Annotated in this window: 96 protein-coding genes and 3 tRNA genes (2 of these 99 only partly in view); 28 read left to right on the plus strand and 71 right to left on the minus strand. The window is 61.6% G+C overall.

Translation table 11 applies throughout. The features are described 5' to 3' along the window. The 7 genes from J2R99_RS15905 to dnaE form a co-directional block, all read right to left on the minus strand. On the minus strand, positions 1-706 hold the 5' portion of the coding sequence (locus J2R99_RS15905) for a phosphatidate cytidylyltransferase (protein WP_307155366.1). The gene continues 179 nt to the left of window position 1, outside the view; only the first 706 of its 885 coding nucleotides appear in the window; its start codon is at positions 704-706; the stop codon falls past the left edge of the window. Further along, positions 699-1,454 (minus strand): isoprenyl transferase, encoded by a 756-nt coding sequence (locus J2R99_RS15910; protein ID WP_307155367.1) that lies wholly within the window; start codon positions 1,452-1,454, stop codon positions 699-701. The genes J2R99_RS15905 and J2R99_RS15910 overlap by 8 nt, the downstream gene beginning before the upstream one ends. A 150-nt stretch (positions 1,455-1,604) precedes the next feature. Continuing rightward, positions 1,605-2,165: a ribosome recycling factor gene (gene frr / locus J2R99_RS15915; protein WP_307155368.1), complete on the minus strand. Its 561-nt coding sequence runs from the start codon at positions 2,163-2,165 to the stop codon at positions 1,605-1,607. Next, positions 2,162-2,911, minus strand: a complete 750-nt coding sequence (gene pyrH, locus J2R99_RS15920) for a UMP kinase (RefSeq protein WP_307155369.1) — start codon at positions 2,909-2,911, stop codon at positions 2,162-2,164. The genes frr and pyrH overlap by 4 nt, the downstream gene beginning before the upstream one ends. Before the next feature lie 85 nt (positions 2,912-2,996). Further along, entirely contained in the window at positions 2,997-3,923 is a 927-nt protein-coding gene (gene tsf, locus J2R99_RS15925) for a translation elongation factor Ts (protein WP_307155370.1), read from the minus strand. 31 nt (positions 3,924-3,954) lie between these two features. Further along, on the minus strand, positions 3,955-5,112 hold the full coding sequence (locus J2R99_RS15930; protein ID WP_307155371.1) for a 30S ribosomal protein S2: 1,158 nt from the start codon (positions 5,110-5,112) through the stop codon (positions 3,955-3,957). 259 nt (positions 5,113-5,371) lie between these two features. Beyond that, complete coding sequence (gene dnaE, locus J2R99_RS15935; RefSeq protein WP_307155372.1) at positions 5,372-8,827, minus strand: DNA polymerase III subunit alpha; 3,456 nt, start codon at positions 8,825-8,827, stop codon at positions 5,372-5,374. A 207-nt stretch (positions 8,828-9,034) separates the two neighbouring features. On the opposite strand from dnaE, the gene J2R99_RS15940 reads away from it, so the two are divergent. Then, the gene (locus J2R99_RS15940) at positions 9,035-10,219 is read left to right on the plus strand and encodes an esterase-like activity of phytase family protein (RefSeq protein ID WP_307155373.1); all 1,185 of its coding nucleotides are present in this window, start codon (positions 9,035-9,037) and stop codon (positions 10,217-10,219) included. 617 nt (positions 10,220-10,836) lie between these two features. On the opposite strand, the gene J2R99_RS15945 is transcribed toward J2R99_RS15940, so the two are convergent. The 35 genes from J2R99_RS15945 to J2R99_RS16115 all read right to left on the minus strand — a co-directional run bounded on the left by J2R99_RS15945 (position 10,837) and on the right by J2R99_RS16115 (position 45,849). After that, a complete protein-coding gene (locus J2R99_RS15945; protein WP_307155374.1) occupies positions 10,837-11,538 on the minus strand; it encodes an ABC transporter ATP-binding protein in 702 nt (233 codons plus the stop codon). Next, on the minus strand, positions 11,535-12,764 hold the full coding sequence (locus J2R99_RS15950; protein WP_307155742.1) for a lipoprotein-releasing ABC transporter permease subunit: 1,230 nt from the start codon (positions 12,762-12,764) through the stop codon (positions 11,535-11,537). Before J2R99_RS15950 ends, J2R99_RS15945 begins: the two co-directional genes overlap by 4 nt. 110 nt (positions 12,765-12,874) lie before the next feature. Further along, positions 12,875-14,200, minus strand: coding sequence for a proline--tRNA ligase (gene proS / locus J2R99_RS15955; RefSeq protein WP_307155375.1), 1,326 nt, complete (start codon positions 14,198-14,200; stop codon positions 12,875-12,877). A 367-nt stretch (positions 14,201-14,567) separates the two neighbouring features. Beyond that, positions 14,568-14,819: a DUF1467 family protein gene (locus J2R99_RS15960; RefSeq protein WP_307155376.1), complete on the minus strand. Its 252-nt coding sequence runs from the start codon at positions 14,817-14,819 to the stop codon at positions 14,568-14,570. Positions 14,820-14,822: 3 nt separating this feature from the next. Further along, positions 14,823-15,227 (minus strand): methylmalonyl-CoA epimerase, encoded by a 405-nt coding sequence (gene mce / locus J2R99_RS15965; protein WP_307155377.1) that lies wholly within the window; start codon positions 15,225-15,227, stop codon positions 14,823-14,825. 8 nt (positions 15,228-15,235) lie between these two features. Beyond that, the gene (locus tag J2R99_RS15970) at positions 15,236-16,921 is read right to left on the minus strand and encodes a ribonuclease J (protein ID WP_307155378.1); all 1,686 of its coding nucleotides are present in this window, start codon (positions 16,919-16,921) and stop codon (positions 15,236-15,238) included. Next, positions 16,921-17,745: a biotin--[acetyl-CoA-carboxylase] ligase gene (locus J2R99_RS15975; RefSeq protein ID WP_307155379.1), complete on the minus strand. Its 825-nt coding sequence runs from the start codon at positions 17,743-17,745 to the stop codon at positions 16,921-16,923. Before J2R99_RS15975 ends, J2R99_RS15970 begins: the two co-directional genes overlap by 1 nt. A 2-nt stretch (positions 17,746-17,747) precedes the next feature. Further along, complete coding sequence (nuoN, locus tag J2R99_RS15980) at positions 17,748-19,169, minus strand: NADH-quinone oxidoreductase subunit NuoN (RefSeq protein ID WP_307155743.1); 1,422 nt, start codon at positions 19,167-19,169, stop codon at positions 17,748-17,750. Positions 19,170-19,193: 24 nt separating this feature from the next. Beyond that, the gene (locus J2R99_RS15985) at positions 19,194-20,708 is read right to left on the minus strand and encodes an NADH-quinone oxidoreductase subunit M (RefSeq protein WP_307155380.1); all 1,515 of its coding nucleotides are present in this window, start codon (positions 20,706-20,708) and stop codon (positions 19,194-19,196) included. A gap of 10 nt (positions 20,709-20,718) precedes the next feature. After that, complete coding sequence (gene nuoL / locus J2R99_RS15990) at positions 20,719-22,767, minus strand: NADH-quinone oxidoreductase subunit L (protein WP_307155381.1); 2,049 nt, start codon at positions 22,765-22,767, stop codon at positions 20,719-20,721. Positions 22,768-22,770: 3 nt separating this feature from the next. Then, positions 22,771-23,079 carry an NADH-quinone oxidoreductase subunit NuoK gene (nuoK, locus tag J2R99_RS15995; RefSeq protein WP_307155382.1) on the minus strand — a complete coding sequence of 103 codons (309 nt, stop codon included), beginning with the start codon at positions 23,077-23,079 and terminating at the stop codon, positions 22,771-22,773. Further along, on the minus strand, positions 23,076-23,690 hold the full coding sequence (locus tag J2R99_RS16000; protein ID WP_307155383.1) for an NADH-quinone oxidoreductase subunit J: 615 nt from the start codon (positions 23,688-23,690) through the stop codon (positions 23,076-23,078). The genes nuoK and J2R99_RS16000 overlap by 4 nt, the downstream gene beginning before the upstream one ends. Positions 23,691-23,761: 71 nt before the next feature. Then, complete coding sequence (gene nuoI / locus J2R99_RS16005; RefSeq protein WP_307155744.1) at positions 23,762-24,253, minus strand: NADH-quinone oxidoreductase subunit NuoI; 492 nt, start codon at positions 24,251-24,253, stop codon at positions 23,762-23,764. Next, the gene (locus J2R99_RS16010) at positions 24,253-24,468 is read right to left on the minus strand and encodes a hypothetical protein (RefSeq protein WP_307155384.1); all 216 of its coding nucleotides are present in this window, start codon (positions 24,466-24,468) and stop codon (positions 24,253-24,255) included. The genes nuoI and J2R99_RS16010 overlap by 1 nt, the downstream gene beginning before the upstream one ends. 6 nt (positions 24,469-24,474) lie before the next feature. Then, entirely contained in the window at positions 24,475-25,536 is a 1,062-nt protein-coding gene (nuoH, locus tag J2R99_RS16015) for an NADH-quinone oxidoreductase subunit NuoH (protein WP_307155385.1), read from the minus strand. Between the two features lie 5 nt (positions 25,537-25,541). Continuing rightward, on the minus strand, positions 25,542-27,647 hold the full coding sequence (gene nuoG, locus J2R99_RS16020) for an NADH-quinone oxidoreductase subunit NuoG (protein ID WP_307155386.1): 2,106 nt from the start codon (positions 27,645-27,647) through the stop codon (positions 25,542-25,544). Positions 27,648-27,672: 25 nt separating this feature from the next. Further along, positions 27,673-27,966, minus strand: coding sequence for a hypothetical protein (locus tag J2R99_RS16025; protein ID WP_307155387.1), 294 nt, complete (start codon positions 27,964-27,966; stop codon positions 27,673-27,675). A 38-nt stretch (positions 27,967-28,004) separates the two neighbouring features. After that, positions 28,005-29,312 (minus strand): NADH-quinone oxidoreductase subunit NuoF, encoded by a 1,308-nt coding sequence (nuoF, locus tag J2R99_RS16030; RefSeq protein ID WP_307155388.1) that lies wholly within the window; start codon positions 29,310-29,312, stop codon positions 28,005-28,007. A gap of 72 nt (positions 29,313-29,384) precedes the next feature. Further along, positions 29,385-30,386 (minus strand): NADH-quinone oxidoreductase subunit NuoE, encoded by a 1,002-nt coding sequence (gene nuoE, locus J2R99_RS16035; RefSeq protein ID WP_307155389.1) that lies wholly within the window; start codon positions 30,384-30,386, stop codon positions 29,385-29,387. Beyond that, positions 30,386-31,579, minus strand: a complete 1,194-nt coding sequence (locus tag J2R99_RS16040; RefSeq protein ID WP_307155390.1) for an NADH-quinone oxidoreductase subunit D — start codon at positions 31,577-31,579, stop codon at positions 30,386-30,388. The genes nuoE and J2R99_RS16040 overlap by 1 nt, the downstream gene beginning before the upstream one ends. A gap of 261 nt (positions 31,580-31,840) precedes the next feature. Further along, complete coding sequence (locus tag J2R99_RS16045) at positions 31,841-32,446, minus strand: NADH-quinone oxidoreductase subunit C (RefSeq protein ID WP_307155391.1); 606 nt, start codon at positions 32,444-32,446, stop codon at positions 31,841-31,843. A gap of 8 nt (positions 32,447-32,454) precedes the next feature. Continuing rightward, the gene (locus tag J2R99_RS16050; RefSeq protein WP_370872389.1) at positions 32,455-33,030 is read right to left on the minus strand and encodes a NuoB/complex I 20 kDa subunit family protein; all 576 of its coding nucleotides are present in this window, start codon (positions 33,028-33,030) and stop codon (positions 32,455-32,457) included. After that, positions 33,021-33,386: an NADH-quinone oxidoreductase subunit A gene (locus tag J2R99_RS16055; protein WP_307155745.1), complete on the minus strand. Its 366-nt coding sequence runs from the start codon at positions 33,384-33,386 to the stop codon at positions 33,021-33,023. Before J2R99_RS16055 ends, J2R99_RS16050 begins: the two co-directional genes overlap by 10 nt. Positions 33,387-33,529: 143 nt before the next feature. After that, positions 33,530-34,198 carry a CPBP family glutamic-type intramembrane protease gene (locus tag J2R99_RS16060; RefSeq protein ID WP_307155393.1) on the minus strand — a complete coding sequence of 223 codons (669 nt, stop codon included), beginning with the start codon at positions 34,196-34,198 and terminating at the stop codon, positions 33,530-33,532. Between the two features lie 265 nt (positions 34,199-34,463). Next, entirely contained in the window at positions 34,464-35,900 is a 1,437-nt protein-coding gene (locus J2R99_RS16065; RefSeq protein ID WP_307155394.1) for a VWA domain-containing protein, read from the minus strand. Between the two features lie 727 nt (positions 35,901-36,627). Beyond that, a tRNA-Asp gene (locus J2R99_RS16070) sits at positions 36,628-36,704 on the minus strand. 149 nt (positions 36,705-36,853) lie between these two features. Further along, positions 36,854-36,929: transfer RNA gene (locus J2R99_RS16075), tRNA-Val, on the minus strand. Between the two features lie 119 nt (positions 36,930-37,048). Further along, positions 37,049-37,324 (minus strand): HU family DNA-binding protein, encoded by a 276-nt coding sequence (locus J2R99_RS16080; protein WP_092812652.1) that lies wholly within the window; start codon positions 37,322-37,324, stop codon positions 37,049-37,051. 168 nt (positions 37,325-37,492) lie between these two features. Beyond that, on the minus strand, positions 37,493-39,922 hold the full coding sequence (gene lon, locus J2R99_RS16085) for an endopeptidase La (protein ID WP_307155395.1): 2,430 nt from the start codon (positions 39,920-39,922) through the stop codon (positions 37,493-37,495). Between the two features lie 195 nt (positions 39,923-40,117). Next, entirely contained in the window at positions 40,118-41,398 is a 1,281-nt protein-coding gene (gene clpX / locus J2R99_RS16090; RefSeq protein WP_092812658.1) for an ATP-dependent Clp protease ATP-binding subunit ClpX, read from the minus strand. 148 nt (positions 41,399-41,546) lie between these two features. Continuing rightward, entirely contained in the window at positions 41,547-42,179 is a 633-nt protein-coding gene (locus J2R99_RS16095; protein ID WP_092812661.1) for an ATP-dependent Clp protease proteolytic subunit, read from the minus strand. 193 nt (positions 42,180-42,372) lie between these two features. After that, positions 42,373-43,752: a trigger factor gene (gene tig / locus J2R99_RS16100; protein WP_307155396.1), complete on the minus strand. Its 1,380-nt coding sequence runs from the start codon at positions 43,750-43,752 to the stop codon at positions 42,373-42,375. Positions 43,753-43,841: 89 nt separating this feature from the next. Then, a tRNA-Leu gene (locus J2R99_RS16105) sits at positions 43,842-43,926 on the minus strand. 237 nt (positions 43,927-44,163) lie between these two features. Further along, positions 44,164-45,681: an NAD(P)H-hydrate dehydratase gene (locus tag J2R99_RS16110; RefSeq protein WP_307155397.1), complete on the minus strand. Its 1,518-nt coding sequence runs from the start codon at positions 45,679-45,681 to the stop codon at positions 44,164-44,166. A 12-nt stretch (positions 45,682-45,693) separates the two neighbouring features. Continuing rightward, positions 45,694-45,849, minus strand: coding sequence for a hypothetical protein (locus tag J2R99_RS16115; protein WP_307155398.1), 156 nt, complete (start codon positions 45,847-45,849; stop codon positions 45,694-45,696). A gap of 22 nt (positions 45,850-45,871) precedes the next feature. Between J2R99_RS16115 and J2R99_RS16120 the strand changes: the two genes are divergently transcribed. The 3 genes from J2R99_RS16120 to parE all read left to right on the plus strand — a co-directional run bounded on the left by J2R99_RS16120 (position 45,872) and on the right by parE (position 50,203). Beyond that, positions 45,872-46,210: a P-II family nitrogen regulator gene (locus tag J2R99_RS16120; protein ID WP_092812670.1), complete on the plus strand. Its 339-nt coding sequence runs from the start codon at positions 45,872-45,874 to the stop codon at positions 46,208-46,210. A gap of 69 nt (positions 46,211-46,279) precedes the next feature. Continuing rightward, positions 46,280-47,689: a type I glutamate--ammonia ligase gene (gene glnA, locus J2R99_RS16125; protein WP_307155399.1), complete on the plus strand. Its 1,410-nt coding sequence runs from the start codon at positions 46,280-46,282 to the stop codon at positions 47,687-47,689. 474 nt (positions 47,690-48,163) lie between these two features. Next, positions 48,164-50,203: a DNA topoisomerase IV subunit B gene (gene parE / locus J2R99_RS16130; RefSeq protein WP_307155400.1), complete on the plus strand. Its 2,040-nt coding sequence runs from the start codon at positions 48,164-48,166 to the stop codon at positions 50,201-50,203. A 391-nt stretch (positions 50,204-50,594) separates the two neighbouring features. Here the strand turns inward: parE and J2R99_RS16135 are convergent, their stop codons facing one another. Then, a complete protein-coding gene (locus J2R99_RS16135; RefSeq protein WP_307155401.1) occupies positions 50,595-51,323 on the minus strand; it encodes an outer membrane protein in 729 nt (242 codons plus the stop codon). Positions 51,324-51,875: 552 nt separating this feature from the next. On the opposite strand from J2R99_RS16135, the gene J2R99_RS16140 reads away from it, so the two are divergent. Next, positions 51,876-53,426, plus strand: coding sequence for a DEAD/DEAH box helicase (locus J2R99_RS16140; protein ID WP_307155402.1), 1,551 nt, complete (start codon positions 51,876-51,878; stop codon positions 53,424-53,426). 119 nt (positions 53,427-53,545) lie between these two features. Here J2R99_RS16140 and sufA read toward each other — a convergent pair whose 3' ends face one another. The 7 genes from sufA to J2R99_RS16175 all read right to left on the minus strand — a co-directional run bounded on the left by sufA (position 53,546) and on the right by J2R99_RS16175 (position 60,614). Continuing rightward, entirely contained in the window at positions 53,546-53,932 is a 387-nt protein-coding gene (gene sufA / locus J2R99_RS16145; RefSeq protein WP_307155403.1) for a Fe-S cluster assembly scaffold SufA, read from the minus strand. A gap of 106 nt (positions 53,933-54,038) precedes the next feature. Next, a complete protein-coding gene (locus J2R99_RS16150; protein ID WP_307155404.1) occupies positions 54,039-54,458 on the minus strand; it encodes an SUF system Fe-S cluster assembly protein in 420 nt (139 codons plus the stop codon). An 11-nt stretch (positions 54,459-54,469) separates the two neighbouring features. After that, positions 54,470-55,705 (minus strand): cysteine desulfurase, encoded by a 1,236-nt coding sequence (locus tag J2R99_RS16155; protein WP_307155405.1) that lies wholly within the window; start codon positions 55,703-55,705, stop codon positions 54,470-54,472. A 67-nt stretch (positions 55,706-55,772) separates the two neighbouring features. Then, entirely contained in the window at positions 55,773-57,095 is a 1,323-nt protein-coding gene (gene sufD, locus J2R99_RS16160) for a Fe-S cluster assembly protein SufD (RefSeq protein ID WP_307155406.1), read from the minus strand. After that, positions 57,095-57,847, minus strand: coding sequence for a Fe-S cluster assembly ATPase SufC (gene sufC, locus J2R99_RS16165; protein ID WP_307155407.1), 753 nt, complete (start codon positions 57,845-57,847; stop codon positions 57,095-57,097). The genes sufD and sufC overlap by 1 nt, the downstream gene beginning before the upstream one ends. A gap of 83 nt (positions 57,848-57,930) precedes the next feature. Continuing rightward, a complete protein-coding gene (sufB, locus tag J2R99_RS16170; protein ID WP_307155408.1) occupies positions 57,931-59,460 on the minus strand; it encodes a Fe-S cluster assembly protein SufB in 1,530 nt (509 codons plus the stop codon). Between the two features lie 20 nt (positions 59,461-59,480). Then, positions 59,481-60,614 (minus strand): cysteine desulfurase family protein, encoded by a 1,134-nt coding sequence (locus J2R99_RS16175; RefSeq protein ID WP_307155746.1) that lies wholly within the window; start codon positions 60,612-60,614, stop codon positions 59,481-59,483. 205 nt (positions 60,615-60,819) lie between these two features. Between J2R99_RS16175 and J2R99_RS16180 the strand changes: the two genes are divergently transcribed. Continuing rightward, positions 60,820-61,470, plus strand: a complete 651-nt coding sequence (locus J2R99_RS16180) for an alpha/beta hydrolase (RefSeq protein ID WP_307155409.1) — start codon at positions 60,820-60,822, stop codon at positions 61,468-61,470. A gap of 28 nt (positions 61,471-61,498) precedes the next feature. Here J2R99_RS16180 and ppsR (J2R99_RS16185) read toward each other — a convergent pair whose 3' ends face one another. Then, positions 61,499-62,893 (minus strand): transcriptional regulator PpsR, encoded by a 1,395-nt coding sequence (ppsR, locus tag J2R99_RS16185; protein WP_307155410.1) that lies wholly within the window; start codon positions 62,891-62,893, stop codon positions 61,499-61,501. 447 nt (positions 62,894-63,340) lie between these two features. On the opposite strand from ppsR (J2R99_RS16185), the gene J2R99_RS16190 reads away from it, so the two are divergent. The 3 genes from J2R99_RS16190 (at position 63,341) to J2R99_RS16200 (ending at position 66,599) form a co-directional block, all read left to right on the plus strand. After that, positions 63,341-65,626 carry an ATP-binding protein gene (locus J2R99_RS16190; RefSeq protein ID WP_307155411.1) on the plus strand — a complete coding sequence of 762 codons (2,286 nt, stop codon included), beginning with the start codon at positions 63,341-63,343 and terminating at the stop codon, positions 65,624-65,626. Beyond that, the gene (locus J2R99_RS16195; protein ID WP_307155412.1) at positions 65,619-66,224 is read left to right on the plus strand and encodes a response regulator transcription factor; all 606 of its coding nucleotides are present in this window, start codon (positions 65,619-65,621) and stop codon (positions 66,222-66,224) included. Before J2R99_RS16190 ends, J2R99_RS16195 begins: the two co-directional genes overlap by 8 nt. Before the next feature lie 156 nt (positions 66,225-66,380). Further along, complete coding sequence (locus tag J2R99_RS16200; protein ID WP_307155413.1) at positions 66,381-66,599, plus strand: hypothetical protein; 219 nt, start codon at positions 66,381-66,383, stop codon at positions 66,597-66,599. Between the two features lie 58 nt (positions 66,600-66,657). Here J2R99_RS16200 and J2R99_RS16205 read toward each other — a convergent pair whose 3' ends face one another. Beyond that, the gene (locus J2R99_RS16205; protein WP_307155414.1) at positions 66,658-68,946 is read right to left on the minus strand and encodes a putative bifunctional diguanylate cyclase/phosphodiesterase; all 2,289 of its coding nucleotides are present in this window, start codon (positions 68,944-68,946) and stop codon (positions 66,658-66,660) included. A gap of 60 nt (positions 68,947-69,006) precedes the next feature. After that, positions 69,007-70,122: an anhydro-N-acetylmuramic acid kinase gene (locus J2R99_RS16210; protein ID WP_307155415.1), complete on the minus strand. Its 1,116-nt coding sequence runs from the start codon at positions 70,120-70,122 to the stop codon at positions 69,007-69,009. Between the two features lie 68 nt (positions 70,123-70,190). Between J2R99_RS16210 and tyrS the strand changes: the two genes are divergently transcribed. Beyond that, positions 70,191-71,453, plus strand: coding sequence for a tyrosine--tRNA ligase (gene tyrS / locus J2R99_RS16215; protein ID WP_307155416.1), 1,263 nt, complete (start codon positions 70,191-70,193; stop codon positions 71,451-71,453). Between the two features lie 37 nt (positions 71,454-71,490). On the opposite strand, the gene J2R99_RS16220 is transcribed toward tyrS, so the two are convergent. Further along, positions 71,491-74,742 (minus strand): YhdP family protein, encoded by a 3,252-nt coding sequence (locus tag J2R99_RS16220; RefSeq protein ID WP_307155417.1) that lies wholly within the window; start codon positions 74,740-74,742, stop codon positions 71,491-71,493. 197 nt (positions 74,743-74,939) lie between these two features. Between J2R99_RS16220 and bcp the strand changes: the two genes are divergently transcribed. Together bcp and J2R99_RS16230 are read left to right on the plus strand one after the other, a co-directional pair. Next, a complete protein-coding gene (gene bcp / locus J2R99_RS16225) occupies positions 74,940-75,416 on the plus strand; it encodes a thioredoxin-dependent thiol peroxidase (RefSeq protein WP_307155418.1) in 477 nt (158 codons plus the stop codon). A gap of 100 nt (positions 75,417-75,516) precedes the next feature. After that, positions 75,517-76,869 (plus strand): M23 family metallopeptidase, encoded by a 1,353-nt coding sequence (locus J2R99_RS16230; protein ID WP_307155747.1) that lies wholly within the window; start codon positions 75,517-75,519, stop codon positions 76,867-76,869. Between the two features lie 72 nt (positions 76,870-76,941). Here J2R99_RS16230 and prfB read toward each other — a convergent pair. The 3 genes from prfB to J2R99_RS16245 all read right to left on the minus strand — a co-directional run bounded on the left by prfB (position 76,942) and on the right by J2R99_RS16245 (position 81,946). Beyond that, positions 76,942-78,067 (minus strand): peptide chain release factor 2 gene (prfB, locus tag J2R99_RS16235; protein ID WP_307155419.1). Its coding sequence is split into 2 segments (ribosomal slippage): positions 76,942-77,997 and positions 77,999-78,067, totalling 1,125 coding nucleotides; the frame shifts between segments, so codons are not numbered across the junction. Positions 78,068-78,153: 86 nt separating this feature from the next. Further along, on the minus strand, positions 78,154-80,583 hold the full coding sequence (locus J2R99_RS16240) for a penicillin-binding protein 1A (protein WP_307155420.1): 2,430 nt from the start codon (positions 80,581-80,583) through the stop codon (positions 78,154-78,156). Positions 80,584-80,731: 148 nt separating this feature from the next. After that, entirely contained in the window at positions 80,732-81,946 is a 1,215-nt protein-coding gene (locus J2R99_RS16245) for an N-acetylmuramoyl-L-alanine amidase (protein ID WP_307155421.1), read from the minus strand. 476 nt (positions 81,947-82,422) lie between these two features. Between J2R99_RS16245 and J2R99_RS16250 the strand changes: the two genes are divergently transcribed. Next, positions 82,423-85,086: an Rne/Rng family ribonuclease gene (locus J2R99_RS16250; RefSeq protein WP_307155422.1), complete on the plus strand. Its 2,664-nt coding sequence runs from the start codon at positions 82,423-82,425 to the stop codon at positions 85,084-85,086. 84 nt (positions 85,087-85,170) lie between these two features. Here the strand turns inward: J2R99_RS16250 and argC are convergent, their stop codons facing one another. From argC to chlG, 5 genes are all read right to left on the minus strand, one after another. After that, positions 85,171-86,223 carry an N-acetyl-gamma-glutamyl-phosphate reductase gene (argC, locus tag J2R99_RS16255; protein WP_307155423.1) on the minus strand — a complete coding sequence of 351 codons (1,053 nt, stop codon included), beginning with the start codon at positions 86,221-86,223 and terminating at the stop codon, positions 85,171-85,173. Positions 86,224-86,299: 76 nt separating this feature from the next. Further along, positions 86,300-86,563: a hypothetical protein gene (locus J2R99_RS16260; protein WP_307155424.1), complete on the minus strand. Its 264-nt coding sequence runs from the start codon at positions 86,561-86,563 to the stop codon at positions 86,300-86,302. 20 nt (positions 86,564-86,583) lie between these two features. Beyond that, positions 86,584-87,822 carry a geranylgeranyl diphosphate reductase gene (locus J2R99_RS16265; protein WP_307155425.1) on the minus strand — a complete coding sequence of 413 codons (1,239 nt, stop codon included), beginning with the start codon at positions 87,820-87,822 and terminating at the stop codon, positions 86,584-86,586. Positions 87,823-87,824: 2 nt separating this feature from the next. Next, positions 87,825-89,192 carry a BCD family MFS transporter gene (locus J2R99_RS16270; RefSeq protein WP_307155426.1) on the minus strand — a complete coding sequence of 456 codons (1,368 nt, stop codon included), beginning with the start codon at positions 89,190-89,192 and terminating at the stop codon, positions 87,825-87,827. 1 nt (position 89,193) lies between these two features. Then, the gene (chlG, locus tag J2R99_RS16275) at positions 89,194-90,102 is read right to left on the minus strand and encodes a chlorophyll synthase ChlG (RefSeq protein ID WP_307155427.1); all 909 of its coding nucleotides are present in this window, start codon (positions 90,100-90,102) and stop codon (positions 89,194-89,196) included. A gap of 291 nt (positions 90,103-90,393) precedes the next feature. On the opposite strand from chlG, the gene J2R99_RS16280 reads away from it, so the two are divergent. After that, positions 90,394-91,284, plus strand: a complete 891-nt coding sequence (locus J2R99_RS16280) for an alpha/beta fold hydrolase (protein WP_307155428.1) — start codon at positions 90,394-90,396, stop codon at positions 91,282-91,284. Positions 91,285-91,330: 46 nt separating this feature from the next. On the opposite strand, the gene ppsR (J2R99_RS16285) is transcribed toward J2R99_RS16280, so the two are convergent. Then, on the minus strand, positions 91,331-92,779 hold the full coding sequence (gene ppsR / locus J2R99_RS16285) for a transcriptional regulator PpsR (protein WP_307155429.1): 1,449 nt from the start codon (positions 92,777-92,779) through the stop codon (positions 91,331-91,333). 34 nt (positions 92,780-92,813) lie between these two features. Next, positions 92,814-93,641 carry a cobalamin B12-binding domain-containing protein gene (locus J2R99_RS16290; protein ID WP_307155430.1) on the minus strand — a complete coding sequence of 276 codons (828 nt, stop codon included), beginning with the start codon at positions 93,639-93,641 and terminating at the stop codon, positions 92,814-92,816. Positions 93,642-93,954: 313 nt separating this feature from the next. On the opposite strand from J2R99_RS16290, the gene bchF reads away from it, so the two are divergent. Genes bchF through hemA form a run of 14 tightly spaced genes read left to right on the plus strand, consistent with a single transcriptional unit; the run spans position 93,955 to position 109,562 of the window. Beyond that, complete coding sequence (gene bchF / locus J2R99_RS16295) at positions 93,955-94,503, plus strand: 2-vinyl bacteriochlorophyllide hydratase (protein ID WP_370872392.1); 549 nt, start codon at positions 93,955-93,957, stop codon at positions 94,501-94,503. Further along, a complete protein-coding gene (locus J2R99_RS16300; RefSeq protein WP_307155432.1) occupies positions 94,500-95,783 on the plus strand; it encodes a ferredoxin:protochlorophyllide reductase (ATP-dependent) subunit N in 1,284 nt (427 codons plus the stop codon). The genes bchF and J2R99_RS16300 overlap by 4 nt, the downstream gene beginning before the upstream one ends. A gap of 1 nt (position 95,784) precedes the next feature. Beyond that, a complete protein-coding gene (bchB, locus tag J2R99_RS16305; RefSeq protein ID WP_307155433.1) occupies positions 95,785-97,368 on the plus strand; it encodes a ferredoxin:protochlorophyllide reductase (ATP-dependent) subunit B in 1,584 nt (527 codons plus the stop codon). Continuing rightward, positions 97,343-101,068 (plus strand): magnesium chelatase subunit H, encoded by a 3,726-nt coding sequence (locus J2R99_RS16310; protein WP_307155434.1) that lies wholly within the window; start codon positions 97,343-97,345, stop codon positions 101,066-101,068. Before bchB ends, J2R99_RS16310 begins: the two co-directional genes overlap by 26 nt. Next, a complete protein-coding gene (bchL, locus tag J2R99_RS16315) occupies positions 101,065-101,967 on the plus strand; it encodes a ferredoxin:protochlorophyllide reductase (ATP-dependent) iron-sulfur ATP-binding protein (protein ID WP_092814956.1) in 903 nt (300 codons plus the stop codon). Before J2R99_RS16310 ends, bchL begins: the two co-directional genes overlap by 4 nt. Continuing rightward, positions 101,967-102,668, plus strand: a complete 702-nt coding sequence (bchM, locus tag J2R99_RS16320) for a magnesium protoporphyrin IX methyltransferase (protein WP_307155435.1) — start codon at positions 101,967-101,969, stop codon at positions 102,666-102,668. The genes bchL and bchM overlap by 1 nt, the downstream gene beginning before the upstream one ends. Beyond that, entirely contained in the window at positions 102,665-104,098 is a 1,434-nt protein-coding gene (locus tag J2R99_RS16325) for a BCD family MFS transporter (RefSeq protein ID WP_307155436.1), read from the plus strand. The genes bchM and J2R99_RS16325 overlap by 4 nt, the downstream gene beginning before the upstream one ends. A 22-nt stretch (positions 104,099-104,120) precedes the next feature. Continuing rightward, on the plus strand, positions 104,121-104,885 hold the full coding sequence (puhA, locus tag J2R99_RS16330) for a photosynthetic reaction center subunit H (protein ID WP_307155437.1): 765 nt from the start codon (positions 104,121-104,123) through the stop codon (positions 104,883-104,885). After that, complete coding sequence (gene puhB / locus J2R99_RS16335) at positions 104,882-105,547, plus strand: photosynthetic complex putative assembly protein PuhB (RefSeq protein WP_307155438.1); 666 nt, start codon at positions 104,882-104,884, stop codon at positions 105,545-105,547. Before puhA ends, puhB begins: the two co-directional genes overlap by 4 nt. A gap of 9 nt (positions 105,548-105,556) precedes the next feature. Continuing rightward, positions 105,557-106,018 (plus strand): photosynthetic complex assembly protein PuhC, encoded by a 462-nt coding sequence (gene puhC / locus J2R99_RS16340; RefSeq protein ID WP_307155439.1) that lies wholly within the window; start codon positions 105,557-105,559, stop codon positions 106,016-106,018. Beyond that, on the plus strand, positions 106,015-106,320 hold the full coding sequence (locus tag J2R99_RS16345; RefSeq protein WP_307155440.1) for an O2-dependent cyclase accessory protein: 306 nt from the start codon (positions 106,015-106,017) through the stop codon (positions 106,318-106,320). The genes puhC and J2R99_RS16345 overlap by 4 nt, the downstream gene beginning before the upstream one ends. Continuing rightward, on the plus strand, positions 106,317-107,384 hold the full coding sequence (gene acsF, locus J2R99_RS16350; RefSeq protein WP_307155441.1) for a magnesium-protoporphyrin IX monomethyl ester (oxidative) cyclase: 1,068 nt from the start codon (positions 106,317-106,319) through the stop codon (positions 107,382-107,384). The genes J2R99_RS16345 and acsF overlap by 4 nt, the downstream gene beginning before the upstream one ends. Before the next feature lie 12 nt (positions 107,385-107,396). Then, on the plus strand, positions 107,397-108,296 hold the full coding sequence (gene puhE / locus J2R99_RS16355; protein ID WP_307155442.1) for a putative photosynthetic complex assembly protein PuhE: 900 nt from the start codon (positions 107,397-107,399) through the stop codon (positions 108,294-108,296). Positions 108,297-108,350: 54 nt separating this feature from the next. Then, positions 108,351-109,562: a 5-aminolevulinate synthase gene (gene hemA, locus J2R99_RS16360; RefSeq protein WP_307155443.1), complete on the plus strand. Its 1,212-nt coding sequence runs from the start codon at positions 108,351-108,353 to the stop codon at positions 109,560-109,562. Positions 109,563-110,525: 963 nt separating this feature from the next. On the opposite strand, the gene pufC is transcribed toward hemA, so the two are convergent. The 7 genes from pufC to bchZ all read right to left on the minus strand — a co-directional run. Then, positions 110,526-111,869, minus strand: a complete 1,344-nt coding sequence (gene pufC / locus J2R99_RS16365; RefSeq protein ID WP_307155444.1) for a photosynthetic reaction center cytochrome PufC — start codon at positions 111,867-111,869, stop codon at positions 110,526-110,528. Then, positions 111,866-112,846, minus strand: coding sequence for a photosynthetic reaction center subunit M (gene pufM, locus J2R99_RS16370; RefSeq protein WP_307155445.1), 981 nt, complete (start codon positions 112,844-112,846; stop codon positions 111,866-111,868). The genes pufC and pufM overlap by 4 nt, the downstream gene beginning before the upstream one ends. Before the next feature lie 15 nt (positions 112,847-112,861). Then, entirely contained in the window at positions 112,862-113,686 is an 825-nt protein-coding gene (gene pufL / locus J2R99_RS16375) for a photosynthetic reaction center subunit L (RefSeq protein WP_092814988.1), read from the minus strand. 126 nt (positions 113,687-113,812) lie between these two features. Then, entirely contained in the window at positions 113,813-113,998 is a 186-nt protein-coding gene (gene pufA, locus J2R99_RS16380; RefSeq protein ID WP_092814991.1) for a light-harvesting antenna LH1, alpha subunit, read from the minus strand. 12 nt (positions 113,999-114,010) lie between these two features. Continuing rightward, a complete protein-coding gene (gene pufB / locus J2R99_RS16385; RefSeq protein WP_092814994.1) occupies positions 114,011-114,235 on the minus strand; it encodes a light-harvesting antenna LH1, beta subunit in 225 nt (74 codons plus the stop codon). Positions 114,236-114,363: 128 nt separating this feature from the next. Beyond that, a complete protein-coding gene (locus J2R99_RS16390) occupies positions 114,364-114,594 on the minus strand; it encodes a hypothetical protein (RefSeq protein WP_092814997.1) in 231 nt (76 codons plus the stop codon). Between the two features lie 81 nt (positions 114,595-114,675). Next, on the minus strand, positions 114,676-115,343 hold the final stretch of the coding sequence (gene bchZ / locus J2R99_RS16395; RefSeq protein WP_307155446.1) for a chlorophyllide a reductase subunit Z. Its footprint extends 790 nt past the window's final position; 668 of the gene's 1,458 nt are visible here — the last part of the coding sequence; its start codon lies beyond the right edge, outside the window — the gene reads right to left on this strand; the stop codon is at positions 114,676-114,678.

The raw sequence follows: 115,343 nt of genomic DNA on the forward strand, positions 1-115,343 counted from the left end.
GTTGTGCGGCGACCGAGAGGATCAGTGCGGCACCGAGAGCGGACGCCCACCGCGAATCCGTGAAAATCGCAAACAAAATCCCGACTACGACCGCGCCGGCAGCGCCCGCCGCAGCACCCGACCATGTTTTCGAGGGGGAAACGCGCGGCCAGAGCTTCTTCCCGCCGATTCCGCGTCCACCGAAATACGCGGCGATATCCGTGACCCAGACGACGAACAGCAAGAAGAAGAGCACGAGACGACCCGATTCGGCATCGCTGCGCAGAGCCAAAAGGGCCACGCTTGGAAGGCCCGCGTAAAGAACGCCGAGCGCCAGCCAAAGCGGCCGGCGATCACGCCCGCCAGCCGCATGAGCGCTTACCACGCCCTGATCGAACAGAACCGTCCCCGATGCCACGAGCGGGACCGCTACGAGCGGCAACAGCAGGAGGAGAATCCCGCCCCCCGGCAAGCCACCGAAGGTCACGAGGAGAGCGAAGGCGAGGAGCAGCCCTTCCCCGATCCGCCAGGCCTGAGGCTGCTCGCATTCGCTCATGCGCGTCCACTCGTAGAAAACGAGGAGCGCCAGAACGAGGACGAGAAGAAAAAAGGCGACGCCGCCGAACCAGGTCGGCAGCACCGCGAGCGGCAGCAGGATCGCGGCGGAGACGACGCGGGTTGGAAGATCGCTTCTGTCGAAAGAAAAAATGCCCTTACCCTCAGACACCTGTCAGCCCTCCAAAACGGCGTTCGCGACTGTGGAACTCGGCGATCGCCGCGTCGAATTCGTTCTCGTCGAAATCCGGCCAATAGACGGGCAGAAAGACGAATTCCGTGTAAGCGAGCTGCCAGAGAAGAAAGTTGCTGATCCGCGCTTCGCCGGAGGTGCGGATCAGAAGATCCGGATCCGAGACCCCGGCCGTATCGAGATGTTCGGCAAAGACACGCTCTGAGAAATCGGCCGGATCGATCTCGCCGCGAACCATTTTCTCGCCGATCCGCCGCATGGCGCGTACCAGCTCGTCGCGCCCGCCGTAATTGAACGCCACCTGCAGCACGAGACCTTCATTCCCACGGGTCTCCGTTTCGGCTTTCTCAACGAGAGCGGCAATATCCTTCGGCAGGCCTTCACGGCGCCCGATGACACGGATACGCACGCCGTTCTTTTTCAGTTCGGCGAGATCATTGCGGATGAAAAAGCGCAGAAGGTTGAAAAGGTCGTTGATCTCGCTGCGAGGTCGCGACCAGTTTTCAGAAGAGAACGTAAAGAGCGTGAGGACCCGAACGCCTCGATCCCCGGCGTGTCGAACGGTGCGGCGAACCGATTCGACCCCGCGGCGATGACCTTCGATCCGAGGCAGGCCTCGAGCACTCGCCCAACGGCCGTTGCCATCCATGATGATGGCGACATGCGCCGGGACCTCGCCCCCGGATTGCGTGAGCGGCAAAGGATCGATCTGCGCTAGCTTGCCCATGGCTTTCTGCCGCCTGCTCCCTCGCGCTCCAGCTGCGCCGATCATAGTCGGAAAATGCCAAGCCCGTGAGCCCTCCCCGGCTCGGCATATGCGATCGAAAGAGGCTAACGCAACGAACGACCAAGTGGCCGGAGCGAAGGCGAAACCGCTCTAAACCTGCATAATCTCCTTTTCCTTATGGCCGAGCATGTCGTCGATTGCGGCAATATGCTCGTCCGTAAGGGACTGGATACGGTCAGACTGGCCCCTGCTCTCGTCCTGGCTGATTTCGCCGTCCTTTTCGGACTTCTTCAGAGCCTCCATGCCGTCACGGCGCACGTGGCGAACGGCCACACGCGCGTTCTCGGCATATTTGTGGGCGACCTTCACCATTTCTTGCCGCCGCTCTGCATTGAGCTCGGGGATCGGGATGCGCAGAAGAGTGCCTTCCATGATCGGGTTGAGGCCGAGGTTTGAGTCCCGGATCGCCCTGTCGACGGCCCCGACAAGAGACTGGTCCCACACCTGTACGGAGAGCATGCGTGACTCAGGAACGCTCACCGTGCCGACCTGCGAAATCGGCATCTGTGAGCCATATGCACTCACCGTGATCGGATCGAGAAGGTTCGGAGAAGCCCGACCGGTGCGCAGACCCGCAAGCTCGGTGCGCAACACGGAGACGGCCCCGTCCATCCGTCGTTTGATGTCCTTGAAATCGACGCCTTCACTCATGGTTTTCCCCGGATTTCGTTTTTGCCGTCGCCGGAAATGAGGGTTCCGACGGCCTCCCCAGCAACGATGCGGGCGAGCGCACCCGGCTGGTGAATGTTGAATACAATTATCGGCAAGCTATTGTCGCGGGCAAGCGAGAAAGCCGCCGTGTCCATGATCTGGAGATCCTTGGCGATGACCTCTTGATAGCTGACCGTTTCGTAGAGCGTTGCGGTCGGATCCAGGCGCGGATCGGCCGAATAGACGCCCTCTACCTGCGTCCCCTTGAGAAGCGCATCGCACTCCAATTCAAGCGCCCTCAGCGCCGCACCGGAATCGGTCGTAAAGAAGGGATTGCCGGTCCCGCCTGCAAGCACGACAACGCGCCGCTCGTCCATATGCCATGCGGCGCGTCGATGGACGTAGGTCTCGCAGACAGAAGGCATCTCGATCGCCGACATGGCACGGGCTGAAACGCCCAAGCGCTCGATCGCTGCTTCGACGGCGAGAGCGTTCATCACCGTCGCGAGCATACCCATATGGTCGCCCGTGACACGGTCTCCGCCGCGCGCAGCAATGGCAACACCGCGAAAGATGTTGCCGCCGCCGATGACGATCGCGAGCTCAGTGCCCGCATTGTGGACCGCGACGATTTCCGTGGCGAAGGCGCGGACGACGTTGTCGTCGATTCCGAAGGGCTGATTGCCCATCAGCGCTTCGCCAGAAAGCTTCAGAAGGATTCGTTTAGGGCGCGGACGTTCGTTCATTAGTGCCTGCATTCCTCATTCGGTTTGCGGCCCGACACGTTCGCGCCCTATCTCGTTGCGCCGCGCGAAGAGTGCGCGGGTCTATTTAGCGGCTACCGGCAGCAGCTGCGACTTCGGCTGCGAAGTCTTCTTCCTCGCGCTCCACGCCCTCACCCAGGCGGAAGCACACGAAGTTGGTCAGACTAATCGCGGCCCCGGCGTCTTTCTCAGCATCGGCAATCGCCTGCTCGACCGACTTGTCCGGGTCGATGACGAAAGCCTGCTTCAAAAGCACCGATTCCTCGTAGAACTTGCGCATCCGGCCATCGACCATCTTCTCGATGATGTTGGCCGGCTTGCCGGATTCGCGCGCCTGCTCGGCGAAGACCGCACGCTCGCGGGCAACCACGTCCGCATCGAGCCCATCGACATCGACGGAAAGCGGGCTCGCTGCCGCGATGTGCATGGCGACCTGGCGGCCGAGAGCGGCAAGCTTTTCCTTGTCGCCGTTCGACTGCAGCGCCACCAGGACGCCGATCTTACCAAGGCCAGGAGCGGAAGCCGCGTGCACATATGTGGCAACGACACCCGGATTGGCAGCAAGCAGGGCCGAACGGCGAAGCACCATGTTCTCACCGATGGTCGCGACAGCGTCCGTAAGAGCGCCTTCGACACTCTTGCCGGCACCTGCCATATCGGCTGCCTTGACTGCGGTGACAGAGCCGTCGGTGGAGAGGGCCGCTTCCGCGACCTTCAACACGAGCGCCTGGAATTGATCGTTGCGGGCAACGAAGTCGGTCTCGGAATTGACCTCGACGATGGCGGCCTTACCGTCCGCCTCGGCGATACCGATGAGACCTTCAGCGGCAACGCGGCCGGCCTTCTTGGCAGCCTTCGCAAGACCTTTCGCGCGCAGCCAGTCGACGGCGGCATCCATGTCGCCATCCGCCTCCTGCAATGCGGTCTTGCAGTCCATCATGCCGGCGCCGGTCTTGTCGCGCAGCTCCTTGACCATCTGGGCCGTTACAGCCATCGATCATGTCCTCTCTTGCGTGTGCGCAGCCTTAAGCTGCGGCTTCCTGTTCTTTTACCAGCGCGGTCGCCTGCGCGATCCAATCCTCGCGCTCAACACGGCCGGCAGAACCGAGCGCGGCGTCGAGACGCTGCGTGTCCGCCTGATCGAGACCGGCGATCTGCGCGTAGCGGGTGATTCCAAGCTGGTTCAGCTTCTGCTCCAGAACCGGGCCGACGCCGTTGATCTTCTTCAGATCGTCCGCGTCACCCTCAGGGCGCGCAAACAGAGGCTCGACATCCCCGGCCTTGCCCGGCGACGGCGGCGCCTTGTCGGTCTGCACGCTCGATTCCGGATCCGGATTGGCAGCCTCCGCTTCGGCCGCAACGAGCACGTCGCGGTTGGCCGCGCTTTCCTCGGTCACGGGTCCAGCCTCAGGCACTTCGCCGCCAAAGCTGGCATCGTCGAGCGCAGCCTCGTTCACCTCTTCAGAGGCGCCGATGTCGACACCCATGTCGCCCTGGCCGCGCGAAATGCCGTCGAGCACTGCTCGCGTGACGAGATCACAATAAAGCGCAAGCGCCCGGCCGGCATCGTCATTGCCCGGGATCGGGTACGAAATGCCTTGGGGATCACTGTTGCTGTCGACGACGGCAGCGACGGGAATGTTGAGGCGGCGGGCCTCGGCGACGGCAATCGATTCCTTGTTCGTGTCGATGACGAACAGAAGATCCGGGATACCGCCCATGTCCTTGATGCCGCCGAGCGCGCGCTCAAGCTTGTCGCGTTCGCGCGTCAGCGACAGACGCTCTTTCTTGGTAAGGCCCTGGACGCCTTCCTCGAGCATCGACTCCAGCGTCTTCAGCCGCTGAATGGAATTCGAGATCGTCTTCCAGTTGGTGAGCATGCCGCCCAGCCAACGGGAGTTGACGTAGTACTGGGCGCAACGCCTCGCCGAATCGGCGACGACCTCGGACGCCTGCCGCTTCGTGCCGACGAACAGCACGCGACCGCCCTGGGCGACAACGTCACTCACAGCCTGCAGCGCGCGATAGAACATCGGCACTGTCTGGGCGAGATCGATGATGTGGATATTGTTGCGCTCACCAAAGATGTACGGAGCCATCTTCGGGTTCCAGCGGTGAGATTGGTGACCGAAATGAACGCCAGCCTCAAGCAGCTGGCGCATAGAGATGTCAGGAAGCGCCATTTTTTCGTCTCCGGTTGTACCTCCGCAGGGACGGACGGCAGACCGCCACCGGATGCCTCGTAGGCAAATACCCTGCGTGTGTGATGGGCGGTCCTATAAGCGCCAGGCCGTTTTTTTGCAACGCCCAAATGGGCATGCGAGCCACGCTTCGCAAGTTGCAGAGGTTTCGGGCGGCGGGCGACATCGCTGCAGAAACGCCAAAAACCAGACCGAGTGCGGCTATAAGCCAACCAGCAAGCCTTCAGGCGGCTGCCCCACGTTATTGAAGATCTACGTGAACCACCCCCGGTACTGCCTTGATTGCGCTCGCAACTTGTGGCGTGACCTGATACCTCCCAGGCAATCTGATCTCGATTTCGCGGTTTTCATCTCGGCGCAAAAGCACCAACGAAACCTGTGACTGACCGGGTCCGTTCAGGCGGCTCGCCAAGCGTTCGACCGGATCGCTATCGTTCAAATAAACCGTGAGCGCCATACTGAGCTGCGCCGCCATTTCCTCAAGCGGCTCGACGCCGACGATGCGCACCCTGAGGTCGTCCGTCTCGTCTTCCATCTCGGCGGTCAGCCGGAACAGATATGAGCGTCCCGGCTCAAGCTTGTCACGCCATTCGAAAAGCTGCTCCTGATACAGCACCGCCTCGAACTGTCCCGAGGGATCAGACAGCGTCAGAATGCCTATGCGGCCACCGGAGCGCGTCCGCTTCTCCTGTTTGCGCACGACAGTCGAGGCGATCAGCCCGGCCTCGGCGCCCAGTCTTCGCACCTTATCGGCGAAATCCTTCCACGAGCTGCCCCCTTTCTTCCGCACGATGTCGGAGTAGGCATCGAGCGGATGCCCGGATAGATAGGCTCCGACGGCCGCGAGCTCGCGCATCAGCTTTTCCGACTGCATCCACGGATCGGCAGGCAGAAGGTTGAGCTCAGGAGCATCGCTCGGCGCAGCAAAGAGATCGACAACGCCCGCCTCCTGGCGCGCATGATGCTCGGTGCCGGAGCGCAGAAGCCGGCCGACATTGGCAAAGACGGTGGCGCGGTCCAGGCCGAGCGAATCAAATGCGCCCGCCTGCGCCAGGCATTCCATGGCACGTCGGCCGATCACTCTCGGATCTGTGCGTGCCACGAAGTCGGCGAGATCGACAAACGGCCCATCACGCCGGGATTCGACGATATGCTCAACCGCGTGTTGGCCAACGCCCTTCAAGGCCGACAGCGCATAGACGATGGCGCCCTCCTCCACGTCGAAGAACGTGCCGGAGCGGTTGATATCGGGCGGAAGCACCTCGATGCCGAGGCGCTTTGCCTCCAGCCGAAATTCGTTGAGCTTGTCGGTGTTGCCCATGTCGAGCGTCATCGACGCGGCGAGGAACTCGGCCGGATGATTGGCCTTCAAAAAGGCGGTCTGATAGGCGACCAGCGCATAGGCCGCCGCGTGCGATTTGTTGAAACCGTAGCTTGCGAACTTCGCCACGAGGTCGAAGACCATGGCAGCATCGGCGGCTTTCACGCCATGCGCCTTGGCGCCTTCGACGAAACGCTCGCGCTGGGCGTCCATCTCCGCCTTGATCTTCTTGCCCATGGCGCGACGAAGAAGATCGGCTTCACCGAGCGAGTAGCCCGACAGGAGCTGGGCGATCTGCATCACCTGCTCCTGATAGATGATGACGCCGTAGGTCTCCTTCAGCGTCGGCTCGAGTTCGGGCAGGAGATAATCCGGCTCTTCCTCGCCGTGCTTGCGCCTGTTGTAGGTCGGGATGTTGTCCATCGGTCCCGGCCGGTAGAGCGCGACGAGAGCGATGATGTCCTCGAAACGGTCGGCGCGCATACCGACGAGCGCGCGGCGCATGCCTTGGCTTTCCAGCTGGAACACGCCCACTGTCTCGCCGCGCGCCAGCATGGCAAAGGTCGTCGGATCGTCGAGGGGCAAGGCCGCAAGATCGCAATCGATCTCTCTTTTGCGCAAGAGGCGGACCGCTTTGTCGAGCACGGTCAGAGTCTTGAGGCCAAGAAAGTCGAATTTGACGAGACCGGCCTGCTCCACCCATTTCATGTTGAACTGGGTGACGGGCAGATTTGAGCGCGGGTCACGGTAAAGCGGCACCAGCTCCTCAAGCCGGCGGTCACCAATGACGATACCCGCAGCATGCGTCGAGGCGTGGCGATAAAGCCCCTCAAGCCGTGTAGCTATATCGATGAGACGACCGACCACGGGCTCGCGCTCGATCTCTTCCTGGAAGCGCGGCTCGTCGGCGACGGCCTGGGCCAGAGTGACCGGGTTCGACGGATCGGCCGGCACCAATTTGCAGAGCCGATCGACCTGACCGTAGGGCATCTCGAGCACGCGACCGACATCACGCAGGGCAGCGCGCGCCTGCAGCGTCCCGAAGGTGATGATCTGGGCCACCTGGGCCTTGCCGTAGCGCTCCTGGACGTAGGAGATGACCTCGTCGCGCCGCTCCTGACAGAAATCGACGTCAAAGTCCGGCATCGACACGCGCTCCGGATTGAGGAAGCGCTCGAAAAGAAGGTTGAAACGCAACGGATCGAGATCGGTAATCGTCAGCGACCAGGCGACCACCGAACCCGCGCCCGAACCACGGCCGGGCCCAACCGGGATGCCGTGTTCCTTCGCCCATTTGATGAAGTCGGAAACGATCAGGAAGTAGCCCGGGAACTTCATCTTCTCGATGATGCCGAGCTCGAAACTCAAACGTTTCTCGTAATCCTCCACGCTGAGGCCCGGCGCGCAGCCATGTTTGGCGAGACGCATTTTCAGCCCAGCCTCCGCCTGCTCGCGCAGTTCGGCGGCCTCATGTGCTTCCGCCGTCTCGGAATCGGCCGCCATCCCTCCGACGAAACGCGGCAGGATCGGCCGGCGCGTCTTCGGCCGCATCTGGCAGCGGACGGCAATCTCGACGGTGTTTTCTATCGCCTCGGGCAGATCGGCGAATTTTTCCGCCATCGCCTCGGCCGACAAGAAGCCATGCTGGCGCGTGAGCTGCCTGCGATCATCTTCAGAGACGACGCGGCCTTCAGCGACCGCGAGGAGCGCATCATGCGATTCGTAATCGTCCTCGGTTGCGAAGAACGGTTCATTCGTCGCGACGATCGGCACGTCGCGCGCATAGGCAAGGTCCAGAACACCCGCTTCAGCAGACATCTCGATCTGCATTCCGTGGCGCTCGATCGCCACGTAAAGCCTGTCCTGAAAAATCGTCTGAAGCGTCGTCAGGCGTCCCGCGGCATCCTCCGGGCGATTGCCGAAGATGGACGGATAGAGCACTCCGTCATGACCGCCCGTCATCGCCAGAAGCCCTTCGCCATACGCCTGCAAAAGCGGCGCCGTCAGCGGCAAGCCGGCCGAATCTTCGCCGAGATAATAGGCGGTGACGAGGTGGACGAGGTTCTGCCAGCCGGTTTCGTTGGCGCAGAGCAAAAAGAGATGCTCCCGCCCGGCGGCTCGGAAGTGCGGGTCGGCGCGGCGCTCCACATTCTCCGACAAGGCCACGGGCAATTTGCAGCCGATGAGCGGCTGGATCCCAGAGCCTGAGGCTTTTTGAGAAAATTCCAACGCGCCAAAGAGATTGGCCGAATCGGTCACGCCCACTGCGGGCATGCCCGCGCTCTTGGCGAGCTTGATGAGCTTTGCGACCGGGAGAGCGCCCTCCAGCAGCGAAAAGGCCGAATGACAATTGAGATGGATGAAATGCGGTGCCAAGGGTGAACTCCTCTACGCCACTTGTATCGCTGGTGACGACCGAGCGACAGGCACGAGCGGCCCTCGTCCCCATTCATCTCTCTCAATGCCGGCGTCACGCCCCTCCCGCTGCGACGCCAAGTCAGGCACGCCGCGATGGTGCCGTCATGCATCCGTCGCCAAGCTGCGCTTCCTAAGAGACATACGAATCGCCCAAAGATCTCCGCCGTGCGCTCACCTTCCTTTGTGTCCCTATTCCCGGGCCTCCTCGTCTTCCTCGTCGCCGTCGCGGCGCCCGCTCCAGGCAGAGCCGCGGAGGCCGGCAGCCTGCCTTCGCCCGTCTTCCGTGGGGCCTTGACGTTGCCGCACAACCTGAAGGTCGAGGGCACGACTTTCGGAGGCATTTCCGGTCTCGACTATGATGCGGCCAGCGACACGTTTTATGCGCTCTCAGACGACCGCGCGCAGCGTGGACCGGCACGCTATTACAAGCTCCGCCTGACCCTCGACGCAGACGGCATCCACGGCGCCAACATCGCCTCCATGCATGTCCTCACGTCTCCGGACGGCGGCCAGTTCTCTGAAGGTGATATCGATCCGGAGGCTTTGAGGCTCGCGGCGTCCGGCAAGCATCTCTACTGGTCGAGCGAGAGCAACCAGGACGGCACTCCGGAGATCTTCGTTTCCAACCTCGACGGCAGCGCGAGCCGAGGGCTCTCCTTGCCAGACGCCTACTTGCCGAAAGCGCACGGCAGCCGCGGCGTGCGCCCCAATCTCGGCTTCGAGGCGATCGCCCTCTCCCCGGACAACAAGCGTCTTTACGCCATCACCGAAAACGCGCTCATCCAGGACGGCAGTCAGGCAACGCTTTACGCCGGAAGCCTGTCGCGCATCATCGTCTTCGACCTCACATCCGGTAAAGTCGTCGCCGAGTACATCTACGAAACCGATCCGATCTTCCGCGCCCCGGCATTTCCGCTCGGAGGCGCCGACAATGGCGTTTCAGAAGCGCTCGCGCTTGCCGACGGCCGCCTCCTCGTCATCGAACGCTCATATGCGGCCGGCGTCGGCAACCACATCGTCATCTATGTCGTCACGCTCGACAACGCGGACGACATTTCCGGTCTTGAAAGCATCGCGGATCGCGATGTCCGCACGGTTCGAAAGACGCCCTGGTTCATTCTCGACGAGGGAGCCTTCGGCCTCGACCTCGACAACATCGAGGCCGCAAGCTTTGGCCCGCAGATCGACGGCCACCCCTCGCTCGTCCTTGCCTCAGACGACAATTTCAACCCGCTCGGCCAGGTCACGCAATTCCTGCTCTTCACCCTGAGCGCAACGGCCCCCGCCTTCCCGGCCGGAGAGCCTTCAAGTGATCTGCCGGGATCTGAGCCTGCCCCAAGTCATCTCTGAGCTAAGCCCAACCCGGCATCACCGACTGATCGGTCATCGTGAGCGACCAAGACTTCCGCCCAGCGGTTCCGGCGAACGAACCGCGACGCCCGCTCGGACAAGGCCTCAAAGGGGAGCGAACAACCCAAGGCTCAGGACATATAGAGAGGCCGTCAGCACGACCGTTGCAGCGAAAGACAGAAGCTCAGAAGCGAACATATTCATCGTATACTCCCTCTTTGTTCCCATCTTGTTCTGCTTTTTGATTTCTGTCAACCCTGCCGCCTCTGTTGCCCGATGAGGGCATCGCGGCTGTTTCGCGACTACGAGTTCGCGAGCCCCCCGATTTGCACAGGCGGAAAGACGAGGTTCTGACACGGGGGAGAGCCGGCTCCGCGGCAAAGACGCATCGCGGGTCGTCGCTGACCCGGGTCTACGGGCTCAGCGCCATCCAAAAGAAACCGACCAAGCAGAGCTTATGCCGAGCTGAAGACCGGCCGTGGACGCGTCCTGCCCGGCGCACGTGTTCAACCGGCCAGGTCGGGGGAAAGTTGTTTGGATCTCAGATAGCGAGCGATGCGTGCAGCTGGAACGGTGCGGCGTCGTTCACCCATCCGTCCCAAAATTGTCGGACAAGCTCAATCGCTCTCGTACGGCACGATTTTGCCGTCTCTCAGCGTGACGGTGCGATCCATGCGCTTTGCCAGAGCGAGGTTGTGGGTCGCAACCAGCCCCGCCAGGCGCGTTTCGCGCACAAGCCGGGTCAAGGCATCAAACACATGGTCTGATGTCTTGGGGTCGAGATTGCCGGTTGGTTCGTCCGCCAGAAGGAGCCGGGGCGCATTGGCGAACGCGCGGGCAATCGCCACGCGTTGCTGTTCGCCACCGGAAAGCTCCGCCGGGCGATGATCGGCACGGTGATCGACGCGCAAATAGGCCAGCAGCTGGCGCGCACGTTCCGTCGCTTCCTGACGGGAAAGGCCGGCGATCATTTGCGGGATGACGCAATTCTCGAGCGCGGAGAATTCCGGCAGGAGATGATGGAACTGGTAGACAAAACCGATGGTGCGTCGTCGCAAAGCCGTACGCTCGCCGTCATCGAGGCCAACGGTCGCCTCGCCGGCCACCCATACCTGCCCGTCATCCGGCTTCTCGAGAAGTCCGGCCATATGCAGGAGCGTCGACTTGCCGGCCCCCGAGGGGGCGACGAGCGCAACGAGCTCGCCTGGAAAAAGCGTGAGATCCGCTCCTTGCAGGATCGGAAGGTCTCCGCTGCCGCTCTGATAGACGCGCACGACCTTCTCAAGGCTGAGCGCGGGGATGTCTGCCGTGTGGCTCATTCGTAGCGCAATGCCTCAACAGGATCGAGCTTGGCTGCGCGCCAGGCGGGATAGAGCGTGGCGAGGAAGGAGAGAATGATCGCCATCACCATGATCGACAGCGTCTCTCCCACGTCCATATCGGCGGGCAGACGGCTCAAATAATAGAGCTCCGGTGAGAACACTTCGGTGCGCGTGATCCAGGTCACGAACTCGCGCAGGGTCTCGATGTTGGCGCAGACGAGCGCACCGAGAGCCACGCCGACGAGCGTGCCGACGACGCCGATGCTTGCTCCCGTGATGAAGAAGATCCGCAGGATCGCTCCTCGCGTTGCCCCCATCGTGCGCAGGATCGCGATATCGTGACCCTTGTCCTTCACCAGCATGATCAGGCCGGAGATGATGTTGAGGGCCGCAACGAGCACGATCAGCGTCAGGATGATGAACATCACGTTGCGTTCGACCTCGAGGGCGGAGAAGAACGTGACGTTGCGCTGGCGCCAATCGGATGAATAGACGGGCCGGCCCGCAGCCTCTTCGACCTTGCCGCGCATGGCCTCAACATCGTCGGGATTGTCGAGATAGACCTCGATCGCACCGACCTCCTCGCCCTTGTTGAAGTAGGCCTGGGCCTCTTCGAGAGGCATGAACACGAAGGTGGAATCGTATTCCGACATGCCGATCTCAAAGATCGCAACGATCGGATAGGCTTTGACCCGTGGCGCCACGCCCATCGGTGTGACGGCCCCACGTGGACTGACCAGGGTGATGTTGTCGCCAACAAAAAGGCCGAGAGACTGGGCAAGCCGGCTGCCGACGGCGACGCCCCCCGCCGTATCGAAATCGGCAATCCCGCCGCCTTCTTGAATGTTGCCGGCAATGCCTGGGACTTTTTCGAGATCCGCGCCTCGGATGCCGCGCACCAGCACGCCGGAGCCGCCGCTCGTTGCCCCAGATGCGAGCGCCTGGCCCTCCACGAGAGGGATCGCCGCGCGCACGCCCGGCACAGCGGTCACACGTTTGGCGACCGCGTCATAGTCGGTCAAAGGCGTGTCGATCGGCTGCAGAATGAGATGGCCGTTGATGCCGAGGATCTTGTCGAGAAGCTCGGCGCGAAAGCCGTTCATCACGGCCATCACGATCACGAGCGTCGCGACACCCAGGCAGATGCCGAGAAAAGAGAAGCCAGCAATGACGGAAATGAACGCCTCTTTGCGCCGCGGCCGAAGGTAGCGCAGCGCCAGCATCCATTCATACGCCGAAAAAGGCCGCGTTGCGGCGCCCGACGCGCTGCCGCGTTTGCCTGCCGATTCGCCGGCGACCTCTGCCTCCCCCTTTGCGGCTTTTTCCACCAAGCTCAGGCCTTCTCGTGCACGAGGCGATTGACCGCCTCATCGAGCGACAACGTCTCTTTGGCGCCCGTGGCGCGATCTTTGACCTCGACCTCGCCCGAGGCCGCGCCGCGCGGGCCGACGACGAGCTGGGTCGGCAGGCCGATCAGGTCCATCGTTGCGAATTTGGCCCCTGCGCGCGCATCGACGTCATCATAGAGAACCTCAAGACCGGCCTTCTCCAGGCGCACGGTCAGCCCCTCTGCGATTTCATCCGTCGCTGCGTCGCCCGGCTTCAGATTGACCAGACCGAGATCGAAAGGTGCGACGCTCTTCGGCCAGATGATACCCGCATCGTCGTGGCTCGCCTCGATGATCGCGGCGACCACGCGCGACGGGCCGATGCCATAGGAGCCCATATGGACCGGCACCATCTCTCCGTCTTGATTCGTCACCATGGCCTTCATGGGCTCTGAGTACTTGGTGCCGAAGTAGAAAATATGGCCGATTTCGATACCGCGTGCGGAAACCCGCCGCTCTTCCGGCACCGCCTCGAAGGCGGCCGGATCGTGCATGTCGTCGGTCGCCGCGTAAGGGCCCGTCCACGCGTCGAAAATCGGCGTCAGATCGGCGGTGAAATCCGTGTCTTCTCCGGGAATCGGCAGATCCAAAAGCGCCTTATCGCAATACACCGCGCTTTCACCGGTGTCGGCGAGGATGATGAATTCGTGGCTGAGATCGCCGCCAATCGGCCCGGTTTCCGCACGCATCGGAATCGGCTGCAGGCCGAAGCGGGAGAACGTCCTCAGATAGGCGACGAACATCCGGTTGTAGGCCGCGCGCGCCCCCTCATAGTCGAGATCGAAGGAATACGCGTCCTTCATCAGAAACTCCCGCGAGCGCATCACGCCGAAGCGGGGGCGCACCTCGTCGCGGAACTTCCACTGGAGATGATAGAGATTGAGCGGCAGATCCCGGTAGGAGCGCACATGGCTGCGGAAGATGTCGGTGACCATCTCTTCCGCTGTCGGACCATAGAGCAGCGCCCGATCATGACGGTCGCGGATGCGCAGCATCTCCTGCCCGTAATCGTTGTAGCGCCCGCTTTCGATCCACAGATCCGCCGATTGGATCGTCGGCATCAGGATTTCGAGCGCACCAGCGCGATTCTGCTCCTCCCGGACAATGGCGCTCACTTTGTCGAGCACACGCTTGCCGAGCGGCAACCACGAATAGATCCCAGCAGATTGCTGGCGAATCATACCCGCGCGGAGCATCAGGCGATGGGAGACGATCTCCGCTTCCTTCGGGTCTTCTTTGAGGATGGGCAGGAAATATCGGGACAGTCGCATTGAAGCGATCCATAGGTCAGATTGTGCGCGCGCACTGAAACCGTATCGGGGGCGGCTTGGCAAGCGCGCAGCCGGTGTTTCCCAAGCCAACGAACGCCTGCACCAAGTTTGAGCAGCGCGCGACCAAAAAAGACGCATTTCTTGTGGAAGCTAGGTGACAAGCCTGCGTCACTTCGTTACTGTCACCTTTGCCTCATGCGGTGAAACAACGCATAAACGGCGGCCGGTCTAGGAAGGAAACGGAATCAAGCTGCTCCCGCATCGAACGAGAAGCGGCAACAGAACAAAGAACTGAACGAGTAGGCAAGGCTGAGGCCTTGCCTTTTTTATTGGCGCTTCTCGCGCCTCGGTGCACGTCGCGAGTCGCTCAGACGACGAGATCTTCCAAAGTCACCCCGAAGACGGCGATCGCGAGATAGACGACGCCAAAGATGAGAGCCGCGACCAGTGAGGTCGCCAGAAGCTTCCACCACATACGCGGAACTGCCGGCGCTGCGCGGTCCGTGCCCAGCGTCACCTCGCCCTCCTCCTCCTGGGTGCGCACCCCGAAAGGCAGGACGGCGAACAGCACCAGCCACCAGATTACAAAATAGACGGCAAGAGCGCTGATCCAGGACACGTCCTAGGCCTCCTCAATCTCCACGAGGGTGCCATTGAAGTCCTTCGGATGCAGAAAGAGAACCGGCTTGCCATGCGCTCCGATCTTCGGCTCGCCATCGCCAAGGACACGCTTTCCCTCGGCCTTGAGGCGATCACGGGCCGCCAGAATATCGGAGACCTCGTAGCAGATGTGGTGGATGCCACCGGCGGGGCTCCGTTCGAGGAAGGCAGCAATCGGCGACTTCTCGCCGAGAGGCTCCAAGAGCTCCACCTTGGTGTTCGGCAGGACCACAAAGACGACGGTAACGCCGTGCTCGGGCAAGGGCTGCGGCTCAGACACCTCGGCTCCAAGCGTGTCGCGATAAAGTGCCGTGGCAGCGCCGAGATCACTGACGGCGATAGCAATATGATTGAGCCGACCCAGCATGGTATTCCTCAGACGTAACTGACGGTGACGGCGACGGAAGGCTTCTTGCCCCAGATCGCCGCGATCTCGCTGCGTATAGCGCGCCGAAGCGATTCCTGGACACTTGCTTCATCGCGACGCTTTGCCTTGGGCAGGGAATCGAGCGTGTCGTCCACGGTGTCCTCGACGATGCCCTGCAACAACTCGCCCTCGCTGTCGCATGCCGGCAGCCCGATCAGAGCGACCTGCGGATCACCCAATGGCTCGCCCTTCTCACTCATGACGAGAGAAACAAAGACCGCACCTGCGAACGACAGTCGTCGCCGTTCGGCGACACCGCTCTGTTCCGGCGCCAAGAGAAGGCGCCCATCGCGGAACATCTGCCCTGCCCCGATCTTGGAGATGACCTCGCCGGGTCCTGGAGCCAGGCGTGCGAGATCACCGTTGCGCATCTCCAGAACCTCCGGGATGCCGGCGGCACGACCGAGCTTCGCCTGCTCGTGGAGATGCAGGGCCTCACCGTGAACGGGAACCAACAATTGCGGGCGCAGGAGCTCGTAGAGACGCCGCAGCTCATCGCGCCGGGGGTGCCCCGAGACATGCACGAGGCCAAGCCTGTCGGTAATCACCTCGGCGCCGAGGTCGATCAGGCCGTTGATGATGCCGTTGACCGCCCGCTCATTGCCGGGAATCGTGCGCGACGAAAAAATCACCATATCGCCGGGCGAAAGCGCCACCGCCGGGTGATCGTTGGACGCGATACGTGCCAACGCAGCACGCGGCTCTCCCTGGCTACCCGTCATCAACGCGACGACCTTGTCACGCGGCAGGTAGCCGTAGGCCTCCTGATTGTGGAAGGGCGGAAGCCCGTCGAGGTAACCGAGCTCGCGCGCCACAGAGATGGCACGGTCGAGTGACCGCCCGACGACGACCACTTCGCGCTCTGCGGCCTGTGCCGCCTCCGCGACCGCCTTCAGCCGTGCGACATTGCTGGCGAAGGTGGTAACCGCAACGCGCTGCTTGGCGCCGGCGATGATTTCTTTCAAAACGGCGGCGACCTCGGCCTCGCTCGGGCTGATGCCGTCGCGTACGGCGTTGGTCGAATCGCAAACGAGTGCGCGCACCCCTTCCCGACCGATCTCCGCAAGGCGAACCTCGTCGATCGGCCGACCCAGACCCGGCGTCGGATCTATCTTCCAGTCGCCAGAATGGACCACAGTGCCGGCTGCAGAACGTATCGCCAGTGCGCTCGGCTCGGGAATCGAGTGGGAAACCGGCACATATTCGACCTCAAACGGGCCGGCTGATACCCTGTCGCCCTGTTCGACCACCGTCACCGGGATGTCGGGAGCGCCGATTTCGCCGGCCCTCTTGGCTGCCAGAAGACCAGCGGCAAACGCCGTCATATAGACCGGCGCCTTCAGCTTCGGCCAGAAATCGAAGAGTGCGCCGAAATGATCCTCGTGCGCATGGGTGATGAAAATCCCGTCGAGGCGATCTGCCCGTTCCTCCAGATAGGAGATGTCAGGCAGGACAGCATCGACCCCGGGCAGATTGTCGTGGCCGAAAGCCACGCCCATATCGACGGCAATATAGCGCCGCCGCCGTGCGGGACCGATCCCGTAAAGCGCGAGATTCATGCCGATCTCGCCGACACCACCCAAGGGCACGAAGACGAGGTCTTCGTTCGTTTCTTTGCTCTTATGAACCATCATCAAATCCGTACGGTCGCGGCGGCGCTGAAATGAACATCGCCCGCGGTCACCGCTCTCATAGCTCCGCTTGCTGTCCGCACGAGTAGGCGTCCTTCATCGTCGATGGAATCGAAGGTGCCTCGGATAATCTCGTCACCGAGTTTCACCGCAACCGGCGCCCCGAGACCAGAGGCGCGCTCCAGCCAAGCATCGCGGATGGCCGCAAAGCCGCGGCCGCCAGCCCACAGGTTTTCTTGATCCACCCAGGCATCGGCAAGGCGCGCGAACACGTCTTCTGCGCCAATCCCCTCAACGCCCAGGTCGACAAGTGAAGTTGCAGCATAGGGCAGATCCGGCGGAGTCCGAACAACGTTGACACCGATTCCGATGACGACGGCCATCAAGCCATCGCCCGCATTCGAGGCCTCGAGCAAAATACCCGACACCTTGCCGCCGTCGATCAGCGCGTCGTTCGGCCATTTGAGCGTTAGGCGGTTGTTCTTGCCGTCCGAGGTTCCGTCGAGCGCGACGTGAAGCCCGAGAGCCGGAGCACAGGCGCCGAGTGCGTCGTGAAGAGCAAGGCCGGCCACGAAGCCCAGATTGGCGGCATTCACGCCCCGCGGCACGAGGAGGAGCACGCTCGACGCGAGATTGCCGGGTTCTGTCGACCAGGCGCGCCCGCGCCGTCCATGTCCGGCCGTCTGATGCGTCGTCGCCACCCACAGGCGCCCGGCGTCGCCACTTCGCGCCCGCCGCATCGCCTCCGAATTCGTCGAGTCGACCGAGGATAGAGCGATAAGCCGGTAGCCTGCCGATTCCGCTTTGGGGCCTAGGACGAAGTCCATCCCTAAAAGAGGCTTGCCGCTGCTACGCCAGCCGCATTGATGATCGGGGACGCAAACACCAGGAATGCAAGAACGAAGGCGCCGGAGACAACGAGAACTGCTTTCAACTCGCCGGGCATCCGCTCGAAGCTCGCTTCGGCCTCGTCAAAATACATGAGTTTGACGATCCGAAGATAGTAGAAGGCCCCGACGACGCTGGTCACCACGCCGATGACCGCGAGCCAATAGAGATCGGCTTCGATCGCCGCGAGGAAGACGTAGTACTTGGCGAAGAAGCCGGCGAGCGGTGGGATGCCCGCGAGCGAGAACATGATCGCCCCCAGCATGAAGGCCGTCATCGGCTGCGTGCGCGAGAGGCCTGCCAGCGAATCGATGTCTTCCAACATATGCTCCTGGCGGCGCATCGACAGAATGCAGGCAAAGGCGCCGAGCGTCATGGGCACGTAGATGACGAGATAGACGATCACCGACTGCACGCCGAGTTCGCTGCCCGCGGCAAGACCGACGAGTGCATAGCCCATATGGCCGATCGACGAATACGCCATCAGGCGCTTGATGTTGCGCTGGCCGATGGCGGCAAACGCGCCAAGGATCATCGATGCAATGGCGATAAACGCAACAATCTGTTGCCAGTCGGCCGAGATCGGCGCGAAAGCCTCTGTCACCACGCGGATCGTGAGCGCCATTGCGGCAAGCTTCGGCGCCGCAGCCAGGAATGCGGTGACCGGCGTCGGCGCACCCTCATAGACGTCCGGCGTCCACATATGGAACGGCACTGCGGAGATCTTGAAGGCAAGGCCAGCCATGACGAAGACGAGACCGATGACGAGACCGGTCGAGCGGCCGTCGGCGAGGACGCCGGCGATCTCCAGGAAATTCGTGTGACCCGTAAAGCCGTAAACGAGCGAGGCTCCGTAAAGGAGCATGCCGGAGGAAAGCGCCCCAAGGACGAAATATTTGAGGCCCGCCTCGGTTGAGCGAATGGAGTCGCGATGGATGGCGGCGAGCACATAGATCGCCAGCGATTGCAGCTCCAGGCCCAGATAAAGGCTGATCAGGTCGTTGGCCGAAATCATCAAGAGCATGCCGAGCGTGGCAAGCACGATGAGGATCGGGTATTCGAAACGCTGGAAGCCGGCCAGGCGGGCATAGCCCACAGACATGGCGATCGCGAAGCCGGACGCAATCAGCGTCAAGACCTTCATGAAGCGGGCGAAGCTGTCCTGAACAAAGGCGCCGTTGAAGGTCGTGCCGTCGCCACCTGCGAACAAGACGAGAAGCACGGCAAGGCCCAGCAATCCGATCGAAACGCCCGTCACCGTTGGCGCGGAACGCTCCCCCGCGAACACACCAAACATCAAGAGCCCCAGGGCTCCGAGAGCGAGAACCAGCTCCGCGAGGAGCGGTGTCAGGGTCGGCATCATGATGACTTCCGGCACGGAGACCTCCTAGCGGCCGAGCATCGCGGCGGAGGTGGCGCCCTCGCGGGCAGCCTCCACCTGGGCCACGAGATTGTCGACGGAAGCCGCGGTGACGGTCATCACCGGCTGCGGGTAAACGCCGAAGAACAAAACGAGCAACATCAATGGCACCAATATGAGCTTTTCGCGCCGGGAAAGGTCGAGCATCGCCTTGAGGCTTTCCTTCTCCAGCTGGCCGAGCGCGACGCGGCGATAAAGCCACAAAGCATAGCAGGCCGAGAAGATCACGCCTGAAGCCGCAAAGAGGGCGACCCAGGTGTTCACTCGGAACGCGCCGAGCATGGTGAGGAATTCGCCAACGAAGCCCGACGTGCCGGGAAGCCCGATATTCGCCATGGTAAAAAGAAGGAAGGCGAAGGCATACCAGGGCATGCGGTTCACCAGGCCGCCATAGGCGTCGATCTTGCGCGTATGCAGGCGGTCATAGATCACGCCGACGCAGAGGAAGAGCGCACCCGAGACGAGGCCGTGCGACAGCATCTGAAAGATGCCACCCTGCACGCCCTGTGCCGTCACAGTGAAGATGCCCATCGTCACGAAGCCCATATGGGCGACCGATGAATAGGCGATCAGCTTCTTCATGTCCTCCTGCGCCAGGGCCACCAGCGAGGTGTAGATGATGGCGATGACCGACAACGTATAAACAAAAGGCGCAAATTCTGCGCTCGCCAGCGGGAACATAGGAAGCGAGAAGCGCAGAAAACCGTAGCCGCCCATCTTCAGGAGGATGCCGGCCAGGATCACCGATCCGGCGGTCGGCGCTTCCACATGCGCGTCCGGCAGCCAGGTATGCACCGGCCACATCGGCATCTTCACCGCAAACGAGGCGAAGAATGCGAGCCACAGCCAGAACTGCATGCTTGCCGGGAACTGATGATCGAGGAGTTCCGGGATCGAGGTCGTGCCCGCATCCCAGTACATCGCCATCAATGCCAGCAGCATCAAGACCGAGCCGAGCAGCGTGTAGAGGAAGAACTTGAAGGCGGAATAGACGCGCCGCGGCCCACCCCAGACACCGATGATCAGGAACATCGGAATGAGGCCGCCCTCGAAGAACACGTAGAAAAGCACGAGATCGAGCGCGCAGAACACGCCGATCATCAGCGTTTCGAGGACGAGGAACGCGATCATGTATTCCTTGACGCGGCTCTGCACGGATTCCCAGCTCGCCAGGATGCACAGCGGCATCAGAAAGGTCGTCAGGATGACGAACAGCATGGAGATGCCGTCGACGCCCATCCGGTAGCTCATGAAGCCACCGAGCCAATCCGCGTTCTCGACGAACTGGAAGCCCGGATTCGCGGGATCGAAACCGATCCACAGAAGCAGGGAGACGAGGAAGGTCACGACGGTCACGCCGAGAGCGACATGGCGTATATTGCGCCGATGCACCTCTTCATCACCGTGAATGAAGAAGAAGATGATCCCGGCGCCGACCAGCGGCAGGAACGTTATCGTCGAAAGGATGGGCCAGTTCAGCATTTTCGCACCGTCATCCTGCAAACATCATCCAGGTGACGAGCAAAGCGACACCGATCAGCATGACGAAGGCATAGTGATAGAGATAGCCGGATTGGAGCCGGACAACGCGCCCGGTGATATCCACGACGCGGGCGGAGATCCCGTCAGGCCCGAGCCTGTCGATCGTCCCCTCATCGCCGCGATGCCACAGAAAGCGGCCCAAGGCGAAAGCCGGACGCACGAACATCGCGTTGTAGAGCTCATCGAAGTACCACTTGTTGAGAAGGAAGCGGTAGAGGCTGCCCATCTGGCGGGCGAGCGCCTTCGGCGTCTCCGGACGCACGATGTAGAAGAAGAGCGCAACAATGAAGCCCACCACCATCGCAAAGAAGGGAGCCAGCTTCACCCAGCCTGGCACGTGGTGAATCTCTTCGATGATGTGGTTGTCTTGCGCAGTGTAGAGCGCGCCCTTCCAGAATTCGGCCGACTGCTCCGGATCGATGAAGGCGGTGCTGCACAAGATGCCACCGAAAAGCGCCCCCGCCGCGAGCACGAAGAGAGGAATCAGCATGACAGCCGAGCTCTCGTGCACGTGGTTCATCACCTCTGTGGAAGCGCGCGGACGCCCATGGAAGGTCATGAAGATCAGCCGCCAGGAATAGAAGGAGGTGAAGGCGGCAGCCACAGTCAGGAGGATGAAGGCAAAGCCTGCCATCCCGTTATGCCCCATGAAAGAGGCTTCGATGATGGCATCCTTGGAGAAGTATCCAGCCGTCATCGGAAAACCAGTGAGCGCGAGCGTACCGACCAGCATCATCGCGTAGGTCACAGGTATCTTCCGCCACAGGCCGCCCATCTTGCGCATATCCTGTTCATCCGAGACGGAATGAATGACCGAGCCGGCGCCCAGGAAGAGCAGGGCCTTGAAGAAGGCGTGGGTGAACAGGTGGAAGATCGCGATCGGATAGGCACCAACGCCAAGCGCCACGAACATGTAGCCGAGCTGCGAGCAGGTCGAATAAGCGATCACGCGCTTGATGTCGTTCTGCACGAGACCGACGGTCGCTGCGAAGAACGCTGTGACGGCGCCGATGAAGGTCACCACCGTCAACGCGCTGATCGAAAATTCGAAGATCGGAGAAAGGCGGGCCACCATGAAGACACCCGCCGTCACCATCGTCGCGGCATGGATGAGAGCTGAAACAGGCGTCGGGCCTTCCATGGCGTCCGGCAACCATGTGTGCAGTGGCACCTGGGCAGACTTGCCCATCGCACCCATGAAAAGCAGCAGGCAGACGACGGTGAGAGCTGTCTCTCCGCTCCACACCGTGCCGAACATGTTGAGCGTTGCGCCCTGGTCGCTCGCAAGGGCTTCGGCATTGGCGAAGATCGTGTCGAAATTGATCGAGCCGAAGAGAACGAAGAGGCCGAAGATGCCGAGCATGAAGCCGAAATCGCCAACACGGTTGACGACGAAGGCCTTGATCGCCGCCGCATTCGCAGCAGGCCGCTGATACCAGAAGCCGATCAGGAGATATGAGGCAAGACCGACACCTTCCCAGCCGAAGAACATCTGCAGAAGATTGTCTGCCGTCACCAGCGCGAGCATGGCGAAAGTGAAGAACGAGAGATAGGCGAAGAAGCGCGGCCGATGGGCGTCATGCGCCATGTAGCCGATCGAATAGACGTGGACGACGGCCGAGACGGTCGTGACCACAACCAGCATGACCGCGGTCAAAGAATCGATCCGCAAGGTCCAATCGGCCGACATGCCGCCGGACTGCACCCAGGTCATCACCGGAACGGTAAAACCCTGACGCTCACCCATTGCGACGTCGAAGAAACCGATCCAGGAGAGAATCGCCGACAGGATAAGCAGCGCGCAGGTAATGATCTCGGCAGCCCGCGAACCGGCGGCGGCCGGCGCGTGATGGTGACCATCACTCTCGGAGTGCCTGTCGCGCAGCGGACGGCGCTCCGACGTCTGACCGACAGGATGGCGCGCCTGCGCGCCCGCCAGCGTAATCAAGCCGGCGAGAATGGCGCCGAGCAGAGGCAGAAAAACGATCGCCGTATACAAAGCTCAGCCCTTCATCATGTTGATGTCTTCGACCGCGATCGAACCGCGGTTGCGGAAGAAGACGACGAGAATGGCGAGGCCGATCGCCGCCTCCGCAGCAGCCACCGTCAAGACGAGAAGCGCGAAGATCTGGCCGACGAGGTCTCCAAGGAAAGCGGAGAACGCGACGAGATTGATATTGACCGACAAGAGAACGAGCTCGATCGACATCAAGATGATGATCACGTTCTTGCGGTTGAGGAAGATGCCAAAGACGCCGAGCGTGAACAGCACGGCGGCGACCGTGAGGTATTGGCCGAGACCGATCGTCATATCCCCTGCCCCGATTTGACTTTTACTATCTCCACGGCGGCTTCGCGGGTGCGACCCACCTGAGCCCCGATATCCTGACGCTTGACCCCCTCCTTGTGGCGCAGCGTCAGAACGATGGCCCCGATCATCGCCACGAGCAGAACGAGCCCGGCTGTTTGGAAGAAGAAGATGTACTTAGTGTAGAGAAGCTCGCCGATCGCGGCGATGTTGCTCGCCTCCGCAAGCGGCGGAATGGGCTGCGCCACCTGCTGCGTCACCTCAGGCGCGATGATGGTACCACCGAGAACGGCGACCAGCTCGACGAGCAAAATGATCCCGATCAGTGCACCGATCGGCAGATATTGGAGAAAGCCCTGACGGAGCTCCACGAAATCGACGTCGAGCATCATGACGACGAACAAGAAGAGCACAGCCACCGCGCCCACATAGACCACCACCAGAATCATGGCGATGAACTCGGCTCCGAGAAGCACAAAGAGGCCCGCGGAGTTGAAGAACGCGAGGATCAGAAAGAGCACGGAATGCACAGGATTGCGCGACGATATCACCATCAAAGCCGCGGCAATCGTCACGGCGGAGAAGAGGTAGAAAAAGATCGGCTGCAGGATCATGGGTCCGGGCTTCGGGTGCTGAAAGTCTTTAACGAAGCCCCGCCGGAGCGTCCAGCGGGGCCAGGCTCAATTTACCGATAAGGCGCGTCGAGAGCGATGTTGCGGGCGATTTCTCGCTCCCAGCGGTCACCGTTCTCCAGGAGCCGCACCTTATCGTAGTAGAGTTCTTCGCGCGTCTCCGTGGCAAACTCGAAGTTCGGCCCCTCCACGATGGCATCCACCGGGCAGGCTTCCTGACAGAAGCCGCAATAGATGCATTTCACCATGTCGATGTCGTAGCGCACGGTGCGCCGGGTGCCATCGTTGCGCCTGGGACCAGCCTCGATAGTAATCGCCTGGGCCGGGCAAATGGCCTCGCAAAGCTTGCAGGCGATGCACCGTTCCTCACCGTTGGGATAGCGCCGAAGAGCATGCTCTCCACGAAAGCGCGGCGACAACGGTCCCTTCTCGTGCGGGTAATTCAGCGTGGCCTTCGGCGCCACGAAGTAGCGCATGGCCAGCATGGTGGCGGAGACGAATTCCTTCAGCAACAAGGATCCGGCCGCCTGACGCAGAGACGCCATCATCCACCTCCGAAATTTCTGTAAAGCAGCGGTCCGAGAAACCAGCCGAGAATTGGAAACAGGACCAGCTGCACCTTGCGGGCAAGATCGATTGCAGTCACGCCGAAACCGCTCTCACCCCGCCTCTTGGCGCGCTCAAGCACCATGCTGAACAACATGTAGTCGGCGATTGCAAAGACCAGCCCGACGAACAAGCCGATGAAAGCGATACTCATCGCGCCTCACCCTGCCGTCGGAACGCCGCCCCAGCCCGTGAACTGAAGCACGGCGGCGACGATCACGACGAAGGCGAGAGAGAGGGGCAAAAACACCTTCCAGCCAAGTCGCATCAACTGGTCGTAGCGGTACCGCGGCACGATCGCCTTCGCCAGGGAAACCAGGAAAAAGCAGAAACACAGCTTTAAGGTGAACCAGACGACGCCCGGAATCCACGTGAACGGCGCGAAGTCGAAGGGTGGCAACCAGCCGCCAAGGAACAGCGTCGTCATCAAGGCGCAGATGACGGTGATCGCGACATATTCCCCGAGCATGAACAGCATGTACGGCGTGGAGGAGTATTCCACCATGAAGCCGGCGACGATTTCCGATTCGCCTTCCGGCAGGTCGAAAGGCGGCCGGTTCGTTTCCGCCAGGCCCGAGATGAAGAACATCACGAACATCGGAAAGAGCGGCAGCCAGTGCCAGTCGAGGAAGGAATTCGGAAGACCCAGCATCGTGCCGACACCCGAGGTCTGTGCGAGCACGATATCGGAAAAGTTGAGCGAGCCGACGCAGAGCAGCACGGTGATGATGATGAAGCCGATAGAGACCTCGTAGGACACCATCTGGGCCGCGGATCGCAGCGATCCCAAGAACGCGTATTTCGAGTTCGAGGCCCAGCCACCCATGATCACGCCATAGACCTCAAGCGAGGAGACGGCGAAAACATAGAGAACACCGACGTTTATGTCGGAAATCACCCAACCGGCACTCACCGGAATCACTGCCCAGGCCGCGAGCGCCAAAACCGTCGACATCAGCGGGGCGAGGAGGAAGATCGTCTTGTCGGAAGCCGAGGGAACAACTGGTTCCTTCAGCACGAACTTCAACAAATCGGCGAATGACTGAAAGAGACCCCAGGGCCCAACGACGTTCGGGCCGCGCCGCATCTGGACGGCTGCCCAGATCTTGCGGTCGGCATAAAGCAGATAGGCGATGACGACGAGCAGGACGACCAGAAGCAGAAGGCTCTGTCCGACGATGATGGCACCAGGGATGAGGTAGCTGTGCAGAAACGTATCCATCGGGCCTACTCCGCGGCTTCAGCGCGCGGGCCGAGCCGCAGCGCAGAACATTCTGCCATCACTGCCGAAGCACGGGCGATCGGGTTTGTCAGGAAGAAGTCCGGAACGGTGCTCGCGAACGGCTCGCTGCCAGGCTTTTCGCTGGTGCGGCCGGAGAGAGTTTTGAGACCGTCCATGGCCACATCGCCGATCTCGTCGAGCGCCAGGTAACGTGGATCGCTTTCAGCGAGGCGATTGCGCAGCTCGGTGAGCGAATCAAACGGCAGCGTTTTGCCGAGCACAGCGGAGAGAGCCCGCAGGATCGACCAATCCTCTCGAGCCTGTCCCGGGGGGAAGATCGCACGGTTCGCCATCTGAGCCCGCCCTTCCGTGTTCACGTACGTGCCCGATTTCTCGGTGTAGGCCGCGCCCGGAAGGATGACGTCGGCTCCGTGGGCGCCACGATCACCATGGCTGCCGATGTAAACCTTGAAGGTCCCCGGGATCTTATCGAGCTTGTACTCATCGGCTCCCAAGAGGAAGAGCACGTCGAGCGGTGCCGTTCCCTCCATCCCGAGCATCTCAGCCGTCGCAAGACCGCCCTCGCCCGGCACGAAGCCGAGATCGAGGCCGCCGACCCGCGCGGCCGCTGTGTGCAAAACGTTGAAGCCGTTCCATTCCTCGCCAAGGGCCCCGATCGAATCGGCAAGCTTCACAGCTTGAGCGAGAACCGCGGCACCGTCGGAGCGGTTGAGAGCGCCCTGCCCCACGATGATCATCGGCCGCTCGGCCTTTTTCAGAACATCGAGGAAGTCGAGCTCGCCCGCGACGAGCGAATCAAGGGAGGAAGGACCTGCCCCGAGATGCGCGTAGGCATAGGTCAGATCCGCAGGCTCGCCGATCACGCCGATCTGCGTCTGTCCGGCCCGCCATACTTTGCGAATGCGCGAATTCAGAACCGCCGCCTCGACGCGCGGATTGGTGCCGATCAGCAAGATCGCATCGGCGTCTTCAATGCCGGCGATCGTGGAGCCGAAGACATAGCTCGCGCGCCCGTTTGCCGGATGCAGGGGCGAATAAGGCTCTCGGCAATCGATATTCGGTGAGCCGAGCGAGGACATCAGCGCCTTCAGCGCGAACATTTCTTCCACGTTGGCAAGATCACCGGCAATGGCACCGAGTTTTTCCGGAGCCGCCGCTTTGACCTTCTCGGCAATGGCGGTGAACGCTTCCTGCCAGCTCGCCGCCCGCAAGCGGCCGTTCTCTCGCAGATAGGGACGATCGAGGCGCTGCGTCCGGAGCCCATCGAAGACGAATCGGGTCTTGTCGGAGATCCATTCCTCGTTCACCAGCTCGTTGGTGCGCGGCAGGATGCGCATCACTTCGGTGTTGCGCGAATCGACGCGAATGGCAGAGCCGAGCGCGTCCATGACGTCGATCGATTCCGTTTTATTGAGTTCCCAAGGCCTGGCCTTGAACGCGTAGGGCCGCGAGGTCAGGGCCCCGACGGGACAAAGATCGATGACATTGCCCTGCAGCTCAGACGTCATCGCCCGCTCTAGGAAGGTCGTGATCTCCATGTCCTCGCCACGGCCGGTGGCGCCAAGCTCGGAGACGCCGGCAACCTCGGTGGTGAAGCGGACGCAACGCGTGCAATGGATGCAGCGCGTCATGATCGTTTTCACCAGCGGACCGATATATTTGTTCTCCACCGCCCGCTTGTTTTCCTCAAAGCGAGAGGTGTCGACACCGTAGGCCATCGCCTGGTCCTGCAGGTCACATTCTCCGCCCTGGTCGCAGATCGGGCAATCGAGCGGATGATTGATGAGCAGAAACTCCATCACCCCTTCGCGCGCCTTTTTCGTCAAAGGCGACTTCGTCAGCACCTGCGGCGGCTCACCGTTGGGCCCAGGGCGGCAATCGCGCACCGCGTAAGCGCAGGACGCGACGGGTTTCGGCGCCCCCTTCAGCTCCACGAGGCACATGCGGCAATTGCCTGCAATCGAGAGCCGTTCGTGGAAACAGAAGCGCGGGATCTCCGCACCTGCTGCTTCGCAGGCCTGCAGAAGCGTGTACGTTACGGGGACCTCGACTTCGGTGCCGTCGACTATGAGTGTTCGCGTATCTGCCATGATCCGTCCTGCGCCTGTCGCCGTTTCACCGACCGGCGGCCATCAAAGGCGCTGCATGCGGCAGCGCGCGGCTGCACCCCATGTAGCGCTTGCGGTCAATAAATCCGTTGCTCCAGGCGATCTCCGCCCCGTCCCGATCTGCCATCTGTTGGAAATGAACGATGCCGGGCTCGTTTAGAATGATTTCAAGCGAGACGCCAATACCGTCCGCCTCTTTTACCCCGTCGGTCCCGGGATTTCGCAGATCGGCAAGCGTGTCGTCGGTCGCCGAGGGCGCAACAGCAGGCAGGCAGCCGAATCGCTGATGGTCTTTCTGCATGCACGTGCCTCTCATTTTTGCGGTGACCTGAGACAAACCTATTCCGCTGCCTCCAGAACGACCCGGTTCTCCGTCTTCGGATTGGCCGCGTACTGGTCGATGCGCTTTTCGATCTCGGGGCGGAAATGCCGAATCAGACCCTGAACCGGCCATGCCGCCGCGTCGCCGAGCGCGCAGATGGTATGGCCTTCGACCTGGTAGGTCACTTCCAGCAGCATGTCGATCTCGCGCTTTTCCGCCTCGCCGCGCGCCATGCGTTCGAGCACACGCCACATCCAGCCTGTGCCCTCGCGGCACGGCGTGCACTGACCGCAGCTCTCGTGCTTGTAGAAATAAGCGATGCGCGCGATGGCCCGGACAATGTCGGTCGACTTGTCCATGACGATAACGGCAGCCGTGCCGAGGCCCGATTTCAGTGCGCGCAGCGAATCGAAGTCCATCGGGCAGTCGATGATCTGGTCCGCCGGCACGCATGGCACCGACGAGCCGCCAGGGATGACGGCCAGAAGATTGTCCCAGCCGCCACGAATGCCACCGCAATGGCGCTCGATCAGCTCGCGGAACGGCACCGACATCGCCTCTTCCACCGTGCACGGCTGATTGACGTGGCCAGACACGCAGAAGAGCTTTGTACCGGTGTTGTTTTCCTTACCGATGCCAGCGAACCACGCACCCCCACGCCGCAAAATCGTCGGCGCAACGGCGATCGACTCGACATTGTTGACGGTGGTCGGGCAGCCATAAAGGCCGACATTTGCCGGAAATGGCGGCTTCAGGCGCGGTTGACCCTTCTTGCCTTCAAGGCTTTCCAGGAGCGCCGTCTCCTCGCCGCAGATATAGGCGCCAGCGCCATGGGCGACGTAGATGTCGAAATCCCAGCCGCAGGAATTGTTCTTGCCGATGAGGCCCGCGTCGTAGGCCTCGTCGATGGCGCGCTGCAGAGCCTCGCGCTCGCGGATATATTCACCACGCACGTAAACGTAGCAGGTGTGGGCGGCCATCGCGAAAGAGGCGATCAGACACCCCTCGATCAGCGTATGGGGATCGTGACGCATAATCTCACGATCCTTGCAGGTGCCCGGCTCCGATTCGTCGGCATTGACCACGAGATAGTGCGGCCGCCCGTCCGATTCCTTCGGCATGAAGGACCATTTGAGACCGGTCGGGAAGCCGGCGCCGCCGCGGCCGCGCAGACCCGACTTTTTCATCTCGTCGATGATCCAGTCACGACCTTTGGTGATCAGGTCTTTCGTGCCGTCCCATTGGCCGCGCTTCTGGGCCGCCTTCAGACCGGGGTCATAAAGGCCGTAGAGATTCGTGAAGATGCGGTCTTTATCGGCGAGCATCGGATTTCCTCTTCATCCCGACACAGCAGCAAGGAAGCCCGAAGGCGATCGGGCAAGGCGCGTTCGGTCGCATCACTTGTTGTCCGTCCCGCCCGAGGTGTCGCGGGAAGCCTTTTCCGGCTCCCGGCCCGCACCTCTTTCGGCCTGCTCATGGATGGTCGCTTTGTGGGGTTCCGCGCCGAGATTCTCGGAGCCCGTATCCGTAGGCTCGGAACGCGCGGCCTCTTCGTCGGGCCGGCCAGAGCCCGTCGGCCGACCGGCAAGCTCTTGCTTGCCGCTGGGCGTTGCCGCGGCTTCGTTGCGGCCAACTGCCTGCTGCGGCTCTTCGGGCGCGCCGCCGGCGAGATCCTCGTTGGCGGGTGTCGGCTTCCCGGCGCCGACAGATGCGCCGTTTCTGCCCTCAACCCTCTCGTGCGCCTCGCCCTCGGCCGGGACGCCACGCGGCGGCTCGCGCAAAACCTGCTCGGAACCGCCGTCGATTTCCGTGAGGCTCGTCAGACCGGATTGCGGTGCGGAATGCTGGCGGTCGATCTGGGTGCCTGGATGCGGCGTACGGCCGGCAGCGAAATCGTCTAGAATCGCCTCAAAGCTCTCCGGGGTCAGATCCTCGTAGGTATCGGAGAAGATCTGCACCATCGGCGCATTCACGCAAGCGCCGAGGCATTCCACCTCTTCCCACGAGAACGCACCATCAGCGGACACTTCATGCGGGTGCTCAGCGATCCGCCGCTGGCACACCTTCTTCAGCTCGTCCGATCCGCGCAACATGCACGGCGTCGTTCCGCATACCTGCACATGGGCTTTGGTGCCGACGGGAGCGAGATGGAACATCGTGTAGAAGGTCGCGACCTCCAACACGCGGATTTCCGGCATGGAGAGCATATGGGCGATCGTCTCGATCGCCGGCTTCGTCACCCAACCCTCCTGCTCCTGGGCGCGCCAGAGGAGCGAAATAACGGCCGAGGCCTGCCGGCCTTCGGGATATTTGGTGATCTCCCGCTCCGCCCAAGCCGTATTCTCGGGCGTGAAAGCGAAGGAATCGGGCTGCTGTTCAGCGAGACGACGAACGGCCATCAGCGATCCACCTCTCCAAAAACGACATCAATGGAGCCGAGCACGGACGACATATCGGCAAGCATATGGCCTCGCGAAATCGAATCGAGCCCGGCCAGATGCACGAAGCCCGGCGCTCGAATTTTGCAGCGGTAGGGTTTGTTGGAGCCATCGGAGACGAGGTAGACCCCGAACTCGCCCTTGGGCGCCTCGACCGGGGCGTAAACCTCACCCGCGGGCACATGGTAGCCCTCGGTATAGAGCTTGAAGTGGTGGATGAGCGCTTCCATCGAGCGCTTCATCTGTCCGCGCTTCGGCGGCACCACCTTACCGTCCTGGGCCGACACCGGGCCGGCGCCTTCGGGCGAATTCAGCTTCTCGCAACATTGCTTCATGATGCGAACGGCCTGACGCATCTCGTCCATGTGGATGATGTAACGATCGTAGACATCGCCATTCTTGCCAACAGGAATATCGAAATCGTATTCCTCGTAGCCGTCGTAGGGCTGAGACTTCCGCAGATCCCAAGGAGCGCCAGCGCTTCTCAACACGACGCCCGAGAAGCCGCGCCGCCATGCCTCGTCGAGCGTCACGACGCCGATATCGACGCAGCGCTGCTTGAAAATCCGGTTGTCGGTGAGAAGCCCTTCAAGGTCGTCGCAGACCTTCAAAAGCGGATCGCAATAATTGTAGATATCGGCGATGAGCTGCGGCGGCAGATCCTGGTGCACGCCCCCCGGACGGAAATAAGCCGCATGCATGCGGGCACCCGAGGCACGCTCATAAAAGCCCATCAGCACTTCCCGCGCCTCAAAGCCCCAAAGCGGCGGCGTCAGCGCACCGACGTCGAGAGCATGCGTCACGACATGCAAGAGATGCGAGAGAATCCGTCCGATCTCCGCATAGAGCACACGAATGATCTGGCCGCGCTTCGGCACCTCCAGCTCCAGAAGGCGCTCTGTGGCCAGCGCAAAAGCGTGCTCCTGGTTCATCGGCGCGACGTAATCGAGCCGGTCGAAATAAGGCACCGCCTGCAGATAGGTTTTATATTCGATCAGCTTCTCGGTGCCGCGATGGAGCAAGCCGATATGCGGATCGACGCGCTTGACGACCTCGCCATCCAATTCCAGCACAAGACGCAAAACACCATGCGCAGCAGGATGTTGCGGTCCAAAGTTGATATTGAAATTTCGGAGATCAGCTTCAGAGGGCATGAGGATACGTCGGTCCTGAAGAGAGATAATGAATGGCGCGGCGCCACAATTGCGAGGGCTTAACGGGGCCGCAGGCGTTCAAACGCATGCTGTCATCGGTGCGATTCGAGACGGAGCGACCGCCAAGCGCGCGCGCTTCGTTTCCGAGCCGCCCCACCGCCTCTGATACGAAGGCGGACGCGGGTCGGATGCGCTTGTAGCAGCGGGCAAACCTCGTACCGCCGGCAGCGACACGCTTTGCTGCTGCGCGAGACACCTCGCTCAACTCGCCTTCTCGTCCCCGGGCAGAACGTAGTCCGGCCCTTCCCACGGGGATAGAAAATCGAAACTCCGGAATTCCTGCTGCAGCTTTACCGGCTCGTAGACGACGCGCGCCTGCTCGTTGTCGTAGCGAACCTCGACGAAACCCGTCAGAGGGAAATCCTTGCGCAACGGATGACCCCGGAAACCGTAATCCGTCAGGATACGACGAAGGTCCGGATGGCCCGAGAAGAGAATGCCGTAAAGGTCGTAAGCCTCACGCTCAAACCAATCCGCTCCCGGGAATACCTCGGTGACAGACGGGACTGCGGTATTCTCGTCCGCCTGCACTTTTACGCGGATGCGTGCGTTCTGGCGCGGGCTCAAGAGATGATAGACGACATCGAAGCGGCGGCGGCGCGCAGGATAATCGACGCCGCACACATCGATGAAGCAGACGAATTGCAGCCGTGCATCATCGCGTAGGAAGCGCAGCGTCTGAACGATGTCGACCGGGTCGACGGTGATCGTCAATTCGCCATAGGCGATGACGGAATCTTCCACGCGGTCGCCGAGATGTCCGGCAATGTGAGAGGCGATATCCGCCAGGCTTTCCGTGTCGGCCATCGTCTCTCTCACCGCTCAATCGTGCCGGTGCGGCGGATCTTCTTCTGCAGAAGCAACACGCCATAAAGAAGCGCTTCCGCCGTCGGCGGACAACCGGGCACGTAGATGTCGACCGGAACGACGCGGTCGCAGCCCCGCACCACGGAATAGGAATAATGGTAGTAGCCGCCGCCATTGGCGCATGAGCCCATGGAAATGACGTAGCGCGGCTCAGGCATCTGATCGTAGACCTTCCTGAGCGCCGGGGCCATTTTGTTGGTCAGCGTTCCTGCCACGATCATCACGTCCGACTGGCGCGGAGACGCGCGCGGCGCAAAGCCGAAACGCTCCACGTCATAGCGTGGGCCGGAGGTCTGCATCATCTCGATGGCGCAACAGGCGAGCCCGAAGGTCATCCACATCAACGAGCCCGTGCGCGACCAGTTGATCAGCTCATCGGTCGAGGTGACGAGCCAACCTTTGTCGGCGAGCTCATTGTTGATCTCGCTGAAGAAGGGATCCCCCTGCCGCGTCAGCGTCGACGAGCCTTCGCGCCCAAGAGGATGCGGGTCATCGATGCGCGGGCGAGCGTCGGTCAATCCCATTCCAGAGCTCCCTTTTTCCATTCGTAGACGAAGCCAATCGTAAGCACGGCGAGAAACACCATCATCGACCAGAAGCCGAACCAGCCGACGGTGTGGAACGCCACGGCCCATGGGAACAGAAAGGCCACTTCGAGATCGAAGATGATGAACAAAATGGCGACCAGATAGAACCGCACATCGAATTTCATACGGGCATCATCGAAGGCGTTGAAGCCGCATTCGTAAGCCGACAGTTTCTCCGGATCCGGCGCCCTGTAGGCGACGATAAATGGAGAAACCAGCAACGCCAGGCCGATAACCAGCGCAAGCGCGATGAAGATGACGATGGGCAGATAGCTGAGAAGAAGCTCGTTCATCATAACGACCGGGCCATCCCCGGTAGACGGTATGTATTGGCGCAAGTCAGAGCGTCAATGGTTCATCCGGGTGCGGCGGAGGGGATTTTCCAATCGCACCGCTGTGTGAGTTAGACCGGAGCCCCGTCCTGCGCAACCCTGTCTCATCCACCAGCGCTCAGATAAAAGTACCGGCCGAGGCCGATGGTGAAGACGAGGTCACCATAGAGGGCATGTTCCAACCAAACCGGCCAGAAAGAGCGGGCTTGCGCATAGCGCCAGGCGAGAACGGCCCCCAAAAGCAAAGTCCCGCCCACCGAAATCGCGCTGCCGAAAATAATGTGGGCGAACGCAAAGAGGGCCGCGTTCGCCGCGATGGCGAGCTTCTCGTGATGCCCGAAGAGGCCGCGATAGCGATGGAAGAACCACACCCGGTAGATGAGCTCCTGCGGCAGCGCCGATAGGAGCGGATAAAGAACGACGATCAGGAGCCAGAGCTGCGGACGGAAGCGCGGCAGTCCAAAAAGCTCAGTCGGCAGAAGCCAGGCGGTGGCAGCCGTCAAAGAGGCCGCTGCGACGAGGAACAGAATCAGTATCTGGGGAAGGATGCCACGTCTCCAATGCCGCCGGAACGTCTCCTTCCAACGGAACGAGTGGTCAGCCGCGAGCATCAGAAGAATGGGCGGTAGCGTCGCTGTCAGCAACACCAAGAGGGGCATGTGCCAGTTGATCACCATCCAATGGATGGCAAGAGGCGCACCGAGATAGATGAGCGCCGCCTCCCCCGCCAGGCGGAACCGCAATTGCGGTGGAAATGTTTGCCTCGGCTCCACCCCTCGTCCGACCTCTTCCAGACATCCCTCTCGCACCCCGGAATTTATGGCGCGACCTGCCGGCGCCCATAGTCATCGTTGACGGGACGTGGGCTGCTTCCAGCAAGGTACGCGCGTCGCAAGATTCGGTCCTTGAGAGAGAAAGAGAGGCAGAAACGGGGGATGACGGGGAGAAACCAGGAACGCCGTCAGGCCCCCTTCCCCGCCCGCATAAGATCTGCGGGCGGGAAAGGCTGTTTCAGCGCAGGCGGCCAGTCCGGCGAAGTCAGAAATAAACGTCCGAGCTGCTGAACTCTCCAGCACTGATGCCGTCGATCGTGATGCTGCCGCCTTCGGCGAAATTGATGACGACATTGCCGGAGGCGTCGGTCGAAAGAGCAGCATCGAGTTCAGCCGAACTGCCGATCGAGGTCTCAGAGAGATCGATGTGATCACGCCCGTCCTCGAACCCATAGACAGTGTCATCGCCATTGTTGGATCCGGCGGCGTAGACGTCATACGAGTACGAATCGGATCCCAGATAGATCACGTCATTGCCCGAGCCACCGTAGATGACGTCGTCGTCCTCACCGCCGAAGATCGTATCATCGCCCGCAGCGCCGTAGATCGTATCCGCACCGGCCCCGCCCGCAACCTCGTCATTGCCCGAACCTGCGCCGAGGATGTCGTCGTCCGCGCCGCCGACCAGAACATCGTGACCTGCTCCGATATAGGCCACATCTGAGCCACTCCCGCTGTAGATCACATCGCGAGACGCGTCGGAGCCTCCATAGATTGTGTCGTCGCCATCGCCGCCGTACAGGGAATCCGCGCCTGTTCCGCCGCCCAGGATGTCGTCGCCGTTGCCACCGCCGATGACATCATTGCCGGCGGCCCCATAGGCCTGGTCGGACCCGTCGCCGCTCCAAATCTTGTCGGCTTCTCCGCCTCCGAACATCACATCATTGCCGGAGCCGCCGAACTCCACGTCGTCGCCTGGTCCGCCGAAAATCTGATCGCTTCCGCCAGCCCCGGAGATCGTGTCGGCTCCGCCTCCGCCGATCAGAGTATCAAAGCCGATACCGCCGTTCAGCGCATCATCCCCAGAAGTGCCGGTGATAGGTTCGGTCCCGGTCAGGATCACCGAGAGAAGCGAATCAACGACGTCCTCGGTGGTTTCCGCTTCAATCACACCGCCTCCGGTCGCGGATGCCAGGTCCTGGAAGGCCTCTTTGGTGCCACTGTCGATTCCAGAGCCGGAAACGCCGATGATGACGCCGTAGATCTGCACATCCTGACCGTTGGCGAGTGACACCACTTCATCATGAAGATCAGTGTCTTTGGGAGGCGCGTCGCCGAACAGAATGATGCGTCGCGCTTCAGCTTCCGGGCGCCAGGCGCCAATATCGCCGTCGAGCGCATGGAGAAGACCTGCGTTGACGAGTTCCGGAAGGTCGCCCCCGCCGGATGCATAGAGGCTCTCAATCGCCTCGCGCGCCGCTGTCTCCCTTGCAGAAATGCTCGTATCGTTGGTGAAATTCAGAACAACCTCAGTATCCGGGTCGTTGTAAGCAACCAACGCAACGCGCGCATCAGTTGTGCCAGAGCCAAAAATCGCGTCGATAACAGACGTGACGCTTTCTTTTACAGTGTCGATCTCGTCCCACATGCTTCCAGTGGTATCGATCACGAAGGTAATGTCCTGCTGAATGCTAATCGCCATGCTTGTTTCCCTCAGACGCAATATATAGTTCTTATTTTTAATAATTTTTTATCAGCCCTGTCTAGGCACATTCTAATTTTCGGAGCCTTCCCGCAAGCTGCGATAAGATCGGGCTTCGTATGACGCCATTCCGAGGCGGCGGGGCCTCCAAGACCGCCGCGATCCCGTCATTCGCCACGCATGTCCCGGGGCGGCGCCGCCTGCAATTCACCTCCGGCCGGACCGCATCACGATCGCGCCGGAACAGCAGCCCAGCGCGAGGAAGGTCCGATCACGACCATACCGCTCAATTGGAGACGCGAGCTGAGGAGCCCACAGAGCGTCACAGACGCGTTCGCGGGGCAGTGCCATAGATTTCCCGGGCGAGATTGAGATCGGCGCCCTGCGCGCTCCTGGCGGCCTGGACGGCTACGTGAAGGCGCAAAGCTGGTCAGCAGGACGCAGGACCAGACGAAACAGCCACAACAATCCCGTCGCGCGATTCGCAATACGGTTTTTGCGATTCGATTCGCGGCGCCAGCCGCCGAACCGAATCGGCGACCAGCCGTGAGCCCTGGCCGCCGGGCAGCCGCGAATCGACGTCATCAGGGATGGCGCCTGGACATCAATCCGAACGCTATGGGCTGATCAATCGAGAAGATGAGGGTTTGGAGAATTCCGCCTTCGGGGGAGAGAGATGTTCTCTCTCCGGCGGACCTCTCAGACGTTGGTTGGGTCTGAGAAAAAATGGCGGGAGTGACGGGGCTCGAACCCGCGACCTCCGGCGTGACAGGCCGGCACTCTAACCAACTGAGCTACACCCCCGCGGGTGGCTTCGGGCCAGTGGTTCGGCCCTCAGCGAGACGGCGAGATAGGTGACTGCGCCGTCTGTGTCAAGCGAACACCGAACGATTGGTGAAGCTTTCTGAAGCCGGCGCCAGCAAGCCGTTGGTTGCAAGCTGGCTCCGGAATTGTGGTGGGCGGTGACAGGCTCGAACTGCCGACCCTCTCGGTGTAAACGAGATGCTCTACCAACTGAGCTAACCGCCCGCCGCCCCCCTGTATAAAGGGCGGTCGCTCATGACAAGTCTGTTGGAAGAGAATGGATTCCGTGAAGACGGAATCGAAAAGGCCGAAGAAGTCGGCCTTTCAACAAAACAGCGCCGCCGTCAGCTATTAACGGCATCCTTCAAGCCTTTGCCCGGCTTGAATTTGGCCTGCTTGGAAGCCTTGATTTCAATCTTTTCGCCGGTCTGCGGATTGCGGCCCGTGCTGGCTGCGCGTTCCGAAATGGCAAAGTTGCCGAAACCAAGCACGCGCACCTCTTCCCCCTTTTTGAGGGCATCCGTGATGCAGCCGAAAACGGCTTCCACAGCGTCCGTGGCCTGAGCCTTGGACAGATCCGTCTTCTCTGCCACCGCAGCGGCCAATTCACCCTTGTTCATTCTCATTCTCCCTTTGTCGAGATGGCGATTCTCTGCGTCACATTAACGCCTGGGGCAAGCGCCAGAGCCCGGAAAATCTGCAAAATCTTCAAGAAAACTGGGCATTTCCGCAACTTTGAACGACAAAACGGCCCGGAAGGTTCCGGGCCGCCTGAAGTTGAAGCGCACTCAGTGCGCAATCATCGTTGCTGCATTGTCGTCGTCGGCGACGTCAGAGCGTGTTGGCTCGTTCTCCACCTCGCTCCACACGATCGGCTCCGGCTCACGCACCAAAGCGTGTCGCAGAACATCGTCCATGCGAGCGACGGGGATGATCTCGAGCCCACTCTTCACGTTGTCCGGAATCTCCGCCAAGTCCTTGGCATTGTCCTCCGGGATGAGCACGGTCTTGATTCCGCCGCGGAGCGCCGCCAGCAGCTTTTCCTTAAGCCCGCCGATCGGCAGAACGCGACCACGCAGAGTGATCTCGCCGGTCATGGCGACGTCACGACGGACCGGAATGCCGGTCATCACCGAGACGATCGCTGTCACCATCGCGATGCCAGCAGACGGCCCGTCCTTCGGCGTCGCGCCTTCGGGCACGTGCACATGAATGTCACGCCGATCGAACAAAGGCGGCTCGATGCCGAAATCGACGGCCCGCGAGCGCACATAGGATGCCGCAGCAGAGATCGATTCCTTCATCACGTCGCGAAGGTTGCCGGTGACGGTCATCTTGCCCTTACCGGGCATCATGACACCCTCGATCGTGAGGAGATCACCGCCGACTTCGGTCCAGGCAAGACCGGTCACGACACCGGTCATGTCCTCCCGCTCGGCTTCACCGAATCGGTACCGCGCCACGCCGAGATAATCGGAGAGATTGTCCGAGGTGATCGCGACCTTCTTTTCTTCGCTCGTCAGCAGCTTCTTCACCGCCTTGCGCGCAAGTGTGGCGAGCTCACGCTCGAGATTTCTGACGCCAGCTTCCCGCGTGTAGCGACGAATCACCGTACGCAGAGCTTCGTCGTCGATTGAGAACTCGCCCTTGCGCAGGCCGTGATCCTTCTCCGACTTCGGCAAGAGATGGCGCCGGGCAATCTCGACCTTCTCATCCTCGGTGTAACCGGCGATGCGAATGATCTCCATCCGGTCCATCAAGGCCGGCGGGATGTTGAGCGTATTCGCTGTCGTCACGAACATCACGTCCGAAAGGTCGTACTCAACCTCCAGATAGTGATCCATGAAGGTCGAGTTCTGCTCGGGATCGAGAACCTCAAGAAGCGCCGACGAAGGATCGCCGCGGAAATCCATCCCCATCTTGTCGATTTCATCGAGCAAGAAGAGAGGGTTGGACTTCTTCGCCTTACGCATCGACTGAATCACCTTGCCAGGCATCGAGCCGATGTAGGTGCGCCTGTGGCCGCGGATTTCCGCTTCGTCACGCACGCCACCAAGAGACATGCGTACGAAATTGCGGCCGGTCGCCTTCGCGATCGACTTGCCGAGCGAGGTCTTGCCGACGCCGGGAGGGCCGACGAGGCACAAAATCGGCCCCTTCAGCTTGTTGGCGCGGCTCTGCACGGCGAGGTACTCGACGATCCGCTCCTTGACCTTCTCAAGACCGTAATGATCGGTCTCGAGCACGGATTCGGCATGACCGAGATCGTTCTTCACCCTGGTGCGCTTGCCCCACGGGATGCTGAGCAGCCAATCCAGATAATTGCGCACGACGGTCGCCTCAGCGGACATCGGGCTCATCTGGCGCAGCTTCTTCATCTCCGCCTCGGCCTTTTCCCGGGCCTCCTTGGAGAGCTTTGTCTTGCCGATGCGGTCTTCCAGCTCGCGTAGCTCGTCGCGTCCGTCTTCCGAATCGCCGAGCTCCTTCTGGATCGCCTTCATCTGCTCGTTGAGGTAGTACTCGCGCTGCGTCTTCTCCATCTGGCGCTTGACGCGCGAGCGGATGCGCTTCTCCACCTGCAGGACGGAGATCTCACTCTCCATCAGGCCAAGCACCTTCTCCAGGCGGTCGGTCGCAGAGGTGAGAGCCAGGATTTCCTGCTTCTCGGGAATGCGAATAGCCAGATGCGACGCCACCGTATCGGCGAGCTTGGCATAATCCTCAATGTTGGCGACGGCGGTCAGAACTTCCGGGCTCACCTTCTTGTTGAGCTTTACGTAGTTCTCGAACTCCGCGACCACGGAACGCGACAGTGCCTCGACCTCCACCTCGTCGCCCAGCGTCTCCGGAATCTCTTCGGCCTCAGCCTCAAAGATATCTTTGCGATCGCTGAAACGCTTGATGGAGGCGCGGCTGCGCCCCTCGACCAGTACCTTTACGGTGCCGTCGGGCAATTTCAGAAGCTGCAGAACCGAGGCGAGCGTGCCCACCTCGTAAATACGTTCGGGAGACGGATCCTCGTCGCTGGCGTCTTTCTGGGTGGCCAGCAGGATCATCTTATCTGCCCGCATCACCTCTTCCAGGGCATTGATCGACTTCTCCCGCCCGACGAAGAGCGGCACGATCATGTGCGGGAAGACAACGATGTCGCGAAGAGGAAGGACGGGATAAACCCCGTTCCCTTCAGCAGATCCGAGGAAACCAGTGGGTTCGGTCATGAGGATTCCTTCGCGTTCGCCGGTCGATCCGACGAAATCTCAGTGTAAAGAGTACTCGCTCACGGGATCACTTTTGGCGCAGACAAGATGACAAGCCACACACCTGGCACGACCATTCGAAGCGAGCTTGTTGCGTTACCCGGTTAGGTGGATAGGAGAGGCCCGGTTGTCAACCTGAGGCCCCTCACCGCTTACCTAGGCCGAGCGACCGGCGTTCTGCGTCTCGGAATGACGTTCCGAGTAAATGTAGAGCGGACGTGCGCTGCCGTTGACCACGTCGCCGGAGATCACAACCTCCTCGACCCCATCGAGGCCTGGGAGGTCGAACATCGTCTCCAGAAGAATCGCTTCCATGATGGAACGCAGGCCCCGAGCGCCCGTCTTGCGCTCGATCGCCTTACGGGCAATCGCCGCAAGCGCGTCCTCGTGGAACGTCAGCTCGACATTCTCCATCTCAAAGAGACGCTGGTACTGCTTCACCAGCGCATTCTTCGGCTCGGTCAGAATCGACACCAGAGCCGGCTCGTCGAGATCTTCAAGCGTCGCCACGACGGGCATACGCCCGACGAATTCCGGAATGAGACCGAACTTCAGCAGGTCCTCCGGCTCCACCTGGCTCAGAAGCTCGCCGATCTTACGATCGTCCGGCGAAGCGACGGTTGCGGAAAAGCCGATCGAAGTCTTGCGGCCGCGGTCGGAAATGATGCGATCAAGGCCGGCGAAGGCGCCGCCGCACACGAACAAAATGTTCGTCGTGTCGACCTGGAGGAATTCCTGCTGCGGGTGCTTACGTCCGCCCTGCGGCGGCACAGATGCAACCGTTCCTTCCATGATCTTCAGCAAGGCCTGCTGGACGCCTTCGCCCGACACGTCACGGGTGATCGAAGGATTGTCCGACTTGCGGGAGATCTTGTCGACCTCGTCGATATAGACGATGCCGCGCTGAGCGCGTTCCACGTTGTAGTCGGCGGCCTGAAGGAGCTTCAGGATGATGTTTTCGACATCCTCGCCGACATAGCCGGCTTCGGTCAGCGTCGTCGCATCCGCCATGGTGAAAGGCACATCAAGGATACGGGCCAACGTCTGCGCCAGCAGCGTCTTGCCGCAACCCGTCGGGCCGATCAGAAGAATATTGGACTTCGCCAGCTCCACATCATTGTTTCGTGCCGCATGGTTGAGGCGCTTGTAATGGTTGTGGACAGCGACAGAGAGCACCTTCTTGGCACCCGTCTGACCAATCACGTAGTCGTTGAGGACGTTGTAAATCTCTTGCGGCGAAGGCACACCGTCGCCGGACTTCACCAGCGAGGATTTGTTCTCCTCCCGGATGATGTCCATGCACAGCTCGACACACTCGTCGCAGATAAACACGGTCGGACCCGCGATGAGCTTCCGCACCTCGTGCTGGCTCTTGCCGCAGAAGGAGCAGTAGAGCGTGTTCTTACTGTCCCCGCTGTTACCGCTGATTTTGCTCATCGGTCACCTCTCCGGTGGACCAGCGCGCCATCGCGGCGCCTGGCACGAGGCGCTGCCGCTGAGCGGCACGCCCCTTTCATCGAACATCTTTGGCCGTACGGTTTCAAGATAAACTTAACAGCTTCTAGCCTGCGTGACGCTTGCAACGTCAACCTTGCCCCTCGGTCTCCGTCATCGCTCGGCTCGTGATCACGCGATCGATCAATCCGAACTCCTGCGCCTGCTCAGCCGTCATGAAATAGTCACGATCGAGCGTCCGCTCAACCGTCTCATAGTTCTGACCTGTGTGCTTGACGTAGATTTCGTTCAGCCGGCGCTTCATTTTGATAATATCCTCGGCGTGGCGTTCGATATCCGAGGCCTGTCCCTGAAAGCCGCCCGAGGGCTGGTGCACCATGATGCGGGCATTGGGAACGGCAAAACGCATATCCTTTTCACCGGCGCACAGAAGCAGAGAGCCCATCGAGGCGGCCTGCCCGATGCACAAGGTCGACACAGCCGGCTTGATGAACTGCATCGTGTCGTACATCGCAAAGCCGGAGGTAACGACGCCACCCGGCGAATTGATGTAGAGGCTGATCTCCTTTTTAGGGTTCTCCGCCTCCAGGAAAAGGAGCTGGGCACAGACGAGGGTCGCCATGTGATCCTCGATCATGCCCGTCACGAAAATGATGCGCTCCTTCAGAAGGCGCGAAAAGATATCGTAGGCGCGCTCACCCCGGTTGGTCTGCTCCACGACCATGGGGACGAGGTTCATGTAGGTTTCAACGGGATCTTTCATGGAAGGCCTTTGCTCTGCCCGCGACAGCGCGGGCACGGGGATACGATTCGTCCTAATTTAGGGGTTCTTAGCAATCTGCCAAAGCCCCGTAAAACATGACGCCCCTCTTGGCGGAAAAAAGGCCGCGCAATGCGCGGCCTGCGTGGTGCGGTGACGCAGGGTCGTCTGCGCCACACGCCGTTTCAGTCACCAATCAGTGATCGTGCTCGTGGTGATGGTGATGCTCGTGGTCGTCCTCGTCGTCATCGGCGAGCAGCTCTTCGCGTGACACCGTCTTGTCGGTGACATCGGCGAGCTCGAGCATGTAGTCGACCACCTTCTCCTCAAAAATCGGAGCACGAAGCGCCTGCACCGCTTCCGGATTGTTGCGGTAGTGCTCGATGACCTGCTGCTCCTGGCCGGGGAAGCGGCGAACCTGCTCGTAAAGAGCGCGCTGCAGCTCTTCCTCGCCCACCTCGACCTTCGCCTCTTCGCCGATTTTCGACAGAACGAGACCAAGACGCACACGGCGCTCGGCAATGGTGCGGTACTCCGCCCGTGCCGCCTCTTCCGTCGTGCCTTCATCCTCGAAGGAACGGCCGTGATGCTCGACATCATGCATCACCTGCCGCCAGATATTCTCGAATTCCTGCTCGACCAGCTTTTCCGGAAGCGGGAAGTCGTGCTTCTCATCGAGTGCGTCAAGGAGCTGACGCTTCACACGCTGGCGAGTGGCGGAGCCGTATTCGCTTTCGAGCTGGGCGCGCACGGCTTCCTTCAGCTTGTCGAGCGATTCGACCCCGAGCTTCTGGGCGAACTCGTCGTCGAGCTTCAGCTCCTGCGGTGCGGCCACTTCCTTGACCGTGACATCGAACGTCGCCGGCTTTCCAGCGAGCTTCTCAGAGGGATAATCCTCCGGGAAGGTGACCTCGATCGTCTTCTCCTCGCCTTCCTTCACGCCCTTCAGCTTCTCTTCGAAGCCCGGGATGAACTGGCCGGAGCCGATGACGATCTGGGTGTTGTCGTCGCTGCCGCCGTCGAAAACTTCCCCGTCGATCTTGCCGACGAAGCCGATGGTGATGCGGTCGCCGTCCTTGGCCTTTCGCTTCACCGCCTCGTAGGTGCGACTTCCCTCGCCGATCGCGTTCAGCCGCTCGTCGACCTCTTCATCTGGCACTTCGGCGATCGGACGTTCGATCTTGATGCCCTTGATCTCGGCGATCTCGAATTCGGGCAGAACTTCGTAGTTCACCGTAAAGGTCAGATCGGCGTTCGCCGCCAAGATCTCGTTGGCCTCCGCCTCATCGTCGGTCATGGCGATTTCGGGCTGCATGGCAGCCTTCTCGCCACGTTCATTGATGGCCGTGCGTGTCGTTTCGGCAACGATGTTCTCGACGATTTCCGCCATCGCCGCCTTGCCATAGAGCCGGCGCAGATGATCGGTCGGGACTTTGCCAGGGCGGAAGCCCTTGAGGCGGACCTGTCCCCGCAGCTGATCCAGGCGCGCAGCCAGCCGATCGTTCAATTCGCCGGCCGGAACGGTAACCTTCAATTCGCGCTTGAGGCCGTCGGAGAGGGTCTCGTTGATATCCATTGTCGCTTCCTGATGCTCAGGCGAAACTCGCCGCTTTATTGCCTGAAGTTGAGATGTAAGCGGGTCGCGCCGTCAAGCGTCCGGTGACGTGGTGCGGGCGGAGGGACTCGAACCCCCAAGCTGTTAGGCACTTGGACCTAAACCAAGCGTGTCTACCAGTTCCACCACGCCCGCCACCTTCAAGAGCTGGCGCGCCCTGCCAAGGTTGGGGCTCTATATCATGTCTTTGTCCGCGCACAAGGTGGCGCACGACCGCCAAAAGAAAAGCCCTCCGAAGAGGGCTGAGGTGCAATCATTGTGCAGTGAGTCTTGAAGCTTGCCGAGGCAACCGACGACACATCACGTCACCTGCCAACGCGTGCTGTCTTAGCGTAAACCCCAGTTTAACGAAATATGCGTGTCCGCCTGTGGTTAATCAGCGCAGCGCTCAGCCGCGAGCTGCGACCACACCGCTGGCAGCATCTCCGGCAAATCTTCTGAAATCAGGCCCGGACCAAAGCGGCGCGCCGCATCGGCATGCATCCACACGGCAGCGCAGGCGGCATCGAAGGCCGGCATCCGCTGAGCGGCCAGCCCTGCGATCATGCCGGCCAGAACATCGCCCGTCCCGGCTGTCGCAAGCCAGGGAGCGTCCCGTGCTGAAATCGCTGCCCGGCCGTCAGGGGCGGCCACGACCGTATCCGCGCCCTTGAGGAGCACGACCGCTCCGGCTCGCTCGGCGGCTTTGCGTGTTTTCTCGACCTTGTCCGCATGCTCGGCAAGGTCGGGGAAAAGCCGCGAAAACTCTCCCTCATGCGGGGTCATGAAGACTGGTGCGGAGCGCGCTTCGATCGCGTCGAACAGCCTCGCCGGCTGATCCTTGAAGCTTGTTACGGCATCGGCATCTAGGACGACGGCCGCCTCGCTCTGCAGGCACGCTGCGACACGCTCGCATGTCGCCTGCCCCACGCCGGCTCCCGGCCCGATGACCACGGCGTTGAGGCGCGCGTCAGAGAGAAGCCCGGCCAATCCCTGGGCACCATCGACCTTCTTGATCATGACCGCAGTCAGATGTGCGGCGAGTGCGGGTATGGCGTCTTCCTCCGCCGCCATACTGACGAGGCCCGCGCCGGCCCGCAACGCCGCCCGGGCCGCCAGGCGCGCCGCTCCGGTGGCATGCGCGGGGCCGGACACGACCACAGTATGGCCGCGCGCGTATTTATGTCCCTCCACATCCGGAACCGGCAGAACATCGTGCCACAGCCCCGGATGATTGCGCCAGAGCTTGAGCGAGAGATCCGGCAAAACCGCGTCCGGGATACCGATATCGGCCACATGGATTTCTCCGCAATGGAGACGCCCCGGCAGCAGGATGTGCCCCGGCTTCTCGCGGAAGAAGGTCACGGTTTTTGCAGCCTTGAAGGCCGCGCCGCGGACGCATCCCGTTCGACCATCGATGCCGCTCGGGAGATCGACCGCCAGAACGGGCCGTTGGCACGCATTGACGGCCTCGACGAGAGCGGCGACCTCCCCTTCGATCGGCCGCCCGAGACCGGCGCCGAAAAGCGCATCGACGATGAGGTCGGCCGAAAGATCGATGCCGGCGGAAAGCTTCTCGAGCCCGCCTTGCCAACGCGATGCGGCGATCGCTGCATCGCCGGAGAGTTTTTCACGAGAGCCGAGGAGGGCAAGCCGGACACGATAGCCGCGCTCGGCGAGAAGGCGGGCGGCGACCAAGCCGTCGCCTCCATTGTTGCCAGGGCCCGCAAGGACGAGGACATGGCCGCCGTGCGGACAGATCTCCTGTGCGCGCATTGCTACGGCCGTACCCGCGTTCTCCATTAGCAGAGAACCGGAGATTCCGGCCTCCATCGCCGCGCGGTCGGCACGCCCCATCTGCTCCGGGGTGAGAAGGAGGAGAGCTTCGCGGGCAGAGAAATGATCACACATTGTGCAGTTGCCTCATTCTTGGGCCATACCGATGGGGAAAAAGCGGTCATCCGTCGCCGCAAAATTAGCCTTGGCAGCGGCAGGCGCCTCGTCTTCCATGCCGGCGCCGCCGAGAGCGGGCTGGCACGCTTCCTGCTGAGGGGCGGTCGGAGCGACGACGACGCTCACGGGCTCTGGAGTTTCCCTTGATATGAAGAAGATCGAAGCGATCATAAAACCGTTCAAACTCGATGAAGTGAAGGAGGCGTTGCAGGAAGTCGGACTGCAGGGCATCACAGTGACCGAGGCCAAGGGCTTCGGGCGTCAGAAGGGCCATACCGAGCTCTATCGCGGTGCAGAATATGTCGTCGATTTCCTGCCCAAGGTGAAGGTTGAAGTGGTGCTGCCGGACGAGCTTGTCGAGCGGGCAGTCGATGCCATCCGAAACGCCGCGCAGACCGGTCGCATCGGCGACGGAAAGATCTTCATCTCCAGCGTCGAAGAAGCCATTCGCATCCGCACGGGCGAAACCGGCGCAGAAGCAATCTAGAGAACGGTCGCGGCCCGCACCTATTCAGAAGCCGCACCCTTCCCCCATTCCACTTAGAAGGTGACACTCATGAGCAATGCTTCCGATGTCTTGAAGACGATCAAAGACAACGATGTAAAATATGTCGACCTGCGCTTCACCGACCCGCGCGGTAAGATGCAGCACGTGACCATGGACGTATCTATCGTCGACGAAGATATGTTCGCCGACGGCATCATGTTCGACGGTTCTTCGATCGCCGGCTGGAAGGCCATCAACGAGTCCGATATGACGCTGATGCCGGACCCGGACACTGCGGTCATCGACCCGTTCTTCGCGCAGCCGACGCTCGCAATCTTCTGCGATATCCTGGAGCCGTCCACGGGCGAGCCCTACAACCGCGATCCGCGCACCACGGCAAAGAAGGCCCTCGCCTATCTGCAGTCGACCGGCGTCGGCGACACCGCCTTTTTCGGACCGGAAGCGGAATTCTTCATCTTCGACGACGTGCGCTTCTCCTGCACGCCTTACAACACCGGCTTCCTGCTTGATTCCATCGAGCTGCCCACCAATCAGTGGACGGAATACGAAGGCGGCAATATGGGCCACCGCGTGCGCACCAAGGGCGGTTATTTCCCGGTGCCGCCGATCGATTCGGCCCAGGATCTGCGCTCCGACATGCTGATGTACATGGCGGAGATGGGCGTCGACGTCGAAAAGCACCATCACGAGGTCGGCTCCGCCCAGCATGAGCTCGGCATGAAATTCGACACGCTCGTGCGCGTCGCCGACAAACTGCAGATCTACAAATACTGCATCCATCAGACGGCCGCCGCTTACGGCAAGACGGCGACCTTCATGCCGAAGCCGGTCTTTGGCGACAACGGCACGGGCATGCACTGCCACCAGTCGATCTGGAAGGACGGCAACCCGGTTTTTGCTGGCAACCAGTACGCCGACCTCTCCGAGGAATGCCTGTTCTACATCGGCGGCATCCTGAAGCACGCCAAGGCGCTCAACGCCTTCACCAACCCGACCACTAACTCCTACAAGCGCCTGGTCCCGGGCTACGAGGCTCCGGTGCTGCTCGCCTATTCGGCGCGCAATCGTTCCGCCTCCTGCCGTATCCCCTACACCAACTCGCCGAAGGCAAAGCGCATGGAGATCCGTTTCCCGGATCCGGCGGCGAATCCGTATCTCGCCTTCTCCGCCATGCTGATGGCCGGCCTCGACGGTATCAAGAACCGGATCCATCCGGGCGACCCGATGGACAAGGACCTCTACGATCTGCCGCCGGAGGAGCTGAAGGACATCCCGACCGTGTGCGGTTCGCTGCGTGAAGCGATCTCTTCGCTGGAAGCCGATCACGAGTTCCTGACGGCCGGTGGCGTCTTCGACGAAGATCAGATCGAGGCCTATCTCGACCTCCTGCGCGAGCAGAACATCCGCTACGAGCAGACCCCGCATCCGATCGAATTTGAGATGTACTACTCGGTCTGACCCCGTCAGGGCTCAAGACCCGTCATCGTATGCTCTCTGGGGAGGCGGTCACCGCCTCCCCTTTTTTGTGCACAGCCAAATTTGGCAGCCTTTCGGCGGATCGGCAGATGACGGGGCCACGCGACGAAAGGTTGGCCAAATCGGCGCAGGCCGAGTTTCTAGGCAGATGTGTCGCAAACGGCACAGCACCGTTAACGATTCTGCTCTATCTTTAGGCGGTCTAGGTGGATGGCCGGCTAGGTTCATCGCGCGCATCCGAAAAGGCTTCCTTTGCCCTGTCGGCCGTCCACCTCCCGGTTCTCCACCGGTTGCAACCAGAGCTGCGCACTGCCCTTGAAACCAAGCGCTTGAAGGCGCATCGATAGCAGCCTGCGCCGCGGTCGCTTCTCTGTGACCCCGCATGGAGCAGGGTCACGTCGCCGCCAGGCCGAGACCATGGCAACATCGCCACCCGATTCGCATCAAGGCAGAAGCATGGACCGAGCCGAGGATCTTTTTTCCAGCGCCAGCAAGCCCTCCGGCACAAAGACGCCCACCGAGCGGGCTCCGCGCCGCCGCAAGGCGCGAGAGGTGAGCGCTCCGGCGTCAGGCTATTCCGCCACCGACATTGAGGTTCTGGAAGGCTTGGAGCCGGTTCGGCGTCGGCCGGGTATGTATATCGGCGGCACCGACGAGAAGGCCTTCCACCATCTCTTTGCCGAGGTGATCGACAATTCGATGGACGAGGCCGTGGGCGGCCACGCCAGTTGGATCGAGGTCGAGCTCGACCCCGAGGGGTTCCTGACTGTGACGGACAATGGTCGCGGCATTCCCGTCGACAGGCATCCGAAGTTCCCGGACAGATCGGCGCTCGAAGTCATCATGACGACGCTGCATGCCGGCGGAAAGTTCAATTCGAAGGTCTACGAAACGTCCGGCGGGTTGCACGGCGTCGGCGTCTCCGTCGTCAATGCACTGTCGGAAAAGCTCGAAGTGGAAGTTGCGCGCAATCGCAAGCTCTACCGACAGTCCTTTTCTCGCGGCAAGCCTCTCGGCCCGCTGGAGGAAGCCGGCGAGGCTCCGAATCGCCGCGGCACGCGCATTCGCTTTCGTCCAGACCCGGAAATCTTCGGTAACGAAGCAAAGTTTGATCCCAAGCGCCTCCACGAGATGGCGCGATCGAAGGCCTATCTCTTCGGCGGGGTCGAAATCCGCTGGAACTGCCCTTCGTTCCTTATCGATCCGAAGAGCGAAGTCCCAGAGAAGGCGGTTTTCCATTTTCCTGACGGGCTGCGCGATTATCTCGATGCCACGCTCGCAGGAGAGACGCGCGTCGGTGACATTTTTTCCGGGCGCACGGAGCGCCCGGGCGGGCACGGGGCGGTCGAATGGGCGATCGTCTGGTTCGCCGGCGACGGCTTCTTAAGCTCATACTGCAACACCGTTCCGACGCCTGAAGGCGGCACGCATGAAGCCGGATTGCGAACCGCGCTCCTGCGCAGCCTCAAGGGCTATGGCGAGCTCATCGGCAACAAGCGCGCGGCACAGATCACCTCCGACGACATCATGACGTCGATGGGCGGCATGCTGTCCGTATTCATCCGCGAACCTGAGTTTGTCGGGCAGACCAAGGATCGGCTGGCGACCGGCGAAGCGTCCCGCATCGTCGACGCCGCTATTCGCGACGCGTTCGACCATTGGCTCGCCGCCTCGCCGAACCAGTCCGCAAATCTCCTCGATTGGGTGGTGGACCGCGCCGAAGAGCGCCTAAGGCGACGCCGTGAAAAGGAAATTTCTCGCAAGACCGCGACACGCAAATTGCGGCTGCCGGGCAAGCTTGCCGATTGCTCGGCAAGCGATCGTGACGACACCGAGCTCTTCATCGTGGAGGGCGATTCGGCCGGGGGATCGGCCAAACAGGCCCGCAATCGGCGAACGCAGGCGATTTTGCCGCTCAGGGGCAAAATCCTCAATGTCGCGAGCGCAGGACGCGAGAAGCTCTCGCAGAATCAGCAGCTCGCGGACCTGATCCAGGCCCTCGGATGCGGGACCGGCTCCCGCTACCGGGAGCAGGATCTGCGTTACGGCAAAATCATTATCATGACCGACGCGGATGTGGACGGCGCCCACATCGCCTCGCTCCTCATCACGTTCTTCTATCGTGAAATGCCCGAGGCGATCCGACAGGGACGCGTCTTCCTGGCCGTCCCGCCTCTCTTCCGGCTTTCGCAAGGCGGCAAGGTTCTCTACGCCCGCGACGAAGCTCATCGCGACGAGCTGATGCAGGCCGAGTTCTCAAGCCGCGGCAAGGTCGAGGTCAGCCGCTTCAAAGGCCTCGGCGAAATGATGCCGGCGCAGCTCAAAGAGACGACGATGGACCCCGCCCGACGCACGCTTTTGCGCGTCGGGATATTGGACGACGAAGCTCAGGCGGTTCGTGCCACTGTGACCCAGCTCATGGGAAATAAGCCCGAAGCACGCTTCGCCTTCATCCAAGAGCGCGCGGCTTTCGCACCGCCAGACCTCGACATCTAGACCTCGACATCTAGCCCACAGGCCTAGCGAGACACCCCTCTCCAGCAGAGGTGTGGGTCCAACCCGATAAGCGGGTTGTCGAAGGTGCTGTTCAAAGGCAGTGCGCCAGCGGAGCGATCGTCTCGATCGACAGGCTACGGCAGGTCCCGCGTTTTTCGGGCCCGGGCCTCGTCAGGATGCGAGCCGGGATCCCACACCGTTTCGGCGGCTACACGGTTTTCGGGCGGTAGCGGCGGCAGACTTGAAAAGCGCTGGCCGGCCCGCAGAACGGGGCTGGAGGAAACGCAAACGCGTCGGGCGGCAGCAACGCCCCTCCCTACGGAGCCGTCTTGAGACCCAAAAAAAACCGGCGGCCGAAGCCGCCGGTTTCCCACTCGCTAGGAAGCGAGAATTAGTAGTTCGCCATCACCGAGCCGCTCGGGCCGCCGAAGCGCCAGTTCACACCGACCATGAACGTGTCCATGTCCGTGTCGAAATCGACGCTGGAACCGTCGGCATAGCCGATCGACTTGTCGTCGAACCAGTAGTGGCGATACTCGCCCGACACGGAGATGTTGTCGGTGACCGCAACTTCGATGCCGGCACCGAGCGTCCAGCCGAAGTCGCCGTCGTCGTCGCTGTCGCCGTAAACCGCAACGCCATTGGTGTAGGAGTTGCTGTGATCGTAATCGACGTAGGCAACACCACCGAGGACATACGGATGGAAGCGGTCCATGCCGACACCGGCGCGGGCCGTCAAGCTGGCGAGCCAGTTGGCGTCCATGCCGTTGACAACCGTGTCACGGCTGCCGTCGCCGTCGACGTCAAGCCAGTTGATGTCGCCACGCACGCCGAGGACGGCCCAGTTCCACTGGTAGTCCCAACCGGCGGCAACACCGGCCGTCCAGCCGTCGCTGTCGAAATCAAAGCCGCCGACCGTCGTGCCACCGTAATTGAAGTCAGTGTCGACGTTCGACCACGCCCAGCCGGTCTGGAGACCGACATAGCCGCCCGACCAGTTGTAGGTCGGCGTGGCAACCGGCGTTGCGACGGGAGCCGGCTCATAGGTCGGCAAATCCGCTGCGAGGGCGGAACCGCCCATCAGGGCAACCGCGGCGCTCGCGAGAAGGATCTTTTTCATGTGTTACTCCATTGCGGGAAAACTGTAAGGCTCCCCTTTGCCAAGAGTTCATTTAGCAAACCGCGACGGCGCTGTCTGTCGCCGAAACGCAACAGTGGTAGGGTTTCAAACCAGCTGTTTATTGTTAACGAACGTTAATGTACGGCGGCAAACTGTGAACGATAAGTTAATTCATCCTCTTTCCGCCACATTGTGGCAGAAACCGACCGGAATTTTGGCAAAGTCTATTTTTGGCATAACGATGGTCCTACAATGTTTATTCAGCACACTCTTGCGAGTTTTGTCACGATAGAGTTCTCGGCCTAAGACGTATTAAGGCAAAAGCCCGAGAGAGCCTTTCAAAAGAGAGGCAAATTCGACACCTAATTCAGGGGCGTTTCATCGCGATTGGCTCCGGGCACGCAGCCCCGAACCAGCCTCATCGAAAATGCGCAGAGGACGAAAGCGCGCTGGTTCAACCGTTTGCTTGACACATGTCGCATGGCACCTATGGTGCGGCTCGTGTAAACAAGCCCGACGTTGAGAAGTTTTCCGCCGGGCGCGAAATTTCCCATGAGCTTTGATAAACTCGGTTTAAGCGACAAGGTTTTGCAGGCCGTTAGCGCGGTTGGCTATACGGAGCCCACTCCCATTCAGGCGGAGGCGATTCCGCATGTCATGGCGGGACGTGATGTCCTGGGCCTCGCACAGACGGGCACCGGCAAGACGGCTTCCTTCACTCTTCCCATGCTGACGCTCCTGGAAAGGGGGCGGGCACGCGCACGTATGCCGCGCACATTGATCTTGGAGCCGACCCGCGAACTTGCGGCTCAGGTCGAAGACAATTTCCTGCGCTACGGCGCAAACCACAAACTCACCGTGGCACTCCTCATCGGGGGCATTTCTTTCGATGAGCAGGACAAAAAGCTCACGCGTGGCGCAGATGTCCTGATCGCGACACCAGGGCGCCTTCTCGATCATTTCGAACGGGGTCGACTGCTGCTGACGGGTGTCGAGATTCTCGTCATCGACGAAGCCGATCGTATGCTCGACATGGGCTTTATCCCCGACATCGAGCGGATCGTCAGCCTGATCACGGCGACACGCAAACCGCAGACGCTCCTGTTCTCGGCAACGATGCCGAAGGAAATCGCCACCCTCGCGGCGAAATTCATGACCAATCCGGAGCGTGTGGAGGTTTCGCGGCCATCCAGCACCGCGGAAAACGTCAGTCAGCACACGGTCGTCACGGGGCGCAAACCGCACGAGAAGCGCGTCGCCTTGCGGACTTTGATCGATCGGGAGAAAGATCTCACGAACGCGATCATCTTTTGCAATCGCAAGCGCGATGTCGCGACGCTCGAGCGCTCGCTCCGGCGGCATGGCTATTCGGCCGGGGCGTTGCACGGTGATATGGACCAGCATGCGCGCCTTGCGACGCTGGAATCGTTCCGTGAGAATCGCATCAGCCTTCTCGTCGCTTCAGACGTCGCGGCTCGCGGCCTCGATATCCCGGCGGTCAGCCACATCTTCAACTTCGACGTTCCGACACACGCGGAAGATTATGTGCACCGCATCGGCCGGACCGGCCGAGCCGGGCGCACGGGCCGCTCCTTCACGCTGATGACGGCTGAAGAGAAGAAATACGTCTCGGCGATCGAGAAGCTCATTCATCGCGAAATCCCTCCCCTTCCCGACTTTGAGGCCGCTGAGCCGGAAGCGGACGAGGAAGACGAGCGTCCGCGGCGCTCCAGCTCACGGCGCGGAAAGAGCGGCAGTCGAGAACGTTCGCGCGGCGCAAAGCCCGCGGCCAAGACCGACGCGGCCAAGATCGACGCGGACGAGGTAACAGCAAACGAGGGCGCCGCGCCAACCGAAGCTAGATCCGGACAGGCCAAGTCGGAGCAGGTCAGGTCGTCGGAGCGTAGCAAGTCGGAACAGGCCAAATCGGCGCAAGGCAAGTCGAGCTCCCGGGCGGATTCTCGGCCGAAGCGCAATGACAAGCCGCAGCAGAGCGGACAGTCAAAAGGCAAGCCGAATCGCCCGCGCGAAGAGGAAGCCGTCGGCTTCGGCGATCACGTGCCGGCCTTTCTTCTACAGCCGGTGCGCGTCGGCAACAGCTAACGAGCCGTTGGCTCTTTAGGGAGCCAGCGAGGCGGTGACGTCTGGGCCCGTCTTCTCACTCAATGCTCAAAAAAAACGCCGGCCCTAGGCCGGCGTTTTTTTGATGTCAGCGATCTCGTTCACGCACGCGCAGACTGGAAGCTGCCAGGATCGGCGGCCTGCAGTTCCACCGATTCGCCGCAACCGCACGCCGAGGTCTGATTGGGATTGCGAAATACGAAGCCCGTCCGCAGCTTCGTCACCTCAAAATCCATTTCCGTCCCGAGCAAAAACAGGGTGGCGGAAGGGTCGACGAAAACAGCAACGCCCTCGCCGATATCGACCTTGTCATCAGAGGGATCGACCTCGCGCGCGAGATCGACGGTATATTCCATACCGGCGCATCCGCCCTTCTTGATGCCGACACGAATGCCCGCAGCCGGAGCTTCGGCGTTTGCCACGATCTCCCGAACGCGCGCAGCGGCGGCGTCGGTGAGGCTCAGAACTTGAAATCCGGGAAAAGCCATGGGTCCAATCTAGTCACTGAGGTTTGTCGTTTCCAGTCTCGCGGCGCGTCATGGAAAAGCCGGAGCACGAGACTGCGGGGCAGCGCACACCGTGCGGCGCCCAGCCCTACCACCAACCGATCGCGACCTTCGCCTCATCCGACATCCGTTCCGGCGTCCATGGCGGATCGAAAACCATTGTTGCCGTCGCACCGGAAACGCCCTGGACTGAGGCAACTGCGTTCTCAACCCAAATAGGCATTTCGCCGGCCACCGGACAGCCCGGCGCCGTGAGAGTCATGTCGATGTTCACATGGCGCGAATCGTCGATATCGACCTTATAGATCAGGCCAAGCTCATAGATGTCGGCCGGAATTTCAGGATCGTAGACGGTTTTGAGGGCCGCCACGATATCCTGGCTCAGGCGCTCGACCTCTTCAGGCGGAATGGCCGAAGCGTCGATATCCGGGGAATTCGGTGCCTCGTCCGCTTGCGAGTGGGACGCCGCGGCGGCGTCGGTTTCGTCCTTGTGCGTGGTCTCGTCCATCGCTCTTATCCTCACGCGAAGAAGGTCTGCGCCTTCATCAGGGCTTCCGCCAATTTATCGACTTCTGCTTTCGTATTATAGAGGCCGAAAGACGCACGGCACGTGGCGGTCGTCCCGTAATGCGTGAGAAGCGGCTGCGCACAATGCGTGCCGGCACGCACCGCCACCCCTTCTCGGTCGATGATCATCGAAACGTCGTGCGGGTGGGTGCCTTCCAAATTGAAAGAGATAATGGCGCTTTTATCCGGGGCATGCCCATAGATGACGAGCGAGTTGATCTCGCCCAGGCGTTCGTGGGCATATTCCTTGAGCTCCTGCTCATGGGCCGCGATCTTCTCGCGACCGAGCTCCCGCATGTATTTGAGCGAAGAGCCGAGACCAATCGCCTGAACGATCGGCGGTGTCCCCGCCTCGAATTTGTGTGGCGGCTCCGCATAGGTGACGCCTTCCTGCGTCACATCCTTGATCATCTCTCCACCACCCAGGAAGGGCGGCATTTTCTCCAGCCATTCCCGTTTGGCCCAAAGGACACCGATGCCCGTCGGACCATAGGTCTTGTGGCCGGTGAAGACATAGAAATCGCAGCCGAGATCCTGAACGTCGATCGGCAAGTGCACCGCGGCCTGGCTGCCATCGACCAGAACCGGAATGCCGCGCTCGTGGGCAAGCCGGCAGATCTCCCGGATCGGCACGACCGTTCCCGTGACGTTGGAAAGATGAGTCACGGCAACCATTTTCGTGCGATCGTTCAAGAGGCGCTCGAAGGCCTCAAGATCAAACGAATCGTCCTCGCGGATGGGCGCCCAGCGGATCACAGCACCGGTGCGTTCGCGATGATAGTTCCACGGCACGATGTTCGAATGGTGCTCGAGGATGGACAGGACGATCTCGTCGCCCTCCCTAATCGCCATGCTCCCATAAGCCGCCGCGACCAGGTTGATCGCCTCCGTCGAGGAGCGCGTGAAAATTACCTCGTCCACGGACGCGGCATTGAGAAAGCCACGAACGGTTTCTCGGGCATCCTCGTAGGCCTCGGTGGCCGCATTCGAGAGAAAATGAAGGCCGCGGTGAACGTTGGAATAGGTCTCGGCGTAGGCACGCGAAACAGCATCGATCATCGCCTGCGGTTTCTGAGCCGACGCGCCGTTGTCGAGATAAACGAGGGGCTTGCCGTAGACCTCCAGCGCAAGCGCCGGAAAATCGGCCCGCACAGCCTCCACGTCGTAGGTGGCGTTCTTTGTCAGCATCAGCCCCGTCCTCTTGCGCCTAAGCGCCCATTCTCAAAATGGCTGCCGCAGGTTGCGGCAGCTTGTGTCAGTGGACCTCGCCTCCGAGCGACAGCCAGCGTCGCGTCCGCGCCTCAAGCGCCGCGACGACGTCGTCATCGGCGATCTCTTCAATCGCCTCGGCGAGAAAGGCATGCACCAGAAGACGTTCAGCCTCGTCGGCCGGAACACCGCGCGAGCGCATGAAGAACAGCATCTCTTCGTCGATCTGGCCGCAGGTCGCGCCGTGGCCGCACACGACGTCGTCGGCGAAGATCTCAAGCTCCGGCTTGTTGGAGAACTCCGCGTTCTCCGACAAGAGCAGAGCCTGGCTCATCATCTTGCCTTCGGTCTTCTGAGCGTGCGGCCAGACATTGATACGGCCCTGAAAGACGCCGCGCGCCTCGTCGTCGATCGCCGATTTGAAGAATTCCTGGCTCACGCATTCCGGCACCGCGTGATCGACGATCAAGGTGGTGTCGAGATGCTGGCGACCTCTCGCGATGGTCACACCGCGGATGCCGGAAGTGGCCCCCTCGCCATCGAAGATCATTCGGATCTCGGAACGAGCGACCGCGCTGCCGGCTGCGAAGAAGAACGGATCGAACACCGCGTCGGCCTCGACCCGCGGCAGAATGAGACCGAGATGGAGCGCCTGGTCGCCCTCCTCCTGGGCCTTCACCCATTTCACCTTCGCGTCCTTGCCGATGCGAATGTCGGAGACGACGTTGGTGTGGTACCCGACACCGTTGGGACCGACATAGCTTTGCAGGATGACCGCTTCCGCGCCGTCGCCTACAGTCACCTGGTGGCGCAGTGTCTGCAGCCCCGCTTCATCCCCGGCAAAGACGGTGCAAATCTCAAGCGGCTTCGCAAGCTTTGCGCCTTCGTGAATGCGGATCACGGCGCCGTCGCGCACAAAGGCGCTGTTCAGCGCATAGACCGGCGCTTCGCCTGGATCGACCTGCTCATTGCGCTCCAAAAGAGCGCCGCCGTCGTGGAGAAAACGGCCCAGAGAGGCAAAATCCAGCGCATCTTCGACACCGCTCAAATCAGAGAGCGATGGCACAAAATGCCCGTTGACGAAGACGATGCGGGCGCGGTCGATCTCGGCAAAAATGTCTGACTGATCGACCAGGTGACGGGCGCGCTCGGGATTGACGGGATCGGCTGGCGCCGGTGCGTCCGTCATCAGCCGCCGCAGGTCGGTGTATTTCCAATCTTCGACGCGGCGATTCGGCAAGCCCTTCTCGATGAAGGCATCGAAGGCCGTCGTACGCATGTCGCGTATCGGGTCATCGTCGGAAAGCGCTGCAAAATGCTGCGCCAACGCCTCCTCGGCTTTTGTGCGGGTGCGTTCGGGCTCGGCCATTACGCGGCCTCCACATAATCGGCGTAGCCCTTCGCCTCCAGCTCGAGTGCAAGCTCGCGTCCGCCAGAGGCGACGATACGCCCCGCCGAAAGCACATGCACATGGTCCGGCACGATATATTCGAGCAGTCGCTGATAATGGGTGATGACGACGATCGCACGATCGGGCGCACGCAGCTTGTTGACGCCGTCGGCGACGACACGGAGCGCATCAATGTCGAGGCCGGAATCCGTCTCGTCCATCAGGCAGAGCGACGGCTCAAGAAGCGCCATCTGCAGAATCTCGTTGCGCTTCTTCTCACCGCCAGAAAAACCGACATTTAGCGGACGCTTCAGCATCTCCGGCGTGACGTTGAGCTCGCCAGCGGTTTCCTTCACGCGGCGCATAAATTCCGGTGTCGTCAGCTCCGGCTCACCGCGCGCCTTGCGCTGGGCGTTCATCGCCGTCTTCAAGAAGGTCATCGTGCCGACGCCAGGAATCTCGATCGGATATTGGAATGCCAGGAAGACGCCGGCAGCGGCTCGCTCGTCGGGCTCCATCTCCAAAAGGTCCTCGCCCTTGAAGGTGACGGATCCACCGGTGACCTCATAATCCTCCTTGCCGGCCAGGATATAGGACAGCGTCGACTTGCCGGACCCGTTCGGGCCCATGATGGCATGCACCTCTCCCGCTCCGACTTTCAAAGAGAGGCCGCGCAGGATTTCCTTGTCGTCTTCCGCCACCTTGGCGTGCAGGTCGTTGATCTCAAGCATGCGTTTGTTCCTGAATTGATTCAGCTTTCAGGGTCAGCCCCCTGATATGTCTCAAAATTCGGCTTCCGAAGAGCCGCCCGCAATCAGCCGACGCTGCCTTCCAGCGAGATGCCGATCAGGCGCTGCGTCTCGGCCATGAATTCCATCGGCAGCTTCTGGATGACTTCGCGGGCGAAGCCGTTGACGATCAAGGCGACCGCTTCTTCCTCGCTCATGCCGCGCTGCTGGCAGTAGAACATCTGCTCGTCGGAGATTTTCGACGTCGTGGCCTCGTGCTCGAAGATCGCCCCGGCGTTCTTGGATTCGATGTAGGGCACGGTATGAGCGCCGCAGTTTTCGCCGATCAGGAGCGAATCGCACTGCGTGAAGTTGCGAGCCCCCGAAGCCTTGCGGTGGGCCGACACCAAACCCCGATAGGTGTTGTTGGAGTTGCCCGCCGAGATCCCCTTGGAGATGATCCGGCTCTTCGTGTTCTTGCCGAGATGGATCATCTTCGTGCCGGAATCGATTTGCTGGTGACCGTTGGAAATGGCGATTGAGTAGAACTCGCCTTCCGAATTGTCGCCGCGCAGAATGCAGGACGGGTATTTCCAGGTGATCGCCGAACCGGTCTCGACCTGGGTCCAGGAAATCTTGGAGTTCTTGCCCCGGCAGTCGCCACGCTTCGTCACGAAATTGTAGACGCCGCCCTTGCCGTCCTTGTCGCCTGGATACCAGTTCTGAACCGTTGAGTATTTGATCTCCGCATCGTCGAGAGCGATGAGCTCGACGACGGCGGCGTGGAGTTGGTTCTCGTCGCGCATCGGTGCCGTGCAGCCTTCGAGATACGAGACGTAGGCGCCCTCGTCGGCAATGATCAGCGTGCGCTCGAACTGACCCGTATTGCGCTCGTTGATGCGGAAATAGGTCGACAGCTCCATCGGGCAGCGCACGCCCTTCGGGACGTAAACGAAGGACCCATCGGAAAAGACCGCGGAGTTCAGCGTCGCGAAGAAATTGTCTGTGACCGGCACCACGGAGCCGAGGTATTTTCTAACGAGGTCAGGATATTCGCGGATCGCCTCGGAGATCGGCATGAAGATGACGCCCGCCTTGGCGAGTTCCTTCTTGAAGGTCGTCGCAACCGAAACGGAATCGAAAACCGCGTCGACGGCGACCTGCCGCCCGCCGCTGCCAGTGGACGGGCCGCCCGAATCCTCGTCGAGTGTGGAGGGCTCGTCCGCCTTGCGGACGCCGGCCAGAATCTCCTGCTCTTTCAGAGGAATGCCGAGTTTCTCGTAGGTCGCGAGAATCTCCGGGTCGACCTCATCGAGCGAGTTCGGGCCACTCATGGATTTCGGAGCCGAGTAGTAATAGAGATCCTGGTAATCGATCTTGGGATATTTCACCCGTGCCCAGGTCGGCTCCTTCATCGTCAACCAGCGCCGGAAAGCCTCAAGACGCCATTCGGTCATCCATTCCGGCTCGCCCTTCTTGGCGGAAATGAAACGCACGGTGCTCTCATCGAGCCCCTTTGGCGCCCGGTCGGATTCAATCAGCGTCTCGAAGCCGTATTTGTACTTGTCGACGTCGATCTGCTTAACTTGCTCAATGGTCTCCTGAACGGCTGGCATTCAGTTCTCCCTTTATTGGTTCAAGCCGCCCGGCCGAGATTCATCCGATGATGGATGGTCTGCCACACGTCAAGAAAACGATCGATATCCCGCTCGTCCGCGTTCCAAGGAAGACTGACCCTGATAGCGCTTGGAGCAGCAAAATTCATGGCGCGCAGCACGTGACTGTCGCCAACTTTGCCCGATGAACAGGCAGACCCGGAAGAGACGCTCACACCCTCCAAATCGAATGCGATCACCAACGTTTCCGCGGCCATGCCAGGCGTCGCAAACAAGACCGTGTTGGCCACTCGCTCAGCCGCTTCGCCGGCAATCAAAGTGCGCGCCTCAATTTTGCGCAGACCCTGCTCAAGCCGTTGGCGCAGCTCCTGCAGCCTCTCCATCTGCGACACATGGTGGCGCACCTCTTGCACTGCAACGCCGAAACCAGCGATCGCGGCGAGGTTTTCGGTGCCTGCGCGGCGACGCTTCTCCTGGCCTCCGCCCTTCAGCAGATTCTTCGGGAAGGCGTCCTCGCGCGCCACCACCAAAGCGCCCGCCCCCTGCGGGCCTCCGAGCTTATGCGAGGAAAGAAACAAAATGTCGGCGCCCAGGTCGGCGAGAGAAAGCGGCATACGCCCGGCTGCCTGAACGGCATCACAGATCATCCGCCCGCCGAACTCATGAACCACCGCCGCCGCTTCGGCGACAGGCTGCACCACGCCCGTCTCGTTGTTGACGGCCATCAATGCGAGAACCGGGCGCCCTTTATCGGCATCTGCCGCAAGCCGTGCGCGCAACGCTTCGAGATCGAGAACTCCGTCGTCGCGCACCGGCACGGAAGTCGTCCCGTCCGGAGCGAACATGCCGGCGGCCAGAACGCACGGATGCTCGACCGCGCTGACATAAAGCCGCTCATCCGGCTCCAACGGCGTCAAAGCCCAATTGGCCGCTTCGGTCGCGCCGCTGGTGAATACGACGTTTGCGGCTTTCGCTCCCAAAAGCGCGGCAACGGCTTCGCGCGCGCCTTCGATCAGATCGCGTGCCCACCGTCCTTCACCGTGCACCGACGACGCGTTGCCGGGATGCTCGAGGGCCGCGAGCATTGCCTCTCGCGCCTGCGGACGAAGCGGCTCGGTGGCATTTGCGTCCAGATAGGTTCTAGCCCGACTCATCATGGCTCCTGGCCGGACGGCTGCTTTGTTCTTGCAACCGAACGAACACATAGTGTTTAGATGCGCCCCTGCCACGAGCGGGGACGAGTGCATTTCTTTTGAACCATTCCAAACTAAGTTTTAGGGAGGGGTTCGGGCGGAGTCAACAAAACCTCCGTCTAAGATGCAAGTTTCCTGACCCAGCGAGTTGAGAGTCCTGTGAACCATGCCTGAAGTGATTTTCCCCGGCCCCGACGGTCGTCTCGAAGGCCGTTATCAGCCGGGAAAGACGAAGACTGCCCCGATCGGCATCGTGCTGCATCCGCATCCGCGATTCGGCGGGACGATGAACAATCAAATTGTCTACCGCCTGTTCTATATGTTCCAAGAGCGCGGCTTCACGGCTCTGCGCTTCAATTTCCGCGGGGTGGGGCGGAGTCAGGGCTTCTTTGATCACGGCGTCGGTGAATTGTCGGATGCCGCGGCCGCCCTCGATTGGGTGCAGACGCTGCATCCCGACGCACGCGGCGTGTGGATTGCCGGGTTCTCCTTCGGCGCTTGGATCGGCATGCAACTCTTGATGCGCCGGCCGGAGGCCGAGGGCTTTATGTCCATCGCCCCGCAGCCCAACATCTACGACTTTTCGTTCCTGGCACCGTGCCCGTCTTCGGGGCTGATCATCCACGGCGAGAACGATCGCGTGGCGCCGCCAGAGGCCGTCCAGACGTTGGTCGACAAGTTGAAATCGCAAAAAGGCATTGTGATCGATCAGCAGGTCGTCAAAGGCGCGAACCATTTCTTCGAAGGTCAGGTCGACGAGCTCATCGGCAATTGCAGCGGCTATCTGGAGAAGCGACTGGCCCAAGTAGAGGCTTGATCTGATCGCGACGAACCCTCCCGGGCTTTCAATCCTCGCCGGCCTCATCATCGGGGCCGACGAGGCCGAAGCGGTTCATCTTGAGGTAGAGGGTCTGGCGGCTCAGCCCCAGAACCCGCGCAGCCACCGTGCGGTTGTTGCCCGTCAGGTTTAGAGCCGCCTCGATGCACATCTTTTCGATCACGTCGGTCGTGTCGCGGACGAGATCCTTCATCGGCGTGTAGCCGATCATCTCGACGAGGTTCTCCGCCGCTTTGACCAGATCGCTCGATTCGACCCCCGTCTGCGTCTCATCTGGAGTGAGTGGCCGCATCACGAAGCCATAGCCAGGTGTCGTCCCTTCCGGCAGGGTCAAAGCGGAAAAGCGCACGGCGACCGCCTCCCCGTTGCGGCCACCAATGATGCCGGAGAGATTCTGCAACCGTCCGTGACGGCGGACGTTTTGCAGAAGCACGTCCTGCGTCAGACCACTCCACGACAGAAACTCGTCGAGATGGTGCCCGGCCGCATTGGCGGCAAACGGAACTCCTGCGAGACTGAGAAACGTCTCGTTCACCCAAACGATCTTGCCATCCTCATCGGCAAGGATAACGGCTTCCGGCGCATTGCGGACGAGCGCCACGAGATCGGATTCCGGCGCCGTCTCCTCCATCGGCGAGATACGCACCATCACCAAATGGAGGTCGCCGGCGCGGAACGCTTCCGCAGAGAGCGAAACCCGCCCATCCGCCTCGACCTCGATGGCGAGCGGCGCCCCCGTCTCGCCGACGGCCTGCAGCATGGCTTCGACGTTCGGCCTTTGCTTGCTCCGAAAGAGAGCCGTAAATTTCCGCCCGCTCAGAGCCTTGCCAGGTACACCCAGGAGCACCGCGGCCTGAGCGTTGGCTTCGCGCACCTTTCCGGTCTCCGCATCCACGACAATGATGGCCTCGGAGACCGTTTCGAAAAGCAGCCGGTAATGCGCTTCCGCCTGACGCAGACTGCGCGCATGCTGCTCGATAGAGCGGGCGTGGGCGAGAAGACGCGACTGCAGCTCGACGACGAGACGCAGATCGCGGCCGAGAAGAACCACTTGGTTGGCGCCGTCGAAGCGCAGAGCAGAGTACCGGAAGGGTAGATCCCCTCCCCCTTTGAGCGGATGGCTGATGTCCACACGCTCAGGCACACGACCTTGTCGCGCCGCATCGATGAGCTTGCGCAATCGGGTACGGCTACTGGCCGTCACGAGTTCCTCGATCCGCCGGCCGCGCCACTGCACGATCTCATCTCCCGAAACGGGATCAAGATTGTGCGAAATGTCGCTAATAGTACCGTCGTCACCCACAACCACAGCGAGATCCGCAACCGCCGAAATCAAGGACGCGACGGCGACAGGATCCATCTGCAAGAGTGGCGACAGGCGGTTGTGAGGATACAAGGTCATCTGAGTTCAATGATCGGGAGCCGGATGTCAGCCGGCAGAGCCGCGGCTTGCGGCGATTTTGATAGAAACCCCGTCCAGTGCACGTTGACAAGACGCATGTTGTTGAGAACGTTTCCCTTTATGAAGGGTTTGTCCAGTGCCGGCGTGCAACACTCCCGCATAGCCGACGCGGGGAGGCTCTTCCTCTACCCGGACGCCAGGCTTCGCCATGCACATTGCCTCTCAGATGCAACGTCCGGCTTCAAAGGCTCGAAATCGTGGCACATGCGCGCATTCTCAAGGATCGGACTTTGATCCCTCGTTTGTACCATGTGCCCCAGTGTCGCACTTTTGTCCTTCGTGGGGTTGCCGTTGAGGCTCAGCCCGCGCACTTTCGCTGTCTTGATGCGTCGCTTGGTCGCCCAGTGTGGGAGATCTCATGAAAACCGTTTCGAAGGGTAAGGCCGCTTGCTGAACAGTCCGGTTGATCTCAGCGCTTGCGACACAGAGCCGATCCACATGATCGGTGCGATCCAGCCGATCGGCTGCCTCATCGCGGTCGATGCCGGGTCATTGACGATCGAATATGCCAGCACCAACACACGCGTCTACTTTGGACGAGACTACGCCTCGCTATTGGGTCTGCCGCTGGCCGAGCTGCTTGGTCCGGACGGCTGTGACGCGCTTCTGGCGCGGCGCCTCGCTCCGACAGTGCCTGATCTCCTCAGACCCACCCTCCTGCAGATCAGGTCAGCAGACGGCGAGCCGATCGAGCTCGAGTGCCTTCCGCACCTCTGCGCTGATTGGCTGGTTTTGGAATTCGTCTGGCCGGAAAGTCGTCTGGGCAGCGTCTGGGATGACGAAGTCCTGCGGCAGCGGGTCATCTCCGAGCTGATCATCCCCGACACGCTTGAAGACCTCGCGCAAGTGGGCGCGCAGATCTTGCGCGACGCGACGGGGTTCGACCGTGTCATGATCTACCGCTTTGCGGCCGACCAGCACGGCGAGGTCATTGCGGAGAGCACCGTGCGACCGGACAGCTTTCTCGGCCTCCACTACCCCGCATCCGACATACCCGATCCAGCCCGGCGTCATTTCGTACGCAATGTGATCCGCGTGATCGCGGACATCAACGCAGAGCCCGTTCCCATCATGACGCGCAGCGGCGTCGTGGCAGACGTCGATTCACAGGCCCCTCTCGACCTCACCTATTCGAAGCTCCGTGCGGTCGCGCCGGTCCATGTCGAATATCTCAACAATATGGGGGTAGCGGGCAGCGTTTCGATCTCGCTCATCTCCGAGAACAAGCTGTGGGGCCTCGTCGCCTGCCACAATTATAGTCCGCTCGATCTATCCTGGAGCCGATTGAGAGCCTGTGAGCTGATCGGTGGGACCATTTCCGCCCTGCTGCATAGCCTCGAAAACACCAGCCAGCTGCGCGCCAGCATTTGTGCCGAGAAAACCGCGTTTGCGATCGAGAGCGAAGCACGAAGCGGCCAGCCGTTGCGCGAGACCATCGAGGCGCATGCGGACGACCTGCTCGCCCAATTGAGCGCGCAGGGCATGCTGCTGAAGCTTTCTGACGATGTCCTGGCCATCGGCAAGGTTCCTGCTGGCCACATCGACTACGCCCCACTTGCTGAAAAAATGTCGAACGGGATCGCGACCTGCGATCAGCTGCAAGAACTCCTCGGCGTCGACAATCTTGGCAACGATATCGCCGGCGCCGCGATGATGGAGCTTTCCGAAGACCGATCCGATTGGCTCATTCTCTTTCGCGAAGCGTTCGGCGAGACGATCCGATGGGCGGGCAAGCCCGAGAAGATCACGATCCGCAAGGAAGATGGTTCGACCCGCTTATCCCCCCGCGGCTCCTTCGCGCTGTGGCTTGAGGAGCGGCGCGGACACAGCCAGCCGTTTACGGAAACCGATGGCGAGATCCTCCGCATCACGCGGCGGGCGCTCTTTGCCGTCAACAGCCTCGATCGCGAGCGCGCTGCAATGGCAGCAATGCGCAGGGCCGAGGCCGAAGAGGCGCGGCTGCGGCTGATGCTGATGGATGCGGCTCAGGATCGTTCGATGGGCGAACTCGCCTCAGCACTTGCCCACGAACTCAATCAGCCGCTCTCGGCCGTCAGCAATTATGTGAACGCCTCCCGGCAAGAGCTGCGCAATCACGGGATTGTCGTGCCCGCTCATATCGGCGGGCTCATGGAGAGTGCGGTCAGCGAATCGGCGCGCGCGGCAGACCTCGTCCGTCGCCTGCGCAACTTCATCGGCCAAAGAGAGATCACTCTGGAGAGCGTCGATCTGAAAGCCGTCGTCCGACAGGGTGTCGAGCTTGCCCTTGCCGCGAGCAACGAGCCCCGTCCCGAGATCGTCTTTGATTTTGTCGATGACATTCCTCCTATCGCCGCCGACCCGGTGCAGATCGTTCAGGTTATCCTCAACCTCGCGCGCAACAGCATCACGGCGATGGCCGGTAGCAAGCTGAGGCGCTTGACGTTATCGATCCGCAATGCCTCGCCGCTGGTGGAGATCAGCATCCACGACACTGGAACGGGCGTCCCACAGGAAATGGAAGACACGCTCTTCGAGCCTTTTCATAATTCGACAACGAGCGGAATGGGCCTCGGCCTGTCGCTCTGCCGCTCCATCGTCGAAGCGCATGGCGGGCGGATCTGGATGGGAGAGAACGACAAAGGCGCGACGTTCGTCTTCACCCTGAGAATCACGGGTCCAGACGATGCGTGAGGCCGCCAGCGGCAAAGTCGTCTATATCGTCGATGACGAGATGTCTGTCCGTCACTCGCTCGGCGCCCTCCTCTCCGCGCACGGATTTCAAACCGAAGCATTTCCCTCCGCCGAGAGTTTTCTGGAAGCCGTCGAGGCAGATAAGGGTCTGTGCGCCTTCATCGATCTGCGAATGCCCGGTCTTAGCGGCATGGAATTGCAGAAGATCATGTCCGAACGCGCCATCGGCATCCCCGTGGTGATCTTGACTGGCCACGGGGATGTTCCGCTCGCGGTCGAAGCCATGAAGAACGGTGCTGTCGATTTCATCGAAAAACCCGGCTCGGAAGAACAGTTGCTCGGAGCGATCCGTGCCTCAGCCGACCAACTGGCAAACCGCCCGTCTTCGAAGCTTCCGCCTCACATCGTCTCGGAGCGGCTGGCGCGTCTCACGGGACGAGAACGCGAGGTGCTCGACCACCTCGTCCTCGGCATGACCAACAAGCATATTGCGGTCGAGCTCGGCATCAGCCAACGCACCGTGGAGATTCATCGCGCCCGTATTCGCGAAAAACTCGAAGCCCGGGGGCTTGCAGATCTCATCCGGATGATGCGCTGAGGCGGCTTCACGATCGGCGCGTGCGCATACGCAATTTCTACGTAGCGGAATATCCGAGATACCGCCGTCTTGCGGTTGCGCCTACCCTGCGCCCGATAAGCAATGGGCGGCGTTACGGGCCTGCCCCGACGGCGCCCCAAATCAGGGGCATGGGTCATGCCACCAAAAAAATCCTGCTGGGCTGTGGGCGAGGAATTGGCGTCGCAGACGTCTGGGACCGTTCACAAGGTCGTTGTGACATTGACGGATGAGCAGCTCGCTGCTGCCGAAGGCTGGCGCTCCGCACGGGGCATCCCGGAACGTTCCGAAGCTCTGAGCGAGCTCATACGCCTCGGGCTCCTGAGCGAGATCAGCCGGGTCTATCGCCTGGCTTGATGAGCCCTTCCGTCGGCCGGAAACACGGCCGACGGGACAACCTTGTTTCTACCAGCTCTTAGGCCGCGTTCCGGCTCTTCCGCACCTCTTCTTCGGGCGCGTGCTCGTTCGGCGCTTGCGCCTCGCTCTTCGTCGCATCGTGACGGTTTTGAGCGGCACGTGTGCCCACGCGAATATCCTTGGCGATCACCGTCGCGACCTCATCCTTCGGAACCGGCCAGCCAAACAGAAAGCCTTGAACGTTGCGGCAGTCATTGGCGACGAGGAAGTGCGCCTGCTGGGCGCTTTCCACGCCCTCAGCCGTCACCTTCAGGTCAAGCGAGATGCCGAGCCTGATGATGGAGCGCAGAAGCTTCTCCACCTGCCCGCCGACGCCCACACCATGCACGAAAGAGCGATCGATCTTGATGCCGTCGAAGGAGAAGCGCCAAAGATAGCTCAGGCTGGAATAGCCGGTGCCAAAATCGTCCATGATGAGGGCGACCCCCATCTTCTTGATCTCGCGAAGCTGCGACAGCACACGATTGGACGTCTCCAAAAGCAGACCTTCGGTGATCTCCACCTCAAGCCGGTCCGCCTTGAGCGCGGTCTGCTTCAATGTCTTGGCGATCAGGCGCGGCAGGTTGCCTTTCTTGAACTGCGCCGGAGAGAGGTTCACGGCCAGAGTCAAATGCTCCGGCCAAAGGCTTGCCGCACGGCATGATTCCTTCAATATCCACTCGCCGATCGGCTCAATGAGGCCGGTCTCTTCCGCGACCGGAATGAACTCCGTCGGAGAGACGACACCGCGCTCGGGGTGTTTCAGCCGCAAGAGCGCCTCAAAGCCCGTAAGGCGCCGCGTCACCAGATCGTATTGAGGCTGGAAATAGAGGACGAACCACTTCTCTCGGAAAGCCTTGCGGAGGATCGCCTGCATTTCCAGGCGTCCCTGCATCGATGTGGTCAGCTCCGTCGTAAAGACGGAAATATCGTTGCGTCCCCCCGCCTTAACCTTGTTCAAGGCGAGGTCTGCATTCTTCAGGAGCTCGTTGGCGTTTTCGCCATGTTCTGGCGAGACGGCGATGCCGATCGACGCGCTTGCGACGACTTCCGTGTTCTCCGTTTCTCCGATCTTGTAGACGCCGTTGAGAGCGGACCCGATGCGTCTGGCATGGATTTCTGCGTATTTGGTGCCACCGGCCTCGAGCTGAATGATGGCGAATTCGTCGCCACCGAGCCGCGCCAGATATTGGGGCTTCTCCACGACATCGCGCAATCGCTCTGCCACCTGCTTCAGAAACTCATCGCCGGCGGCATGACCATGCGTGTCGTTGATTTCCTTGAAGCGGTCGATGTCGATGTAGTGGAGGGCGAGATGATGACCTTCGTCGCTTTGACGCCGGATCTCGATTTCCAGCGTCCTTAGAAATTCGTCGCGATTGCTGAGACCGGTCAGCGTATCGTGGCCACTGACATATGTGAGTTCCTCATAGACCTCGCGCTTCTGGCGCGTGCGCAGGAGCAGACTGACCGCAGGGATCGTGAAGGCAACGAGCGCCAGCACCAGGATTGTCCCAAGGATCCCGGTCAGCCACTGCCAGAAACCCGCCTCGTCGGCGCTGTGATCGAGATAGACTGCGATCGCCCCGCCGGTCTCTCCGTTGGCATCCTGGATCGGCACCAGGGTGCGGCTGTAATAGGAAGGCTCGCGGCCCTCCTCAGCACGACGGTCCTGCCAACTCAGTGCTCCCTGCCCTGCCGCAATGAGCGCCCGGGCTTCATCGCGACCGACAGGCGCAATCTCCGCAGCGCCCTTCAGATCGCTCAGCTCGCGGACGCGTTCGCCCGCCCGGTTGAACACCTCGATGCGGAAAACATCCGGCATCGCCAGAATCGTCTTGAGGGCGACGTCTTCCTCCGCGGAGATGCTGCCATCTCCGCCTTGCAGACCGGCTTCTTCAAGCCGGCCCGCCGCAAAGGTCGCGCGCTCGAGCGCCTCCGATCGCACATATTTCGAATAGAGTTCGTCGGCCGAATAATAGACGACACCGGCGGTCAGTGCTGCCGTGACGAGCCCGACGAAGGTGACGAAGACCGCGACCGTCCGGTCGCCCGCGATCGAGCCACGTCGGCTGGAGGCAGAGCGAGCCACGTTCTTCTGCCGTTTTGCAGCTTTGGTCTTCTTCTCCTTGGCGGGGGAAGCCTTCTTGATTGCCTCGCGGCCGGCTTCGATCACCTGTGGCGTCGTTGCAGGCGCGGTTTCGCGGCCTGATGTCTCTTCGAGGGGCTGTGTTGCCGCGACCTTTCGGCCGTCTTTTCTCGCCTTGCCTCGGAACATGTCCGCGAAGGAGGCCGCTATTTTACGCATGAACTCGGACCCGATACCTTCTTCGGAGCTTGACCTTGATCCGAAAGGCTTGATTCGAGGTTAATTGTTGCGGTTCGGACGACTCCAGCGGCCCCCGGGCAAGGGCCGCGGAGCGCCCGTCGTCCCGGGGAATGTGAGCGGCAAGCCTTCCTTCACCCTGAGCGCAAGATATGCGAAAGCCTGCGCCTCGATCGCATCTCCGTCGAGGCCCACATCCTCCGCCGCGACGACCTCGGCCGGAGCTAGCTCCGACGAAAGCAGCATCATCAAGCCTCGGTTCAGCCGACCGCCTCCGCAAACGACAACAAAATCCGGGACTTGCGGCAGAAGATGAAAACCTCGATTCAACGCGGACGCCGTGAAGGCGGCAAGCGTGGCAGCGGCATCCTGGTCGCCAAGCCCGGTGACATCAGCCGCGGCAAAGGCGTCTCTATCGAGAGATTTGGGGGCCGGCCGGGCAAAGAACGGATGCGCGAGCCACCTCTCGACGCGCGCGACGTCCGGATGCCCGCTCATCGTGATTTCTCCGTCGGCATCGAAGGCCAGTCCTCGGCGCGCCGACAGAAGATCGTCGATCAGCGCATTGCCCGGTCCGGTGTCGAGCGCGATCAACGTGTCGCCCTCGCCGACATAGGTCACATTGGCGACCCCGCCGATATTGACGAAGGCGATCGGCAATCCGCGGCCAAGGCGCTGGGCAAGTGCACGATGATAAACCGGGACGAGAGGCGCACCCTCGCCACCTGCAGCCACATCTGCTGTTCGGAAGTCCCAGGCAATTGGAACGCCAAGCGAATCGGCGAGCGCCTGACCGTCGCCGAGTTGGAGCGTGATGCCGCGTTCGGGCGCATGGAAGACGGTCTGCCCGTGAAATCCGACGCAGGCGATGTCTTCAAGCCGCAACGCGTGATCGCTCACAAAGCGACGGAGGGCAGCCTCATGCGCTTTGGTGACAGCAGCCTCCGCCTCCTCGATGATCGGCTCGCCTCGCACGGCGCCGCCCTTTGCGGCCGTCATCGCGCGCCTCAGCAAAGCCCGGTGCGCATCGTCGAGAGGATAAGTCGCGGCAGGGCCGATATCGCCCACGCTTTCGCCGTCGCTTTCAAGCAGCGCGACATCGACCCCGTCCATCGAGGTGCCGCTGATCACGCCCAAAGTGCTACGAAATTTTGTCACGCCCTTCGCGCTCCGTGAATTCAGGTGCTAAGGGAGCACCCGATATCATTCCTGCAACTAACGAACCCATGACCACGTTTCGATCCGATTTCCTCAACACGCTCCAAGCACGGGGCTTCATCCATCAAATCTCCGACCCGGAAGGGCTCGACAGCCTTTTGTCGAAGGAGATGGTGAGCGCGTATATCGGCTTCGACTGCACGGCACGGAGCCTCCATGCCGGCAGCCTCGTGCAGATCATGATGCTTTATTGGCTGCAGCAGACAGGGCATCGCCCGATCGCGCTGATGGGCGGAGGCACAACCCGGATCGGCGATCCGTCCGGGCGCGATGAAAGCCGCAAAATCCTCTCCGATGCCGAGATCGAAGCCAACAAACAGGGCATCCGACGCGCCTTCGACCCGCTTCTGCATTTTGGCGAGACCGGCAACGACGCCATCATGCCGGACAATGCCGACTGGCTTTTGAAGCTCAACTACATCGATGTTCTGCGCGATGTCGGGCGGCATTTCTCCGTCAACCAGATGATTCAGCGCGATTCCGTGCGTCTCAGGCTGGAGCGTGAACAGCACCTCTCCTTGCTGGAGTTCAACTACATGGTGCTGCAGGCCTACGATTACGTCGAGCTTCACCGCCGTTATGGCGCGCGCCTTCAGATGGGCGGCTCCGACCAATGGGGCAATATCGTTTCCGGCGTCGATCTTGGACGCCGCATGGAACAGGTGGAAATGTTTGCCCTCACCACCCCGCTTCTGACGACCGCGACCGGCGCCAAGATGGGCAAAACCGCGGAGGGCGCTGTCTGGCTCAACCCCGACATGCTGTCGGCGTACGAGTATTGGCAGTTCTGGCGCAACTCCGCCGATGCCGATGTCGGTCGCTTCTTAAAGCTTTTCACAATCCTTCCCCTCGACGAGATCGAACGCCTGGCAGCCTTGCAAGGCGAAGAGATCAACGAGGCGAAGAAGATCCTCGCCACGGAAGCCACAGCCCTCCTCCATGGTCGGAACGCGGCGAACGATGCCGAAGAAACAGCACGGCGCACCTTCGAAGCCGGTCAGACGGGTGATGCTTTGCCGAGCGTCGAAGTGGATCGCAGTGAGCTCGAGGCTGGGATCGGCGTGCTTTCCGCCTTCGTGCGCGCTGGCCTTGCCACATCCAATGGTGAGGTGCGGCGGCTCATCCGCAGCGGAGGCATCAAGGTCAACGACGCACCTGTCAGCGATGAACGTGCCCAGATCGGCCTTTCCGATCTGTCCGAGGACGGCGCCGTGAAGCTTTCCAGCGGCCGCAAGAAGCATGCTCTGCTGCGCATGGGTGGGGCGGCGTAGCCGCCCTTCGCCCCGCTGAGGCCGCGGCTCGACGGCCTCAGCGGTATTCGAAGATCTTGCGGAAGATGCCGGGAGCGATTGCCGACATCAGGTTCATCTTGAGAGATGGATTGTCGAGGTTGCCGAAGAGTTTGAAGGTCACGCCGACCAGGCCCTCGTTCTGACCTCCGCCGAGGATTTGGCCGAAGATCGGAATCGTACCCGCCATATTGTTGATACCGAAAGCCGGGATGAAGGTCCCGCTTAAGGCGATCTTCTCATCCGTGACATTGATGGTCCCGCTGGCGGTCGCTCCCAGCATGGGCCCGCGCAGATAGGCTTCATCGATCGCGATAACTCCCTTCTCCATGCGGAAGGGGACGCGGAGTTTGGTGAAGGTCATGTTGGAGGTGTCGACCTCCTCGGTGATCTGCTCGCGCGCCCGTTGCGACCCCGGTTGGTCGCGCTTGCGCGTTGCCGGACGCACGGCTTCGGCGAGTGCGGCCTCTTCCACAACGCGGAAATCCCGCAACCATGCCTCTCCGGAGACGCTGTCGCCACCTGACGGACCGCGCATGACGAGAGTGAGAAGCCCATCGCGGACACGTGCATAAAGATCGACAAACCGCAGGACCGCCCCACCATCGGCCGCATCCAGCACCTGCTCCCGCAGCTTCGAGTTCTCGGTGATGCGCCAGTTGAATGCGCCACCGGCAGCTTCCCCGAGGACGCCCGAAAGGTTCAGCCCGTGGAGGCGACCGCCTGCGATCTCTGCAGCGCCCTTGATGCCGAAAGCCGTGACATCGTTTTCACCCTTCACCCGATCAAGCGCGATATCGAGATGTATCGGCGCCATGCCCGCCACCGCGCCCTTCTTGGCGCTTTTCAGTGACCGGATGAGACCTCGCGCATCGAGCTGTGACCCGCTCACGCTGATGCGCGTATCACCGCCTGTGACGTTTGCCTTCACAGCGAAATCATCGCCTGGCCGCAGCGCCACATCGTAAAGATCGAGACTGTCGAGCTTTCCGTCCGAAGTGAGCTTCAACGATCCCGACGCGTGAAACCCCTCGCCTTTCAGCGAAAGTCCCTCGACGGCACGACCCGACGTGCTCGTCTTCACGCGGAACTCGGCACTGGCAGCGACACCCGCTCCCTTCTCCCAGGAAATTGGAGCCAAACGTACCCGCGCCTTCGTCAGATCGAGACTGATGAGCTGGGTTCCGTCATCCTCCGCCGATATGGACGCGATCACGGGTCCGGAAAGATAGTCCTCCAGATCGATGCCAAGGCGATCTCGCGCCGCCTTGTCCAGTACGAGTGCGACATCGGTATCGGACTTGCCAGTCCCCCCCCCCGTCATGTCGATGTTCGCCTCAATTCCGTCGAGGCGAGCCTTGCCCGCAACCCGATAGGCGTCGGGAACACCACTCAACGTCAAGTCAGCATCTGCGACGGAGTGGCCTTCGATCTGCGCCTTGCTCGAAAAACCGCGCAAGACGAGCTCGAATTTCGGCTCCACCGAGAGAAGCGAAGCCTCTTTCTTCAAAGGCACCGCCGCAACGAGCGAAAGCTCGGCCTCACCCGACAAGTCGTCTGGGGAAATGCCTTTCGACTTAGCCACGTCTAGCGGACCAGTATTGGAAAGCGCGGCAAGAGCGCCCGCCGGACCAATGAGGCGCAGGGTGAGGTCGCCGACGGCGTCCTTGCCTCCGAGGTCGGGAATAACGAGCAATGACCCAGCGGCTGAGAGCGCCGGATAGTTCGGCACCGCGACATCGGCTGAATCCAACGCAATCGTCGCCGTGGCGTCAGCCAGCCTTACAGAGCCTTTCGCATTGACGAAATCCGGCAGATCGGGAGCGGGCGTGAAACGCCCAGAATGAAACGGCACATCTCCGGACAAGCCATACTTCGGCAGAACCTTGTCCTTGCCCTCGGGACCGATGTGATCGGGCGGCAATGCTACCTGCAACTCAACGGGTCCAACGACGCCCTCTTTGAGATTGTCCTGAAGCCAATGGAGCACGCCTGGCGCCAGGAATCCCGGCCAGAGCGCCACGAAGAGCGAACTCGGCATCTCGCTGATGGATACGGCCAAGGCGAGGCCCGGAGAGGCGCCGTCGGGATGCCAGCCACCAACGACGCTGATGTTGCCGGCAGGATTGGCGACCGAGAAACGATCGATCGAGACGCTGCCGCGAGCCGGATCGAATGTGACGTCGAATTCGCCCCGCACCTGTTCGCGCACACCGCCCGGGGCAAAGACCACGCCGGAGGGCATTCGCGCACGTACCTCCACCGGTTCGTCGACATCGTTGAGATCGAGCGCCACGGCCAGCCCAAACAGGCCGGCAGAACTTGCTACATAGGCCCGCTTGAAGAGTATCTCGTCGCCTTTGGGCGGCAACGTAAAGGCAAAGCGCGCATCGTTCAGATAGAAGGAGCTATCGTCGTCGATCGTGACGGGCCCCGGCGTCAGTCCGATCTCGCCCAGAAGCTGCACGTCATCAACACCGGCCTTAAAGCGGGCATGAAGCTGCAAGCGACCGGCATAGCTTTGTTGCGTCTGCGGATTCGCCAATGTTGGAACGAGCGTCGCAAGCGGGAGATCGTCGAGATTGAGCTCCACGATGTCGGCGCCGCTCTCGCGCGTGCGCTCTACGGTCAATGACCAGAAAGCCCCAGCCGCAGACGCCTGGAGCCACAGTTTGCTGCGCTCCTCTCCAAGCGGCTGCCAGGTGAAATCGGAAATCTGGCCGGTCAAAGGTGGAAGATCGGAACGCGGCAATTCGAGCTTGATGTTCTCGACCTCGAAATCCTCGAATCCGAGCTTGCGCAAGGTGACGTCCGCTTCGACGACGCCTTCGGCGAAGGAGCGCGCGAACTGGCGGATCAATTCGGCGCGTGGCTGCGCCTGTGCGGCACTTTCCGGCAATTGCAGGGACACTTCCACTTGCGAGATCCGCACATGCCGCGGCTTGATCCAGGTCTCGCGCCAGTCGCGCAGCGACGAGGAAACGGCCATCGTCTTCGCCTTGATGTGCAAGGCGGGGCCGAAGCTGAAGTCGACGTCTCCCGCTTCAAGCACGAGGCCGCTGCCAGCTTCCCAGTACGCACGGATGCTGCCAAGCTCGACCTGGGCTCCGGGCGGGACACGGTCTTCGAGCCTCGCCTCGAGACGGTCCCGCAGCCAAGTCGGACCGAAGCCCTCACCGGTCAGGCTGTAAACGAGGCTGCCCGCGACCAGAACCAACAGACTGAGCACCACAAGCAGGGATAGAAAAGCGGCGCGAAGGATCCGACGCATGGCACGACGCGTGGCTCGCGGAGCGTCCTCACCCGGCTTTTCGGTCGTTGACTTGGGTTCCTGCGACAGCATTTTCTTCCGAATCGGATCTCGCTCTTCCCAAGGTAGCTGCCAACGATAGACAACTTGGCGAGCGCAGGCACGAAATCGCACCCTAAAGTTCACCTGATTTCCAAACACGTCGAAAGGATGACGAGATGGCGAAGGCCCCCGATGTCGGCGATCCGGCCCCGGACTTCACTCTTCCAACCGATGGAGGCGGCGAATTCTCGCTCGCCGCGCATCGCGGCGAGCCGGTCGTGATCTACTTTTATCCGAAGGACAACACGCCCGGTTGCACCAAAGAGGCGATCTCCTTCAGCTCCGAAATCGAGGCGTTTCGCTCCGCCGGCATTTCTGTCGTCGGGATTTCTCCCGATAGCGCAGCGAGCCACGACAAGTTCAAGACGAAGCACGACCTCTCCGTCACCCTCGTTTCCGATGAAGATACGAAGGTTTGCGAGGCCTATGGCGTGTGGGCAGAAAAATCCATGTACGGCCGCCGCTTTATGGGTGTCGAGCGTTCGACCTTTCTGATCGACCGCGACGGCGTGATCGCGCGCGTCTGGCGCAAGGTGAAAGTCCCCGGTCATGTCGCGGACGTTTTGGAAGCCGCACGGATGATGGCGACCTGAGAAGGATATCGGCGCATCAATCGCTCAGGCGGAAACGCGATATTAACCATGGGCTGCGAGGGTCTTTACCTCCTCTCAACCATACCGCGCCTTCGTGCTCATGGTCCCCTTCTCAAGTTCCCAGCCTTCTTCCAAACGCCGAAAAGAACCGCCGCGCGTCATCATCTCCCGGCGCGGGCGACTCACATCCTACACGCTTCGGCCCTGGCTCTTCGGGTCGATCGCCAGCGTCTTCGTCCTGTTCGGGACAGGCTATATCGGCGGAACCGCCTACCTCTTTTATCGGGACGGCCTCCTCGATGCGGCCGTCGCCCGTCAGGCGGAGCTGCAACATGTCTATGAAGACCGGATTGCGCGGCTGAGAGGCGAAATCGACAAAGTCACCAGCAAGCATCTCGTCGAGACGCAATCGATGGAGGAGCAATTGGCGACCTTGCTCGACCGTCAGGAGGCGATCTTCCGTCGCCAGTCGCTCCTCGACGACGTGATGCAAAGGGCCGAGGCAGCCGGCATCAGCATTGCCGAAACACGCATGACGACGCCGAGGCCGCGACCCGAGCGACCGTTCAAGCAATTGGCGGCCGCACCAGAAGACCGTTCGGATCCAGAGGAAAGCCAAGCGCTCGGCTATGCCGAGGACGGACGCTCGCGGGCAGACATCATCACCGGGAGCATTTTCGCTCACCCGGGGGAGGCTGAGGTCAAACCGGCGGCGGCCAAAACGAGCGCTCTCGAGAGCGACAAGCTGCGCCCGCTCCTCAAATCGATGGATGGAGCGTTGCGAGACAGCTTCGCAACGCAACTGGATGCCGCAGCGGTTCTCTCAGCCGCGTCTTACGCCGAAACCGAACGCCTCGAGACGACGCTCAACGATCTCGGCTTTTCGAACCTCGTTCCGAGGAAGAGAGCCTCCACGGGCGATGACGCTACAGGCGGACCTTTCGTGCCCGTCGACGGCGACGCGGCCTTGCGCGGCCTCGCCTTCGTGGAAACCATCGACGGGATCGATTCCACTCTCGCCAATGTGCGGGATATGCGCCGCAAGCTCGCGTCTTTGCCTCTCGGACGCCCCATCATCGCGCCACGGTCTTCCGGCTTCGGCTATCGCACGGACCCGTTTTTGAAGCGGCCGGCCTTGCATACAGGAATCGACTTCCGTGCCGTGAGCGGGTCGCCGGTTCGCGCCACGGCTCCGGGCGAAGTCGTCGAAGCCGGATGGAACGGCGGTTATGGCAAGATGATCGAGATCCGCCACGCTCACGGCGTCAGCACGCGCTATGGACATCTGTCGCGCATCGACGTGAAGGTCGGCGACAAGATCACCACCGGCGAAGTCATCGGACGCGTCGGCTCGACCGGGCGCTCCACGGGCCCGCACCTTCACTACGAAACAAGGCGCGACGGCCGGCCGGAAGACCCGACGCCGTTCTTGAAAACCGAGCGCTTCAGCTAAGGGCGCAAAGCCCATCCCTCACCTGAATTCTGCATTCTTGAGAGGGATGGTGCCGCGCAGACGGAAAAGCGGCTATTCGGCCGCTTCCTCAGTGTTGTCAGTGCTGCCCACGCGCTGGGCGAGAGCCGCTTCCATGAAGCCGTCCAGATCCCCGTCGAGAACCTCCGACGGCGTCGTGTGCTCCACGGATGTGCGCAGGTCTTTGACCAGCTGGTAAGGCTGCAGCACATACGAGCGGATCTGATGACCCCAGCCGATTTCGGACTTGGCTTCGTGGGCCTCTTGGATCGATTCCTCGCGCTTCTTCAGCTCCATCTCATAGAGCCTCGACTTCAACGCCTTCATGGCGTTGGCGCGATTCTGGTGCTGCGACTTCTCCGATGACGTGACCACGATGCCTGTCGGCAAGTGCGTAATACGCACGGCCGAATCGGTCGTGTTGACGTGCTGTCCGCCTGCACCCGAGGAACGGTAGGTGTCGATGCGGATATCCTTGTCCTGGATCTCGATCTCGATGTTGTCGTCGACAACCGGATAGACCCAGACGGAGGAGAACGACGTATGCCGGCGAGCCTGGCTGTCGAAGGGCGAAATCCGGACGAGACGGTGAACGCCCGATTCGGTCTTCAGCCAACCATAGGCATTCTCGCCTTTGAGCAGGAGGGTAGCTGACTTGATGCCGGCTTCTTCGCCGTCGGTCTGCGAGATGAGTTCGACGGAGAATTTTCGACGCTCGCCCCAGCGCGTATACATGCGCAAGAGCATTGAGGCCCAGTCCTGGCTCTCCGTACCGCCCGCGCCGGCGTGGACTTCGAGATAGGCATCGCTCGCATCGGCTTCGCCTGAAAGCAGCGCTTCGACCTGCCGCCTCTGCACGTCCTTATGCAGAGCCACGAGGGACTTCTCGGCCTCGGCAATGACGGTCTCGTCGTCTTCCTCCTCGGCAAGCTCGATCAGCTCGATGCTGTCGGCGATGCTCGCTTCGATCTCACGGACGCCGGAAATGGCCGTCTCCAGCCGCTGGCGCTCGCGCATCACCTTCTGAGCTTCCTGCGGGTCATCCCACAGCGTCGGGTCTTCGACACGTTCGTTCAGCTTGGCGAGACGTTTCTGAGAGACATCCCAGTCAAAGATGCCTCCTTATCAGGGTCAGCGCCTCCCTGATCTCGTCAACGAGGTTTTCGATTTCGGCGCGCATCTTGTCCTCATGCAAATGTACCGACGGCGGCGCCCCAGGGGAGCGCCGCCTGATGAAAGAGTGAGGCGTAACGCTTTTGCGTCGGCCTAGTAAAGGCCGCCGGTTCCGGTGCTGATCGCCCTGTCGGCCTCAGGCGTCACGGTCAAAGGCTGACCGGAGGAATCCTGGTAGCCGATGATGGAGTAGCTGGAGGGAGGCGCCGTACCCGGCTTGAAGGCTTCCATGATGACCTTCTCCCCTTCGGCACCACTGGCGCGCAGGCCGGTGCGGGCATCGATCGGGATGAGCTGGATGCCCGGCGGCACCTGGAAGGGCTTGGCCGGCTCGTCGGCAAGCGCCACTTTCATGAAATCTGCAAAGATCGGCGCCGCAAGGACACCGCCCGTCGAGCCCCGACCCATCGGCTTTGGCTGGTCGTAGCCGATGAAGACACCGACGACGAGGTCGGGCGAGAAGCCGATGAACCAGGCATCCTTCTCCTCGTTCGTCGTTCCGGTCTTGCCGGCGATCGGCTTGCCGACGACCTTGACGCGGCTACCTGTGCCCCGCTGGACGACGCCCTCCATCATCGAGGTGATCTGGTAGGCCGTCATCGGATCAAGGATCTGTTCGCGCTGGTCGATCAGCTCCGGCTCGGCCTGTCCGTGCCAGTCCTGCGCTTCGCAGCCAATGCACTCCCGCTGATCATGCTGATAAATGGTCTTGCCGTAGCGGTCCTGAATCCGGTCGATCAAGGTGGCGTTGATCTTACGCCCGCCATTGGCGATCGTGCCATAGGCCGTCACGAGCCGCAGAACGGTGGTTTCGCCGGCACCCAACGCCATCGGCAGATAAGGCTTCAGGTCGTCATAGATGCCGAAGCGTTCCGCATATTCCGCGACCAACGGCATGCCCATATCCTGAGCCAGGCGCACGGTCATGACGTTGCGCGAATGCTCGATGCCGATGCGCAGCGTCGAGGGCCCATAATACTTGTTGGAGTAATTCTGCGGCCGCCAGATCTTGTCACCGGCCTTGATCTCGATCGGGGCGTCCATGACCACCGAAGACGGCGTGTAGCCATTGTCGAGAGCCGTCGCGTAGACGAACGGCTTGAAGGACGAGCCCGGCTGGCGATAGGCCTGTGTCGCGCGGTTGAATTTGCTCTGGTCGAAGGAAAAGCCGCCCACCAATGCACGGACGCGGCCCGTATAGGGATCCATGGCGACCATGGCGCCCTGGATCTTCGGCGCCTGTCGGAGCTTGTAGATGCCCTTCTTATCGGCATCCTCTTCGACGAAGATGACGTCTCCGGCGCTCAAAACATCGCCCGCCGATTTGACGCTGCGCTTCGCCCATTTCATGTTCGAGACAGGCAGGACGCCGGTTTCGCGCTCATCGGAGAGTTTTCCCGAGATGAGCCGCTTCGGCTTCAGACCGATATCGGCCTCACCGTCACCCGTCGCCAACACGACGGCGAGATGCCATTCTGGAACGTCGGAGAGGCCGTCCACCTCCCCCAGCTTCTTGCCCCAATCGCCGGCGATGTCGATGCGGTCGACCGGACCGCGATAACCGCGCTTTTCGTCAAAGGCGATCAGACCCTTCTGCAGCGTCTTGCGGGCAAGCGCCTGAAGCTGAGGGTCGAGGGTGGTGCGCACAGACAGTCCGCCCTCATAGAGCTTTTCGCTGCCGTACATATCGATCAGACGGCGGCGCACCTCTTCAGCGAAATATTCGGACGCGAAAAGATACTGCCCGCGCGGACGCGGATTGACGTCAAGCGGCTCGGTCTTTGCCTTCTGTGCATCCTCGGCACGGATGTAGCCGTTCTCCAGCATCTGATCGATCACCCAATTGCGGCGATCGACGGCACGCTCGGTATCGCGGAACGGATTGTAGTTCTCAGGCGCCTTCGGCAGAGCAGCGAGATAGGCCGCCTCCGCCAGTGTCAGCTCATTCACGGATTTGTCGAAATAATTGAGCGACGCGGCTGCGATGCCATAAGAGCCGAGGCCGAGATAGATCTCGTTGAGATAGAGCTCGAGGATGCGGTCCTTGGAATAGGCCTGCTCGATGCGAAGCGACAGAAGCGCTTCCTTGATCTTGCGCTCGTAGGTGCGCTCGTTCGTGAGTAGAAAATTCTTTGCCACCTGCTGGGTGATGGTGGAGGCACCCTGCAGTTTGCCCGAGCCGCTGTTCCTGAGATTGGAGACGACGGCGCGAAGGATACCTTCCACGTCGATCCCAGGATGGTTGTAGAAATTCTTGTCCTCGGCAGACAGATAGGCCGCCTTGACCAGGTCCGGCACGGCCTGAATCGGCAGATAGAGCCGCCGCTGGCGCGCATATTCGGCAACAAGCTGGCCGTCGTCAGCATGGATGCGCGTCATCACCGGCGGCTCGTATTTGGCAAGCACGTCGTAATCTGGAAGATCCTGATTGTAGCGATGCAGCAGGAAGCCGGCCACAGCCGCCACGCACAGCGCCAGAAGCGCGCCGATGCCGAACAAATAGCCGATTAATCGCAAGAACATGAAGGGGCTGCCCCACCTATTCGGAAAAGCCGATATTGCTAAAGATCGGCTTCATCCAGTTTTGTGATGAAACTGAGGCGGTTCCCGGCGGCACCGCCCCGGCGCTGGCTCTGTCGCCAATAAGCCACACGCTTTCTCGTGATCTTCCTCAGCGCCGGGCGACGCCCGGCAAGGCGAGATACTTCTCCACGGCGCTGGCCACAGCCTCGCTCGTGCGCTCTCGCCATTCATCCGACTGAAAAAGCTTCTCGTCCACATTATTGGAAAGATAGCCGAGTTCCAAGAGCACCGAGGGCACGTCCGGCGCCTTGAGAACACGAAAGGATGCGCCGCGGCGAGGCTTTTTGTTGAGGACCATCTCCGCGCCAAGATCCTTCACCAGGTCGGCGGCAAAACGCATCGAGAGGTTGCGGGTCTCACGCCTCGCCAGATCGAAGAGGATCGTCGCAACCTCGTCCGGCTGATCTTCGATGGCGAGGCCCGCCAGAATGTCGGCCCGATTCTCGCGCGCTGCGAGACGTGCCGCAAGCACGTCGGACGCTTCTTCTGAAAGCGTGTAGACGGTGGCTCCACGCACGTAATCCTGCGGCACGGTATCGGCATGGACGGAAATGAAAAGCGCCGCCCCCTCGCGTCTGGCGAAAGCAACGCGCTTGCCAAGGGACAGGAAGACGTCGTCGTCGCGCGTGAGGATCGGGATCGTCTTGCCGCGCTCGATCAGGACCTCGCGCAACGCCTTCGCAAAGCCGAGCGTGATGTCCTTTTCCAAAAGCCCATCTGAGCTGATCGCACCGGAGTCGATGCCGCCGTGGCCGGGATCGATGACGACGACCGGTCGGCTGTCGGCTGCGTCGGGCCGATCGATCGGGATCTCGTGCGCCTCGGACGACACGCCGGCCTCCCCCTCTTGAAGCGAGGCGAGCGCCGGCGTGGGTTCGCTGATCGGCGCAGCCTCCTCCAGAAAAGCTTCCGCCGTGGAGGGAACCATGTCGAGGACGAGGCGAGCCGGCTGTTCGGCAACCTCCGGCATCAGATAGGATTTTTCCACCGCAACCGGACCCGTCAGGTCGAGGACCACGCGACCACGCGAGGCCGCGATCTGGCCGAAGCGGTAATCGCTGACGAGACCAACCGCCTTGGCCTTGGAAGCCGGCGCGACAAATTCCGTATCGGGAAGATCGACAACAAGCCGATAGGGAGCGCGTAACCGCAAGATGTGAAAGCGGGGTTCCCCTTCCACGTCGAGCACCATACGCGTGCGTTCACTATCTCCAACAACACGGATGTCGGAAACCTTCGCGGCAAGGGCCGGAGAAGCTGCAAGCCAAGGCAAGACGAGCAGCATGAGGGCGAAGCGGACCATGCCCACCTTCTTCAGTTCTTAGAAAACGCCTCGCTTCTCTCTAAAGGATGTGGCAAGGCAAAGGCGAGCGAATGTGGTTTTCACGTCTCCACGTCGCAACGTTCTCTTGAATCGAACGAAGCTCGTTTATAAGAGAGAGAATGACGGATTCTTCTCCGGCTGTCATCGGGTGCGGCGTTGTAAAGATCAACGCCCTTCAACCGACTTTACGGAGGCGAAGACGGACCAGCCGGACGCACCGCTGGTCTCTGGCGGCATGAGCCGCAACGACTTGGAAAGGCAGCCCATGGGTGACCGCGCCCGCAACGCTCAGCAGCTGATGGTTCTGCCGCAAAGGCAGAACGCGCAGCAGCCGATGCTTCCGCGGCGACACGCGCTGGCGCCTGTTCTCCCCTTATTCACATTTGGCCCCGGCCGCGCGCCACGAGCAACTGGCGCGCCTGACGCATATCCGGCCCGGGGCGGAGTCACACACTATGTCGAACAAGATGCTCATCGACGCGGCCCACCCGGAAGAGACCCGGGTCGTGGTGCTGCGCGGCGACAAGGTTGAAGAATTTGATTTTGAATCAGCGGAAAGAAGACAACTTCGAGGCAACATCTATCTGGCGAAGGTAACGCGGGTCGAGCCGTCGCTGCAGGCTGCCTTCGTCGATTATGGCGGCAACCGGCACGGCTTCCTCGCCTTCTCGGAGATCCATCCCGACTATTACCAGATCCCGTTCGCCGACAGGCAGGCGCTTCTCGATGCGGAAGAATCCGACCGCGAGGAGGATTCCGATAATCATGGCGGCGACAGCCAGAGCGACGACGCCCCCGCCAAGGCGGAAAAATCGTCCGACGACGATGTGGACGACAACGGCGACGACAGCAACGGCGACGATAACGACGCCGACCATGCCGTCGAAAGCGTCGGCGCAGAAGATGCGATGGAGGAGGTGCCGGAGCGGCGGCGCCAACGCGCCAAGCAGTACAAGATCCAGGAAGTCATCAAGCGCCGCCAGGTCCTGCTGGTGCAGGTGGTCAAAGAGGAGCGCGGCAACAAAGGCGCTGCGCTGACGACGTACCTGTCGCTTGCAGGCCGCTACTCTGTCCTGATGCCGAATACCGGCCGTGGCGGCGGTATTTCCCGCAAGATTACGGATCCGGCCGACCGCAAGCGCCTGAAAAGCATTGCGGCGGGGCTTGAGGTGCCGTCAGGCATGGGCGTCATCCTCCGCACAGCGGGCGCTTCAAGAACCAAGACGGAGATCAAGCGCGATTTCGAATACCTCCTCAGATTGTGGGAGAACGTTCGCGATCTGACGCTGAAATCGGCGGCACCGACCCTCGTTTACGAGGAAGGCAGTCTCGTCAAACGCTCCATCCGCGATCTCTATTCGCGCGAGATCGACCAGGTCATGGTGGCCGGCGAAGAAGCCTATCGCGAGGCGAAGGACTTCATGCGCATGCTCATGCCGAGCCATGCGAAGAATGTTCAGCCCTACCGCGATGCGGCTCCGATCTTTTCGCGCCATTCGGTGGAGCGTCAGCTCGAAGCGATGTTTCTGCCGCAGGTCACCCTGCGCTCCGGAGGCTACATCGTCATCAATCAGACCGAGGCGCTCGTCGCCATCGACGTCAATTCGGGCCGTTCGACGCGCGAGCATTCGATCGAGGACACCGCGGTTCGAACGAACCTCGAAGCCGCCGAAGAGGTTGCGCGCCAATTGCGGCTGCGCGATCTCGCAGGCCTCATCGTCATCGACTTCATCGACATGGAGGAGAAGCGCAACAACCGGGCGGTCGAACGCAAGCTGAAGGATTGCCTTCGCTTCGACCGGGCGCGTATCCAGCTCGGGCGCATCTCGCATTTCGGTCTGATGGAGATGTCGCGGCAGCGTCTCAGGACCGGCGTCTTGGAGAGTTCGACGGCGCTCTGCCATGCCTGCCACGGAACCGGTCAGGTTCGCTCCGTCGCGTCGCTCGCGCTTCAGCTCCTTCGTATGCTGGAAGAGCACCTCATTCAGGACCGCAGCCGCAATCTCGAAGTGTCGACGCGGCCGGATGTTGCACTTTACGTGCTCAACCAGAAGCGCACGCATCTCGCTGACCTCGAACGCCGCTTTGCTGTTTCGATCACGGTGGCCGGGGATGCTCCTGATGCGGCCTCGGGCTTCACCATCGATCGGGCCGACCTCTCCGAAGAGGAGCCGCCCCACTCGACGGCTGTTGCGATGCTCGACGTCTCGGATCTCGATGAACCAGCTCCGGTTGAAGCTGAGGACGAGAGCGAAGTGACTTCGGATGACGACAGCGAGGATGGCGGCCGCCGTGGAGGCCGCCGGCGCAAGCGTCGTCGCCCGAAAGGCGATAAAGCCGAAAACGAACGCTCGGAAACGGAGGCCGCCACCTCGGAGGCCGCCGCTGCCAATGACGGCGAAACCCGACGGGACGAGAGCTCAGAGGACGACGACGGCGACGAGACGAAGCCCAAGAAGCGGCGCCGCGGCCGGCGGGGCGGACGGCGGCGCGGTCGCAATCGCGACGAGCAGCAGGATGCAAACGCAGCGAACGGCGACAATACGCAAGATCGCGGTTCGCGTTCCGATGACGACGATGGCGACGATGGCGACGACGATCGCGCAGATGCGCGTTGGTCCGACACTGAAGAGCAAAACGACGTAGCGAGCCCCTCAGAGACTTCGGAAGCCCCGTCGGCGGAGGAGACCTCTCCGACCGTCGAAGCGACGCAGGAAACTGCGACAGCCGAGGCTTCCAAGGAGACATCGGAGGAGCAGCATTCGCTCCCAGTCGCATCAGAACAGCAGGTCGGCACGGGCGTGGCGAGTGAGGCGGAGGCGGAACCTGTCACAGGTGACGACACCGCCGAAGGCGCTGTCGAAGAAGACGAAAACCGTTCCAGCTACGAAGAAGCCAAGGACGAGAACGCCGATCGCGTTGCTGAAGCGGCGATGCCCGCCGAACCAGAGGCAACAGAAAGCGGCGCTAGGGCGAGCGACATGCCAGAAGAGCGGCAACCAGACGAGACCGCTTCGGCACAGGCCGACGTTGCCGAAAAGGCCGAGGACACCGAGCCGAAGGACGATCCGAACCGACCCAAGCGCGTCGGCTGGTGGCAGCGACGCTCGTTCCTCTAGACGTTGGCGATCGGTCGTTGACCTAAAAAGAGAGCCCGGCCGGGAGACCCGGACGGGCTCTTTTCATGTCGCCCAAGAAGGCTTTTAAGGAAACAGCGCCAACTGCAGGAGGCCTTCGCCCTCTTCGAGGCCGAACGCGACATTCATGTTCTGCAGGGCCTGGCCGGCGGAGCCTTTGACGAGATTGTCGATTGCGGCAATGACCAGAGCGCGCCCGGGAATGCGGTCGGGGAAAACACCGATCTGCACGTAATTCGAGCCGCGGACGTTCTGCGTCTGGGGAATGCCCCCTTCCGGCAGGACATGCACGAACGGCTCCGGCGCGTAATCCTCCACGAGCCGCTGGCGAAGGTCGTTGGCCGAGACACCTTCGGCAAGGCGCACATAACAGGTGACGAGTTCGCCCCGGCTCATCGGGATGAGATGCGGCGTGAAATTCACCGTGACCGGCATTCCCGCGGCAACGCCGATTTCCTGTTCGATCTCCGGCGCGTGGCGATGCTTGCCGACGGAGTAGGGTGACAGCCCCTCGCCCGCCTCGGCAAAAAGCGTGTTCTGCTTGAGACCGCGGCCGGCACCGGTCACGCCCGATTTCGCATCGATGATGAGATCGCTTGCATCGATCATGCCCTGGCGCACGAGCGGCAGAAGCGCCATCAGCACGGCGGTCGGATAGCAGCCCGGACAGGCGATCAGCCGGGCATCCTTGATCAGGGCACGGTAATGCTCGGTCAGGCCATAAACCGCCTCTTCCTGAAGCTCCGGCGCACGATGCTCGTGGCCATACCACTCAGCATAGACGGACGCGTCCCGGAGACGGAAATCGGCCGACATATCGATGATGCGCGCTTTTGGATTGGCGCTCAAAACAGCCGCGGTAATCTCCTGCGTCGTTCCGTGTGGGAGCCCGCAGAAAACGGCATCAAGCTCGCTCCAATCGACCTCTTCCCAGGCTTTGAGACGCGGCAAATCGAGGATCGCGAGGTGCGGAAACACCGCCCCCATCTCCTTGTCCGCATGGGTGTTGGCGGTCAGCGCAACGATCTCGACATGCGGGTGGCGCGCCGCGAGACGCACCAGATCGGCGCCGGTGTAGCCGGAGGCGCCAAGGACGCCGATGCGAATCTTATCGTGCATATCAGAACCTCGCTTCAAGGCGCCGGCTTTAGCCGTCAGGCCGAGGCGAAGTCAACGAAGGCCGATTCAGGTCCGCTCACCGCCAGCGGCGAACGAGATCGCCGAGATGGGCAAGACCCGCGAGTGCAAGGAAGAAAGCGACCGCCTGCCAGCCCGCATCCACCAGTGCGGCACGCAACGCCAAAATCAGCGTCGCGCCGGCCGCAAGATTGATGAGGAGATCGAGTGGGCGAACGCCATGGCCGGTCCGCCGATAGAAATAGACAAGTCCGATAGCCTCAACGACCACCAGAAGAAGGATGAAGTCGGCAACCCGACCGCTCTCGATGAGCCCGGCCATAAGCGCGGCTCCGACGACGATCAGGAGACGCGGCGACGAGGACCGATCTTGCCCGCCTCGTCCGGTTGCACGAGGCCAAGGAGATGCGCCACATCTTTGAAGAAGACGCGCAGATGCGCTCCCGGACGCGCACGCACCAACTTCTTGTTCATATAGGCCTCCCAGGTGAGCCGCTGCACGTCCGGATCGGCGCACATGGACACGAAGCGCTCGCGCCGCTTGTCGTTCTTGTACCAGAAATACTGCATGATCCCGAGGATCCAGAAGACCCGGCCATGCTCCTTCATGAAGCGCTTACGTGCACCTGCGAGCGCCTTCGCGTCGTTGGTGCGCAGGAACTCTTCCACCGCCTCGCCGGCGAAGCGGCCGCAGACCATGGCGTAATAAATGCCCTCGCCGGAAGCCGGCGCCACGACGCCGGCGGCATCGCCCGCCAAAAGCACATCCTGGTCGTTGTCCCACTTCCGGCGGGGCTTCAGCGGGATCGGCGCACCTTCCTTGCGGATCGTCTCGGCCGCGTCGAGGCCCGTGATACCGCGCAAATCAGCGACAGCGTTGCGCAGCGAAAAGCCCTTATTGGCGCTGCCGGTGCCGATGCTCGTGGTGTCACCATGAGGGAAAACCCAGGAGTAAAAATCCGGCGACATGCGGCCATTGTAATAGACGTCGCAGCGCTTTGGATCGAAATGCGCCGCGCCGTTTTGGGGCGAACGCACGATCTCATGATAGGCGAAGACGTAAGGCACCCGGCCCGCCCGCGGCACCGCCTCGCGCGCGACGGCGGAATTCGCTCCGTCCGCGCCGATCACGGCGCGTGCCCGCACGACATCCAGCGACGCGTCGCGTCCTCCGTCTTTCGGCCGGTAATGGATGCGGGCCACCCCGTCGGTATCACGGTCGAAGGCTTCAAACGTGCCGGCACAGCGCTCCGCGCCAGCCTCAGCCGCACGCTGACGTAGCCATTCGTCGAAATGCTCGCGGTCGACCATGCCGACGAAGCCGCCCTCGATCGGCATGTTCACCCGGCGATCCGTCGGAGAGACGATCTCCGCGGAGGAGACCTGCGCGACGAGCATCGAGGTCGGAATGTTGAAATCGCGCAGAAGGCGTGGCGGGACCGCGCCACCGCACGGTTTGATGCGGCCCTGCCTGTCGAGCAGCAGAACCGAATGCCCCTTGGAGGCAAGATCGGTCGCAGCCGTCGCGCCAGCCGGGCCACCACCGACGACGACCACATCGTATGTTTTGCTCTCAGGCATGATTACCGTCCCCCTAAACCGGCGAGCGTCTCCTCGCCCACGGCCGTCACATCCAGCGGTGCCGAGATCACCTCGCCCGCGCGATCGACCCGATATGCAAGCCAGGCCGAAATCACAAAGAACACGCCTTCGATCGCAAAAACCATGGCATAGGCCGGCACCGGCGAAGCGAAGATCGTGCGTGTCGTATCAATGGCCACAGTGCCCAGGAATCCGCCAAGGCCGAAAGCCACACCCTGCGCGGCACCCCACAGGCCCATGCGCACACCTTCGCGGCGCTCACGCCCGGCACCCGCCAGGCCCATCATCGACGCGATGGCGGCAACAGCGAAGGCGCCGTTTGCCGCACCCAGAAAGAAGACCGAGCCCCTGATCGGCCAGTCGGGGCCCCAGAAGCCTGCCGTGACCAGCCCGAAGAGCGCCAGGGCGGAGGCGAAGCAGCCTCCGATGGTCCAGCTTTTCATGGTGCCGATGCGGCGGCCGAGCACGTTGCTCCCGAGCGCGCCAACGAGCAGCATGCCGACGAGAACTCCACTGTGCTGGACGCCGGCGAGCTTCGTCGATTCGCCCGGCGTCATTCCAAAGACCGTTCCCGCGAAAGGCTCAAGAACGAGGTCCTGGGCGCTATACGCGAGCATCGAAACGAAGATGAAGATGGTGAAGCGACGCGCAGTCGTCTCGCTCCACACCTCTTTCAGCGCCTGACGGAAGGCGGGCTTTTCCTCCCCCCCGTCCCTGCCCGCGGGATGCGCATCATCGGGCCTGGCAACGCGCTTTTCGACGCCGAAGACGGCCACGAGGGTCACCAGGAAGGCAGCGAGAGAAACCCCACCCGTCACGGCGACGAGCCGCTGCGGAGAAAACGGGTCAAGGAAATGGCCGGCCGACGTCGCCGTCACCACAAAACCAACGATCATCATGCCCCAGACGAGGGTCGCCGCCGCCGCGCGACGGCCGGGATCGACCTTCGCTGCGAGCAAGGCCAGAAGCGAGGTGCCGGCCGCACCGACGCCAATGCCGATCGCAAAGAAGCTTATGACGGCCAGCGCGATTCCGCCGGCGAGATTGACGGTCATCCAGGCTGTTGCGACCGCAGCCAGGAAGCCGCCGCCCCCGAGGACGGCCATACCGCCGACGATCCAGGGCGTTCTGCGGGCGGTGATGTCCGAACCATAGCCCCAACGCGGGCGCAGCATCTGCACCGCGTAATGGATGCCGACGAGAGCGCCGGGCAAAGTGGCCGGGAGCGCAAGCTCCACAACCATCACCCGGTTCAAGGTCGACGTCGTCAGGACAACGATAGCCCCGAGCGCTGCCTGCACCAGTCCGAGACGGACGATGCTGACCCAGCCCAGCGTGGCTGCCTGCATATCACGCTCCAATCGTACGCAGTGCAAAAGCCGAAATCAGCATGCCGAGCACATAAAGCGTGGTGCCGGTGGCGTTGTACCAAGCGGCCTGCTCTTTCGGCTCACGCAGGAGGCGCGCCATCAGTGCGAATTGTACGAGCAGGGAGACACAGACCGCGGCCGCGTAAATCGGCTTACCCCACGAAAACAGAAGTGCGATCACAATGACTTGCGGAAAAGCCATGACAAAACAGGCAAACCTTGCGGCGCGCGCGACACCCAACTGTGCCGGCAGCGACCGAATCCCCATCTTGAGGTCACCCTCGACGGCTTTGAAATCGTTGAGGGTCATGATCCCATGGGCGCCGAGGCTGTAAAGGGCGGCAAGCGTGATGATCCGCCAATCCGGGAGGCCGCCCACCATGACAGCGGCGCCGGTGAACCACGGCAACCCTTCGTAACAGGCCGCGACCGCCGAATTGCCCCACCAGCCGTTCTTCTTCAGCCGGAACGGCGGCGCCGAATAGGCCCAGGCAAGAATGAGGCCGACCACGGCCGCCCAGAACACCCAAATGCCGAGGAACGATGCGAGGACGAGCGACAGGGCCGTCCAAATGAGTGCGATATAAAGGCCCCAACGGCCAGGGATTCGGCCAGACGGAATCGGACGGTTGGGCTCGTTGATCGCGTCGACATGGCGGTCGTACCAGTCGTTCGCAGCCTGGCTCGTCGCGGTGACCATAGGCCCCGCGAGCACGATGCCGGCCACCATCACCAGCCAGCGTTCGGAAATCGGAACGCCTGACGAAACGACGCCGCAGCCGAACGCCCACATGGGAGCGAACCATGTGATCGGCTTCAACAATTCGAGCACAGCCGCAGGTTTCGGGCGCGTTAAAGTATCGGATGCAATTGAAGCCGAGCGAGACATGGCGGAACAGTATTGGCCACCTCGCGCACCGTCAACTCAACTTTACACTCGCCCCCGCGGCGGAATCTCGCGCCCCCCGGAGGCGGGGAACCCGCGTCACTGCCGGACGTTGCGAGACCATCCCGAATGTTGCAGAGCAAAACGGCGGAGCGGATGACGAGTGAGGACAAGGCGATGACATCGCAGAACGAAACTGAAGGCAGCGCATCATCAGGCAATGGCGCTCCCATGGGCCCAGCGCCCGCCGCGAGGAGCGTCTCGCCGGTGAGCGAAAGCCGACCCGCGGCGCCGATGCCCTCGCTACCTGAGGCCTTCCCCGCCGAACGGCGCGAGATCACGGGACGCGCCGGGCGCCTCTCCTATTATGTCGCAGGTGAAGGGACCCCCCTCCTCCTCATCCACAGCATCAACGCCGCGGGCTCGGCCTATGAAGTGCGGCCGGTCTTCATGCACACACAAGCGCGGCACCGGGTCTACGCTGTCGATCTTCCAGGTTTCGGTTTCTCAGATCGCTCCGACCGGACCTACGACATTCGGCTTTTCGTCGACGCGGTCCACGACATCCTCGACCTCATCGAAGCGGAAACCGGTTCGCGCGCCATCGACGCGATGGCGCTGTCCCTGTCGTCAGAGTTTCTGGCACGCGCAGCGACCGAGAGGCAGGAAGGGCTCCGCAGCCTCACCTTCGTCACGCCGACGGGTTTCGAGACAGGCTCGAGCAAACGCAAAGGCTCCGAAGGGTCGACGCGGCAGGTGCCGTTTCTCTATGAAACCCTCACGGTGCCGCTTTGGAGTAAGGGCGCTTTTCGCCTTCTCACCACCCGTCCGAGCATTCGCTTCTTCCTTGAAAAGACCTTCGGCAGCAAGGACATAGACGAGGGGCTTTTCAACTACGCTTATGAGACGACGCATCAGGACGGGGCCCGTCACGCGCCTTACAACTTCGTTTCGGGGCGCCTCTTCGCCAACGATATCAGGCGCATCTACGAGAAGCTGACGCTGCCCATCTTCCTTGCGCACGGCACTCGCGGGGATTTTCAGGATTTCTCCGAGGTCGATTGGCTGCGTGCGCAACCCAATTGGACGGTGAAGCCGTTCAAGACCGGCGCGATGGTCTATTTCGAGCAGCCTGAGGCCTTCCTCGCGAGCTTCGAGGAGTTTCTTGCTTCGGCAAAAGCCTGAGGCGTCTCACAAGTCTCACGGACCTATCCGAATACATCCATGCGGTTCAGTGGTCGCTGCCGTTTTCCGGCGTGAAGTCCACGAGGTTGTACCGGCGAAGCTTCGAATAGAGGCTTTGCCGGCTGAGGCCGAGAATTTCAGCGGCCGAAGCGCGATTGTCGCCGGTCAGCTCGAGTGCTGCTTCGATGCAGAGCTTCTCGATCACATCGGTGGTTTCGCGCACGAGATCCTTCAGAGGGACGCGTCCCACGAGTTCTGTCAGTTGATCGACCGAGCGGGGCAATTGCCTGGCGGCCGGGCGCTCTCGTTCGACCCGCGCACTGACATCGCGAAGGACGAAGCCGAGGCAGGGCTGCTCCCCTTCGAGCACCGAAACCGCGGCGACCTCGACATCGACGACAGAGCCGTATTCGCCTCGCAGGATCGACCGGAAATGCCGAACCGAGCCATGTTCGCGGAGATTGGCGATGAGAACGTCAAGTTCGATCCCCTGCCGCCCGACCCAACGCTCCAGCCGCTTTCCACGAACCTGCTCAAGGCTCGCCGTCTGCGCCAGATCGAGAAAGGCGATGTTGGCCGCAAGGATACGCCGATCGGGATCGGTCACGATGAAGGCGTCCGGCAGATGCTCCACGATATCCATCAGAAGCGAGGTCGTCCCCGCGTCCTGCTTCACTCTCTCGCCGTCGACCGGCGACAGGCGGATGAGGAAATGGGCTGAGGATTCCTGCCTGAAGAGCGAAGCGGAGAGAATGCACTCCTGGTCACTGAAGGGGAGCCGCACACGCGCATCCTCGGCATGGCCTGCAGCCCGCACCATCGCGAGCAGGGCTTGCACGCCGCGCTCGGATTCGTCGGCAAAAAGCTTCCGCAGCGGCGCTCCGACAAGTTGTTCTGGAGAATGGTCGAGCAGCCGGCTCGCGGCGGGATTGACCTCGACGACCTTCTGGCTGTTGGCGTCGATGATCAAAACGGCTTCAGAAGCCATCTTGAAGAACAGGCGATAACGCGTCTCTGCCTGACGCAGGCGCGAATACTCGCGCTCCAGCGCCACCTGCGCTTCGATCAACCGTTGCTGCAGCGCGGAGACCGGACGCAAATCGCGACCGATGGCGATGTAACGCTCGCCGCCGCCCACCTGCATGGCGAAATAACGCACCGCGACATCGGCACCACGGTTCGACGGATGATTGACTTGGCGCCAGCGCGAAACACCTTTCGCGCCTGCCTCATTCAGAAGAGACGCGACTTTGTTTTCGCTTTCGGGCGTGACGAGATCGCGCCACGCCTTTCCAACCCAGTCCGAAACACCTTCGTGAGAGAATTCTTCGTCGCCAAAGGCGAGATCCTGAACGACGCCATCCTTGTCCAGAACGAGGGCGATGTCTGCCGCGTGGGCAATGAGCTTTCCGGCGATCTCGGCGTCCAGGTCTCCGACCGACTTATGCGGGGCCGCGAACTCGCTTGGGGCTGATTTTGTAACCAAGCCGTCCATCTGTTGCACTTAGTCCCGCATCAGGCGTGAATCATCAGCAACGCATAGTTAGGAGCCCGAGCATACGCTCGGCCTGCGACACTGCACTGCGCGCATCCGTCGCTCCTACATCGGCACCTACCGACGCCACAAGCTCCGGATGCTCCATAAAGATCTGTCCACCAACGATCACAGCAATGGATTTGTTACGAGATTCCAGGCGGATCGCCTTTATCGTCGCCGCCAGATCGTCGATCCCACGCGCGCTCGAAAGCGACAACCCGACCATTGAAAACCATTCGCGCTTGACGATCCCGACGAGATCGGCGGTGTTCGCATCGAGCTCGACAGACGCATCCCAGCCACCGCGACGGAAGAAGGCCTCCGTCAAAAAGATGCCGAAAGAATGCCGTTCACCCGGCGCAGAGGCGAGCAAGATACGCCGGCCGTCGCCGCAATCGGCCGACTGACTGTAAAAAGCCGGACCGAGCTCCCTCAGAAGGTGCTGAAGCCGCGACATGCCGATGGTCACCTCGGCGAAATCGCAGCGATCCTCGTTCCAGAAATCCCAAAGCCGTGTTGCTGCAGGCGCCATCAGCTCAAGCAGAAGCGCCTCGAGCCCGACACCGCGCGCGCGCGCCATATCTATATAGGCGAAGGCGACACTCGCATCACGCGCGACCAGGAGCCGGGCAAATTCGTCGATATCGACGTCATCGACCCCGGTGCCCTCCACGCAATTGAGATGTGGTTCGCCCCAACCTACGCGGTGGGCAAGCATCAAACGCGGAATGATCTCACCTTCGATCGTCGTGAGAATGCGACCGCTCCAGGCGCTCGCACTGGACACCGCTTCAACGTCTGAGACCTCGATCGCACGCATAGGGACATCGTCCCACGGCCGGTTCCCGTCCCAGCTTCCGCAACGGTCCTCAGTATGTTGCCTAAGGTCGACCATCTCTCGCACCCCCCGAGCTCAAACTGGCCAAAAACGGCTCGTGCGCCGCCTCACTTGCGGGCGGCTGCATTCCCGACGGAGGTTTTAAACCTCTGCCGGTCGACGCGCGAGTTTAAGCACTTTCGGACCTTCCGCGATAGAGCCGGAGGCTACGCCCCATCCCGCCAAAATGTAAAGTAAGATTTACGTCTAGTGTTGTTGACAGTGCCCGAGCCGCAGCCCTAGAGTCAGCCATACGTTGTGCCGGTTGGGGAGACGGGGCGCGGTGAAAACACCAAATAAAACAATTGTTTCTCTCTATACAGAGGAAGAACGTCGGCGGCGTGACACGACCTCCTGGACGTTGGTTCAGGGTGTGCTGGCGCCGATTCAATTCCTCGTATTTCTCATCAGTTTAGCCCTTGTGGTCCGGTATTTGACGACAGGCCAAGGGTATTTTGTCGCAACCGCGTCCATCGTCGTCAAAACCGCTGTCCTGTATACGATCATGATCACAGGCTCGATCTGGGAGAAAGTGGTCTTCGGCCGTTATCTCTTTGCGCGGGCCTTCTTCTGGGAAGACGTCTTCTCGATGCTCGTTCTGGCCCTTCACACGGCCTATCTCGGCGCGCTTTGGACCGGTTTCCTGGATGCTTGGGGGCAGATGATCTTGGCGCTCGCCGCCTATCTCGCATACGTAATCAACGCGACACAGTTCGTTCTGAAGCTGCGTGCTGCGCGGCTGCAGGAGCAGGCGAATCGCGATGCGGCGGCCGCGACCAAGACGGATATGGAGTTCGCACGATGAACCCAGCCGGCGTCGCACGTGTCACGACGGGCTGTAGTGAGGCGCCGGTCCTGCGCGAGCGCGGCCAGCGCGAAGTGTTCTGTGGCCTCACTGGCATCATCTGGCTGCATCGCAAGATCCAAGACGCCTTTTTCCTGATCGTCGGATCTCGCACCTGCGCCCATCTCATGCAGTCGGCTGCCGGCGTGATGATCTTCGCTGAGCCGAGATTTGCCACCGCAGTCATTGAGGAGCGCGATCTCGCCGGCATGGCCGATGCCAATGAGGAGCTCGACCGCGTGGTGACGCAGCTCTTGGCGCGCCGCCCCGAAATCAAGCTTCTGTTCCTGGTCGGCTCCTGCCCGTCGGAAGTGATCAAACTCGATTTGTCGCGCGCCGCTGGCCGCCTCAACGAGAAATTCGCGCCGACGACGCGCATTCTGAATTATTCGGGTAGCGGCATCGAGACGACCTTCACTCAGGGCGAGGATGCGTGCCTCGCTGCCCTTGTCCCGGAAATGCCTGAAGCTCCTGCGGGAGCTCCGGCCTCGCTCCTCGTCGTCGGCTCCCTCGCCGATGTCGTGGAAGACCAGTTCCGGCGGCTGTTCGACGATCTCGGCATAGGGCCAGTCGGCTTCCTACCGCCGCGATCGTCGACAGAGCTGCCCGCGGTTGGACCCAATACCCGTTTCCTGATGGCGCAGCCCTATCTTGCCGAGACGCGGCGAGTCCTGGAAAAGCGTGGGGCACAGGCTCTGCAGGCGCCCTATCCCTTCGGCGCCGAAGGCACCACGGCATGGCTTAAGGCGGCAGCGGATTGCTTCGGCGTCGACGAGAGTCGGTTTACCGCTGTAACGGCCCTCGGCCGCGAGCGTGCCAAACGCGCGCTGTCGCATTATCAACAGCAGCTCGCCGGCAAGAGCATCTTTTTCTTCCCTGATTCACAGCTCGAAATACCGCTTGCACGGTTTCTGTCGCGGGAGCTGTCGATGCGGATCGCCGAAATCGGCACCCCCTATCTGCATCGTCAGAATCTCGCGGCAGAGCTTGATCTGCTGCCCGACGGCACGGTCTTGTCGGAAGGCCAGGACGTCGACCGGCAGCTCGACCGGGCTCGAGCCGCACGCCCGGACCTGACGGTTTGCGGGCTCGGCCTCGCCAATCCACTGGAGGCGGAAGGGCTGACCACCAAATGGGCGATCGAGCTCGTGTTCACGCCGATCCAGGGTTACGAGCAGGCTGGCGATCTTGCAGAACTCTTCGCGCGTCCGCTCAATCGCGCCGCGCGATTGGAGGTGTGAGATGCAGCTGACGGTCTGGACCTACGAGGGGCCGCCGCATGTCGGGGCGATGCGCATCGCAACCGCGATGGAAGGCATCCACTACGTCCTGCACGCACCGCAGGGCGACACCTATGCCGATCTCCTGTTCACGATGATCGAGCGGCGCGACAAGCGCCCACCCGTTACCTATACGACGTTCGAGGCGCGCGACCTCGGCACAGATACCGCTGAAATCTTCAAGAACGCGGCACGTGAGGCCTACGAGCGCTTTCAGCCGCAGGCGATGCTGGTCGGGGCTTCGTGCACGGCTGAGCTCATTCAGGACGATCCGGGCGGGCTTGCCAAAGCGTTGGCCCTGCCGATCCCCGTTGTTCCGCTGGAGCTACCTTCCTATCAGCGGAAGGAAAATTGGGGCGCATCCGAGACCTTCTATCATCTCGTTCGGGCCCTCGCCGGCCCGCATGCGCCGGCGCCTGGCTCGGAAAGACCGCCGCGGGACGCGGGCCGCCGGCCACGATGCAATCTGCTGGGCCCCACGGCTCTCGGCTTTCGGCACCGTGACGATGTGGCGGAGATCACCCGCCTTCTCGACCGCCTTGGAATCGATGTCGCCGTGACCGCACCGCTCGGCGCCACTCCCGCCGATATCGCGCGGCTCGGAGAAGCCGATTTCAACGTCGTGCTCTATCCGGAGATTGCGCAGACGGCCGCCGGGTGGCTCACACGCACGTTCCGCCAGCCGGCGACGAAAACCGTGCCGATCGGCTTCGGCGCCACGATCGACTTCGTCAAGGAAGTCGCCGAGATCGCGGGCGTCGACCCGACTGCCGTTCTCGCGGGCGCCCCGTCGCGTCTCCCGTGGTACTCGCGCTCCGTCGATTCCACGTACCTCACCGGCAAGCGCGTCTTCATCTTCGGCGATGCGACACATGTCGTCGCCGCCGCGCGCATTGCCGACAAGGAGCTCGGCTTCAAGGTCGTGGGCCTTGGCACCTATTCGCGTGAATTCGCCCGCGACGTGCGCGCCGCCGCCGAACATTATGGCGTCGAAGCGCTCATCACCGACGATTATCTCGAGGTCGAGGAGAAGGTGGCGGAGCTTCATCCCGAGCTGGTTCTCGGAACCCAGATGGAGCGCCATATCGCCAAGCGGCTGCGCGTGCCGTGCGCCGTCATCTCGGCACCGGTTCACGTCCAGGATTTTCCGGCACGCTATTCGCCGCAGATGGGCTTCGAAGGCGCCAATGTGATCTTCGACACCTTCGTGCACCCTCTGATGATGGGCCTCGAAGAGCACCTTCTCGGCATGTTCCGTGGCGACTTCGAATTTCACGACGAGGTCCAGCCGTCGCATCTGGGGCACGGCGCCGCACCGGCGCAAGACCCGACTCAGATCAAAGAAGCGGAGGTCGAAAAGACCGAGATTGTCAGCGTCGCCCAAGGTGTCACCTGGGCGGCGGAAGCGGAGCAGGAACTGCGCAAAATACCGTTCTTCGTCCGCGGCAAGGCGCGCCGCAATACCGAACGTTTCGCCGAAGAACGCGGCTTAGCGACGATTACAGTTGAGACACTCTACGATGCCAAAGCCCATTTCGGCCGATAACGCGACGCCTCTGCGCGTCGTCATCGTGACACTCGACAGCCATCTGGCGAGCGCAGTCGAGCGCGCACGCCCTATTCTCCAGAAAGAGATTCCCGGTCTCATCCTCAATCTGCACGCCGCCACGGAATGGGGTGACGATGCGACCGCGCTCGGCCGCTGCCAGGCGGACATCGCCGAGGCCGATATCATCCTCGCCAATATGCTCTTCATGGAAGATCATATTCAGGCCGTGATGCCCGCCTTGAAGGCGCGGCAGGACAAATGCGACGCTATCGTTGGCTTCATGTCGGCCGGCGAAGTGATCCGCCTCACCCGCATCGGCCGCTTCAAGATGGACGGCTCGCAGGGCGGTGCGCTCGCGCTTCTCAAGCGGCTGCGTGGCTCGGAAAAACGCGACAAGGAAGGCGCCAAGCAGGCTGCCAGTTCGGGCGCCAAGCAGATGGCGATGCTGCGCCGGATCCCGCAATTTCTGCGCTTCATCCCGGGTACGGCCCAGGATGTGCGCGCCTACTTCCTGGTTCTTCAGTACTGGCTCGCCGGTTCGGAAGACAATATCGTCAACATGGTGCGGCTTCTCGTCGAGCGTTATGCCGAGGGCCCGCGCAAACAGCTGCGCCACCATTTGAAGGCCAAGCCGCCGGTGCATTATCCGGAGGTCGGGCTCTATCATCCGCGGCTCAAGGGACGCATCACGGAGCGGCTGGAAGCCCTACCCTCTCCGTCCAAGGAGCGCAGAGGCCGCGTCGGCCTCCTCATCATGCGGTCCTATGTGCTTGCCGGAAACACCGCCCATTACGACGCAGTGATTGATGCGCTGGAGGCCCATGGCCTTCAGGCGGTGCCGGCGTATTCGAGCGGTCTCGACAGCCGGCCCGCGGTTGAAGCGTTTTTCCTGCCGAACGGGCGTCCGGTCGTCGATGCCGTCGTTTCATTGACGGGCTTCTCGCTTGTCGGCGGCCCCGCCTACAACGACGCCAAGGCGGCTGAAGAGATGCTGGCGCATCTCGACGTGCCCTACATTTCGGCACAGGCCGTCGAATTCCAGACGCTTGAGCAGTGGGAGGGCTCCGACCGCGGCCTTCTTCCGGTCGAAACGACCATGATGGTGGCGATCCCTGAACTCGATGGTGCCACCGGTCCGATGCTCTTCGGCGGTCGTTCGGAGAATGCCGAACAGACCCGCGATATGCAGGCGCATTCCGAGCGCGCTCAAATGCTGGCCTCGCGTGTCGACAAGCTCGTCAGGCTTCGCCACGCGAAGCGCGCGGAGCGAAAGCTCGCCGTCGTCCTTTTCAATTTCCCGCCAAACGCCGGCTCCACCGGCACCGCGGCTTACCTTTCGGTTTATAATTCTCTCTTCAACACACTGAAATCCCTCAAGGAAGCCGGCTACACGGTCGACGTGCCGGAAAGCGTCGATGCCCTGCGGGACATGATTTTGAAGGGCAATGCGAGCCGCTACGGCACGGACGCCAATGTGCATGACCGCATCGCGACCGACGATCACGTGAAGCGCGAGCGCTATCTGAAAGAGATCGAAGCCCAGTGGGGTCCGGCTCCCGGGCGGCAGCAAAGCGACGGCAGCTCGATCTTCGTCCTCGGCGTCCAGCTCGGAAATATCTTCGTCGGTGTGCAGCCGGCCTTCGGCTATGAAGGCGATCCGATGCGGCTTCTCTTCGAGAAGGGATTTGCGCCCACGCACGCCTTCTCCGCCTTCTACCGATATCTGCGCGAAGATTTTCGTGCCGACGCCGTTCTGCATTTCGGCATGCATGGCGCGCTTGAATTCATGCCGGGCAAACAGACGGGGCTTTCCGATGCCTGCTGGCCCGACCGGCTGATCGGCGACCTGCCGAACTATTATCTCTATGCTGCCAACAATCCGTCGGAAGGCTCCATTGCCAAGCGGCGCTCTGCAGCGACGCTGATTTCCTACCTCACTCCGCCCGTGGCCCGGGCCGGGCTTTATCGCGGCCTTCTCGATCTCAAAGCATCGCTTGATCGCTGGAGGGCATTGCCGCCGGACGACATGAAGGAGCGTGAGCAGCTCGCACCGCTCATTCAGGCTCAGGCCGCGGAGCTTGACCTGGCGGCCGCCGAGCCCGCCTGGGACGATCCAGCAGCGGAGACTGCAAAGCTGAGCGAGGCAATTCTCGACCTTGAATACAGCCTCATCCCGCACGGCCTGCACATCATCGGCGAGCCTCCTTCGGCGGAAGAACGTGCTGATCTCCTCCTGGCCGTTGCCGAGGCTCGCTTCGGCACGAAGCCGGAGAAGGAAGCTATCGAGGCGCTCGTTGCCGGGCGGCAGCCCAGGCAGGCGCTGGTCGTCGGCGGTATGGACGAGAACGAAGCAAACATCGGAATGTTCGAGGAGCTTGCGTCGACCAACAAGCTGTTGTCGGAAGATCACGAACTGCCGTCTCTCATCCACGCCCTCGACGGATGCTTTGTGCGCCCTGCCCCTGGTGGAGACCTTCTGCGCACACCGGCAATTCTGCCGACGGGTCGGAACGTGCATGGCTTCGATCCCTTCCGCATGCCGAGCGCCTTCGCCGTCACGGATGGGGCCCGTCAGGCGAAACGCCTCCTCGACCGTTATGTCGAAGACGGACATCCGATCCCGGAATCGGTCGCGATGGTCTTGTGGGGCACCGACAATCTGAAAAGCGAAGGCGGTCCGATCGCTCAGGCTTTGGCTCTGCTTGGCGCACGGCCGCGGTTCGACAGCTTCGGGCGTCTCTGCGGCGCCGCCCTCATCAACTTGGAAGATCTCGGCCGGCCGCGCATCGACGTCGTGATGACGCTGTCTGGTATCTTCCGCGACCTGCTTCCCTTGCAGACCAAGCTGCTTGCCGAAGCCGCGTATCTCGCGGCCACGGCGGACGAGCCGCTTGAAATGAACTATGTGCGCAAGCACGCGCTGCGCTATCAGGAAGAGCATCAATGCGACCTGGAGACGGCGGCTTTGCGCGTCTTCTCCAACGCCGACGGCGCCTATGGCTCCAACGTCAACATGCTGCTCGATTCCGGGCGCTGGGAAGACGAGGACGAACTCGCCGACACCTATGCGAAGCGCAAATGCTTCGCTTACGGACGCCAGGGCGCACCCAAGCAGCAGGCCGCTCTTCTGCAGACGATCTTCAGCGATGTCGAGCTTGCCTACCAGAACCTCGAATCGGTCGAGCTCGGCGTCACCACCGTCGATCACTACTTCGACACGCTTGGCGGGATCAGCCGCTCGGTGCGCAAGGCCAAGGGCGGCGAGATTCCCGTCTACATCGGCGACCAGACCCGTTCGGAAGGCATGGTTCGTTCGCTCTCGGAGCAGGTTGCGCTCGAAACCCGCACCCGCATGCTCAACCCGAAATGGTACGAGGGCATGCTGAAGCACGGTTATGAAGGCGTGCGCCAGATTGAGGCCGCAGTGACCAATACGATGGGCTGGTCCGCCACGACCGGCCAGGTCGCGCCCTGGATCTATCAGCAGATCACGCAGACTTACGTGCTTGATCCGGAAATGCGGCAGCGCATGGCCGCCCTGAATCCGGTCGCGTCGGCTAAGGTCGCGCACCGGCTTTTGGAGGCACATGAGCGCCAGTACTGGCAACCCGACGAGGCCGTGGTGGAAGCCCTGCGGCAGGCGGGCGAAGAACTGGAAGACCAGCTCGAAGGCATACCCGTGGAGAGAGCCGCATGAACATCCCTCTGAGACCGATGCCCCCGATCGCGAAGAACGAGGACGGAGAAGGCAGCGTTCAGGTCCAGCTCGATCCATCGATCCACATCGACACGGCCAAAGTGTTCGCCGTCTATGGCAAGGGCGGGATCGGCAAGTCGACGACCTCGTCGAACCTGTCTGCGGCATTTTCCAAGCTCGGCAAACGGGTTCTGCAGATCGGTTGCGACCCGAAGCACGATTCGACCTTCACCTTGACCAAGCGCCTCGTGCCGACGGTCATCGACGTTTTGGAGTCTGTGAACTTCCATTCCGAAGAGCTGCGCGTCGAAGACTTCGTCTACGAAGGCTATAACGGCGTCATGTGCGTGGAGGCCGGCGGGCCACCTGCCGGAACCGGCTGCGGTGGCTATGTCGTCGGCCAGACCGTGAAGCTTCTCAAGGAGCATCATCTCCTGGAAGATACCGACGTCGTGATCTTCGACGTTCTGGGCGACGTGGTCTGCGGTGGTTTCGCTTCGCCGCTGCAGCATGCCGAGCGCGCGCTCATCGTCACCGCCAACGATTTCGATTCCATCTTCGCGATGAACCGGATCGCCGCGGCGATCCTCGCGAAGGCGAAGAATTACGATGTTCGGATCGGCGGCGTGATCGCCAATCGCAGCGCTGGTACCGACGAGATCGACCGCTTCAACGCGGCGACCGGACTTAAGCGTCTGGCGCATCTGCCGGATCTCGACGCGATCCGGCGCAGCCGTCTTAAGAAGTCGACGCTTTTCGAAATGGAGCCCTCCCCCGAACTGGAGCAGGTGCAGAACGAATATCTGCGTCTTGCCGCTCAGCTCTGGGCAGGCGTCGAGCCGCTTGCAGCAACACCGATGAAAGATCGCGAGATCTTCGATTTTCTGGGATTCGATTGATGCCAACAGCCTCGTATTTGGAGCGCCGCGGAGAGCTTGAGACCTATTTCGACCGCACCGCGGCCGATGCCTGGTCCAAACTCACGTCCGACGCGCCGGTGAGCCGAATCCGGGCCACCGTGCGCGCCGGCCGCGACCAGATGCGGGCGACCTTGTTGAGCTATCTGCCGGAGGATCTCTCCGGGGTGCGGCTTCTGGATGCCGGTTGCGGAACCGGCGCGCTTTCACTGGAAGCGGCGCGCCGCGGCGGCGATATCGTCGCAATCGATCTGTCGCCCTCGCTCGTCGCCCTTGCGCAGGAGCGCATCAAGGACGAGCCGGAGGCTCAGCGGATCGATTTCCACGTCGGTGACATGCTTGATCCCGCACTTGGCGATTTCGACTTCATCGTGGGTATGGATTCGCTCATCCACTACCGCGACCAGGATCTTGCCAACATCCTCGCCCGGCTGGCGGCGCGCGCACGGCAGGGGGTGGTTTTCACCTTCGCACCTCGCACAGCGCTGCTCGCGGCCATGCACATGGCAGGGCGTTTTTTCCCGCGCAGCGACCGCGCACCATCCATCGAACCGATCAGCGAAGCGCGGCTGCGCCAGCTGGTCGCTGCGACACCTGAGCTAACGGCATGGCGGCCGGGTCGAAGCCGTCGTATCGTAAGCGGATTTTATACGTCACAGGCTATGGAGCTCGTGCCCGCATGAAGCGGCTGAACAATTCGGTGAGTGCCGCGTGGAGCCGTCTCGGCCCCCGCTTTTTGCCGTTTGCAGATGCTGCAACGGCCGAACTCCCGCTCGGCCGTCTTCTGCGTCTGTCATTGTTCCAGGTTTCCGTCGGCATGGCGGTGGTGCTTTTGAACGGCACCTTGAACCGCGTCATGATCGTGGAGATGGGCGTGCATGCCTGGCTCGTCTCCTTGATGGTGTCGCTGCCGCTCGTCTTCGCGCCGTTCCGCGCCCTTATCGGCTTCAAGTCGGACACGCATCGCTCGCTGCTCGGGTGGCGGCGTGTGCCCTATATCTGGATGGGCACGCTGATCCAATTCGGCGGTCTCGCCATCATGCCATTCGCGCTTCTGGTTCTTTCCGAGGGCCAGGGACCGGCTATTGTTGCAGGTCAGGCCGGGGCCGCCTTCGCCTTCCTTCTCGTGGGCGCCGGCCTACACACGACGCAGACGGCAGGCCTTGCTCTGGCAACCGACATCGCGCCGGCTGAGTCCCGCCCGCGCGTCGTGGCGCTGCTCTACGTCATGCTTCTTCTTGGCATGATGGTGAGCGCCCTCGTCTTCGGTGTGCTTCTCGACAATTTCAGCCCGTTCCGGCTCATCCAGGTCATTCAGGGCGCTGCCTTCCTGACGATGGTCTTGAACATCGTCGCTTTGTGGAAGCAGGAGGCGCGCAATCCCGCGCTCACCGCCAAAGACACGCCGAGAACCAGTTTCCGCGAGGCCTGGGGCTCCTTCGCCAAAGGCGGACGCGCAAGCCGCCTCCTCATCGCAGTCGGCCTCGGCACCGCTGGATTCAGCATGCAGGATATTCTGCTGGAGCCTTATGGCGGAGAGGTCCTGCACCTCACCGTGAGCGGGACGACGACTTTGACGGCCCTCCTCGCCGGAGGTTCGCTCATTGGATTTGCCATCGCCGCACGCAGTCTCGGACGCGGTCAGGATCCGCACAAGCTTGCAGCCTATGGCGCGCTTGCCGGCGTTGTCGCATTCGCCGCGGTGATCTTCGCCGCACCTTTAGAATCAGCGATGCTTTTCCGGGTCGGAACCATCATCATCGGCTTCGGCGGCGGCCTCTTCTCGGTCGGCACGCTCACCGCCGCTATGGACTTATCGGAGAATGGGCAAAGCGGTCTCGCGCTTGGCGCCTGGGGCGCTGTTCAGGCGACCGCTGCAGGGCTCGCGATCGCGCTCGGTGGCGTCGTTCGCGACACCTTCTCCACTTTGGCAGAACAAGGCGTTCTCGGGCCGGCTCTCGCGAGCCCGGCCACCGGCTACAGCTTTGTCTACCATTTCGAAATCGCGCTGCTCGCCGTCACTCTCGTGGCGATCGGGCCGCTCGTGGGGTCGGGGGGGCGAACACGCTCCGATCCATCATCGTCCTTCGGTCTAGCTGAGTTTCCCGGCTAGCCGTTGTCAATGGAGGTTATCAATGCCCGCCGGAGCACTTACAGGGTATATGGATGTGGCCCAGATGACGCTTTATGCGTTCTGGATCTTTTTTGCCGGTCTCATCATTTACCTTCGTCGCGAAGATAAGCGCGAAGGTTATCCGCTTGTTGCGGAACGCGGTGAGACCAAAGAACGGATCGTCGGGTTCCCCGACGCACCGGCACCGAAATACTTCAAACTTCATGGCGGTGGCACGGCACAGTCCGGCCGCAGCGACGACCGCGACGTGCGTCTGACGCCGGCCGGCCCGTCTAACGGCGCTCCGTTCCGTCCCGTCGGCAATCCGCTGGTCGATGGCGTTGGGCCGGCCGCTTATGCCGATCGTGCCCATGAACCTGAGCTGACGCTCGACGGCGATCCGAAGATCGTGCCGCTGTCCAGCGACGAGAGCTTCTATCTCGATCCGAAGGATCCAGATCCTCGGGGCATGCTCGTCATCGCAGCCGACGGTGAAGTCGTGGGTAGCGTTGAAGACGTGTGGGTCGATCGTTCCGACGTGATGATCCGCTATCTTGAGGTCGCGCTCGATGGTGCCGGCACTGTGCTGGTTCCGTTTGTGATGTCGACCCTCAACGCGCGCCAGCGTCAGATTCGCGTGAACTCCTTGATTGCCAAGCAGTTCGCCGATGCGCCGCGTACGGCCAGCCCGAACAGCATCACCATGGTGGAAGAAGACCGTATTCAGGGCTACTTCGCCGGTGGTACTCTTTATGCGACGCCGGCACGGCAGGAGCCGCTGCTGTGAACGAATACGAATCCGAGCCTATCCGCGGCCTGCCTCAGCGCTTGCCGAAGGGGGAACGGATCCTCTGGCAGGGGGAACCGCGCTGGGCAAGTCTTGCCCGGCGCGTCTTCCACCTTCCAACGCTCGTCGTCTATTTTGCTGTTCTTCTCGCCCTGCGTGCCGTCCTGGCTCTCTCGGCGGGGGGAACGGCAAAAGACGCGATCCTGTCGGCGACCTGGCTTTTGCCGGTCGCCGCTCTCGCGGTTCTTATTCTCACCGTCTATGGCTGGCTGATCGCCCGCACCACGGTCTACACGATCACCGAGAAGCGTCTGGTCATCCGCAGCGGCGTGGTGTTGCCGATGACGCTCAACATCCCTTTTGCGGCGGTGGAATCGGCTGCATTGCGGCTCCACGGAAAGGGAATTGGCGACATTCCGCTCGTTCTTTCTCCCAACCACCGTGTCGCTTATTATGCTTTGTGGCCGCATGCTCGGCCATGGAAGATCAAGCAGCCTGAGCCCATGCTGAGGTCGGTTGCCGATGCCGAGCGCGTCGCAGAGATCCTGGCAGGTGCGCTTGCAGCAACCGCCGGACGTGGCGACAAATCGGGGGAAACCGCCCTCGAAGCAGAGACGGATACTGACGCACAATGGTCATCGCACGCAAGTGCGGTGGCATAGGAGATCAAGGTGAGCGGCTTTACGAACACTGCGCCGTTTCCGCGAGGCCCTCTTCTGGCCGTGGCGGCGCTGCTGACGGTTTCGATCGTCCTTGCAGCTGTGAGCGCATTTGACCGTAGAGGCCACAGCACCGAGATGCCGGGGACGACGGCCGTAGAGGTGCGTCTTCTGCAATTCAAAGATCTGGCGAACGGAGGCGTCGGCATTTTCGACGCCTCCGACGGCAGCCAGATCGCCGTTGCCGCTCCCGGCACGAATGGTTTTTTGCGCGCGACCTTGCGCGGCCTCGCACACGAACGGGAACGTCGCGGCATCAGCCCCAACAGCCCATTTCGTTTGACCTATTGGGACGACGGACAATTATCGCTCGAGGATCCCTCGACCGGCCGGCTCGTCGCCCTTGAAGCTTTCGGACCGACGAATGCACAGGTCTTCGCCCGCTTCCTTTCCAAGACGAGGCAGGCGCAATGATCGGCAATTGGGTCGGCGGACGTGAAGAGATCGAAGTGGAGTGCACCATCGAGGTGCAAAACACCTTCGAAAGCCTGCACGCTCATGTGGACCTCGATGGTGGCATCGAAATCCGCCCGGGCGATGCGGTGCGAGTCCATGGTGAGCCGATCACCGTCCCCTACGGCGAGGCGGCCACGTTTCGCCGCCGCGCGACGGTGGTGAGGGCAACCGCTTTCGAGCGGCTTTGGACACGCATGACCGGTGACATGGAGTTCATGGAGCTCCTTGAGTTCAGCTTCTCTTCCGAAAGCAGGCTATGACGATCGAGACCCTCTCCCTCTCTCCGAACGACACCACCCTCAAGGCTCAAGAAAGCACGGTTTTGAGCCCGCGCTTTTATACGACGGACTTCGATGAGCTTGACGCCATCGATGTCAGTCACATTCGCCTCGAGTGGGACGCGCTCATCGCAGAGATGAAGAGCGACCCCAACAAGGGCCATTTCAAGCGCACGGAAGCCTGGGACGACGTGAAGCTCTCGGATCTTCCGGAGGACCTCCAAAAGGAGTTCGTCGACTTCCTGGTGAGTTCGCTCACGGCCGAGTTTTCGGGTTGCGTGCTTTATTCGGAGATGAAGAAGCGCGGCAACAACCCGGATATCTGCGAACTCTTCCGCTATATGAGCCGCGACGAAGCGCGCCATGCAGGCTTCATCAACGACACGCTCAAGGATTTCGACATCGGTGTCGATCTCGGCTTTCTGACGCGCACGAAGAAGTACACCTTCTTCCGCCCGAAATTCATCTACTACGCCACCTATCTTTCCGAAAAGATCGGCTATGCGCGTTACATCACGATCTTCCGGCACCTGGAAAAGCACCCGGAGAAGCGCTTCCACCCGATCTTCAAATGGTTCGAGCAATGGTGCAACGACGAGTTCCGGCACGGCGAGGCCTTTGCGCTTCTGATGCGCGCGAACCCGCGTGTCACGCAGGGGCTAAATAAGTACTGGGTCCGCTTCTTCGTCCTCGCCGTTTTCGCGACCATGTATGTGCGCGACCATGCGCGACCCGCCTTCCACAAGGCTCTCGACATCGATCCGACGGAATACGACTTCACGGTTTTCAGGATCACGTCGGAAATCAGCAAGCAGGTCTTCCCGCTCACGCTCGACATCGACAATCCCCGGTTTCGCGCCGGCCTCGAAAGACTACGGCAAGCCAGCGAGAAAATGGCGGCCGCCAAACGCAAGGGCGGCCTCGTCGGCGGTTTGCAGCAGCTTTTTCACGGTGCCGGCGCAGGCGTCACCATTGCCCGTCTTTATTTCCTGCCGGTCAAGGACAATGCCCCGCCGGCCGAGAGCCGGCTCGTTCCGGCCTGGTAGGGAGGCATCGGAGTGTCGCTCTACGTCCTGCCCATCGTCTTTGCGTTGTTTACCTGGTGGTTCTCAACGGGAGCGATTCTCTATCTCGACGGTCTGCCCCGGCGAACTTTTCGCTGGAGTATTGCTGGCGCGACGGCTCTGCTCGCCGTCGCTTTCTACGGCCTGGCGATCTCCAGTCGCGATGCGAGCGTCTCCGGCGCCTTCATCGCCTTCACCTGCGGCCTGACCGCGTGGGGCTGGCATGAGATCAGCTTTCTCATGGGGTACGTCACCGGACCGAGAAAGAGCCTGTGCCCGAGCGGCATTTCCGGCTGGAAGCGCTTCATCTTCGCCACCCAGACGATCCTCTACCACGAGCTCGCGATCCTGCTTTCGGCCGCGGTGATCGTCGCCCTCACCTGGGACGGCCCCAATCAGCTCGGGACCGGTATCTTCTTCCTGCTGTGGGGCATGCGGGCCAGCGCCAAGCTCAATCTCTTCCTCGGCGTGCGCAATCTCTCCGAGCAGTTCCTGCCTGACAGCCTTGCGTATCTGAAGAGCTTCATGGTCAAAAAACCCATGAATCCGCTCTTCCCGGTGTCCATTACGGTTGCGACCGTGATCACCGTGTTGTTTGCACAGCGCGCCATCGCCGATGTGGCGAGCCCGTTTGAAGCCACCGCCTATACGTTCCTCGCCACGCTGATGGCGCTCGCCGTCCTGGAGCACTGGTTCATGGTGCTTCCCTTGCCGGCTGAAGCGCTGTGGAAATGGGGGCTGCGGACACACGAGGTGCAGCAGCCCAAAGACCAGAGTTCACCGGCACGGCCTTCAACGACCTTTTCGGCACGGACAGCCGCAGCATTGCCGGGCAGCCGACTGAACGCGCAGCCGGCATTGAGCACTTATGGCGCGCCGCCGCCGGGGGAATAATGGGGAGCGATCGGGATGGCACGCGAGGTCAGCGCGGATTTGGGGAGGCGATCCATGGATTATGAGAACTTCTTTCGGCAGGAACTCGAGGCGTTGCGCCACGAAGGCCGCTACCGGGTCTTCGCCGATCTTGAGCGTCATGCGGGCGAGTTTCCGCGCGCCACGCATTACCGCGACCGCGGCCGGGCCGAGGTGACTGTCTGGTGCTCCAATGACTATCTCGGCATGGGCCAGAATTCGCTGGTCATCGATGCCATGCATCTCGCCCTCGACCGTTGCGGCGCGGGTGCCGGCGGAACACGCAACATCTCGGGCACCAATCATTATCACGTGCTTTTGGAGAACGAACTGGCCGAGCTTCACGGCAAAGAAAGCGCCCTCGTCTTCACCTCCGGCTATGTGTCGAACTGGGCCACGCTATGCACGCTTGCAGCGAAACTGCCGGGCTGCGTCGTCCTTTCCGACGCCAAGAACCATGCCTCGATGATCGAGGGCATCCGTCACAGCCGCGCGGACCGCATGATCTTTGCGCATAACGATCCGGAAGATCTCAATCGCAAGCTCGCAGACATCGACCCGGCGCGTCCCAAGCTCATCGCTTTCGAATCCGTTTATTCGATGGACGGCGATATCGCGCCGATCGCCGAGATCTGCGACGTCGCCGATGCGCACGGTGCCATGACCTATCTCGACGAGGTGCACGCCGTCGGCCTCTACGGCCCGCGTGGCGGAGGCATTTCAGAGCGTGACGAGGTCGCCCACCGGCTGACTGTCATCGAGGGTACTCTCGCCAAGGCTTATGGTGTGATGGGGGGCTATATCGCAGCCTCTACGGCGCTTTGCGACTTTGTTCGCAGCTTCGCCTCAGGCTTCATCTTCACGACCGCACTGCCGCCCTCCGTCGCAGCGGGTGCACTCGCCTCCATCCGCCATCTGAAGGCAAGCGAGGCGGAACGCGACAGGCAGAAGGAGCGCGTCGCGACCGTGCGCCGCCGTCTCGACGAGATCGGCGTGCCGCATCTCCTCAACGAAAGCCACATCGTGCCAGTGATGGTGGGTGATCCCGTTTTGTGCAAGCAGATCAGCGACAGGCTTCTCACGCAGTACGGGATCTATGTGCAGCCGATCAATTATCCGACCGTACCGCGCGGCACCGAAAGGCTGCGAATCACGCCCTCGCCCCTTCATTCCGATTGGGACGTCGACCGCCTCATCAATGCCTTGAAAGCGATATGGTCTGAGATCGGGCTCGAACGCGCCGCCTGACATTTCATTGTCGCAAGTCCTCAAAGCGCCGGCCAATCAGCCGGCGCTTTTTTGCGTCCTGCCAATGCAGGGGCCTCCTCGCGGGCGCAAACGCCTCCCCTTGCCGCTCCTCTCAAATTGTGCGCCCCACGGGTCCGAGCCTCGGCCGGGCCGATCGCACGATCTTTGCTCGGCCCTTCCGCCCTTTCGAGATCGTCGGGCTCTGCCGCTCCCCAACCTCTGGGGGGAGCGTTTCTCTTTTGAACGAATCGCTTGGCCGGACCCGCTCAGGTCTTGATTCACATTCTGGAAGGTCGACGAAGCGATATCTCTAGCGCTTAGGAGCTGACGTTCAGAGATTGATTCAAGCAGGCGGTTTCCAGCCGTCGGCGCGCCCTCGCTCTATGCGCTACGCCGCACGCGTCGTCCGGCGCCCCGTGCCCGTGCCCGTGCCCGTGCCCGTGCCCGTGCCCGTGACGGCATATTCGCCCTGTGGGCGCCACAAGAAGGCGGCTCAGCCGCAATTCGCATCCCGACGCTTCTTTCTCCCGCCCGCTATCGAGGCGGCCCCCAAAAGTCCCACCGACGGGCCTCAAATGCCAGCGTCGGCTGAGGGAGATCCAGTCCTCTCTCGGACCGGCCGAGCGTAGCGGCCGTCGTGCCGACGCCTACCTTCTACCGCAATGCGCATCGCGCTCGCAGGAGATTGTGAGCCGTAAACGAGCTCTGTAAGCAGCCCCCGAAACACTCGGCACGTCGCGACGGATCTGCGTCAGCCCCGGCGCCGGATACCGCGATTTCTAGCAGCGTCACACGGCCTCGGAGATCTGACGACCCCTCGGATCCACATCTTCGTTCCCATGGGATTCTGGTCGCGCTGCCAACGGCCGCTTCGGTCTGCGTGGAAATCGGCACAAAAAAAATCCGGGAGATGAAACATCTCCCGGATCGAGGTTGAGGAGGCGTCCGAAGACGCCGCCGTCATTACTGATTTTGCTGCATCTGCTCCATCTGCTGGCGCATCTGCTGCATCTGCTCCATCTGCTGCTGCATCAGCTGCATCTGCTGCTGCATCAGCTTCTGCTGCGCCGTCAGCTCACCCGTCGGGGCTTGCTGGGCCGGAGCCTGCGGCTGGGCCGGCTTCTGAGCCTGCGGCTGCTGAGCCGGAGCCTTGGGCTGAGCCGGCTGCTGAGCCTTCGGCTGCTGAGCCGGAGCCTGCGGCTGAGCCGGCTGCTGAGCCTCGGGCTGCTCTGCCGGAGCCTGCGGCTGCTCAGCCGGGGCCTGGTCCGGGGCAACCTGAGCAGAAATCAGCTCAGGATAATCCTGGACCATCGGCGCACCACCAAGCGGCTTGGGCTCGCCCTGATGGCAGGTCGCGCAGTTCGCCTTGGGAGCGTCTCCCGTCGGGCCGAGGCGCATTGCCGGATATTCCGGCTGCAGCGGCACGAGGTAGTTCGCATTGAGATCGCGCACCAGGTCCAGGCCGTGGAAGGCCGTGAGCCGCGGCGGGCTGCTCTCATTCCAAGACATGAACGACCGGCTGTCATGGCAGTAGGTGCAGTTCACGCCAAGCGCGTCAGACAGATGGATCATCAGCGCATAGGTGTCTTCCGTATCCTTGATGCTCGCGCCAAGGCCGCTGCCCTTTGCCGGAAGAGCGGTCGTCGGAACGATACGAGGATTGGACGGACCGGTAAGGAACACATCCGACGGGTTGGAGGCCATTGATGTCAGGCCGGCAACTTCGTTCGCATGGTTCTGCCCGTTCGGGCTGTAGCCCGCATAGACTGCCTTCGTGGGAGCCTCGTCCTTGAACCAGATCTCGGTCGGGACAGGGTTGCCGCGGTGGCAGGTGTAGCAGGTCACACCCGTCTGGGCGACGTGGTTCGTCCAGTCGGAATTGATGTGGCGCGTCATCTCAAGCATGCGACGCGACACGATCTTCGTGTAGGGCCGCTCAGCGGCCAGGTCGTTTTCGTCGTGGCAGTAGGCACAGCCCTGTTCCGGCGACACCCATTCCGTGATCACGGTCATGACGCGCAGGAACTGCTCTTCCGAAAGATCACCGAGAACATGAACGTTCTGGTAGACTTCCGAAGCGCGGGGACCTTCAGCCGAAACCGCTGGGAACGGATCGGGGATCTGGTCCGCCGCCTTGCGCAGATCCTCAACAGACTTGATCTGCTGCATGCCGGTGCCCCGGTAACCCAGCTGCGTACCCTGTGCCAGAGGCCAGATATGATCCGGCTGCGGCAGATTAAGGGTGAACAGCAGGAGGCCGCCAACTAGCACGCAGAATGCGACGGCCATTTTCATCGCGAAGGTCATTGCGCCCCTCCTGACATAAGAGCCGGATCCTGGATGGCGTCAAAGACCTGCGGATAGGCGGGCACGAGCCCGTGCTTGATGCCCCACAGGAACCAGTTGTCGACAACCGTACCCGTGAGAAGCATGCCGATACCGCCGGTGATCGGGCAAAGAACCGCAAACCACCAAGCCCAGCGATGGATGGATTCCATGGTGGCATTGAAGCCCATGGTCCAGCGCCAGAAGAGCGCAGCGCGCTCCGCCGCAGTTCCGCGATCCACGACCTGCTCAGCTTCCCGGTCGCCGCCGAAGCGGCCCACGGCCAGGATCGTTGCGCCATGCATGGCGAACAGAAGAGTCGCGCCATACAGGAAGACGATCGAGAGCATGTGGAACGGGTTGTAGTACAGATTACCGTAGCGGATCGAGAAAGCCGCAGTCCAGTCGAGGTGCGGGAAGATGCCGAACGGAACAGCCTCCGACCAGCTGCCAAGAAGCAGCGGGCGCAAGAAGCCGATCACAATCATCAGCCAGATCGCCGCCATGAACGCCCAGGCAACGTGCGTGCCCATACCGAGCGCAGTAGCCCGGCGGTACGTGCGCACCCACCACAGAAGAACCGACGTCGTCATAAAGAAGCCGGCCATCTGCCACCAGCCGCCCTGGTCGAGCGGGCAAAGCACGCAGAAGCCGAGTTCGGCAGGCGGCGGCTCAAGCGCAAGCCAAGGCAGTTGGCGCACGAATTCAATCGGGCTCCAGTTCACCGAGGCCAGCATGTTGAGACCGACGATCTCAAAGGCCAGGAAGCCGAAGATCAACGAAGCGATACCAGACAGCCCAAGATAGACGGGTCCGATCTGTGCGTCGCCGATCTTGCCTAGCCAATAGGAGACAATCGGCTGTCCTGCCCGACCGGTGGCAGAGCCAGCGACCGGGACACCGGCGTAGACAGGTCCGTGGACCTGCACCCGGTTAAAGATGTTTTGGTACTCAGCCATAATAGTCCCCCTGCCCTAGCTCCAGATCGGGAGGTTGAGCCACCAACCCCACCATTCGGGCCATCCGCGGGTCCAGAACGGACCGCTGATGACGATGCAGACGGCACTCCAGAACGCTGCCGACAGCGCCAGGAACAATCCTAGACGGTGCACGCCGAGCGAACCGATGGAGTAGCCCACCACATCACGGAAGAAGGTGTTCTCGTGCTCCGGGCCTTTAACGGCCTCACCAGGCTGCGGGTTGACGGCGGAAAGGATCACGCCTCCGTGCAACGCCAACGCGAGCGTCGTCGCGAAGAAGAAGCTGACGGCGATCATGTGAGCCGGATTGTAGTGGAAGTGCAGGTACTGGTACCCGACGTTCGACACCCAATCGAGGTGGCTCATGATGCCATAAGGAAAACCGTGCCCCCACGCACCCATCAACACGGGCCGGATGACGACCAACGTGAAGTAGGCAAAGACCGCAAAGCTATAGGCGATAGGAATATGATAGCCCATGCCAAGCTTGCGGGAGATTTCGACCTGACGCAGAGCCCAGGAAACAAATGCGCCTAAGGCGCATATGGTAATGAGCTGCCAAAGCCCGCCCTCGCGGAGCGGCGCCAAGCCTAAGCCATAAGAAAGATCTGGCGGAGCAATACTGATCTGCCAGATGTTCCAGGTCGGTCCCAGCGCCGCGCCCCAGAGAATGAGCCCGGTGCCCAACGCTGAGAAGAAGACCGTCGTTACGCCAAAAAAGCCGACGTAAAGCGGCCCCACCCAAAAATCGAAGAGATCCCCTCCGATTAGCGTACCGCCACGAACGCGATACCTCTTTTCAAAGCTGAGCATCGCCATTGCTCAATCCTCCGGTCAACGAGACGAGGAGCGAAGTCGCTCCTGCGTGAAGATGGCAGCGGGCTGGAAATCCCAGCGGACTGGAACCCAGTCCGCTGCCATTCGCAAAACCTTCCGTCTCGTCGATTAGGCGAGCGGCGTGATCAGCTCGACCTGGCTGGTCTGCGCCGGGGCCGTCGGGGCACCCTGCATCCAGTTGAACCGGTCGGTGCTCAGCAGAATGAAGTGAATCAGCAGAGCCAGCACGAACAGGAACGTGAACAGCGCGACCAGCGTACGACGCGGATCGAACAGGAGCCAAACTTTCCACATTTCTCTCTCCCCCTATGCGAGAGTTGACAGGAGTGCCGAAGCGGTCGTCGGCAAGTCTTGAAGGAACGCGTAGCCTTCCGGCCCCGGGATCCACGGACGCCACATCCAAGCAAGAATGTGAGCGACGATTGCCACGGCGATGAAGACCATGAAGCTGGTCATGAACACACCGTGAAATTCGCGAGCCTCGCCTTCCGTCAGACCCGACAGCGAGACCGGCCTATCGATTTCAGCCATTGATCTACCCTCGTTAAAAGCAGCCTTTCGGCCGTTACCGCGCACCTCCCGCGCGGCAGGGAATGGTCACAGCTCCGCCGTGACACATCTCCGTCCAGCAAAGCCGGACGAATTCTTGCGAATGCGCCTCAGCGCATAAAAGCGAATGGGATCGTCGTGTTGGCCGCGACGCGCGCCTCTTCAATCACCGACCGGCGACCATTCGGTCCCGGCGGGAAGGGACGCCATTGCGGCGGCAGAAGCCGCGCAATGATGCAAACCACCAAGAAGAAGGCGAAGCTCACCATCACGATGAGACGGAAATCGCGCTCTTCTTTGGATCGCAGCAGCGCTACGTTCGATTTTTCGATTGCAGCCATATGCCTCTCCACATCAAACTCCGCGGACAGCGCGCCCCCGCGCCAGTCCGGCTAAGATTTCGTGCTGCGGATGACCCCCCGTCATACGAGCTCATCTTCCTTTAAACCGGTCGCAGCCCTACGAACACATGCTATGGTGACGCGGGGCGCGCCGACGCGCCTGGCTTCTCGCTCGGCCTGATCGCGCAGCTTCATCGCTGCAGAGATGCGGATCAGGACCGGCTGCGATTCCACCAATGAATCCAATGACTTCTTGGCATCGTCATCCCATGGCAGCTCATCATGGAGCCGCGAGGGCGTCGCATCGATCTCGTCAAGGTCTTTTGCCAGGGGCAAAATATGGAAGAGTGCGTCGAAAAGCGCATTGCACACTTCCTGAACAAGATACGTCGCGCCCGAATAGCCCATGAACGGCGTGCCGATATGGCGCCGGATGATGGCTCCCGGGAACGAGGCGGGAATATAAACGCTGCGTGCGCCGATTTCGGCGAGATACATGCGTTCGTTGTAACTGCCGAACAGCACGAGCGGCGTCTTCTCTCTGACCGATTCGCGCACCGATTCGTTGTCGGGCTTGACGCCCGCGCGGCGCGAAAAGGCGAAGGTGCAAGGCAGGCCCATTTCCGATTCGAGGAAGTGTCGCACGCCCCGCGCATAGGTCTCATTGGCGACGATCGCGAAGCTCGCCGTACCGAAGAAATCCTGCGTGACGGAGCGCCACAGATCCCAAATCGGCTTGATCGTCGTGT

Origin of the sequence: Rhodopseudomonas julia (assembly GCF_030813515.1) — a bacterium.
GTDB classification, from domain to species: Bacteria; Pseudomonadota; Alphaproteobacteria; order Rhizobiales; family Afifellaceae; genus Afifella; species Afifella julia.

Excerpts from the sequence above, each read along its gene's own strand:
- frr (WP_307155368.1), bottom strand. The coding sequence starts at position 2,165 with ATGAGTGAAGGCGTCGATTTCAAGGACATCAAACGACGGATGGACGGG.
- J2R99_RS16270 (WP_307155426.1), bottom strand. The coding sequence starts at position 89,192 with ATGCAGGCAGCCACGCTGGGCTGGGTCAGCATCGTCCGTCTCGGACTG.
- J2R99_RS16265 (WP_307155425.1), bottom strand. The coding sequence starts at position 87,822 with ATGCCTGAGAGCAAAACATACGATGTGGTCGTCGTCGGTGGTGGCCCG.
- pufL (WP_092814988.1), bottom strand. The coding sequence starts at position 113,686 with ATGGCGATGCTCAGCTTTGAAAAGAGGTATCGCGTTCGTGGCGGTACG.
- nuoN (WP_307155743.1), bottom strand. The coding sequence starts at position 19,169 with ATGATGCCGACCCTGACACCGCTCCTCGCGGAGCTGGTTCTCGCTCTC.
- J2R99_RS15910 (WP_307155367.1), bottom strand. The coding sequence starts at position 1,454 with ATGGGCAAGCTAGCGCAGATCGATCCTTTGCCGCTCACGCAATCCGGG.
- acsF (WP_307155441.1), top strand. The coding sequence starts at position 106,317 with ATGACGATCGAGACCCTCTCCCTCTCTCCGAACGACACCACCCTCAAG.
- J2R99_RS16025 (WP_307155387.1), bottom strand. The coding sequence starts at position 27,966 with ATGCAGAAAGACCATCAGCGATTCGGCTGCCTGCCTGCTGTTGCGCCC.
- J2R99_RS15970 (WP_307155378.1), bottom strand. The coding sequence starts at position 16,921 with ATGATGGTTCATAAGAGCAAAGAAACGAACGAAGACCTCGTCTTCGTG.
- nuoI (WP_307155744.1), bottom strand. The coding sequence starts at position 24,253 with ATGGCGTCTCTGCGTCAGGCGGCCGGATCCTTGTTGCTGAAGGAATTC.
- bchM (WP_307155435.1), top strand. The coding sequence starts at position 101,967 with ATGCCAACAGCCTCGTATTTGGAGCGCCGCGGAGAGCTTGAGACCTAT.
- J2R99_RS16120 (WP_092812670.1), top strand. The coding sequence starts at position 45,872 with ATGAAGAAGATCGAAGCGATCATAAAACCGTTCAAACTCGATGAAGTG.
- nuoE (WP_307155389.1), bottom strand. The coding sequence starts at position 30,386 with ATGGCCGTTCGTCGTCTCGCTGAACAGCAGCCCGATTCCTTCGCTTTC.
- chlG (WP_307155427.1), bottom strand. The coding sequence starts at position 90,102 with ATGTCTCGCTCGGCTTCAATTGCATCCGATACTTTAACGCGCCCGAAA.
- J2R99_RS16065 (WP_307155394.1), bottom strand. The coding sequence starts at position 35,900 with ATGGCGATTAGCATTCAGCAGGACATTACCTTCGTGATCGATACCACT.
- ppsR (WP_307155429.1), bottom strand. The coding sequence starts at position 92,779 with ATGGACGGCTTGGTTACAAAATCAGCCCCAAGCGAGTTCGCGGCCCCG.
- nuoG (WP_307155386.1), bottom strand. The coding sequence starts at position 27,647 with ATGGCAGATACGCGAACACTCATAGTCGACGGCACCGAAGTCGAGGTC.
- nuoK (WP_307155382.1), bottom strand. The coding sequence starts at position 23,079 with ATGACGATCGGTCTCGGCCAATACCTCACGGTCGCCGCCGTGCTGTTC.
- J2R99_RS15985 (WP_307155380.1), bottom strand. The coding sequence starts at position 20,708 with ATGCTGAACTGGCCCATCCTTTCGACGATAACGTTCCTGCCGCTGGTC.
- sufB (WP_307155408.1), bottom strand. The coding sequence starts at position 59,460 with ATGCCAGCCGTTCAGGAGACCATTGAGCAAGTTAAGCAGATCGACGTC.
- tyrS (WP_307155416.1), top strand. The coding sequence starts at position 70,191 with ATGACCACGTTTCGATCCGATTTCCTCAACACGCTCCAAGCACGGGGC.
- J2R99_RS16250 (WP_307155422.1), top strand. The coding sequence starts at position 82,423 with ATGTCGAACAAGATGCTCATCGACGCGGCCCACCCGGAAGAGACCCGG.
- pufA (WP_092814991.1), bottom strand. The coding sequence starts at position 113,998 with ATGTGGAAAGTTTGGCTCCTGTTCGATCCGCGTCGTACGCTGGTCGCG.
- J2R99_RS16110 (WP_307155397.1), bottom strand. The coding sequence starts at position 45,681 with ATGTGTGATCATTTCTCTGCCCGCGAAGCTCTCCTCCTTCTCACCCCG.
- bchB (WP_307155433.1), top strand. The coding sequence starts at position 95,785 with ATGCAGCTGACGGTCTGGACCTACGAGGGGCCGCCGCATGTCGGGGCG.
- sufC (WP_307155407.1), bottom strand. The coding sequence starts at position 57,847 with ATGCTTGAGATCAACGACCTGCACGCCAAGGTGGCGGAAGACGACAAG.
- J2R99_RS16180 (WP_307155409.1), top strand. The coding sequence starts at position 60,820 with ATGCCTGAAGTGATTTTCCCCGGCCCCGACGGTCGTCTCGAAGGCCGT.
- J2R99_RS16205 (WP_307155414.1), bottom strand. The coding sequence starts at position 68,946 with ATGCGTAAAATAGCGGCCTCCTTCGCGGACATGTTCCGAGGCAAGGCG.
- nuoF (WP_307155388.1), bottom strand. The coding sequence starts at position 29,312 with ATGCTCGCCGATAAAGACCGCATCTTCACGAATCTCTACGGCCTTTAT.
- J2R99_RS16155 (WP_307155405.1), bottom strand. The coding sequence starts at position 55,705 with ATGCTGACAAAGAACGCCACCTACGACGTGGAGGCTGTGCGGGCCGAT.
- tig (WP_307155396.1), bottom strand. The coding sequence starts at position 43,752 with ATGGATATCAACGAGACCCTCTCCGACGGCCTCAAGCGCGAATTGAAG.
- ppsR (WP_307155410.1), bottom strand. The coding sequence starts at position 62,893 with ATGACCTTGTATCCTCACAACCGCCTGTCGCCACTCTTGCAGATGGAT.
- lon (WP_307155395.1), bottom strand. The coding sequence starts at position 39,922 with ATGACCGAACCCACTGGTTTCCTCGGATCTGCTGAAGGGAACGGGGTT.
- J2R99_RS16150 (WP_307155404.1), bottom strand. The coding sequence starts at position 54,458 with ATGGACGAGACCACGCACAAGGACGAAACCGACGCCGCCGCGGCGTCC.
- J2R99_RS16390 (WP_092814997.1), bottom strand. The coding sequence starts at position 114,594 with ATGGCTGCAATCGAAAAATCGAACGTAGCGCTGCTGCGATCCAAAGAA.
- J2R99_RS16220 (WP_307155417.1), bottom strand. The coding sequence starts at position 74,742 with ATGCGTCGGATCCTTCGCGCCGCTTTTCTATCCCTGCTTGTGGTGCTC.
- sufD (WP_307155406.1), bottom strand. The coding sequence starts at position 57,095 with ATGGCCGAGCCCGAACGCACCCGCACAAAAGCCGAGGAGGCGTTGGCG.
- clpX (WP_092812658.1), bottom strand. The coding sequence starts at position 41,398 with ATGAGCAAAATCAGCGGTAACAGCGGGGACAGTAAGAACACGCTCTAC.
- tsf (WP_307155370.1), bottom strand. The coding sequence starts at position 3,923 with ATGGCTGTAACGGCCCAGATGGTCAAGGAGCTGCGCGACAAGACCGGC.
- J2R99_RS16300 (WP_307155432.1), top strand. The coding sequence starts at position 94,500 with ATGAACCCAGCCGGCGTCGCACGTGTCACGACGGGCTGTAGTGAGGCG.
- pufM (WP_307155445.1), bottom strand. The coding sequence starts at position 112,846 with ATGGCTGAGTACCAAAACATCTTTAACCGGGTGCAGGTCCACGGACCT.
- J2R99_RS16260 (WP_307155424.1), bottom strand. The coding sequence starts at position 86,563 with ATGGCCGGGCTCATCGAGAGCGGTCGGGTTGCCGACTTCATCCTTCTT.
- J2R99_RS16345 (WP_307155440.1), top strand. The coding sequence starts at position 106,015 with ATGATCGGCAATTGGGTCGGCGGACGTGAAGAGATCGAAGTGGAGTGC.
- J2R99_RS16140 (WP_307155402.1), top strand. The coding sequence starts at position 51,876 with ATGAGCTTTGATAAACTCGGTTTAAGCGACAAGGTTTTGCAGGCCGTT.
- J2R99_RS16195 (WP_307155412.1), top strand. The coding sequence starts at position 65,619 with ATGCGTGAGGCCGCCAGCGGCAAAGTCGTCTATATCGTCGATGACGAG.
- J2R99_RS16000 (WP_307155383.1), bottom strand. The coding sequence starts at position 23,690 with ATGATCCTGCAGCCGATCTTTTTCTACCTCTTCTCCGCCGTGACGATT.
- J2R99_RS16050 (WP_370872389.1), bottom strand. The coding sequence starts at position 33,030 with ATGGGATTGACCGACGCTCGCCCGCGCATCGATGACCCGCATCCTCTT.
- J2R99_RS16325 (WP_307155436.1), top strand. The coding sequence starts at position 102,665 with ATGAAGCGGCTGAACAATTCGGTGAGTGCCGCGTGGAGCCGTCTCGGC.
- J2R99_RS15950 (WP_307155742.1), bottom strand. The coding sequence starts at position 12,764 with ATGCTGGCGCTGCGCTACCTTCGGCCGCGGCGCAAAGAGGCGTTCATT.
- parE (WP_307155400.1), top strand. The coding sequence starts at position 48,164 with ATGGACCGAGCCGAGGATCTTTTTTCCAGCGCCAGCAAGCCCTCCGGC.
- J2R99_RS16055 (WP_307155745.1), bottom strand. The coding sequence starts at position 33,386 with ATGAACGAGCTTCTTCTCAGCTATCTGCCCATCGTCATCTTCATCGCG.
- J2R99_RS16080 (WP_092812652.1), bottom strand. The coding sequence starts at position 37,324 with ATGAACAAGGGTGAATTGGCCGCTGCGGTGGCAGAGAAGACGGATCTG.
- glnA (WP_307155399.1), top strand. The coding sequence starts at position 46,280 with ATGAGCAATGCTTCCGATGTCTTGAAGACGATCAAAGACAACGATGTA.
- J2R99_RS16230 (WP_307155747.1), top strand. The coding sequence starts at position 75,517 with ATGGTCCCCTTCTCAAGTTCCCAGCCTTCTTCCAAACGCCGAAAAGAA.
- J2R99_RS16200 (WP_307155413.1), top strand. The coding sequence starts at position 66,381 with ATGCCACCAAAAAAATCCTGCTGGGCTGTGGGCGAGGAATTGGCGTCG.
- J2R99_RS16240 (WP_307155420.1), bottom strand. The coding sequence starts at position 80,583 with ATGTTCTTGCGATTAATCGGCTATTTGTTCGGCATCGGCGCGCTTCTG.
- J2R99_RS16290 (WP_307155430.1), bottom strand. The coding sequence starts at position 93,641 with ATGCGTGCGATCGAGGTCTCAGACGTTGAAGCGGTGTCCAGTGCGAGC.
- bchL (WP_092814956.1), top strand. The coding sequence starts at position 101,065 with ATGAACATCCCTCTGAGACCGATGCCCCCGATCGCGAAGAACGAGGAC.
- J2R99_RS16095 (WP_092812661.1), bottom strand. The coding sequence starts at position 42,179 with ATGAAAGATCCCGTTGAAACCTACATGAACCTCGTCCCCATGGTCGTG.
- J2R99_RS16175 (WP_307155746.1), bottom strand. The coding sequence starts at position 60,614 with ATGAGTCGGGCTAGAACCTATCTGGACGCAAATGCCACCGAGCCGCTT.
- J2R99_RS15975 (WP_307155379.1), bottom strand. The coding sequence starts at position 17,745 with ATGGACTTCGTCCTAGGCCCCAAAGCGGAATCGGCAGGCTACCGGCTT.
- nuoH (WP_307155385.1), bottom strand. The coding sequence starts at position 25,536 with ATGGATACGTTTCTGCACAGCTACCTCATCCCTGGTGCCATCATCGTC.
- J2R99_RS16310 (WP_307155434.1), top strand. The coding sequence starts at position 97,343 with ATGCCAAAGCCCATTTCGGCCGATAACGCGACGCCTCTGCGCGTCGTC.
- J2R99_RS15945 (WP_307155374.1), bottom strand. The coding sequence starts at position 11,538 with ATGAGCCACACGGCAGACATCCCCGCGCTCAGCCTTGAGAAGGTCGTG.
- J2R99_RS16010 (WP_307155384.1), bottom strand. The coding sequence starts at position 24,468 with ATGAGTATCGCTTTCATCGGCTTGTTCGTCGGGCTGGTCTTTGCAATC.
- puhA (WP_307155437.1), top strand. The coding sequence starts at position 104,121 with ATGCCCGCCGGAGCACTTACAGGGTATATGGATGTGGCCCAGATGACG.
- bcp (WP_307155418.1), top strand. The coding sequence starts at position 74,940 with ATGGCGAAGGCCCCCGATGTCGGCGATCCGGCCCCGGACTTCACTCTT.
- pufB (WP_092814994.1), bottom strand. The coding sequence starts at position 114,235 with ATGGCTGAAATCGATAGGCCGGTCTCGCTGTCGGGTCTGACGGAAGGC.
- argC (WP_307155423.1), bottom strand. The coding sequence starts at position 86,223 with ATGCACGATAAGATTCGCATCGGCGTCCTTGGCGCCTCCGGCTACACC.
- J2R99_RS16135 (WP_307155401.1), bottom strand. The coding sequence starts at position 51,323 with ATGAAAAAGATCCTTCTCGCGAGCGCCGCGGTTGCCCTGATGGGCGGT.
- sufA (WP_307155403.1), bottom strand. The coding sequence starts at position 53,932 with ATGGCTTTTCCCGGATTTCAAGTTCTGAGCCTCACCGACGCCGCCGCT.
- pufC (WP_307155444.1), bottom strand. The coding sequence starts at position 111,869 with ATGACCTTCGCGATGAAAATGGCCGTCGCATTCTGCGTGCTAGTTGGC.
- J2R99_RS16245 (WP_307155421.1), bottom strand. The coding sequence starts at position 81,946 with ATGGTCCGCTTCGCCCTCATGCTGCTCGTCTTGCCTTGGCTTGCAGCT.
- J2R99_RS16045 (WP_307155391.1), bottom strand. The coding sequence starts at position 32,446 with ATGGCCGACACGGAAAGCCTGGCGGATATCGCCTCTCACATTGCCGGA.
- hemA (WP_307155443.1), top strand. The coding sequence starts at position 108,351 with ATGGATTATGAGAACTTCTTTCGGCAGGAACTCGAGGCGTTGCGCCAC.
- proS (WP_307155375.1), bottom strand. The coding sequence starts at position 14,200 with ATGCGACTGTCCCGATATTTCCTGCCCATCCTCAAAGAAGACCCGAAG.
- pyrH (WP_307155369.1), bottom strand. The coding sequence starts at position 2,911 with ATGAACGAACGTCCGCGCCCTAAACGAATCCTTCTGAAGCTTTCTGGC.
- J2R99_RS16280 (WP_307155428.1), top strand. The coding sequence starts at position 90,394 with ATGCCCTCGCTACCTGAGGCCTTCCCCGCCGAACGGCGCGAGATCACG.
- J2R99_RS16040 (WP_307155390.1), bottom strand. The coding sequence starts at position 31,579 with ATGCCCTCTGAAGCTGATCTCCGAAATTTCAATATCAACTTTGGACCG.
- J2R99_RS15930 (WP_307155371.1), bottom strand. The coding sequence starts at position 5,112 with ATGGCGCTTCCTGACATCTCTATGCGCCAGCTGCTTGAGGCTGGCGTT.
- mce (WP_307155377.1), bottom strand. The coding sequence starts at position 15,227 with ATGCTGGGTCGGCTCAATCATATTGCTATCGCCGTCAGTGATCTCGGC.